Below are 115,343 nucleotides of genomic sequence, written 5' to 3'. Positions count from 1 at the left end.
TTGGAAATTGTTTTGTGTAGGATTTATTTATAGTGCTATAGAATATTTTCTTTCAATATGCCAATGTAAGGTATATTTATGCATATTAAAAATACAATGTCATTTCTATTTGATTTCAGTTTTCTTTTGTATAAACCAAGTGTAAAAGTATAAAGTCAAATGGGATATTCAGGATAAAATTTACCCATAGGGACGTGAAGTGAATCACATAGGTGATTAGCAAGTGGAGTTTATCTCAAGAAAAGCCAATCTGATTACAGATTGGTGGTGGTTGAGAATCTTAATCCTTTAGGGTGAAGAGAAAATTAGGATCTCAATTCACCGTTGTAAAAGGGGACAAGTGCTTGTCTATAAGAAATGAAAACATCAAAAGTTTTGCAAAAATAAAGCTTTTGTGTGTGCGTATTTTCATGTGGTTTATCCTCTCATTTGAGCGGATATGGCCAAGGTTGTTGCCGCTTTTTTTGATTCTCAGTCTCTTTTGTTCGCTTAGTTGGTTTGGTATTTTTGGAATTTTAGGTTATTGGCCACATTTGCTTTTACTTGGGCTTATGCTTTTTTCTGTTGCAGGGAGTTTATTTTTTCTTATTCGCTTTCGGTTTCCTACGACAAAGGAAGTTGATCAGCGTCTTGAAAGAGTAAACGGTCTTAAAAATCAACCTTTAAGTGTACAAACAGATCGTTTGTATTCCGAAAATGATGAAGATTTTAGTGCATTTGTTTGGCGTGAACATCAACGCCGCATGGCAAAACAATTATATCATTTAAAAACTGGATTTGCCTATCCCAATAGTGCAGCTTATGATCCTTTGGCTTTGAGGACTTTATGTGTTCTCCTTTTTGTGTGTGCTTTTGGTTTTTCTTTTGGCTCGCTAGGGGGGCGTTTGACGGATGCGTTTGATTTACGTCCTATGATCGACGAAACATCGATGCGGATTGATGCTTGGGTAACACCTCCTTCTTATACCGGTGTCGCACCTCTTTATTTAACAAAAGGTGATAAAACACAGTTTGAAGTTCCTGAAGGAAGTGATGTGGTTGTACGCGTTGTCAATAGCGCTGGCGTTACAGTAAAAGCAAAATCTGAAGAGGATGCAAAAGAAATTTTGTTTTCCAAGAAAAGTGAAAATGCGGCTCTAAATGATCAAATCGTTCATTTTGAAACACGCTTAGAACATTCAATAGATTTAGTGGTGTCATCGCGTCATAAGAAACATCAATGGCATTTGAAAGTGATTAAAGATCAACACCCAACAATTCGTTGGTTGGAAAAACCAGGACGGATTTTGACTGGTTCATTAGAACTACAGTATGAGCTGGATGATGATTATGGAGTAGCAAAGGCTTTTGTTGAAATAGAACCTTTTTTTAATCGGCCTAAATCTGCTTCTTCTCTTTATAAAGCGCCTGAAATAACACTTCTTCTACCACGGGGTGGAAGGGGCAAAATGCGAACGGTACAAGATGTGTCAAATCATCCGTGGGCTGGTTTAGAAGCCAAAATTACTTTGGTGGCAGAAGATGCTGCGGGGCAGAAAGGGAGGAGTAAAACTTTTGTTATGACACTGCCACAGCGCGTTTTTTCGAATCCTGTTGCGCGTGCAGTGGGTGAGTTGCGTCGTATATTGGTTCTTAATCCTTTGGCACGAGATCGTGTGCTTGATATGCTTTCTGCTTTGCTTGTTCGTCCAAAAGAAGGGTTAAAGAGTTTTACACATTTTCTTGTTCTTCAGAGTGCATGGACAAGGCTTTCTATGGCAGAAACGGAAGATGATTTGCGCGCAGTTATTGATTATTTATGGCAGATTGCTTTAGGGATTGAAGGCAGTCAGCTCGAGTCCGTCCAGAAAGATCTAAAACAAGCACAAGCCGCTTTGCGTGATGCACTTCGTTACGGCGCTCCAACCGCAGAAATTGAGCGTCTTATGGCAGATTTACGTCAAGCTATGGATGACTATATTCATGCTTTAGCTGAAAATGCACAAGACAAGAGCTATCCACACAAGAGTAATCTTAGCCATCCTAGTCTTTCAGAAAATACACTACAGCAAAAGCTGAACTTAATTGAGGAAATGGCTAAGATGGGCTCCTCTTTAGCAGCGGAACAGCTGTTGGCTGAAGTTGAGCAAACTCTTGACCATCTGCAAGTTCAAAAAGGCAGTAATGGTGGGGAACAGAATCAGAGCAAATCCGCACAAATGAAAGAAAAAATGGATCATCTTGGGGACTTGATACGTCGTCAGCAAGAAATTCTCAATGAAACACACCAATTAGAAAAGCAACAACAACTTGGAGAAATTGTACCGGAAAAACAAAGAAAATCTTTAAAAAAGCGTCAGGCCGATTTGCAGTCTGAGTTGTCAACATTGGGAAAGGAATTATCAGCACAAGGGTTTGGATCGAGTGACGTATTCAAAAAAGCAGAAGAAAAAATGAATAATGCAGAAGATGCTCTTGATCAGGGAAATCATCAAACATCTATACAAAATCAGTCAGATGCTTTGGAATCTTTGCGGCTAGGTGCACAAAGTGTTTTGGAAAAAATGCGCAAAGCGCTTAAAGAAAATGGTGAAAGTAAAAATGCTGTTCGTGGTCCTGAGGATCCATTAGGACGTTCACTTTCTTCGAAAACAGATCAAGAAGGGCAAGGAGATACAGCTCTGCCGCAAAAAAATGATCAAATGCGTGCGCGGCAGATTTTGGATGAAATTCGCAAACGCCTTGGTAGGGAGCATATTCCAGAAGCAGAAAAAAACTATCTTGAAAGGTTGCTTCGTTTTAATTAATCATTCTTTCCTCTAACTTATGGCAAAAAGAACGTATTAGAAATTTTTTGGAGTGTGAAGTTCAAAAATAGAGGGCATGATTCAAACGATTGTTGTGAAGTAATCATAAAGACGTTCTGCGCTACTTTTGAGATTATTTGGGTCTAAAATATGAAATATTCAAGTTTTCGTTATTGCGAAGAAAAGGCAGAAGTCCATATAAGTTGGATATGTGAAGCCTGTTGGGTTTGAAGTTTTTTCTACACGGTATGTTGAGTTGGATATAGTAACATTGAGAGATTTTTACGATTCTGCACTTGGACTGCGTGTGCAGGGGACGTTGTGTGAGCAATTAGATTTATGGTGGCCAGATCTTGCTGATAAACGGGTTATGGGTTTAGGGTATGCGCTTCCTTACCTTTCTGCGTTGTGTGTGCGTGCGCAACAATGTTTTGCTTTTATGCCGGCCGCTCAGGGTGCTTCACCTTGGCCTTGTGCTGATAAGGTTGCTACAGCACTTGTTTTTGAAGAAGATTTACCGCTTCCCGATGCTTCTATGGATTGTATTTTATTGGTACATGCGCTTGAATATACAGAAAATGCATTCGAAACGCTGAATGAAATATGGCGTGTTCTGGCTCCCAATGGCAGCTTGATTGTTATTGTTCCTCATCGCCCTGGTTTTTGGGCACGAAATGCTTGCACACCCTTTGGTTATGGTGAACCCTATAGTCGGCAGCAAATTGCTCGTTTGTTTGAAAAAACAAATTTTATTTCTGGACCAGTGCAAGAAATTGTACATTATATGCCTTCTTCAGGATATGTTTCACGGTTATTCTCATTTTTTTATGAGCCATTTTGGCGCTATCTTTTGCCTTATTTTGGTGGACTTTTAATGTGTCATGCGCAGAAATGTATTTATCAAGGTTTGCGTATACAGCGCCGTCAATCACGGCGTATTTTTATTCCTGCATTATCGCCTCAAGCCTATGAGGATTCTTCTCACCTTGTTTCCGATTCTATCTTACGACAGTGCTTGTGAATGATACAACGCAAAAACCATTTTGTGTTATCATCTTAACTTATGCGAGGTGCAAGAGGGTATTCTCATCCTTTTTGCTGGCTTAATGTCGCGATTGTTTTTACATTGAGATAGTTCATGAGAAGTATATCGATCCTAGTCTCAAATGATTTTTATCGATATGCTAATTCCATTTGTGATGTGCGAGAAAATGGTTTTGGTTTATGCACTATAAGGCCGATTTACGATGAGGAATTTTATTTTGGACTCTCATTCAAGTTGTGAAACGATAAATTATATATAAATCAATATATTATATCTATTCATCTTATTGTATTTCAGAAAAAATTAAGAGCATAAAAATCGTTTTTGAAGTAGTAATTTTGAATAGAATTTAAATATTAAGGCGATATCCATTTTGATCGGTGACAAGAATTTGTGCGTTGGAAGGATCCTTTTCGATTTTTTGTCGCAAACGATAGATATGAGTTTCTAAGGTATGAGTGACAACATTTGCACTGTAACCCCAAATTTGTTCTAATAGTGTTTCACGGCTTACAGTTTTATTATTTGTGGAATAAAGGTACTTAAGAATTGCTGCCTCTTTTTCTGTGAGGTGCATTTTGTTGTCGTGTTGATCAATGAGAAGTCTCTGTTTAGGTTGAAAAGTATAGGGACCAATTAAAAGAAATGCATCTTCATTTTGTTCGTATTGACGCAATTGGGTGCGGATTCGCGCTAACAATACAGCAAAACGAAAGGGTTTTTTGACATAATCATTGGCACCTGTTTCAAGATCTAAAATGGTATCACAATTTGTATCATGATTTGTGATCATGATAATGGGAGCACGAAATTCTTGGGTGCGTAATTTTTTAACAGCTTGAAGGCCATCAAGATCAGGGAGTTCAATACTAAAAATGGCTATATCAACGTTTTTTTCTTTGGCTGTTGCAATTCCTGCTTCAGCTGTTTTTGCTTGGAAAACTTTAAATTCTTTATGCATTTGCAATTGTTCTACCAAAATTGGACGCAGGTCATCATCGTTTTCAACGATTAAAAGCGTGTATCTGGTCATTTTTTTTCCTTATAATGTATGTTGATGTCCTGACTGAAAGTAGTTTCATGAAAATGGAGTTTCATGCAAGGAGAATTAGAAAAAATAAACTCCACAAAAAATAAACTTTTGTTTCTTTTATGGTTGTGTGCCGACAAGCAGGTATTTGTACGCAGGTTTTTTTATGCGCAGGGTGGAATTGTTTTTTATGATCCAAGGCATTTTAGTATTTTTGCTTTTAAACGTGAAAGCTAAAGTGCGATGCTTTTAGCATATATGAATTTTGGGGAGGATTTCATGGTAATCTTTATTATTTCTTCATTTTATTTTGCCCTTTCATTGCATTCGAGTGCAGAGTGGTTGGTATGATACGTGTGGTGGTGCCAATTGTAATAGTTTAGTATGCCTTCCTTACTTCCATGGTTATAAAAAGATACACCGTGAATATGGTATTTATACTGTCGTTCTGGTGTGGGATTAAAATAGTACAGAACGAAAAATGGCAAGGGGGAATATCATTGTTATGTATTTAACACGAGAATATAGTCTAACAGAATGATGTATCGCGCTTTCTTGTCAGCGATATGGAGCGTCTCTTGCCAAACATTATCCGATGGACAAAAATTATTGTTTTAAGATGAAGGAAGTTCTTTCTTAAAAAATAATTCTCATTTTCTCTAATTTCATCTCATGACGCTGTTCGTGGGGATTATAATGGAAAATTATTGAGCATAACAAGCTTTACTTATGCAATGTATAATCTGAAATCATCATTCTCTTTGCTTGTTTTTAACGTTGTCTACACTGTTTTTGCAGTGAGATAGTCTATGAAGATACAGTGAGATCTTTGATCTAAATGGTCATTTACATATCAATTTTGCTTGTAGTGGAAAGCAAGAGATTGTTATTGATTTATCATAAAATGGGTTTGGAATAAGAGACTTTATCCTATTGTGAGGTTATCATTGCAAGTTGCAAAATTATACATTATCATTGTAAATTAGCTCATTGTTTTAAGATTTCCCATCAAGCAGATTTCTTTCCATTCATCTTCTGTCACAGGTTGTACTGACAAGCGAGAAACATTGACCAGCACCATATTTTTCAGTTTTGGATTTGCTTTAATCTGTTTTAATGAAATAGGTGTTGGCATATCACAGAGTGCACGGATATCCACACATTCCCAACGTGAATCAGAGGTGGTAGAATCAGGATGCGCTTCAGCACAGACCTCTACAATGCCTACAATTTCTAATCCTGTATTTGAATGATAAAAAAAACCTTTATCACCATATTTCATGGCGCGCATATTGTTACGAGCTTGATAATTGCGTACACCATCCCATTGTTCGCCATCAGTACCTTTTTGCTTTTGCATGTGCCATGACCATTTATGGGGTTCAGATTTAAAAAGCCAATAAGCCATGCGCTCTCCTTTTTATAAGCATCTATATAGACACCATAAAGTATGATTTTTAAAATGGAGTAAAGAGTACGCATTATCGATTTGTTTCCTTTTAAAAAAATCAAATGGTGATAAAAAAATAAGCTGTATTTTTTCACATAGATGTATAGAGATATTGTGCTTTTACTCTTTTTCAGTGGTAAAATATGTATGTGGAGCGAAAAATAGACCTAAAGGTAATGAGCTCAGCATACAGAAGTTTAGTTATTTTTCTAATTTAGAATGACCAGTCAACATGATTGCACTGAGTTGAAGTTATTGTGTTGCATTTAAAAAATGAAACGGGAAAATCGGCTCCAAAAAGCCAAGATACTATAATGATAATGGCAACAAGTGAAATATTAAATGATGATGGTTTGTATTGTACTTCGTGAATAATATAAATCCAATCTATTGCTATGCCTTTGTTCCACGACGTCCTGTTCCTATTGCAGGAACGGCTTTTTCATCTAATGGCCAGCGTGAACGAGGAGCAATGTCAAGAGAACTTACTTCTCCTCGAGCAAGCCGCTCAGCTCCAGCAAAAGCAATCATTGCAGCATTGTCTGTGCACAAAGAAAGAGGGGGTGCTATAAATTCAAAATCGTGTTGATGAGCAAGTTCTTGCAACGTAGATCGAATGGCTTGGTTAGCAGCTACTCCACCTGCGACAACCAAAGCAGGTGGGCGACATCCTGGATAATGCGAGAGAGGATACTGGTGGATAAAGTGTTGTAGAGCCAAGTTGACACGATCACACACTGTGTCGGTAACGGCTGCTTGAAAGCTTGCCGCAATATCAGAAACATCTCTTTCTGTGAGAGGTGCCATGGCTGTTGCAGCTTGTCGAACAGCAGTTTTGAGACCGGAAAAAGAAAAATCTAACCGTTTTTCACCTTTTAAAGGTCGTGGAAGAAGGATACGGTTTTTATCACCCAATAAAGCTGCTTTTTCAAGGGCTGGGCCGCCAGGATAAGGAAGGCCTAAGAGCTTTGCTGTTTTATCAAAAGCTTCTCCCAAGGCATCATCAATAGTGGTTCCTAAACGTTGGTAATTGCCTACGCCATGAACAAGGATTGTTTGTGTATGACCACCTGATACTAAAAGTAATAAATAAGGAAAATGGATATTATGCGTTAGAACGGCTGTTAGGGCATGTCCTTCCAGATGATTTACGGCAATAAAAGGTTTTCCCGTGGCGAGAGAAAGTGCTTTTGCAGTCATAACGCCCACCAAAAGCCCTCCTATCAAACCAGGACCACTCGTGGCCGCAATGGCATCAATGTCTTTCAGTTGTGTGTTTGCTTTTGTCAGTGCTCTTAAAATTAAATCATCGAGAATTTCAACATGGGCACGGGCAGCAATTTCAGGAACAACACCGCCGTAAGGTGCATGATGGTCAACTTGGCTCCAAACAATATTGGAAAGAATTCGGCTGTTTCCTTCATTGTTGTGCTCAATAACAGCGGCAGCAGTTTCATCGCAACTTGTTTCTATTCCTAACAGGCGCATTTTAGACAAAACCTTATGTTTAAGCTTCTTTTATGGGTGGGTACCACGGACAGGTGAAGAAGAAAAGGATTTATCTTATCTTAAAATTGTTCTCTTGGTGAGAAAAATAATTTTAGCTTTTTATTTGCTCTAATTGCTTTGTTGACTAAAAATCAAGGTATATTTTTCAGTACAGAATAATGGTGTGTTTTTAAAAATTGTTTATTAAAGTAGATCACTGTAAATGTCTCTATAGGAATTAATAGGAATAAATTGTAGAGAATTTTAACGAAGAAATACTCTTGATAGGAAGAGTGTAAAATGAGATATGTTGTTTGAGAAATGCTTAATTTTTAAAGATTTTTTCATTTTGTTATTGTATCTTCTAAAAAAGTACGAGAAAAGTAGCTGAGATGGCAGATTCTTCAAAATCCAAAACTAAATTGCATTACACTGGTGTTCGTCGTAAGAAACCCGTGATTGAACATGAAGGTGTGAGCCATGATTCGGAGCAAAAAGTAAAAAACTCTGTAAAATTGAACACGATAGAAAAACAGAATGAGCCAAATACGCAGAATAAGCGCTCGTCTGGTATATCTTGGTTTTTTTTGCCAATCTCAGGAATTATTGGTGGTCTCATTGCTTTGGGTTTCGCGATGGCGCTACAGTGGGCGGGCCTTTTTACTTCTTTTTTGGTGGATGACCGTGCTGGCGGAGAAAAAGTTTTACAGATTGCGGAAACGGCAAAAAATCAAAGTGAAGAAACAGTGCAGCAATTGGGGCGTGTACTCCAAGAAATTGACGCATTGAAAGCAGAGCTTTCTTCTTCATCACAAAAATTTGGCATCTTTCAAGGTGAAGAAATTTCGCAAGGAGAAAGCAGAAAAGCCGTTGCAGCTTTAGAAGAAAGAGTAAGCGGTCTTGAAGAGTATGTGTTAAATTTAGTAAGTGTATCGAAAGATATGGAAACAGCCTTGTCTGTTGGAGAGAGTAATGCAAATAATCTTACTACTTTAAAGCAACAGTTAGAGAACATGCAGGAAGAAATTGTTGCTAAAAATAATGAGAAAGAAAAAATAAATATTGCATTGTTTATTGCAATTAGTTCGCTAAAAAATGCCATAGATCGTGGCGGCTCTTATGTCAATGAATTAACAATATTACAGCAATTATCGCCTTCAATTGAGGGACTTGATCTGTTGCAAAAAACAGCTAAAACGGGTCTTCCACGTTCAGCTCAACTTTCAGCTGATTTTGCGCGTGTGGCGGATGCTATTGTTGGTACGCAAAATAGCGTTGCGTTAGATGCCAGCTTTTTCGAAAAGATTTTGGCGTGGATAAAAGGTCTCATTGTCTCACGGCCGATTGGAAATGTTGAAGGGACAACGCTGGGAGCGATTGCGGCTCGGATGGAAGTTGCTATTCAAATGGGTGATTACGATAAGGCTTTGAGTGAATGGCAAACATTGCCTAAAAGTGCAAAAGATGTTTCGGAAGACTTTGTTCATCAGCTTAAAAGGTACATTGCTGTTCATCAACTGCTCCAAAAGCTGTTGCTGTATGCGCAACAAGGATCTGTTAAAGCAACAAAGATGTAAATAGGCTCAAGATGATACGTGTTTTGATTTATACTTTTGTTGTATGTGTTCTTGGTCTAGCTTTTGGATGGGTTGCTAATCACAATGATGTTTTTGTCATAACGTTTTTGCAGTTTCGGTTTTCCGTTTCATTGTTGACACTTTTAAGCGCGCTCATTTTATTTATTGGAATTTTAGTGCTTCTGTGGTGGCTTTTGTCTGTCCTTTTTTCCATCCCTAAGGCTTTCTCCAATTATTTTTATAAACGCTGCAAAAAGCGGGGTTATGAAGCTCTTTCACAAGGTGTTCTTGCTGTTTTTGCTGGTGATGGTGTTGCCGCACAAAAAATGGTGGCACGTGTTGTAAAATATCTTCCAAGTCATCAAGAGCCATTGGTTAGACTTTTACAAGCTCAAACGTTGTCTTTGCAAAATGATTCTGTTCGCGCTATTGATCTTTATGAGAAGATGAGAAAGGAAATGCCGACGAAATTGGCTGGACTTTATGGCTTGTTTCGTGAAGCTATGAAAACAAATGCTTATGAAGCAGCGCAACAATATGCAGAAGAAGCATTAGCTTTGTCACCAGCACTTTTGTGGGCTAATCAAGCAGTGCTTGATCAATTGAGTGCTGAAGGTAAATGGGATAAAGCACTTGATATTTTTGAGCGGGCACAAAAAGCTTTGCCTCGTTCTAGTCGTTCGACTGTTGAGCGTAATCACATACAGGCTTTGCTGTTAAGTGGACAGGCACTGAGTCTATTTAACACACGTCCTTTTGATGCGCGTGCAGCTATTTTGAAAGCACATAAATTAGCGCATGATTTCGTGCCTATAACGGTTATTGCTGCTGATATTTGTTATAAACTAAATGAAACACGTAAAGCTGATAAAATGATTATTGCTGCTTGGCAGAAAGATCCTCATCCTGATCTGGGAGCACTTTATCTTGAAAGAGAAGAGGGAGCCGTTGGACGGTTAAAAAAAGCTAAAACACTTGCTTCTTATAATAAAGACACGTTTGAATCAGCGTTCCTCATTGCTAAAGCTGCACTAGATGCTGGTGAAAGAGGGTTAGCAAGAGAACAGGCACAAAAAGCACTCCAGTATCATCCGCGGGAAAGTGTTTATTTGTTGCTAGCAGATATTGAAGAAGCAGAAGGAAATAATCAAGGGGCAGTGCGGCAATGGCTTTCTTTGGCATTGCGTGCTGAACGTGATCCCGTATGGATGTGTGATGGATCTATCTTTTCTTCTTGGTCAGTGGTTTCTCCAATAAGTGGACGTTTGGGATGCTTCGAATGGAAAACGCCTCCCAGCATGCCTCCTCTCACATTAGAGGCTGACAGTATTGTGCTGAAAAAAGAGGATAAAAAAGGTATCGTGGAAAAAACTGCTTCTGTTGAAGATAAGTTGCTCGAAGAGGTATCATCTTTAAGAGATGGTGTTTTGCACCATGTTCAGACAGAGGAACGAGACATAAAGAAAAAAGATATTGAGCTAATAAGCCAAACACACTTAAATGTTGATGATCCAGGGATTAAAACAGAAGAGGATGATGCGTCTTTATCGAAAAAGAAATTTCGGTTATTTTAAAAAGAAGAACTAGAGTGAAAAGTGTTTATCAAAATTATTCTTGTTTTAAAAAATTAGGTTTAACTTGATTGTAGGGATGATTGGTTACAAATGTTTTTAATACAAAGCTGTTGTGGTAAAAAGCAAAAAAACAGAAAACCAAGAATAGCAGTCGTTGTTCATCGCCAATCTACATATACTGGTCGTTTGGGAAAATTTTTGCAACAAAATGGTTTTGTTCTTGATATTTATCGTCCCGTTTTAGGTCAGAAATTGCCCCATACATTAAAGCATTATGCTGGCGTTGTTATTTTAGGGGGAGCTATGAGTGTGAATGACAATGAGGCCTATATCGGTGAAGAAATTGATTGGATTTCTTTGTCATTGGAAGAGAATAAGCCTTTTTTGGGTATTTGTCTTGGAGCACAAATGTTAGCGCGAAATCTAGGGGGGTGTGTTGGTACAAGAAACGATGGGATTGTTGAAGTTGGCTGGTACCCATTGGAAGCAACTTCGCAAGGCAAGGAATTGATGAATTGGCCAGAAATGGTTTATCATTTTCATGATGAAGGGATTTATGATTTACCTAAGGAGGCCACGATTTTGGCAACAGGTCACACATATCCTACACAGGCTTTTCGTTATGGAGACAATGCATGGGGTTTGCAATTTCACGCTGAATTCACACGTTCTATGATGCAGCATTTGCTGGTTCATTCAGCACACAAATTGACCGAAAATGGTGCCCAGCCTATTTCTGCACATTTGAAAGGTCGTTTGATTTATGACAAGGCTTTAAGTCAGTGGTTTGAAAATGCATTACGGAAGATTTTTTGCGTGCCTGTCAGACACGCGTGAGAGTTAAGTATTTAAATCATCATCATGAAATAAGGAAAGTTTTCATTTTGTCTAGATTTGTTCAATTGACGTCCCTGCGGAAAAGTATTTCTGTGCGCTATTTGCTTTGCGGGTTATTTTGTCTTTTTATGATACTCGTTTATAGTTCATTATGGTTTTTTTTTCACGTAGAGTAGAAGATCGTGTTTCTGATTTATTCGTAAAGGCGTCTGCCCGTGATATGACAGTTGTATGCGAACATCTCAGCAAGGATGGTTATCCGTTACGTATCGGTGTTGCTTGTGATCAATTTCAATTTATTTGGCCATTGCACGGACTTTCTTTATCAACAGGGCATTTAACAATTGGTGCACCAATTTATGCACCCCATTTTGTAGAATTTAATATTCATTCTCCTGCATCAATTGTTTTTTCTGAAAAAATACCTATCGTGTCGCACTGGCGCAATCTGGTGGTTGAAACAGAATTTTATTGGAAAACTGGTAAGACATTTAAATTGATGGCTGAAGGGCTTGAGATTTCCACTGTTGCTTCATCCATTGAAGATCAGAAATTTTTGGAAAAATTTGGATCACAAACGAAAAACGAGAAAGTAATACAAGAAAATGTTGGGAATCAAGCATTTTTGAAAGATGCTCCGGATATGATTGCACCTTCGTTAGATAAAGAGAACGTGCCTCAAAAAATAACGGCAGAATTCTTGCGACTTGATCTTAAACACGAAAAGAATCGCTTATCAGGGAATCTTACTTTCGATGATTTTGCATCTTACTTTATTGATATTCCAAAAATTGATGGCAACTTAAAGTGGATTTTCAATGATGTGTCTTGTTTGTTTGAAAATGGAAAAAGCAGTTGGAAACAGTGTTTGTATGGGAAAAGTGGTGTTTTAAAGCGTGGTGAATTGATTTTTCATACAGGTGGCGTATTGCGTGTGAGTGGACCTTTTTCTTTTGATGATGAAGGGTATTTGACAGCAAAATTTGATCTTGTTTTTGTGCAGCATATGAAGCTTCTTACCACTATGAAGCGCTTGTTTCCTGAGCAGGCTAATAATTTACAAGCTTTATTTTTTGTTTTAAACGCTATGCCTAAAAATCCAGATGGCCACCCTATTTTGCCATTGCGGATTACCCATGGATGGGCAAAATTAGGTTTTTTAAAACTTGGCCGTTTCGCACCACTTTAAGCCTGAGATGTGCTTTGGAGTTGTGTAATCAATTCTCCTGGAATGGAAAGGTAGTGGGATTTTTTTGTTTTAAGCGCTGCGCCTAAAAATTCAGATGGTTCCACCACTCTTCCCTTGATGATTACTCATGGGTAGGGAAAACGGAATTTTTTAACTTAGCTATTTTGACTGTTTTAAAGTTGTGCAATCATACCTGCTGCGAAGGTGAAACGAGAAATATTGAGATCATTTTCAATGAGGGCACCAATGCGGTTTATTACATTATGAATTTGATCTTCTTTCGTTTTACTCCAAGCTGCAAAGGGATCCTCTTTTGCTCCATAATTTCTTAGGATTTTTAGAACAATTTTGCGTAAATTTTCGGCAATATTTTCTTTGGCTTGGCTTAAGGCCATACTATCATAATAATCAAGTACAGGAATTGTTCGACTTGCTTCATTAATGCGATTTATACGAATGATTTGCGCGAGCGAGAAATAGATCTCTGCGGTTTTAATAAGGTCGCTATTGCTTTGTTTGGCAATCAAAGAAATGTCACATATTACAGGAGCAGTCTCTAAGAGAGCCAATTGTTTTGCTAAAACTTTTGGTGCGCCTTCTTCATTATAATCTCTTGTTTTTTCTTTAATCTTTTGATTGATATCGTTATCATTGGAATATGACAGCAGTTCTTCGATAACAGTACGGGCTTGCTTTATTGTTTTCACAAGTTTTTCTAATGGAATCGAGAGATCCATATTACGCAACCCCCAATTTGTTGTTTCAAAAAGCATCGACATAATGGTTGCGTAAAATTTGTTTTGGACAAGACCTGGTATTTTATTATCAAGCTTATCAATTTGATCAGACAATTGGGGTATTTCAAAACCATCACATAATGCGATAAAAACACGAATGATATTTTCAACTTTTTGTTCGGTCGCGTCTTGTAGTTGACTGACAAAAGTAGGACCTCCACGATTCACAATATCATTGGCAACGAGAGTTGCAATGATATTACGACGCAATTGGTGGTTAATGATGTTTTTCTTAAAACTTGTCTGAATTTGAGTTGGAAAATAGTGCAACAAAATTTCATCAAAATAACGCTCATCAACAATAGTGCTGTGGGCGATTTCTTCTTTCAGGGTTAATTTAGCATATGCCAAAATAACAGCAAGTTCTGGACGTATAAGTCCTTGACCTTGTGTTATTCTTTGCCGCAAAATTTGTTCGTCAGGAAGAATTTCAACTCTGCGATCTAGAAGTTTCTTCTGTTCCAAATCATGCATAAAGCGGATTTGATAAGGCAAATCCGCAATACTTTGGCTTTCAGCCAATGAAAGAGCAAGGGTTTGTAAATAATTGTTGCGCAAAACTAGACGCTCAACTTGTGGGGTCATTTCTTTCAAGAGTTCATTGCGTGCTTCACGGGTCAGTGTTTTTGCACGAAGAGCTGATGCTAGAACAATTTTGATATTGACCTCAACATCAGAACAATTTACTCCTGCGGAATTATCAATAGCGTCCGTATTGCAGCGTCCACCGTTTAAGACATATTCAATCCGACCACGTTGCGTAACACCAAGATTAGCTCCTTCACCAATAACTTTTGCACGAACTTTTTCACCAGTAATGCGGATTGCATCATTGGCACGGTCTCCTACTTGAGCGTCGGTTTCTTTTGAGGCACGGATATAGGTTCCAATACCGCCAAACCATAAAAGATCAACAGGTGCTTTGAGAAGTGCAGAGATAATCTCAAAGGGTGTTCCTGTTTGTTTTTCAAAACCAATGGCTTGTGCCGCTTCGGGTGAAAGCGTAATGTTTTTCATTGTGCGTGAGAAGATACCACCACCCTTTGATAATTTTGTTTGGTCGTAATCCTGCCAACTTGAACGAGGGAGTTGAAAAAGGCGCATACGTTCTGCATAGCTTTCAGCTATGTTTGGATTTGGATCGATAAAGATATCACGGTGATCAAAGGCGGCAATAAGTTTTGTTTGTTTGGAAAGAAGCATTCCATTACCAAAGACATCACCAGACATATCACCAACACCAATGCAGGTGAAAGGGGTTGTTTGAATATCATGATTGAAAGATTCTCGAAAGTGTCTTTTAACTGCTTCCCATGCACCTTTGGCGGTAATTCCAATGGCTTTGTGGTCATAGCCTGCTGATCCTCCAGAGGCAAAAGCATCATCAAGCCAAAAGTGATTTGCTTGGCTGATGCTGTTTGCTGTATCAGAAAAGGTTGCTGTTCCTTTGTCTGCTGCAACAACAAAATAAGGGTCAGGATCATCATGGCAGATGATGTTATGTGGAGCACTTATTTTATCGTTTATCAGATTATCAGCAATGGAAAGTAAAGCTGCGATAAAGCCAATATAAGCTTGTCGTGCAGCTTCTATGATTACGGCACGGTCATTGGTTTTTGGAAGGCGATGGGGATAAAATCCACCTTTTGCACCGACAGGGACGATAACCGCGTTTTTAACCTGCTGGGCTTTAACTAAGCTGAGCACTTCAGTGCGATAATCCAATGCGCGGTCAGACCAACGGATTCCACCACGTGCAATAGAACCAAAACGCAAATGAACCCCTTCAACTTCTGGTCCATAAACAAAAATTTCTCGATAAGGGCGCGGTTCAGGTAAACCTTCAATTTGGCGTGGATCTAACTTGGTTGCTAAAATACGTCGTGGGGTACCATCGGTTAGAGGAGTAAAGGCATTGGTTCGTAAACTCGCATCGATAAGATTGCGATAACGCCGTAGGATGAGATCATCATCCAAGCCTGATACTTTCTGCAATTTTTCTTCAATGCGTCTTTGAATGATCTGTTGGTTTTTCCCCCGTTCTTTTTCTGTATGGCTTTGATGAAATTTTAAATGAAACAAAGCATAAAGATCTTTGGTAATATCAGGATAGGTGTTTAAAGTTTGGGCAACGCGTTCTTGTGAATATGGAATTCCAGTTTGTTGAAGATAGCGTCCATAGTGGCGTAAAATAACAATTTCACGCCAATTAAGTTCAGCTGTTTGAGTTAAAGCATTAAAGGCATCATTATCAGCATCTTGGGACCAAATTGCTTCGAATGTTTCAGTATGCTTTTTACCATTTTTGTCGAAATCAACACAGAGTTGGAAGGCGCTTTCTAGTTGCATGTCATGAAGATACACAGAGTGTCCATTACCATCTGGTAATTCAAGAGTTTGCTCAGCAATGACGCGAAATCCCATATTTTCAAGCAATGGTACGCGCTTGGAAAGGGCTAGTGCTTCATGGTGGTGAAAGAGCCGTAGAGAAATATTGCGTTTTTCTTTGTGGCGTGTGTGATAAAAAGTAACGAAAAGAGGTTTTTTGTCGTTAAGACTTAGAATATGGCCTGCGTCTTCAATTGCATCTTTCGCTGAGAATAAGTCGCGATAGCTATTGGGAAATTGGCTGGCCAAACGCATCTGTTGGTCTGTTGCTTTGCGGTTAAGAGCTATGGTTTTGATACTGTCTTCCCAACTTTGTACTATGGAACGAACATTTTGTTCCAACGTGGTGCGCTCAACAACAGGAGCGCTTTCACTCCCTTTGCGGTGGATGATATAATGGACGCGGATGAGTGTGCTTTCTAAAAATAACGGATAGGACTCAAAAAAATCACCTTTGTAGAGTTCAACAAAGTGCTCGCCAATTTTTTCGCGAATATTACTGCTATATTGGTCACGGGGTACATAAACAAGGATGGAAACAAAGCGTCCAAAAGAATCAATATGAGCGAGTACCCGTAGACGCGGACGTTCGTCTAATTGCATGATAAGTTTGGCATTTTCTGTTAATGTATCAACATCAGAGCGAAACATTTCATCTCTAGGGTACGTTTCTAAAACACTGACGAGTGCTTTTCCAGAATAGTCAGCACGATCGTATCCAAGACGTTGAACAATGGTTTTGGCTTTTTCTTTTAAGAATGGGATTTGTGAGATAGACCGTGTGTAAGCTGAGGAAGTAAATAATCCTACAATGCGTAGTTCTCCACACAGTTTTCCTTCTTTATCAAAGGTTTTAAGACCAACATAATCGAGCCAAACAGGACGATGAATTTTTGAACGGCTATTGGCTTTCGTCACAATCAGTAGGTTATCGCTTTCCATAAAGGATAAAATTTCTTGGGGAGGTTCTTCAACGCGTGCATCGCCAATAATGCGAATGGAAGCATCGGTGAGAATTCCTAATTCAACATCACTGGCTGTAAAGGCTTTGGTAGGCTCTTGGTTTTTGGTGAAGCCATAAGTGCGCATGCCAAGGAAGATGAAATTATTATCCATCAACCAGCTGAGAAATTCAACGGCTTTTTCGCCTTCTTGTTTGTAGTGCGCGGGAAGATTCGTTTGATAAGCGTGGATATGCTTTTCGATTTCTTTAAGCATAGGTTTCCAGTCTTGTACAGCAGCATTGACCTGTTCAAGGACTAAGGCAATTTCACCTTTGAGCTTTTGTATTTGTTGTTCGTTTAATGATTCGATGTGAATTTGCATCAAGCTGATGCGTTGTCCGGAGGAGCAATCAAGGATGGGGTGCGCAATCAAGTAAATATGATTTTTGTGCTGGTTGAAGATATTTAAAATAGAATCAAGGAGGAAGGGTTTGTTATCGTTGACAAGCGTGATAACAGTCATAGGTTTGTTGTTGCGAGTCAAATTTTGTTCAAAACAAATGGTACTTTTTCCTGCTTGATGGAGTTTGAAAGCATTAACAGCGGCGGTTGCTGCTTTTTGGAGTTCTTTATTCTCGTAGCAGGCGATATCTTCTTTGTCAGTATGAGAAAAAAGGATTTGTTTTATTTTGTCTTGATTGCTTTTTACTTCTGATGCTTTTTGTTTTAACACAATAACTTTCCCTTTTTTGCTCTTAGAGGTCCCTTTTTAGTGTAGCAGACCACTCTATCATTTCTCGCAGTGTAACATCTTCTTGCTAACGAGAATAGCCTCTTTGTTTGGTTGTGATGAAACTGTTTTACAGTATTATTTACCATTTCAAGAAGATACCTTATGTCGATAAAAAGATATTTTGAATATTTTTGTGTTAATAGCTTGCTTTTAAAAGCATACAGATGGAAAATAAACAGAGAATGACACATTTGCCAGAAAGACTTTTAAATGGTTACCGGTCTTTTATAAAACATTGCTTTTCACACAGAACAGCACATTATCAAAAATTAGCACTCGAAGGGCAGAAACCTGAAATTTTAATAATCGCTTGTTGTGATTCGCGGGCGGCGCCAGAAATAATTTTTAATGCTAAACCAGGCGAAATTTTCGTGTTGCGCAATGTGGCAAATTTGGTTCCTCCTTTTTCTCCTGATAGACAGTACCATGCTACATCAGCAGGTCTTGAATACGCAGTACAATTGCTGGAGGTTAAGCATATTATCGTTTTGGGTCATGCGTATTGTGGGGGAGTGAATACCGCTCTTAAGGAGACATACAGATCTTTAACATCAGATGATTTTATTGGTCAATGGATAAATCTTTTGGTACCAGCAGCAAAAAAAATAGTTAGCAATAAAGCGTTGACTGTTAGAGAGCAGCAGACCACATTAGAGCAACTTTCTATTTGTCATTCGCTGAAAAATTTAGAGACATTTCCTTGGATAAAGATACGTAAAGATCAGGGTATTTTGACGTTGCACGGGGCTTGGTTTGATATTTCAAGTGGTGAATTGTGGACTATCGAACAGGAAACAGGTCATTTTATACGTGTTGAGGTTGAGAATTTTGAGGTGTAAAATCTGCTATATTTTTGCTTCATGTGAAAGGTTTTGTATGATAAATCTTGACAAAGGGGCAAGGTTATTGTTTGAAAGAGAAAGCTTTCAGTGACCAAATTAACTTGGAGCCACCGACTGAGATCCCATCTTAAGGGTATAAAGGAATCTCAGAGGTCAACATCCGACGGCGCGATGCGTTCTCGGGTGCCATTTTGGTTTGTTTATTATGCAGCAATGAGGTAGATGATGTTTGAATCCTTACAAGAGCGGCTTGGCTCCATACTGTCTCATTTGACGGGGCGTGGTGCTTTATCAGATCAGGATGTGGCAGAGGCGCTACACGAAATTCGTCGTGCTTTGTTAGAGGCCGATGTTGCACTTGATGTTGCGCGTTCTTTTACCGATAGGGTTCGTGAAAAAGCTGTTGGAGCCGAAATTGTTAAATCAATTAAACCTGGTCAAATGGTTGTTAAGATTGTTCATGACGAACTGGTTCGTATTCTTGGTGATGAAGGTGCTTTGAGTGATTTAAACGCACCAGCGCCTGTTGTTGTGATGATGATTGGTTTGCAGGGTTCTGGAAAAACAACCACAACAGCAAAGCTTGCAAAACGTTTCACTGACAAACATAATAAAAAAGTTTTAATGGCGTCACTAGATACACGCCGTCCTGCCGCACAGGAACAACTACGCCAATTAGGAGAACAAGCACAACTTGCCAGTCTACCCGTTATTGCCGGTCAGTCTCCCGTTGATATCGCAACACGTGCGGTACAGGCAGCAAAACTAGGTGCTTATGATGTGCTGATTCTTGATACGGCAGGACGTAACCATATCGATGAAGCTTTAATGCTTGAGTTGGTTGAGATTAAAGCTTGTTCATTTCCTCATGAAGTTATGCTGGTTGCTGATAGTCTTACAGGTCAAGATGCTGTTCACCTTGCCCGTTCTTTTGATGAGCGTGTGGGAATTACAGGAATTATTTTAACACGGATGGATAGTGATGGGCGCGGTGGTGCTGCTCTCTCAATGCGGGCTGTTACGGGAAAGCCGATTAAAGCAATCGGAACCGGTGAAAAAATAAATGCTTTAGAAGAGTTTCATCCAAGTCGTATAGCTGATCGTATTCTCGGGATGGGCGATATTGTTTCTTTGGTGGAAAAAGCTGCTGAAACAATGGACTATAACAAAGCAGCTGCTTTTGCAAAAAAAATGCAGGCTGGAAAATTTGATCTCAATGATTTGGCAGAGCAATTGCAAAAAATGAAACAACTTGGCGGAATGGGTGGTTTGATGGGAATGCTACCGGGTTTTAGCAAGGTAAAAGATCAAATTGCTGCTGCGGGGCTTGATGACCGTTTATTTAATCGTCAATTGGCTATTATTTCGTCGATGACGCCTAGTGAGCGTGCTAATCCTGAAATTTTGAAACATAGCCGTAAGCAACGAATTGCTAAAGGTTCTGGTACAAGCGCTGCTGATATTAATAAGCTTTTGAAAATGCATCGACAAATGGCTGATATGGTGAAAGCCATGGGAGGTAAGGGAAAAGGCGGTTTGATGGGAAAAATGTTAGGAGGAATTGGCGCAAAAATGGGGTTTGGTGGTATGGGAGCAGTTGGTGGAAATTCTGCAACACTTCCCGATTTATCAGGATTTGATCCAAAGCAGCTCTCAACACTTAAAAAGCAAATTGATAATGGTAATGGAGGGAAGGTTTTACCCGGTCTCCCAAGCCGTGGATCTACATTTCCTGATTTTTCAAATGGCATTGTCGATAGGGAAAGTTTTCCTCAGAGCTCCAAGAAAAAATAAAATACAAAGAAAAAAGGAAGTATGATGCAGGAAAAGATATTGGACGAATTAGCGCGTTTACGAACGTCCATTGATAATTTTGATGCAATCTTAATTCATGTTTTGGCAGAGCGTTTTCGCTGTACGAATGCTGTTGGACGATTAAAGGCACGTTATGATTTGCCTACAGTAGATCCTGTGCGTGAAAAACATCAGGTAGCACGTTTGCGGCAATTAGCTATAGAAAGCTATCTTGATCCCGATTTTGCAGAAAGATTTTTAAAATTTATCATTAAAGAAGTTGTACATAACCATGAAGTTATTGCTGAAGAGCAAAAAACAAAACAAGTAATTTAAAACGAAAGCCAGAGTTGATTATAGGAGATAAAATATGGCGTTAAAAATTCGTTTGTCCCGGGGAGGTTCAAAAAAGCGTCCTTATTATCATATTGTTGTTGCAGATGTTCGTAGTCCGCGCGATGGGCGGTTTCTTGAACGTGTGGGTGCGTGGGATCCAATGTTGCCTAAAGATGAACCGCGTGTAAAACTTGATGAAGAGCGTATTCAGTATTGGCTTGGTCAAGGAGCACAGCCAACAGATCGTGTTTTACGGTTTTTGGATGCTGCTGGCTTAAAAAAGCGCCCAGTTCGAAATAATCCAAAAAAAGGTGAACCTGGCAAAAAAGCGCAAGAGCGCATAGCCGCTGCAAAACAATCTGCTGAAGAAGCTGCAGCTGCAGAAGCATGATTACTCTAAAAACAAAGTTAAGCGTATTTTGAGTTTTTTATAGAAAACACAGCCACCTTTTATTTTTATCGATAAAAACGAATTTTCTCGATAAGGGACGTTGATTTTTAAAGAATCAATGTGAAACTTTCAAAAGTCAATGGCGCGGCCTCTAATTTCCCAATCTCCATAGCGTGAAGGGTCTTTGCCGCCGCGTCCTCCATTTTCTAAAGGTTTGTCTTCGTTTTTTTCATTTTTACGCCTTTCTGCAGCTTCATGGAGGGCGCGTTGTGCTGCGGGAGAGAGGGATTGCGGTTTATAAACCATTGCTTTTTGTTTGTTTATTTTCGCGTCTTTTTTATTCATTTTATACTTATTCCATTGAAGAAACAGAAAGAAAGCCCCATCATATAGCATTGATTGATTTTTATCATGGAGTTTTTTTAGTAATGAACATAATGCGTACAGCTATGCTTTTGGCTTTTATGACTGCTCTTTTTATGGGAGTTGGGTTTCTGATTGGAGGGGGCAATGGTATGATCATTGCGCTTTTGATGGCAAGTGGTTTAAATTTTTTTTCTTATTGGAATTCGGATAAAATTGTTTTACGCATGTATGGTGCGCGTGAAGTTGATCATAATTCATCACCCGTTTATTATCAGATTGTAAGTGATTTAGCTCGAAAAGCTTCTCTTCCTCAACCAAAAGTTTACGTTATTGAGAGTGCACAGCCAAATGCTTTTGCTACAGGACGTAATCCTCAAAATGCAGCTGTTGCTGCAAGTACCGGATTGTTAGAGCGGTTGAGTGCAGAGGAAATTGCAGGCGTTATGGCACATGAGATAGCGCATATTGAGCATCGTGATACTTTAACAATGACTCTGGCAGCAACAATTGCTGGAGCGATTTCGATGCTTGGCAATTTTGCTTTTTTTATGGGGAGGCAGCGTAATTCTTCAGAACATTCTCATGGTGCTGGGGCGATTGGGAGTATCATTGCTTTGTTTGTAGCACCTTTTGCAGCGATGCTGGTACAAATGGCTATTAGCCGTACGCGCGAGTATGCTGCTGATCGGCGGGGGGCTGAAATATGTGGTAATCCTCTAAGTTTGGCTTCAGCTTTGCGTAAAATTGCGGGTGGTGGACGTGCGCAGTACAATGAAGAAGCAGAGCATAATCCCGCAACAGCACATATGTTTATTATTAATCCCTTAAGTGGTGAGGGAGCTGATAGCCTTTTTTCTACGCATCCAGCGACAGAGAATCGTATTGCTGCTCTTCATCGGCAAGCAGAAGAGATGAAGCAAGAAATGGTCAAAAATATGAAATGGCGTGAGGAAGGTGGTTTGCAGGAAAAAAATGCTTTTCAACGAGTCACAAAGCGTCCCTCTTGGCTTCGTTATGAAAATTCAAAGAAACCTTGATCATAAAGCTCTTTAGGAAGAATCTTTAGGAAGAAAAGGTATCAGGGTGTTGTATTGAAACGTATGAAAGCGGGGTGTATGTCTGAAAAGCATGTTCCTGGATTGGCTGTACGGCAGGTGTGTGTTCGTCTTTTGGGGGCGGTGCTTGATAGACAGGCGTCTTTGTCTGGTTTGATGGATAATGAGCACGGGCATCCACAGTATTTAGGGCTTTCTCATCGGGACTGTTTGTTGTGCCGAGCTATTTTGGGGGCAGCGTTGCGTCATCGGGGGCAAATTTCAGCTGCTTTATCGCGCTTTTTATCACGACCGTTGCCTTCACAAGCATTTTCACTTCAGCATCTTTTGCATATCAGTGTGGCACAAATTCTTTATCTTGATATCCCTGATCATGCTACGATTGATTTAGCCGTGCGTATGGCTAAAATTGATCCCCGTCTTTGCCGTTTTTCAGGGGTGGTGAATGCTCTTTTACGTAATGTTGCGCGTGAGGCGGATGTGTTACGTCAGCAAGCGCTTGTCATTGAAGGGGTTCCAACGTGGTTTGGACAGCTATTAGTGTCAACCTATGGAGCAGAAAAGGCTGATCAGATTTTGGCAATCCAAAGTGTTGAGCCGCCTCTCGATTTAACTGTGAAATCTGATAGTATTGGATGGGCTAAACGGCTTGGAGGTGTTGTTTTGCCCAATAATTCCGTTCGGCTAAGCAATTTAGGGTGTGCTGTTCAGGATTTACCAGGATATAGGCAAGGAGCTTGGTGGGTTCAGGATTTTGCAGCAGCATTGCCTGTTCGTTTACTTGGAAGTGTTCGGGGCAAACGGGTTGCTGATCTTTGCGCGAGCCCTGGAGGGAAAACGGCGCAACTTGCTTTGCAAGGAGCTGATGTGACAGCTGTTGATATGTCTGCTAATCGGTTAAAACGTTTAAAGGAAAATATGAAGCGGCTTCATTTTTCAGTCCATACGTGGCATGGGGATGTGAGAAATTTTCATCCTGTTCAGCTTTTTGATGCTGTTCTTCTTGATGCTCCTTGTTCTTCTACAGGAACAATACGTCGTCATCCAGATATTTTATGGACAAAATCGATGGACGATGTCGTCAAACTTGCTGCGTTGCAATATGATTTGCTGTTAGCGGCAATTGCTTTGGTGAAGAAAGGTGGTCGCATTGTTTTTTCTAATTGTTCGTTGGCAAAAGAAGAAGGTGAAGATGTTGTTAAGAAAATTTTATCGGCGCGTGGTGACATTGTTTTAGAGCCTATTTGTAAAGAAGAAATGGGGGAACTGGCGCATTTGCTTTCTTCCAGGGGGATTTTGCGCACAACGCCTGCTGATTTTTGTTATGAAAATTTTGATGCTGAGAAAAAAATGTTGTTAGGAATGGATGGTTTTTTTGCAGCGCGTTTCCGAAAAGTGGCTTAATTAACGGTTCATTTACTAAAATGGCTGAAATTACACACGATTTGGTACGTACGGAGATGAGATTGTGGCGATTGCGGTAAAAGGTTCTCAGGTAAAGGCGTCGGACTTTGTGTATATAGCACACCAATTTATGCGGCGCTTATCAGTTGGCCCCCTGTTTCGTTGGCGGTTTTCGGGGTTTCGTCCTCATAAAATTTTAGCGCACCCTATTGATTTGTACTTAGCTGATCCAGTGATGGCGCATGAATTTTATCATGGTCGTTTTGCTTTTGCCGGCCATGTTGTTCATTCTGGTGCTGTTTCACCTTTTTCGTTAGCTGCACCAACGCCAGAATGGGAAGCAGCTTTGCATGATTTTCATTGGCTGCGACATATGACGGCAGCGAAAAGTGATTTAGCTGTAGCACATGCGCGTTCTCTCTTAGAAGATTGGCTTGATCATGGTGGTAAGAAAATAAAAGGGCTGCCTTGGAGTGGATCGGTTGTGGCACGGCGTTTGATTTCGTGGATTTGTCATTCGAAAATGTTGTTGGAGGGGGCAAGTGAGCGGTTTGAAAAGCGTTTTTTGCGTGCGCTTGGTTTTCAATTTCGCTATTTACGCACAGTGATTTGCGGCATGGAACACAATGATCAGCATTTACACGCAGCGGTGGCTTTGACATTTGCATCTCTCGCTTTGCCTGTTTCTGCAGCAATGAAGAAAAAGGCGCAAGCCACTCTTACAAAGGAGCTTTCGCGTCAGATTTTGGTCGATGGTGGGCATATTTCGCGTAGCCCTCTCATCTTGTTAAATTTATTATCAGATTTGTTATCGTTGCGTCATCTTTTTATGCATAGCCATGAAACAGCGCCGCGTATTCTTACCGATTCTATTGAACGTATGTTGCCTGCTTTGCGATTTTTTATTCATGAAGATCAAACATTGGCTCATTTTAATGGGGTTGGACCTCTTGTTTCTGAACGTTTATTAGCAGTTTTAGATCTTGATGAAACGGTTGGACATCCTTTTAGTTATGCACGTTATTCAGGATTTCAGCGCTTACAGGCTAATCGAACAACAGTTCTTGCAGATACAGGCTCTTTTCCGCCACGTTTTGCTGCGGAGCATGCTTGTTCTGGGTGTTTATCTTTTGAAATGTCTTCTCACGGGAGCCGCTTTATTATTAATACGGGTGTTAATCCTTACGGGAGTGCGGAGTACCGACATTTCGGACGTGTTACTGCAGCACACTCGACAGCGACGGTTAATGATTGTTCGGTAGGAGTTTTTCGTAAAAAAAAGAACCGTGGTACTTCCTTTTTACTGGGTGGAGCAACGGATGTTAAAGTGCGGCGTATAGAAGATTCAGAAAAGACCGGTTTTATTGCCAGCCATAATGGTTATGTGCGACCTTTTAATCTTGTTCACGAACGCGGTCTTATTTTAGCGACAAATGGTGCAATGATTGAAGGTTTTGATCGTTTTTTTATTCCAAACAAATGTCAATCAAAAGGATATCGGGAAGGACAAAATGGACAGAATAATGTTGCCGTTCGGTTTCATATTCATCCGCAAATTGAAGTTAATTATGATGGCTACGGTGTGCGTTTAGCCGCTAGAGATGGTCAAGAGTGGTATTTTATGTCGCTTGATGCTGATATTTTTCTTGAAGATTCAATTGATTTTACCGGATTAACAGGTCCGAAACGAACACAACAGATTGTTTTGTATTTTCGTCCTGTATTTCAAGAAAAGGTTCGTTGGCGCTTTGTACGCCGTCAATTGGAGCAATGATGCACTTTTTTATGATACTGATAAAGTGAAAGTTATTCGTTGTGTGTTAAAAGAAAATCATTTTATCCTCTCGGTATATTTTGATAAAGGCGTGTGCTATAAAGCACATAAGCATATTTTTCTCGATTTATTTTTAGGATTCCTGTTATGGGTGTTGTTGCGAAAAATTTTCCCATGCCTGATCTTCATCAGGTTCGTCGTGTTCTTCTTTCCGTGTCTGATAAAACAGGTGTTGTTGCGTTTGCAAAAGCGCTTCACGCTTACGGTGTTGAATTGATTTCAACAGGGGGAACAGCAAAATCCTTAATGGCTGCTGGTTTAGTGGTAAAAGATGTTGCTGAAGTTACTGGGTTTCCGGAAATAATGGATGGGCGTGTCAAAACACTTCATCCTTTGATTCATGGTGCTCTCTTAGGCGTAAGACAAGATCCTAGCCATAGGGATGCTATGGAAAAGCATTGTGTCCATGGAATCGATCTTCTGGTGGTGAATCTCTATCCTTTTAAAGAGACTTCTCAATCTGGTGCTGATGGACAAACCATTCTCGAAAATATTGATATTGGTGGGCCGGCAATGATTCGTGCGGCGGCAAAGAATTATGCTTATACTGGTGTTGTAACAGCAGTGAGTGACTATGATTTGATTCTCGCTGAATTAAAGCAGCATGATGGGTGTTTAAGTTTATCCATGCGACACCAATTAGCAATGCGGGCTTTTGCACATACTGCTGCTTATGATGCGGCCATAGCGGCATGGTTTGCAAAGGATTTGAAGATTGAAACACCATCTTGGCAGAGTTTTTCGGGTCATCTTGCAAGCGTTATGCGCTATGGAGAAAATCCGCATCAACAGGCGGCGTTTTACCGCAATAGTGAGAAACGTTTTGGTGTTGCAACGGCTAAACTTTTGCAAGGTAAGGAACTTTCTTATAACAATATGAATGATACAGATGCAGCATTTGAACTTGTGGCAGAATTTGATCCAAAAAAAACTGCTGCTGTTGCCCTTATTAAACATGCCAATCCTTGTGGTGTCGCAGAAGGGAAGAGTTTAAAAGAGGCTTATTTGAAGGCTCTTCTGTGTGATAATGTGTCGGCATTTGGTGGAATTATTGCTTTAAATCAACCCGTTGATGAAGAATGTGCGGAAGAAATTATTAAAATTTTCACAGAAGTGATTATTGCTCCTGGTGCAACAATGGGCGCACAAGAAATTATTGCGAGAAAAAAAAATCTTCGTTTGTTGATAACAGGTGGTTTACCTGATCCACGTTGTGGAGGGATTATTGCAAAAACACTTGCGGGCGGAATTTTAGTCCAGTCGCGTGATAATATGGTGGTCGATGATCTCAAACTACAAGTGGTCACAAAGCGGGCACCAAACGAAGATGAAATGCGTGATCTTAAATTTGCTTTTCGGATCGTTAAACATGTTAAATCAAATGCTATTGTTTATGCAAAAAATAGTGCAACAGTTGGAATTGGTGCCGGCCAAATGAGCCGTATTGATTCAGCTAAAATTGCCGCGCGTAAGGCTGAAGAAGCTGCGCAGAGAGCGGGTTTAACAGAATCTCTCACAAAAGGGTCGGTGGCAGCATCGGACGCATTTTTTCCTTTTGCAGATGGTCTATTGGCAGTTGCTGAAGCAGGTGCAACAGCGGTTATTCAGCCGGGCGGATCCATGCGTGATGCAGAGGTCATTGCTGCAGCGGATGCACATGGTTTGGCGATGATTTTTACAGGCGTGCGGCATTTTCGCCATTAGTGGTTTTGGCTGGATTTCTCTTTCGAATAAAAGAAGCTCTTCATGTTATAGGCGCATATCTATTATGAAATTATAGCACAACTCTTTTTTATAATTTCCCCTATCTTGTTTCTTATTGAGAGTCAAATAAGGTTTTGAGGTGAAAAATATGAATATTTTACGTTCTTATAGTAATTGGCGCCGTTATCGGCGGACAGTTAATGCGTTGAGCCATCTTTCAACGTATGAATTGAATGATCTTGGCATTTATCGTGGCAATATTAATTCAATTGCTCGGCATTATTCGTATAAGTCTGTTTAAAGTTTGTTTGTGATAGTATTTGAGAGAGTACTTTGTGCGAGCAGGGGAATTGCAGTTGGGTGTTTTTCTTTTCATTTTTTGTATATTAAAGAGAGAACGTGTAAGAAGGGTGTTTGCGCGTGTGCGGTTGTTGGTGTCGTATGCTGTTTTTTGAGAAAGCAAATAGTGGGGGTATGAAATTCTCAACATAACAGTATGAGAATGTGTTTTGTTGAAGGGCAGCCGCTTTTTAAAGAAAGGTCGTTTAACAGTCATATTTCATGGAGGAATGTCTTGTTTTTTGTCTTTATTTAGCGCTTTTGTTGCAATAGGAAAAGAGAACCACCTAGAACACCAGCGGCTAAAATAAACCACGTGATTGCATAGACAAGATGATTATTTTGAAAATGTATGACAGTTAAACCAGCGATGGGTAGATCTTTTTGTGTGGTGGTTTTTTTTCCAGCGTCAATGAAATAAGGAGCAACAGTTGATAGACCAAGTTTTTGTGCCATAGCGGGAAGATCGCGTGTATACCATAGATCGTTATCAGGGTTATTTTTGCGTGGAAAGAAGCCATTTTTTTCGCTCATGCGTAATAAACCTATTATCGTGGTTTGCTCTTTGTGTTGCGTAGAATATTGATGTGTTGAGGCATCCGCATATGATTGCTCTGCGTTGTGAAAGTAATGGCGCGCGTCCATGGGGATAAAACCACGATTTATAAAGGTCAATGCATTGTCGGTTGTTTGTAAAGGGGTTAGGATCCAGTAACCGGTGGTCTCTTGAGTGACAGCCGTGACTAAAATGTTCTTATTTGCCAAAAATTTTCCTGTGATGATGACAGGTCGATACTCATCTTTCTCAAAAGTAACGTGCTCCCATTGATTTTTTGGGGGGGCTTTTATTGGGGGCAAATGAATGCGTTGTTGAGCGCTGGCGATAAGATTGGTTTTCCAGTTTAATCGTTGTATTTGCCAAACACCTAGTGCACTGAAGAGAAGAAAAAAACACACACATAAAGTACCGAACAAAAGAGAAGAAAAACGGATATGTTTTTGTTGAAGCTCTGTCATAAAAAGATCTGCTTTACCCATGATTAATGCTTCCTTTGCAGCAACGGTGTATATCATTTTAGCATGGTTAAGCGTTAAAAAAAATATTGTGTACGTCTTTTATGGGAAAGCATGCAAAAATTAGCCTACAAGAGATGCAAAAGGATTTACAAAAGACTTGACCTTTTGTTATCGACACCCTATTAAAAACATAACTTCTCAATGAGCCCGCTTAAGGGATGTTTTGCGTTTTTTGCGTTTATTCTGTTTTTCGGGTGTTGGGATTTAAGAGTTTTTTAGAGTTTGAAGGTGAAGTTTATGTCTCGTGCCTGCGAATTGACAGGAAAAATGGTTCTTTATGGCAATAATGTTAGCCATGCGAATAATAAAACCCGTCGTCGTTTTTTACCAAATCTTTGCAATGTGACATTGATTTCGGAAGTATTGCAGAAAAGCTATCGCTTGCGCATTTCGGCAAGTGCTTTGCGTTCTGTTGAGCATCGTGGTGGGCTTGATAGCTTTTTGGTTAAAGCTGATGATAAAGAATTGTCGCAACGTGTCCGTTTGTTAAAACGCCAAATCATTAAGAAAAAAGCTGAAAATAAGGCTGAAAAAGCAGCGTAGTTATTTTTAGTTTTAAAATTGTATCGTGCCTTTCTTAATTATAGGGGGCATTTTTTCACTTTTTACTGTTTGATCGCTACATTTTGTTGGTTTCATTCCCAGGTTAAAAAAATGTCTTCAGGACAGGATGTTTTATTCGTACAGCGGGAGAGAAGGTATATTGCTTTCTCTATTTTTGCGATGTGTCTTGCTGTGACTGCTTCTAATATTTTGGTTCAGTATCCTGTCTATTGGTTTGGTTTAAATGAACTCCTAACTTATGGTGCTTTTACCTACCCTTTTGCTTTCTTGATTAATGATTTGACTAATCGTTTTTATGGTCCATTTGCAGCGCGACGTGTGGTTTATGTTGGTTTTGTTGCTGGTGTTTTTGTTTCTGGGATTGTGGCGACTCCGCGGCTTGCAGTTGCTTCTAGTTTGGCATTTTTATTTGGGCAGCTTCTTGATATTATTGTTTTTACTCCTTTACGGTATAAAACATGGTGGAAAGCACCTTTAGCAGCTGCGTTGGTTAGTTCAGCTTTGGATACAATTTTATTTTTTGCTCTTGCATTTTCTAGCTCTTTTGCCTTTATCGATCATATAACAGGCTATATCGATGGTTCATTTCCGGGGACTACTTTTTTGGGAAAGGTTGAGATTCCAATTTGGCTCTTACTTGCTATTGGTGATTTTTTAGTGAAAATTGTTATGAATCTGTTTATGTTGATTCCCTATGGAACAATTCTTAGAGCTGTAAAAATCCCTCCTTATAAAAATCATTTAAAAGATAATTCATCTTTTGTGGGTGACGAATAGTATTTATTTATTCTCCTCTTATTCTTGAAGATGGGAGGGAGTAGATATTATTTTATAATAACAAATTGATTTATAATAATAATTTCGAATACAATCAGATTATCTGATTCCAAATCACCTCATAATAAATCAATAAAAATTATTCATTTGTATGTTATGGTCAGGGATGTGGGAGCCAAAATCGTTTAAGAAAAACTAAGAATAATTTTCACGAATCATTTAAACTCAGGGGTTTTTGGCAATATTGAGGGCTGACAAACATAATGATGGTGTCGGTTTGTATAGATGCGTATTTCAATGTCACAAAATGTTATCGTGCTGCTGATTTAAAAAGTTGTTTAAAATCTTTTCTGAGTATAAGCTTTTTTATTGCTGAAAAGCGTTTCTAATTGTTTTGTTATAGCACCAGCAAGTTCTTCGGCATTCATAATTGTGACAGCGTGTTGATAATAGCGCGTGACATCATGTCCGATACCAATAGCAATGAGTTCTATAGGAGAATGTGTTTGGATCTCTTGAATTACTGCGCGTAAATGTTTTTCCAGATAATTGCTGGAATTAACCGACAGTGTTGAATCATCTACAGGAGCTCCATCAGAAATGACCATAAGAATGCGGCGTTGTTCACGTTGTGATAAAAGGCGTTGATGTGCCCAAATCAATGCTTCACCGTCGATATTTTCTTTTAATAATCCTTCTTGCATCATTAAACCTAAATTGCGCCGTGCTCGACGCCATGGGGTATCAGCACTTTTATAGATGATGTGGCACAAATCATTGAGGCGCCCCGGATTATGAGGTTTGTTTTGGGTAAGCCACTGTTCGCGCGATTTTCCCCCTTTCCAAGTTTTTGTAGTAAAACCTAAAATTTCAACTTTGACACCACAACGCTCAAGAGTTTGTGCTAAAATATCCGCACAACTTGCTGCAACAGTAATTGGTCGTCCGCGCATTGATCCTGAGTTATCAATGAGGAGTGAAACAACGGTATCACGAAATTGCGTATTGCTTTCTATTTTAAAAGAAAGTGGTTGCATTGGGTCGATGATAAGGCGGGGAAGTCGCGCTGTATCAAGATATCCTTCCTCAAGGTCAAAATACCAATGGCGGTTTTGTTGTGCCATAAGGCGGCGCTGTAGGCGATTGGCTAAACGCCCAACAATGTTTTGGAGATGATTGATTTGCTTATCAAGACAATGTCGTAAGCAATTCAATTCGCTTTCAGGACAAAAATCCGTCGCTTCCAGAACTTCATCAAACTGTCGGGTGAAAACTTTATAATTGCCAAGTTTTTCCATTTGTTCTGAAACATTGAAAAGGTATTTGGATTGGCTTGATTTTTCTTGCCAAGAACTTCTGTCTTGTTCTTCCTTGGCTTTATCACTGTTATTTGATTGTGTTGCTTGTGTTTTTCCTTCGTTTTGTGCATCACTTTCTTGTTCTGTTGTTGTTTGTTCTTCACTTTGTGTTTTTTTTTCGTTGTTGTTTTTTTCTTCTGCTTGATTTTGCAGTTCACACTCTTTTTTTAATTTCTTATTTTTTTTACTGTCAGAAGTTTTTTCTAGTTTAACTGCCATTTTTAGTGCAGCAAGCATTTGACGGACAATCTGTGCAAAAGCATGTTGGTTGTAAATATAGTGTGTTAATTCGTTTAATTCTGTTGCAGCTTTTTTTTCGATTTCTTGACGCCATAACTCTAGGACAGCTCCAGATTCTTTTGGCGGAGGGCGTTTAGTTATTTTTTCACGCAATAAAAGCGCAATTGCTTCTTGAAAGGGAGCTTCACTTTGAGTGCTAATCTTTTTATAATGGGCTCTCTGGTATTTATCAGCGAGCATTCCATCAAGATTTTGAGCAATTCCTTTCATGGCTAAAGTGCCGATTGCTTCAATGCGCGTTTGCTCGAGAGCATCAAAGACAGCACGTGCTTCTGATTCTAGAGGAGCGAATTGTGTGTGAATACGGCTATCATGCCATGCCGTGCGCAGAGCCATGGAATCGCCTAATCCGCGAATAATCGTTATGTCTTTATTTGTTGTATGTTGTGGTAGTTCCGGTAAACGTGCATGATTTTCGCTTAAAGATGGTCTGTTACGGCTAAAGGAAACTTCAAGCTCTGGTGTGCCAGCAATGGCGCGAATACAGGTGGAAAGTGCTTTTTTAAAGGCTATGGTATCAAGAGTTATGTGGGGAGAATCATTTGTTAAATTTTTCCTGTTATCACCAGTATCGGTAGCCATGATTTACATGTTCCTCTAAAGAAAAACACCATGAATGAGTGATTCGGGAAGTTCTTCTCCAAAGGCACGTTGGTAAAATTCTGCGACAGTGGCACGTTCGAGTTCATCACATTTGTTGAGAAAGGTCAGTCGAAAGGCAAAGCCAACATTTTGAAAAATCGTCGTATTTTCTGCCCAAGTGATGACTGTACGTGGGCTCATGACTGTTGAAAGATCCCCATTAATAAAAGATTGGCGTACCATACAAGCAACATGAACCATTTGTGAAATTATCTTTTTTCCCTTTTCTGTCTGAAAAGATTTGACCTTTGAACAAACAATATCAACTTCTTTATCATGAGGCAAATAATTGAGTATCGTCACAATAGACCAGCGGTCCATTTGGGCTTGATTGATTTGTTGTGTGCCATGATAAAGTCCTGTTGTATCACCAAGACCTATGGTATTTGCGGTTGCAAAAAGACGAAAGGCTGAATGAGGAGTGATGACACGGCTTTGGTCAAGCAAGCTTAGTCTTCCGGAAGCTTCAAGGATGCGTTGGATGACAAACATAACATCGGGACGGCCTGCATCATATTCATCGAAAACAAGAGCAATATTGTTTTGATAAGCCCATGGCAAAATTCCCTCTTTAAATTCAGTAATTTGCAAGCCATCTTTTAAAACGATGGCATCTTTTCCTACAAGATCAATACGACTGACATGACTGTCGAGATTAATTCGTATACAGGGCCAGTTAAGACGTGCAGCAACTTGTTCAATATGTGTTGATTTACCAGTACCGTGATAACCAGAAATCATGACACGGCGATTAAATGCAAAACCTGCTAAAATGGCTAAAGTTGTTTGCTGATCAAAAAGATAATCGGGGTTTATATCGGGGACGTGAGGGCTTTTTGCGCTAAAAGCAGGAACTTTCATATCCGTATCGACATTGAATAGATCACGAGCGCAAAGTGTGATATCGGGCACATTTTCGACTGTAGGTTTTGCTTCTGTCATTGTTTTTCTGGAAAGAAAAGGATGGTATTCTATTTTCATTCGTAAAAAACGATACAAGAGTTAGAGCACTTATGCAATGCCTCATGGTGAAAGTATTGGACACTAGAGAAGTCTTTTACCAGATGTTCTATAGTATATTGTGAAAACAATGATGATTCGTACAAAAATTATTTTGCATGGGCATGCATTCCCCTAGCACAAACCAGATTTTTTGAGCAAATTATAAGCGTGTAAAACATCACGAAAGCGCTCTTCTGAAGAACGGTTGCCGCCATTGGAATCAGGATGGTGTTTTTTTACCAGCTCTTTATATTTTGTTTTGATATCTTCAGCAGAAGCGTTTGCTGGTAACCCCAATGTCTCTAAGGCTTTGGCTTCTAAGGGCTTTAATTTTCGTGAGAAATTGTTGGTTGAATGACGTTGGGTAAACAATGTGAATGGATCACGCATACGGTTTTGGTAGGCAGCAGTTCCAGAGCGAATCTGTGCATAATTAGCAGCTGTTTTTTTTGATGTGCCATTGCTAAAATCGGTAGGCCATGTTGGACGATGCCCTGTGAGGGCATCCTTTTGAAACTTTGCAATATCTTTATCGCTAAGGCCAGAGAAGTAATTAAAATTTTTGTTATAAGCACGTACATGATCAATACAAAAATATAGATATTGGCCTTCGTGATTCCGACCTGCAGGTGCTTTATGGGCGCCTGCTTTTTCACAACCTTCCCATTGACATTGCTGTTCTTGTGATTCAGCTTGCTCCTTTTTATTGGAGCTGATTCGAATCGAGTCAAATAATTTAGATGTTATTACCATGTTCTTAGGCTTATGCAAAATTGATCGGTTTGACAAGAATTGACTTTTGGAAAATTTATTTTCACACTTATTTAGTGATGAAATAATGTGCATTGCACTGTTCATTTCGTGAAGGAACAAGAATGTCTATTGCAATTCAAACAACGATTCAAATGAAACTCCAGGATGCATTTCATCCGCAGGAACTTGAGGTGATTAACGAAAGTCACCTTCATGCAGGGCATCTCCATGAAGAGCATGCTTTTGATGGTAAAGGGGAAACGCATTTTCGGGTAAAAATCCTCTCTTCTTCTTTTTCGGGTATGACGCGCGTGGAGATACATAGGGCAATTTATCAAGTTTTACAGAAAGAATTAGCAACATGTGTTCATGCTTTGGCACTTGAGATTGCATCTGTTTAATTTCTCTTTTTATTAAATTTTTCAGGAACGGGGATGCGCTTTTTGATAAATTTCCAACAAGCGGTCTGTATCGACGTGGGTATAGGTTTGGGTGGTGGAGAGGCAGGAATGGCCAAGAAGTTCTTGGATGGTACGCAAATCTCCTCCACGTGACAAAAGATGAGTCGCAAAAGAATGGCGCAGAGTATGAGGCGTGGTGGTTTCTGGTAAACCAAGATTTGCGCGTAAATTTCGAACAGCCCGTTGGATAATGGCTGGCTGCAAGGGACCACCACGAGCGCCGCGGAACATTGGTTGGTTATCCACTAAGGGATATGGGCAGCATTTGAGATAATCGTGTACTGTTTCGTAAACAATTTTTATGAGGGGCACAAGGCGTGTTTTTTGACCTTTTCCAGTGACAAATAAGCTTGTTTTTTCAGGAACAGAAAACTGTTTTGGTGTGAGTGCTAGAGCTTCTGATATACGCATGCCACAGCCATAGAGAAGCATTAAAACGGCGGTGTTACGGGCAGCAATCCATGGTTCATTTTCTTGTTGATTTTCTTGTTTTACTACACGAAGTGCGGATTTTACAGCCAAAGGTTTTGGGAGTAATTTTGGTTGTTTTGGGGTTCGGACAAGCTTAGCCGCGGGGACATTGATGATGCCTTCTCGAGATAAGTATCTGAAAAAAGATCGCAAACCCGCCATGCTTCGGCTTAAAGAGCGGGCGCTTACGTTACATGTACGGCGATAAGCCAAATAAGCGCGCAAATCAACAACACGCAAATTGGCAAGATCATCAAAAGTTGGTTCACGCCCTAAATGTTGACAGAGAAAAAACAAAAATTGTCGTGTATCACGCTCATAGGCGTGTGCTGTTTGTGTTGCCATACGACGCGCTTGTACAAGATTATCTAACCAGTTTTTTCTTGCGGTCAAAATGGCATGGTTTGCTGGAATTAGGAAGACATTTTTGCCTTTTTTCGGGTCATCTTTTATGGACATTTCTTAATTGAGAGTTTCTTTCTTTTTAGATTTTTTGTTGTTAGAGTGATCATTCTTTTTTTGCGGTTTCTCTTCACGATCGGTAAACTGCTTCTCGCCTTTTAGCGAAAGTATTTTTAAAAGATTATGCGTTGACATAAGGTGCGCAAAAATCAATCCCAAAAAGCCATTTTTATGGAGCTTAGCAAGTTGACTCGCTGAGAGTTTATTCAGTTTTTCCTCATCAACAATCCAAAAATGTTCTAATTGCGCTGAAAGGCCTTTGTCATTTTTTACGTTGATGGATTTTTGACTGAGAAGGTCCATATCTACAATGGCGTCAATAAATTCAGAGGTTTTTTCCATAGCAATTTTAAAGCCTTCAAGAAAACGAATACGCTCTTCCATAAAAGGAGAAATAGAGCCATCAGAATTAAAAAGTTCTGTGCCTGCGACTTCATTAAACATACCTGACTGTTGATCAAAGCAAACAGAAAGCTCTTTTTCATTTTGAATTTGCGCAAGAACAAAAGGATAGCGACGAACAAAAGCCGGCACATAAGTATTTGTTTTCCAACTTTTATCAGAAGCGATATAATCATTTTCATCGTTAGAAAGACCTACAAGAGCAGCGGATGTATAGTGTCGCTTCTTTTGTTCATCTTCTGCGCACATAAACAAAATGGGATAGTCTAGTGCTGCTTGAAAATATTCACTACTTGCTAAAGGAACCCAGTGGGTATCCTTGGCGAAAGACATATCACTTGGAGGAGAAAATTTCAGATTTTTATGAAAAATTTTGTTGATTGGGATGATATCTTTGTAAAACAGCATAACATTTGCCATAAGATTTTTCCTTTAATTAATTTGTTTTTGTTACCAAGAGAGGTTTTTCGGGAAGATTTTTTGGCATGGCAACAAGATCGAATAGAAAATTATGAGATTGAAGGATTCACTTTTGAGAGATGATATTTTCACATGGAGTATAATAAAAAAAAGCTTAAAAATAAAGTCTGTCTTGCCATTATTGGTTTGCCTCATGGTATAAAAGGAGACGTTTTGGTTAAGGTCTTGAGCGCTGAACCACAGCGTTTAAAGACTTACGGTGTTCTCTATGATGATATGGGGCGTTCTTATGAAATTGTAACTCTTCGTGTACAGAAAAATAACGCGATTGTGCATTTTAAATGGGTTGAAGATCGTAGTGCTGCTGAGAACCTAAAAGGGATTCGCCTTTATGTCGCCCGCGACCAATTAGTAGATGATCTGGACGAGGATGAATTTTATCAAGTCGATCTCATCGGGCTTTGTGTTCAGGATTATGTGGGTCAAGTCCTAGGAGAGGTGAGTGGTTTTTTTAATTTTGGAGCTGGTGATTTGCTTGAAATACGGTTGAATACGCATAAAACCGTGCTTATTCCTTTTAGTAAGGCAGCTGTGCCAGAAATTTGTATTGCCTCTGGTTTTGTTGTTGTTAATCCATTGGCCGCTGGTTTAAGCGATGATTAAAGAGAACGATGGTTCGAACTAAAATAAAAGTTGTGGCAATAAAATGAAAGTGGAAAGTGAAAGAAGGAAAAAATGCGTTTCTGAACACATGTGTTAGCATTTTATGCCGAAATGTTTCTTGGATTTTTAGGTTATTCGTTAGCAGGGAAAACTTTAAAGCAGAGGATATGATCATTGGAGACAGTGCAAATTATGGATTTTGCTTTAGATAAACACCATAGCGTTGATGATATACCGGCTGGTAGTGCTTTAGATTTGGTGCAGTTTAGGCTAAAGGTGGTTATGAAGGAATGAAGAAATGAAGTTTCAAGCGCGCATTTTGACACTTTATCCTGAAATGTTTCCTGGATTTTTAGGTTATTCGTTGGCGGGGCAAGCTTTAGAGCGGGGGATATGGTCATTGGAGACAGTGCAAATTAGGGATTTTGCTTTAGATAAACACCATAGCGTTGATGATACACCAGCTGGTGGTGGTGCTGGTATGGTGATGCGGGCGGATGTATTGGCGGCAGCGCTTGATAGTTGTCCACATGATTCGCCAAGGTTGTTGATGAGTCCGCGTGGGAGGCTTTTTAATCAAGCGGATGCGCGCTCTTTGGCACATGAATCGGGAGTAACCTTGGTTTGTGGGCGTTTTGAGGGGGTCGATGAGCGGGTAATAGAAGCGCGGAAATTGGAAGAAGTATCCATCGGTGATTATATCCTTTCAGGTGGGGAAGCGGCTGCGTTGGTTCTTTTAGATGCTATTGTACGTCTTTTACCAGGGGTTATGGGCAATGAGGCTTCTGGAAAATGTGAAAGCTTTGAGAATGGTTTGCTGGAATATCCTCAGTATACACGTCCTTCTCTTTTCGAAGGACGGAGTATTCCACCAGTGTTAACATCAGGTCATCACAAAGTTATCGCTGATTGGCGTCAACAGCAAGCTGAACGGTTAACATGTCAACGTCGCCCTGATCTTTATGCCCGTTATGATAAAAATCGTCAGAAAACTTGATTCACGTTGCAAGGTAGTGTATTGCATGGCTCTCTTTTTAGAGAGTTTTTCTGCGAAGGATTTTCTGTAGTTCCAAAATTAAATTAAGAAATGGTGTATTCGCTCCTGCATGAAGCATAGCTTGAAAAACCGCTTTCCTTTTTATGAAAAGGCTTTTTCGGCAAAAGTTGGGCGCTCTGGCTGTTCGATAAAGAACGTGAAGGATAAAAGAAATGAATATTATCGCACAGCTTGAAGCTGAACAATGTGCAAAAATTGAAGCAAAACGCAAATTGCCTGCCTTTCAACCAGGAGATACAGTTCGTGTCATGGTGCGCGTGACTGAAGGAACACGAACGCGTATTCAGGCTTATGAAGGAGTTTGTATTGCACGTTCAGGTGGTGGGTTAAATGAGACCTTTACAGTGCGAAAAATCTCTTACGGTGAAGGTGTTGAACGTGTCTTTCCAATTTATTCTCCCTTGATTGAAGGTGTTGATCTTGTGCGTCGGGGTAAAGTGCGTCGTGCAAAACTCTATTATCTTCGTGGTTTGAGGGGTAAAGCAGCACGTATCGCTGAAAAAAGAGATCATCGGAAAAAAGGCGTAAAGGGTGCTGAAGGGGTAAAAACAGCTGCTGCTACAGTGGATGCTGCAAAACAACCTACTGAATAAATGCTATCACGGTTATAGAGTTCGCGAAAAAAACGCTTTGGTGCTGCTTTATATCGGTGGTGATTCGTATCTACAGTTAAAGAAGCATCTTTAAATGTTAACAAAAACGTTAAAATCATCAAAAATATACGCTTTTGTTTTTTTCATGATAGTTGAAGTTGAAGATCTCGTGGGAATACGTCGCTGATCTTTTGAAGTAGAGCCAAACGTATCTGAAAAAAATACATGTTTATACTTCAGAAATGATGTTAGACCTTTGACGTGAAGGCTAAATTATACTAAATAAAGCAAAATAAGGCAAGTTTTACAGCTTGTACCTGTAAAACAATCGGTTTTTTTATGCGTGACCTTTAATCCGTTATTTGAGATAACCGACCTGTAAATATTGGCTCCTTAGGTGCCAAATTAAGTAGAAACGATAATGTACTTGGTCGTTTTGTGCGAGTCTTTTCGATCATAGTACGGTTGCAGTGAACACTAGGTCAGGATATTTTATGACAGAGACAACTAGGATAAAAGAGCGCCCTCGTTCTCCCCATGTGAGTATTTATCGCTGGTCCATCACTATGGCGATGTCGATCGCGCATCGTATCACTGGTATGGCTCTTTATTTTGGAATGGTTTTTCTCGCTATTTGGCTCGTTTCCATTGCTTGTGGGGCTGAAGCGTTTAAAACAGTTCATGAGATTTATAGTTCTTTTCTTGGACTTTGTATTTTGTTTCTTTATACGCTTGCTGGAGTTCATTACATGGTTGGTGGTATCCGCCACATCGTTTGGGATATGAAGCCTTGCCTTTTGGATAAAAAAAAGGCAACAACAACGGCTTGGGCAACAGTTTTTATCTCTCTTATTATTACTTTTACGATTTGGATTATTGGATATAGCATTGTTTAGTTGGGGGTGGAAAAAGGTATGGAAAAAGATTTTCGAACAGAACTTGGAAAAGTGCGTGGACTTGGGAGTGCGCATGAAGGAACAGAGCATTTTTGGCTAGAGCGTTTGACAAGTTTTATTAATTTGCCGTTTTTTGTTTTTTTTATCGTTCTTATTCTCTCGCTTATTGGGAATGATTATAGTATTGTGCGTGCACGGCTTTCACATCCTCTTGTTGCTATTTCAATGGGACTGCTAACTTTTTCAACCCTTTATCATATGAAACTTGAAATGCAGGTTGTTATTGAAGATTATATTCGGCATGAAAGTATGCGGATATTATTCTTGGCGCTGAATGTTTTATTTTGTTTTGTTCTTGGTGGTGTAATCATTTTTTCTCTTTTAAAAATTGCATTAGGGGTTTAGACAATATGGTAGGCACTGGATCGTCTCTTGGCGCTGGAGTAAGTAACGCCCCTTATCACTATGTGGATCATAAATTTGATGTTGTTGTTGTCGGGGCAGGTGGCGCTGGTTTGCGTGCAACGCTTGGTATGGCTGAACAGGGATTAAAGACAGCGTGTGTCACAAAGGTTTTTCCAACTAGGTCGCATACGGTGGCAGCACAGGGTGGTATTGCAGCATCACTTTCCAATATGGGGCCTGATAATTGGCAGTGGCACTTGTACGATACGGTAAAGGGATCTGATTGGTTGGGCGATACAGATGCAATGGAATATTTGGTGCGTAACGCACCGGCTGCTGTGTATGAATTAGAACATTATGGGGTACCTTTTTCGCGTACAAAAGAAGGTAAAATTTATCAACGCCCCTTTGGTGGACATACGACAGAGTTTGGAGAAGGGCCACCAGTTCAACGCACTTGCGCAGCAGCTGATCGTACAGGACATGCGATCTTACATACGCTTTATGGACAGAGCTTAAAACATAATGCGCAGTTTTTTATCGAATATTTTGCGCTTGATTTAATTATGACTGATGGTGTGTGCACGGGAATTGTGGCGTGGAATCTTGATGATGGTACAATACACCGTTTTTCTGCTAAGATGGTTGTCCTCGCAACTGGTGGATATGGACGTGCCTATTTTTCGGCAACATCGGCGCATACATGTACGGGTGATGGTGGTGGAATGATCGCACGTGCTGGATTGCCGCTTCAGGATATGGAATTTGTTCAATTTCATCCCACAGGGATTTATGGTTCTGGTTGTTTAATCACAGAAGGAGCCCGTGGTGAAGGAGGATATTTGGTTAATTCTGAGGGTGAACGCTTTATGGAGCGGTATGCACCTTCCTTTAAAGATTTGGCTTCACGTGATTTGGTTTCTCGTTGTATAACGATTGAAATTCGTGAAGGTCGTGGGGTTGGTTCAAGGAAAGATCATATCCATTTGGTTCTTAGCCATATTGATCCCGCTATATTGCATGAGCGTTTGCCTGGAATTTCTGAATCAGCACGGATTTTTGCAGGGGTTGATGTGACAAAAGAACCTATCCCCATTCTTCCAACAGTTCATTATAACATGGGCGGTATTCCTACAAATTACTACGGGGAAGTGCTCAATCCAACCTCTGATTCGCCTGATTGTGTTCAGCCAGGTTTAATGGCGGTGGGAGAAGCTGGATGCGCTTCTGTTCATGGTGCTAATCGTTTGGGATCAAATTCATTAATTGATCTTGTTGTGTTTGGTCGTGCAGCTGCAATCCGTGCTGGTGAAGTGATTGATCGAGATGCGGAAATTCCTCCCCTTAATGAGGACGCTGTTGACAAAATTATGGCTCGTTTTGATCGTTTACGCTTTGCTAAAGGGGCGATGCCAACAGCCGCGTTGCGTGAAAAAATGCAACGTACTATGCAGGAAGATGCTGCTGTATTTCGTACTGCAGATTCTTTGCAACAAGGATGTCAGCGGATGAGTCAAATTTGGGGTGAATTATCTGATCTAAAAGTAACAGATCGTTCGTTGATATGGAATTCTGATTTGGTTGAAACATTAGAACTTGAGAATTTGATGGCAAATGCCATCATGACCGTTTACTCTGCAGAGGCTCGCTTAGAAAGTCGAGGAGCTCATGCGCGTGAGGATTATCCAGAGCGTGATGATAAAAATTGGCGTAAGCATACGCTTTCGCGTTTATCAAAAGATGGTAAGGTGACATTGTCCTATCGACCTGTTCATGTTGATCCGTTAACATCTGAAGAAGATGGTGGTATCGACTTAAAGCGCATTGCGCCTAAAAAACGTGTTTATTAAGGGGAGAATGAATTATGGTACAAATTAAGCTTCCCAAGAATTCTCAAGTAAAAGCTGGAAAGGTTTGGCCTAAGCCTGAGGGTGCTACGCAGATGATAGAATTTCACGTTTATCGTTGGTCACCCGACGATGAAGAAAATCCTCATCTTGATACATATTATGTAGATCGCTCGGTTTGTGGCCCGATGATTCTCGATGGACTTTTATTCATAAAGAATCATATTGATCCAACTTTGACACTTCGCAGATCGTGTCGTGAAGGTATCTGTGGATCGTGTGCGATGAATATTGATGGGACTAATACGCTAGCTTGTACAAAAGGTATGGATGATGTGAAGCATCCGATTAAGGTGTATCCTTTGCCTTCTATGCCGGTAGTTAAAGATTTGGTTCCTGATTTGAAGCGTTTTTATGCGCAGCATCGAGTGATTGAACCTTGGTTGCAGACCGTTTCGCCTGAGCCTGCGAAAGAGTGGTTGCAAAGTTACTCCGACCGTCAAAAAATTGATGGTCTTTATGAGTGTATTTTGTGTGCATGTTGTCAGACATCATGTCCGAGTTATTGGTGGAACGGTGATCGATATTTGGGACCAGCTATTTTGCTTCAGGCTTATCGTTGGATTGCTGATTCACGTGATGAGATGTGCGGTGAGCGTCTTGATAATTTAGAAGATCCTTTTCGGCTTTATCGGTGCCATACGATTATGAACTGTACGCAAACTTGTCCAAAGGGTTTAAATCCAGCTAAGGCAATTGCTGAGATTAAAAAGCTCATGGTTGAACGTCGCTTTTAAAAATTAATCAATTAATGAGAGTCATGAAAGAGGCGAGGGGGTGTGTAGAATTTTTTCTTTTTTTGAACCATGAAATTTAATCTATAAAAACTTATTGGATTTTATATGCGGATTTAAAAAAGCACTTATCGTTTTTAAAAGATGGATATCTATCTTTTTGAATAGGGGCGATGCCTCATTGAAAAATACGTCTTGAATGTGAAATAAGTAGCTGTGACGGATTGGTGTTGCTTAAGCGGTTTTGATTTTCACAGAAATTATACTTAATTTTGATAAATTTTCATGGGCGACAAATTCTGCATTCTTTTGCATTTCTTCATGAAAAGAGACATAGAAATTTTTGCTGTGGTTTAGGTTTTCATTTTCTCACAATCTTTGGATATAGATGTATGGATGGGGTGTATGTTTTGGAGTAAAAGCTTACGTGCACAACCGTTCCTATGGTTAGGAAGTGGTGTGCGATACTGCAAAGTTATGCTAACGAAGAAGCTAAAAATGGGATGAGTTACCATCAAAAATTAATAAAATTGGTTTCAAGATATTTTGTGATACAAGTTTGATTTTCTGAAAAATAAAGTATGATATAAAAAAATTTCAATAGCAATTGCTCGCAATAAAACGGTAATGAGGTTCAACATTTTATGTTGTTCATTGCCGAACTGAAAAGGCAATTTGTTACTATTCAATCGGAATTTATAATGCATTAAGCTATACACATTGATATATTATATGAAGAAGTTATTTGATAAAAAACATTTGTGCTGATGATTACAGAGTAGAATGTGGAATTTTGGAATGATAAGTTATTACACTACAATCACTTGTGGTTTTGTAGTATGTGTATTGCACAGAAATTACGTTTATACGTAAATTGAGAGATCTCTCTTTTTTTGAAATATTTGTTGTGTAGCGATTTTTCTTTGGAATTGTATTATCAACTTTTCACTTTTTTTATTATAAGAGCATGAAAGATTCATCAGAAAAGTAGGTGGATGAGAGAGTTTATTTCAAAAATTAGTAAAAAGCTGCGGCACACTGTTGTGACTGTTGTGGCCTTTATGATACTAAAGAATTTCCTTAAACTATCTTTGATTTAGAAAAGATTGGGTCGTAAAAGATTTCAGAAAGTTTTCGATCTTTGAAGAACAATACCACGTCTACTGTAGTGTAAAGTACGACCTTTATCATTTCCAATTCGAGTTGACGACCAACTTCTGATCTTTTAATCAATGTGGCACACCGTTCAAACGTTTGCAAAGCATTGTTGGCATGTGTTGTTGTAATTGACCCAGGATGACCAGTGTTCAATGAGTTGAGATACTCCCACGCCTCATTACCACGCAGCTCAGCGAGAAAAATGCGGTCAGGCGATTGACGTAAACACGCATCTAGGCATTCATCAGCTGAAACACGACCGGCGCCGTTGCCATAAATCATATGTACGTGGTTGGGATGATTGGGTAAAAAAAGCTCATGAACATCCTCAATCGTGATAATACGCTCTTCTACAGGTACTTTTTCAATTAAGGAACGAGCAAATGTTGTTTTACCCGATCCTGTTTTTCCCGCGATGATGATATTGCGTTTGTGAAGTACACATTCTTTCAAAAAATCAAGAATTTTTCCATCACGTTTGAGTTGCAGGAGTTGAACTTCAAATGGCTCTAATCGTGTGAAATCTTGTTTTAATAATAAGCTATCTGCTTCCTTTTCTGAAGGTTTATTAAAGCTTACATCGGCAAAATCATCAAATGCGCCTTCATCGTTGAGTTCTTCTAGCGTTTTAACTGTGAGAGAATGTTTACGAATCACAAAAGATAGTTCACCATCGATGACAGCTGGTGTTTGTATAATTGTACCGCGCTGTCCTCTAGGCAACCGCACGTAATTGATGCTTTTGGGAGCTATACCGTTATAAACAATAATAGCTGTGATAAGTGTCTGCAAAAAAGCAGTTGTTAATTCTGGTACGCTGTGTAGTTGCCAACCTACGAGATTTTTCGCCCAGACCTCACAGGGGCGGCAGATTGATAATTCAGTGATTTTCGGATCTTCCAAAAAATGATCAAGTGGCTGCAAAAGTTGTGCAACTGCTTGATCTTTTTGTATTGAATTAGCGTGCAACGAGGCTGTAGACATTACTAAAATCCAGATCACGAGCAACGAAAATATTCACTCTCTCACCTTGGTTTTTATAAAGCGTTGGAACAATGTTAATAGAGTTTTGAAGGATATCTGTCACTACCGATTCAGCATTCTGCATACCCTGGGATTGTTTTTGTTCTTTATTTTTTTGGCCAATTTTACTTTTTACCCATTCTCCAAAATCACCAATTATACTCACCATGATTGCACCACCAAACCGTTGCCAAAAATGTGTATCAACCCAACCGCCGATACCAGCCTCTCCAAGAGGACCAGTACCAGGTGAGTCAAGATTGACGACAATACCAGAAGGCGTTTCAATACGCGACCATTGCACAAAGACACGCGCTTGTCCTTGTTGTAAGCCGCTTTGGTAAAAACCAACAACTTTAGAACCACGGTCCAGCAAAACAACACGGCCACTCGTAGAATAAACATCACGCGTTAGATGACAAGTTGTCATCCCCGGTTGTGATGTAATTATTTTTGTTTCTAGTGTGCAGTCTATTTGCGTTCCCTGCGTAATCAGGAGATCACGATTACGAAGTTGAACTGCGCGTGATTGATCTAAACGTACAGGCTGCAGGTTATTGAGTAATACACCACTACTCTTATCGTCGTCAGATTTATCATTTTTCGAATATTCCGCACCACCTTCACCACCACCGTTATTAAGGCTAGAATTGAACATACGACTGCGTGCTAATTCTTCAGAGTCCTTAACTAAATGTGGTGGAAGCGTCGTTTGAAGAAGTTTGGCCCAAGCCGCTGGAATCTCTTGTGTCGAATCCTCTGTTTGTGTTGGTTTTTCCATCTCTTCTACGATCTTTGGTTCTTCTATAATACGAGGAGTATATTGTGGTATAATTTGTTGTACCGTTTGTTGAGGTTTTTCTTCCTCCACTTCTATGCTATTACGCATTTTTAAAGCTTTCCAGGTTAGAGCAATTGGTACAATAATTATGATAACAAATCCTATTATCAACAATATGCGCGCGCCAGGAATTGTTGGACGGCGTTCTAAAACTAGTTCGGAACTGCCATAAGCACCATCAATGTGTTCTTGTTCTGTATAATTTGGTTCCGCACTTTTATTGATGTCATCTCCTTTCTTATCGTTGAACATTATTTCTCTCCTTTATTGATGCGATGAACCACCGAAGATATCGTTCCAGTTGTATTTGGTATGCCATTGGGATCATAGGCTTCATTGAAAACAGCTAAAGCGCGTTTGCCAAGTCGTACGAGCCATTTAGGGTTGACCTTGTGAACAGCGATAATATCGTTGGAACTGCCTACAACAGTGCGTGGTATTAGGCTTTCATTGCCTTCAGCATCCACTACGTAGATTGATGGCATGTCCATGTTGGCGGAAAACTTAAAATAGGTAACGCGTCCATTGTCCCAAACATTTATCGGAGCAATATCCTGATTGCCACTCATGGTATAGTTGAGGTTATAACCTTTCACACCCTTGAGAAAACCACGCTCAATAGCAAGATGTTGATTATCTTCTTCAGGCGTTTGCGTATTTGAATCGGGATAATGGAATGCTAATTCATAAGTGGAACTTGCGCGGTCATTTCGAAATTGTAGCCGGAATTTGTAGCTACGCTTGTCAGTTACAACGATGAGATTCGTATTGGCAAGTTCTGCTTTGGGTTTAATAAAGATATGCCGTCCCTTATGCGCAAAGGCATAGGCATCCGAATCACCAAAGGCGTGGGTGACATACTGTTCGCCTTCTTCAAGGATGATATGTGTTGCTACACCGAGAACGGTTTCAATTTGAACTACATCAGCCATGTTATACGTTACGTAGCGAATGCGGTGATCATATTGTGAATTAGACGGGGTTTTGAGCGCTTGCACGGGCACCGTATAAAGAGAAGAAAACAAGGATAACAAGGCAAATAACGCAAGTTTTTTCATAATAATCAATTCCTTAATTATTCAACAGCATTTCCGGGTCAACACGGTAACTTGTCACTTGGAAACCAAGGGGGTTAAGCAATCGATCAGATGATTTCATTGGTGCTCCAACATAGGTGTATCCAATTGTCGCGATCTGGTGTTGTTTTGCTCCAACTGTATTATCGCTGTTATGTTGTTGTGTCGTAAAACGCACAGTCGCTTGACCACGTCCATTTGGTTGTATCGATCGTACTTTAACTGTTATGCGTGCCTTGTTGGAAAGCACTTTGTCACGTGCATTGTCACCTTCATAGATTTTATAAAATTCCTGTTGAACGGTTGGTGCGCTTAAAAGTGCTGCAGTGTCGTAGTTCAGCTGAATGGTGTCGTAATCGTAAGTTTCGCGGTTAAGGACATATTGATTGAGCCAGTATTTATCTACAACTTCGCCATAGCTGGTTTCATGTTCGCGCATTGTAGAGATAACATCGACTGCGCCAGTTGTGTTATCAACGCGTAATACTAAGGGTGTTGGAGCTGGTTGAGAAAAACCGACAACTCCGCACATCATACCGAACAATCCAAAAATGCCAAAGACGCTCGCTACACGCCATGCCGTCCTACGCGACTTTATAAATTCATCTATGAGTTCACGTTCTAAACCTCGACTTTCTTCGTAATAACTATCAAGTCGCTCGGCTTTTACTGGTTTCGCCTGTTTTTTTTTCATATTGTTCCTCGCTGGATTTCGGCAGGGACTGTTTTATTAATGGGAACGCGGTTCCAGTTACTTGGTTGTTTTGGTTTTGGCGCCAACTCACAAGCCGATAAAAGACCGGCAATCAAAATTATAAAAATGGTCTTTTTCATTTTAATACTCATCTTTTACAACCGTAATATATTCCCCATAGCATTTTTCATCATTATTTTAATTTTGATATAAAGTAAAGTACATAGTTTGCAATTTTTTATTTTTTAATTTCATTATCTTATTTATTTATAGAAATTGTTGTACCTAGCATAGATATTTTTACTGATCGATTTTGTTATTTTGATTATTTAATGATACGGTTTTTATGGGAAATATTGCTTCTTATAGCCCCTAATTTTTATAGATGTTCCAATATAATACCTTTTTTAATGTTTTGGTAATAATTGATAATTTGAGTAACAGCATAATGGATATGATAGAAAAGATGAGGATTTTACAAAACATGCAATCCCATATTCGATTCAGAAATTTTCCGCATAGTTTGAAAAATAGTCATCATCAAATTTAATATGGCATGGGCATAAAGAGCATTATATGGCTCAGGGGTTTGACTATTCATTGTTTGAAAACGTGATAAATCTGTAAACCAGAGTGAAGCAATGATAGAGAGTGATTCGAGTTTTATTAGAAAAATAAGTGTGATTTTGCCAGTGCAGTAAATGCGCTCCTATTGCTACAAGGAATCTTATTGCAACAGGTAAGATGAGTATTATGAAGATCACATAAAGCAGACCATAAATTTTCTAAGCAATCACTTTCTTTGAAAATACAGATTGCATAATCAAATTCATCACTGGCTGTTGTGTTATGCAAGCTATCTGGTTGGTTATTATTTTAGAAACCTTTTATAAGTCGGTTTATCAAACCGTTTTGTAGTTCCTTTATTAAATTTGTGATTTTTAGCTGATAAAGCTTCACTGTCAGAGCCACTAGTGCTTATTTACAGGCAAATGGCTTAGAAATCCAAAGACCGGCTACCTATTTCTTCACAAAGGACAAACTATCCACATATGACGAAAGCGATGGCAAGCTGGCTTGTAAAAGGGTATAATCACAGCAATTGCTTTTGAGGAAATATCTATAACATATGTTTTTACTATTTGATCAATTTGGCAGAAGAATCATGTGAACATATTAAGGTTCATGGCATTCCTGCTTAATGAATCCTCAATTTTTCTTTATCTGAGCACACAGACACATGTTCTGTATTTACATAATTCATTCACATATTTTTATCGAGATTATTTTGACCGTGATAAAATTTCTGTGTGCTCTTCTAGATTATTAGAAAACACCGATATTTCATATAGGATCTGTTTGCACAAAAAGAGGAGGCGAATGTTATTAAAAAATTTGTTAAAATTTTATATAAGGCATCCCGAGGTTTCTCGTATCAATAAATCTCTCATATAACTTGCGCTTTTGTACATTGATAAGTATATCTTCGGCATTCTGTAAATGTGCAACCATTTGCATCTTTATAGATTCGTTTTTAATCATAGCTAATACGTTCTTAATGTGTGCTTGTAATTTGGTAACTTCTTTTAGATTTTTTGTCTTTTCTATTTCACTTAATAATTTTCTAATTTGTGTAAAACGGTTTTCTGCATCTTGGAAAGCTTGCAAACTTACAGCTTTACTGACAACACCACCATATTTGAGACGATCATTAATTGTTTTGCGTATTTTACGCCTGATTTGTCGATTATATCGGTCCTCTAGGAATATAACCTTCGAATCAAACGTACGGAGCTGATCGTCTATTACATTAGAAAAATAATTCGCACTATAATCAAAGTTTGGACCTGGATAGACAAGCTGTGGATTCTGAAAGAAAAACCGTACACCGTTTTCTTGCAATGCCAAATCTCTTGTTCTATTACCTGTTATAGATTGATAGATACTTATCGCCTTTTTAACTTGCTCTTCACTTGCTTCAACCTGTTTTTTTAGTAACTCGATAATTTTTCCATATTCCTCTTTTGTAAAAAGAATAGGTGAATTTAGAGACGATCTTCCATTATCATTTGCTAGAACTAAATTTGTCACTCCAAAAAATACAACCATTCCCGTTACGATGAACAGTTTTTTCATGTAACACCTCGCTGAATTTTAGCAAAAATTACCTTGTTAATATATACAATTCTTATTTCATAACTTTTGTCTTGGAATTAACCAACAATCTGACAAAATTATAAAAACGATTATTTTAATGATAATTTTTTATAATAGTAGTACAACACCACAACATTTTTATCATTATTTCAATTTTGATACAAAGTAAAGTGTACAATTCATAATTTTTTGCTTTTTAATCTCATTATCTTGTTATTTTGTTACACGGCTTTTACGGGAACTATTGCTTCCTGCGGCATCTAATCTCCATAGATGTCTAAATGTAATGCCTTTTGCTAAGGAATTGGCAATGCCTGATATCTTAAGCAGCAACATAATGGATATAATGGAAAGAATGAAAGCTCCCCCAAACATGTAACCAACATTCTGACTGTAATCGATTTTCAAATCTTTCAAATAGTTTGCAAAGATGGTTATAATCATATTGAATACGGTGGCTAGAAGCACAAAGAAAATCACATAGCTTAAAATTTGAGCTACCCACCGTTCGAAAAAGCGATAAGTTGGCTGCCAGAGTAAAGCAATAATAAAGATTGGCCCCAATCCTACAAGAAGTGTAATTGCGATTTTTGCCAGCAAAATAAAACCGCCACTGATTGCTAGCACAAAACTTGTTGCAAGCAATATGAGGACACCTAAAAGACTGTAAAGATATCCATTAGCGTCGAAGAAAACACTTTCTTCGAAAAGACGGCTTGCATACTGGAATCCTGAGGTTGCTGCTGAGTCAAGTAAATTCATTAATTGAGCATTATTGAGTGAATTATTTGTCAGCGCTTTTGAAAAATCATAAGGCATTTCTGTTATCAAATTTGCGATTTCATTTTGATAAAGTCCTGATGTCAGGGCTATTGAAGTAACAATGCTTATTCGTAGGCAACGACTCAGAAATCCAGAAACTGGCATATCTATTGCTCCACGAAGTATGAGCCACCCATATGTAATGAAAGCAATCGCGAGACCAATTGACACAAAGGGTGTAATTGCAACAATTGTTTTTGAGGAAATATCCGTAACATATGTTTTTGTTGCTTTATCGATAACATCGCAAAGCTGCGTGAACATTCCAAAACTCATGATATTCTTCTTTCAATAAATTTCCATTTTTATACAATTTGCTAGGCATTTTCTGTTAAAACTGTTTTAAATTAGAGTTAAACTTTATTACCCTCTCACACTATGCAAAAACATTGAACATTCCATATTAACCTTTGGTTTTTACGAGCCGAAAAGAAAAATAATATTAAAATATTATTATAAAAAAGCCTCATCTGATAAACCTTATAGAGGGCATGTCCGTATTTTTGCTATTCAAAATTCGAATACTGTGCCTGTCTTTCTGTTGTTTGATAAGTTCTTGTTCAGTGCTACGTAAATGCGCGATCATTTGCAGGTTTACTGCTTCATTTTGGATCATAGCTAATATGCTTTTTATACGAACATGCAGGTCGGAAGTGCTTTTTAAATCATTTGTTTTATCGATTTTACTTAACAATGATAAAATATGATTCAAACGAGCTTCTGTATTGTCAAAAGCCTTTGAACTTATATTCTTGTTCACAGCTGTTGTATATAAAATACGTTCTTCAATAGATTTACGTACATTACTGGCAGATCCGATCAGATTTTCTTTTTTCTGCATGTCTGTGAGTGCTGCCAATATTTCTGAATGTTTTTCTTTATTATAGATCGATTTTGGATTTTTTAGAAAAAAATCATGATAATCCACATTCCTAGTATCAGATTTCCGATTTCCTGTTATAGATTTATAGGTTTCTTCCGCTTTCGCGAGTTGCTTTTTATTCATTTCAAGTTGTTGTTTTATTAAATTGATAAGCTCTACATAATGCTGTGGTGTAGAAGGTTTTTTGGGAGGCTTTTTAGATGATCCAAAAGATAATTTAGGCCAATCTGTTGGAACTGTTGCATTTAAATCTGCAGCTCCCGCTCCCCATATCCAAGCTTTTACTAAGTTCGTTGTCCCTAGAGTTATTACTAATGCCATTGCAATAGTTACTTTTTTCATACTTCCCTCCTGTTTGTTTTTACATGTTGTAGAAAAATTGGTAACCACACTGCCGGATCATCGCCTACTTCGGCGATAATGCTTTCAGCTAATTCCGCGTTGTCAGGTGTGCCTGACAACACCAAAAGTTCATCACTAAAGTCGCGCTCTACAGTTTCTCCATTGATTGTTAGATAGAATTTTCCGAGATTTAGCTCTGCGAGTGCAGATTGATCACCTTGCTTGATGAGAAACTGATGGCTAAACTCACCAAGTCCTTTAATTAATTCAAATTCAGTATCTGTCAGCTTGAAACCTTCTATATAATCTTCGTAGTGCGCTTTAGGATTGGCTAGAAAAATATAAGTCGCACATTGCTGAATGAGAGTTTTGGCTATATTGCTTTCTAAAGCGTCGCTGGGTTCTTGTGTAGCGTAAACGAAAATACCATTTTGTTTACGGATAGTTTTCTGTTTATTCTTTGCTAAATCTTCAAAGTAGGGATCTTGCAAAGGTTTCCAGAACTCATCAAAAATATACATAAACCGCTGTCCGCTAATCATTCCTTCTGTGCGGTAAAGTAAATACATCATAACAGGGGTACGAGCTTCTGGGTTATCTAAGAATTCGGTAATATCAAAGCCGTAAATTTGATGTGTTGAGAGATCAAGTTCATCATTGGGGTTATCAAATAACCATCCATAATCACCTCCTTCGCACCATTTTATCAAACGAGCATGAACAGAAGGGTGTGCATCATGACTACCTAAATGCGGATTTGGCAAAAATTGCACCAAAAAAGACAAGCGGCGTAATGATTTGTCAATATTGCTGCTCATGACAGACATGACAGCTTTATTAATTTCCTCTTCGTCGTGGTGTGTAACTTTGCCACCAGCTTCTGCCAATTTTTTAACAAATTGCTTTAGAAAAATCAGGTTATCTTGTGTGGGAGGAAGTTGAAATGGGTTGAAACCACTTGGTTTGCCAGCTTTAAATGACAGGTATTGACCACCCATTGCCCGAATGGCAACTTCCATGCCACGGTCTTTATCAAAAACAACAGTTGTTGGTTTAAATTTTTGCGCTTGTGCTAACAAAAAACTGAGCAGTACAGTTTTACCAGAACCAGATTGTCCGATGAGTGCAGTATTTCCAAGTAAGCGCTTATCTGTTGCATCTTCTTCAAGCTTAGAGGCATGAAAATTGAAATAAAGCGGCGTTTTACTCGTTGTTTTAAGAATTGTAACCGCTGGCCCCCACGGATTCTCACTCGGCTTACCTGACATAAAATTATGAAAGGACGAAAATGATAAAAAATTCAATGATGTGATCGGTGCGGGGCGCGGCCGCCATTTCCAATTTCCGGGAAGTTGTGCCCAATAACCAGCTTCTATAGCTAAATCTACGGGTTTAGGTAATACTGCAACATCTAGAAGTGTTGCACTTGCTTTTGCCATATGTTCACGAACTTGTTGAATTGTATCACCATAGATGGTTAATGTACAATGATGTTCTCCCATGACAAAATGTCCACTTACGAGCTGGTTTAGTGCTTCGTCAATTTGCTCAATTTGACTGGTGGCTACATCGCGGGCATCGATGAGATTACGCTGATGCCGCTGCAAATAATCTTTAGCTGCATGTCGCGAGAGCACTGAAAAACTTTGTGTCAAGATGAACTCAAAATCACTTTCTAGCAAAGCATTGAATTGACCTGGCTTTGTTACTACGTCGTATTCTTTAATTTCTATCATTCCGAATCGACGTATTCCGCTGGTTGTACGAAGTTCACCAAATGCTCCCCACTTTGAAAAAAAAGGCCGATTAACAGACATATAATCAGCAAAACGATCGTGGCAGATCGGCATAGGATGGTATTCACCATTGATAAGCGTGCTAAGAAATTCAAGTGCAGAAGAATAAATATAACCATTTTTTTCATAGATACCAAGAAGCTCTGCGCCGTAGTGTTTTAACGATTGACCTAAAGTACGATTGATGTCATTGAGGGCTTTAATGCACGATTCCTGCCGCATTTTCTTTTGATCGAGCGTTTCACGTTCATGTTGAGAAAAAAATGACATAATCTTATCGGCTACCGGCTGAAAAACGATGGTCAAATAAAGATCATTAATCATCAGATTATAACCAATAAAGCTTTGCCGGTATTTCTCATCAAGTTGGTGGCAAAACGTTTTATCAAATGTTGAGGTAGGATATTCATAAACACGGCGGCGCACAATATGTGTCCACAATGATAAATTAGCTGATGCAATACCACGTAGAGTGTTGTTTAGCTCCTTAGTCCACTGAAAAATATCTTCTTCCGAAGCACTTTGATGTGAACGTCCATCAATTTTCCAAACGGACAAATATTCTGCGTTTTTAGTAGAAATAATTGTATCTGTAATATGGTGTGAATAGGGTATAAACAGGCCTACTGGCGTCTCTGACATAAGACGCTTATTGCTTTCAACAGCCGTCATACTTATCTCCTTTTACGGTAGTTAGAGGGGCTGTAACTTGATGCACCCCAAAAGCTCTTGTTACGATTGCGGAATTTGCTATCGACCCACAACCACCAAATCCGAAATGCTTTATCATCATTCTTGGTAATTTGCGCCATAATGAACCAGAGTGGTGGTGCAATTATCCACAAAAAGATATTTACCGTCATAGCAACGGCAGCCACACTTACAACCATAATTATGAGTGGCATCATTGGAACACCCCAAATTGTCGGAACGCGAGTCGCTCCTTTAAATAAGGGAAACGTTTTATGTTTTTGTGGTTTCATTATGAACTCCAATTAAGTGATGTAAAACAATATCCTGCTGATATAAAATGCTGCACTGGCTATGATAACACTAAACGCCCATCGTAAGAATGTGGCTTTTGTGATGAGGCTAAATGCATAAATGAGCAGTAAAAATAAAAGAATAACAGCACCAGCAATAGGAATAAGCATACTGAGCCCATACTGCAAACCTATAAGCATATCTATCTTATTCATTTTTTCTTGGGCATATGCAGGTTGAATCATTAAAAACATAATAAAAATTGCCAAAACAATCCTGATTTTTCCGCTAACTTTTGTCTGAAGAGTATTGGAGCATTTCATATTCTTATTCTCATCATGGTTGAAGCTGTCATAAATGATACCCATTCATTTGCAGCATAAACGAAAATTACCATTGGCATGCCTACAATAGGACGCTATGAAAAACATTACATTTAAAATCATTTTGTATATCTATTCTTTGCCATAAGTAACAATTAGAATTAAACAACATACTATTGAAATAAACTGCAGATTCTGCAATGACAGCATGGAATTGCCCATCGTATCATATTTCTATCTGATAAAGCGCCATGCGCAACCAATTACTAAGCCAAAAAACATTACAGCAGCAGCAAGAGAGATGATTACAGAAATTTCTATTTGCAGAGCATCTAATATTTCTTTGGCGTCTTCTGAGATTTTTGGAGCATATAGAGGAGTAATCATAAAAAACATAACAACAACTGCAACAATTATATTGTCCCCATCGTTATTCTGTAATTGGAAATTACTTAATCGTTCCACATTGCGTAATCTCATTAGATTTAACCAGCACAAACGGTTTTTCCTGTAGAAGTAAAGAAACACCTCTGCTGATCAGTTAAATTAATAAAACAAAGGCCTCTTTTCGCTCAAAAACACTCTATGCTAAATAGTTCTACACCTCATTCTCAGTTACCTTTAAACAATAAATTAGCAATTTCGATTGCAGATCCTGCAATGACAACACCGATTGCCCACCGCACAAAAGTATCTTTTTCAATATAACGCCCTGCGTAACCAATTGCTAAGCACAACAGGATTATAGCAGCAGCAATAGGAATAATTGTCATTAATTGATCTTTAAAAGTCTCTAAAACATTTTTTGCATTTCTCAAACCCTGTGCTTGTGCATACACAGGAGATGATAAAAACACATTCATCATTGCGGCAATTGGGATGATTGCATTATTAACTACTATTTGAAGAATATTTCCTTTTTTCATATTGCTTACTTTAATCCAGATCACAGTTTATACCAATTGTTCTCCTTTTTTCGATATAAATAAAATCCTTATTGATATATACGGGTGTCTATACAATTGCTGAAATTTAAAGATCCCTTCAAAAAATAAGGACATTTCACGATTCATACTCATGTTTTGAACAATGTGTTGGCAATTTCAACTGCAGATCCTGCAATGACAACGCCGATTGCCCACCGCACAAAAGTATCTTTTTCAATATAACGCCCTGCGTAACCAATTGCTAAGCATAAAAGGATTACAGCAGCAGCAATAGGAATGATAACGTCCAATTCATCCTTGAATTTTTTTAGAATACCTTTTACTTTGTCTAATTTTTCTGCTTGAGCACACAAAGGATGAGTCATAAAAAACACAGCTGCTATTGCGACAGTTCCTATGAATCTACCACTAATCATTGCTTTAAAAGTATTTAATTGTTTCATATTATCTACCCCAATTCAGATTATAATTAACATAAATAACCTTCTTTTCTCGATGAAAACAAAATCTTCATTGATATATGTAAAAACACCAAAACTCAGGTTCTTTTTATGGTTCATTCTCATTTCGTAAATAACATATTGGCAATTTCAGCTGCTGATCCCGCAATGACAACACCGATTGCCCACCGCACAAAAGTATCTTTTTCAATATAACGCCCTGCGTAACCAATTGCTAAGCACAAAAGGATTACAGCAGCAGCAATAGGAATAATTGCACCCAACTCGGTCTTGAACGTTGTTAAAATATCTTTCACCTTATTTAAATTCTGTGCTTGAGCACATAAAGGATGAGCCATAAAAAACATAGTTATAGCTACAACAGTTTTAACGATCTTATTATTAACTGCTGTTAGAAGAATATTTGATTGTTTCATGCTTTTCGTCCTGATTAAGTTTAAAACTGCCATAAACAACTCCTCTTTCATGAAGAAATTTAAATAGATATTTTGGATCAGCCCAAGTTCTCAGTTTTCCTCTTTGCGTAAGAATCGCATATTTACTGGGGATTCCTGTTATTGGGTCATCTGCAACAAACGTAAAGTACCATTTTCTTTCTGAACACATCACAATCGTAATTTCGCGTGCTGCCTTTTGGTTAAATGCCATATCGACACTATTTTGTTCTATCATTTTCATTGTTTTCGCCCTTAATTAGAAAAAATCATTCAACCTTATACTAATTAGAGCTTTAACACTTCTTTATCTACCTTTCATTCTTGTATCCGATCAAAATCATAGTTCTAATCCGTAAATACGGTAAGCACTATTCCTGTTTTTTCCCCAATGAAGAAGTGTCTTCTGCTGCGAAAGCATCATGAACACCACCTGCTTTATGCATAAACACATCCACTAATTCTTCCGAAGTGACGGAAAGAGACCCCGTATCAATTTCTTGTTTTGATCTTTCCGCATGAAGTTTTACAGGTCCTTGAGATTTTTCATCTAAAAGCATAGGACTTTCCACTCGGGCATGTGAAGCAATCTTCTGCACATAAGTATTCGTAAAATCACCTTTAAAATTTCTCGCGTTATAAAAACCTAACGCATTTTGCAAATCAGCTCGTTCAGATCTATATCTCGACACTATTTGATTGTAACAGCGTATTAAAGCAGCTCTTACAACTTCAATATTTTTACAAAGATCAAATACATTAGAGAAAAAGACACCAAACCGTTCCAAATTTTCGACATCAATTTGTCTTAAGTTTGAGACAAAATTATGTCTATTTGACTTAAACTGATCAATTATTATGCTTGCTTCTTTAAACGTAGACGCTTGATATGATAATTCACCACTATCATGAACATCTGTTGCGTAGTTATTATTCTGTGTTCTTTGCACTATAACAGTTAAAAACGACATAAGATGTACGATACATGCACATAGAGCAACAAACATCATGAAATTTTGAATAGTCATAAGCAATACATCCAATGATGAAAAATACTGTTGATGTAGGTGTTAATACCGCGTGGTTTTTCTGATTTTTTCCATGTTATGTCTTTGTAGATTTGCAAAATGAAATCTCTTAGCTTAGAATATTTTTTGCAATCATAGATCCGACTTTTAACATATGCTAACAATGGATTAATTGGATAAATATGTGGAATTAAACCACAATCAATATTATAGTCATTATGTTTGCAAAAAGGGAAATTACTCTCAACTGAGAGCCGTTGCGGAGCAGCAACAGAGTCCAACTGTCTTGGGTAATTTTCTGATTGCCTAAACCTTTTAGGAGAATAGAGAGATGAAGAAAAAATTCGTTGTATAAGAAAATACTTCTTACTGTTAAAATGAAACACACTGTCACTATATGGAGAAGACTTGCTCTTTATCACGTATCGCCATAGTTTATAAAGCGACGATTTACATTTATTGCTGACCGCTGTTTCATGAGATTCAGAGGAGTGGGTGTTTTTTACATTCCAATCACCAACTCCAACGATCAAATTGAAAAACGATACGACTGTGATAACTGAGACACAAATAAATAATTCTTCGTGGTTCAAAGCACATCTCCAGCAAAGTGATATATTCGTCATAATTTTAATTTCGATAATAAATAGATAAAATTTGTATATAATTGTGTTTAAAGTATGGCAAAGCATGATTCTTTTTTTGCAAGGGGAGTAATTAAGGTGAATGATCTCAAAAATATGAATTTTGATGAATTACAAGAGATGCGTGCACAAATCGATGTAGAACTAAAAAAGCGGCAAGCAAAAGAGAAGCAAAATGCACGGCGGAAAATTCTTGAAATTGCAAGTGCGCATGGAATTGATATAGCTGATCTTGTGAGCAAAGAGCGTCATTATAGAAATCCCAATAACCAATGGGAATTGTGGAATGGGCGTGGGCGTAGACCCAAATGGATTAAAGAATGGTTGAAGAATGGTTATACTCTTGAGGAGTTGGAAGTAACTTAATACATATGCAATCCTTGTGAGGTCAAAAAAATAGCAAAAGATATGAACTTAAAAATCGTATTCTTTCGAGTCATTTTGTGTATTAAAGGCTGCTATATTAAAATGCTGAGTGATCAAATATTGATTAAATAAAGTCATAAAAAGAACACAAATCTACTTACGCATAAATAGTATATCACCATAATATCTGGTAATGTTATTCTATTTTCTTGCTAAAATATTGTATATGCACCTGTATTAATATGACGTATGAAGTAATTTTACTCTTTATCTTGAATAATTTTGTTTGTATGTTGCCTCCTCTTAAGGTGCAAGCAAATTGTTCTTATTGAATTATCATAAAATGATTGAAATAGACGAACTCTACTGTGTTTGAGGGACTAGCTCTATATTATAAAATTGATAAATTGTTGTTGTAAATAAATATATTCAGACCCATGTCCTTATGTTTTTGAAATACTACTTCATCATTGGTCTGAGGTTTTTATGAATTTAGGTTCAGTTTTTTCGTTTAAAATTACCTACATTAGGCATCGAATTTTATCTTTTTATTAGTTTGTATGATTTTGATGAGGAAGTGTCTTAGAAAATAAATTTTTTATGGTCAATATCAATATTAATATGATTTTTGGTATATTTAAAGTGTCCGTTATCCAGTTTTATTGCCTATAAAATTTAAAGGGCGTATTGAAAATAAAAAGGTGGAGCAGTTTCTAACTTCTTTCTCTTTTTTTGTGTGGGAGATGGTAGGTTTCAGTATATGGGTTGTTACGTGATATGATGATATAGGGTGTTGGCGGTTTTATTGCATGTCATAATAGTTTTCCCTAAAATCTTGATATTTTAAAATAAGCAAAAGGCTCATTTTGATAAAATAAGAATCTTATCCATGAATTGTAAAAAGTGGAAAAATACGATTTTAATTCATTTTATTAAATTGGCAGTCCGTGTAGCAGACGTGGAGCATGAGGAGTGATTCCGGAAGCTTCCTGAATGAAGTATTTTTTTAATTTTGGTGCCTGATTGACAATTCCAAGACCAGTATCACGAAGCATTCGTAAGAAGAGGTTGTCATTAGAAAAAAGTCTATTGAGCCAGTCATTGCTTAAAGCCATACGCACAGTTTCAAAACGTCTCCAGCTTTGGTAGCGTTCCAGAGCTATAAGGGATCCGATATCAAGACCCAAACGTGCCGTTTCGATAATAACTTCAGCGAGTGCAGCGCTATCACGTAGTCCTAAATTGAGCCCTTGTCCTGCAATGGGATGGATTGTGTGGGCAGCATCACCAACAAGGGCAAAACGAGATTTGACACAGTGACGTGTTAAAGAAAGATTCAGGGGAAAAGCTTGACGTTTACCATTCCAAGAGATTTTTCCAAATCGATGACCAATGCGTTTTTCGAGTTCTGTTTCAAAAATAAGGACATCAGCTTTGAGGTAATATTGCGCAATTTTATGGTGTTCATTCCATACAATAGCAGATCGATTGCCTTTGAGAGGGAGAAGAGCGAAAGGTCCAGAAGGTAAGAAATGTTGAGTTGCTTGTCCATGATGAGGTTTTTCATGTTCAATCGTGCAGACAATTGCTGTTTGTTTATAGGGATGAGAAAAGCGCTTTAGGCCTGCTTTTTCGCGTAATTTTGAACGTTCTCCGTCGGCTGCAATAAGCAATTTCGTTTGCCAAATATCTTTATTGCTTAAAGTGACAGCTGTATGCTGGTCTTCTTGATGAAAATCAATGACACGCATGTTTGCAATGATGGTGATATCGAGCTCCTTTATACGCTTTTTTAAAGCGTGGATGAGCTCTCTTTGTTCCACCATAGCAGCAAAAAATTCATTAGGTGCAACATTTCCTTCAAAGGTTAAAAGAACCGGTTTTACTGGATCATTTGTGTGTGAATCCGTGATGATCATAGAATAAATAGGTTGGGCATAGGGTTTTATATGTTCCCAACATTGCAATTGTTTTAACATACGAATAGAAGCAGCAGAAAGGGCAATGGTTTGTATATTGGAAGTGGGGAGTCCTTCTTGAGGCGCAGCATCAACGATATTAATTTGCAGTTCAGGAGCTGATTGCTTGAGTGCTATTGCCAGAGTTAAACCGACAGCTGCCCCTCCAGCAATGAGAATATCGCATTGTTTTATATTTTTATTGGTTTTTTTGCGCTTATTGAGATCAGAATACACAGTATTTCATTCCATTGTTTGTAGTTTGTTTGTTTTTAAACAGAATATTTTTCTTTAACATTATCTTTTCATAATATTCTGGCTTCCTTCTTGCTCTACAGAACTATATTCTTTGACTTGCACGGATCTGTGAAACAAGGAGACTTTTAGTTTACTCTTTCTGATAACCATTCATGTAATTTACTTCACAGTTTCACTAAGCAAATCTTATTTTGAATATTCTGTTTAACCTTACACTTTTATACTTAGTTGATGTAAAAGAAAACTGAAATCAAACAGTGATAGTATTCTATTTTAATGATGCATGAAAGCGTCTTAGTATCACCATTTTGAAGGGTAATGTTTTATGACCATATAGGGTAGGGAATTGTTATAGTTATGATGGTTAAAACTGTATTAATATTTTGCGGACATAATTTTATAACCTTTTAACATGAATATTTTGTATTTGGAATTAATGGATGCACCAAAGCTCTTCCCCTTATAATTCATTAGAAGTGCAAAAATCTTATAGTTTGCGGCTCATTGAAATGTTTTTGCGCCAAATTGGTGTTTTCATTGGGCTTGGGCTTTTAGGCTTCATTGTTTTTTGCGTTTTCGCTTTGGCAACTTGGAATGTTGCAGATCCATCTTTAACCCATGCAAGTACAAACAAGATTACAAATTTTATGGGGTGGCCAGGAGCAGTTTTTGCAGATTTTGTCATGCAGTTTTTTGGTTTGGCAAGTCTTGGTATTCTGTTACCGCCACTGTTTTGGTCATTTCTTTTGCTAGCACAAAAAGATATCCACAATTTGATTTTTCGCTTTTTTTTGTGGATGGTCTCAACGGTTTGTTTTTTAATTTCTTTTGCTCTTATGGCTCCTGTTGTCTCTTTTACGTATTGGCCATTACCTATGGGGTTGGGAGGGGTTTTAGGAGATAAAGTTTTAAGTGCTGCTTCTTTAATTTTCCCTATCCCGCGTTCTTCTTTTCAGAATGTACTGTTGGGCATTGCTCTTATCGTTTTAGGTTTTCTAATAGCTGCTTTTGCGGGTAATGTTGTATGGCGGCGCCAGAAAAATAAAAGAAAAGTGAAAAACGTCCGGAAGAATGAAATCATGGATCAAATTTTGGATGTATCAGAAGAGACAGAATCTGTTGCAGATGAAGTACAGCACGGCTTTTTTACAACAGCTTTTGGAGCTGTTTTACATCTTTTTTATTTTTTACAAGCGCGCTTTTTTTGCCTTTTCTCTTTCAAAAATCAATCTAAAAAACAAGAAAAGCTCTTTGATCGAATTGAGCCAACTTTCTTTGATGAAAAAACAAAATGTGAGGTGTCTCGAGATCGAGATAAGGTGCCTGTTTTTCCCAAGAAAAGCCGTGTTTTAAAGTCCTTAACAGCTTCTCCAAATGGGAGCTTTCTTCTCCCACTTTTGGATTATCTTTCGGTTCCACCTCCAACCGCCAGAGATGCAAAACTTTCCCCTGCTACCTTGAAAGCTAATTCTCAGGAACTGGAGGGGGTTTTGTTAGATTTTGGTGTTAAAGGGCAAATTATTGATGCGCGTCCTGGTCCAGTGGTAACCTTGTATGAATTTGAACCGGCTGCGGGCATTAAGTCTTCCCGTATCATTGGTTTGGCAGATGATATTGCGCGCTCGATGCGTGCAATTTCAGCGCGCGTTGCGGTAGTTCCAGGACGTAATGTGATTGGAATAGAATTGCCTAATACAAAGCGTGAGATGGTTTACTTGCGAGAAATGTTGCAGGCACAAGAATTTATTGACAGCAAGGCAAAGCTAGGACTTGCTTTAGGTAAAACAATAGGCGGTGAAACGGTTATTGCCGATTTAGCAAAAATGCCGCATCTTTTGGTGGCTGGTACAACAGGGTCAGGAAAATCTGTTGCCATCAATACAATGATTTTATCACTTCTTTACCGGATGACATCTGAACAATGCCGTTTCATTATGGTGGATCCGAAAATGCTTGAACTTTCAGTTTATGATGGCATTCCCCATTTGTTAACACCTGTGGTAACAGATCCTAAAAAAGCTGTGGTTGCGCTTAAATGGGCCGTTCGTGAAATGGAAGAACGCTACAGCAAAATGTCAAAACTGGGTGTGCGTAATATTGATGGGTTTAATGCGCGTCTTAAGGAAGCAGAAAGTCAGGGAGAAACAATAGCGCGGACAGTTCAAGTTGGATTTGATCATGAAACTGGTGAGCCTCTTTATGAAACGGAAAAACTCGATTTTAGTCCTATGCCATATATTGTTGTCATTATTGATGAAATGGCCGATTTGATGATGGTTGCTGGTAAAGACATTGAAGGTGCGGTTCAACGTTTAGCACAAATGGCGCGTGCTGCCGGTATCCATGTGATTATGGCAACCCAGCGTCCTTCAGTGGATGTGATTACTGGAACGATTAAAGCCAATTTCCCCACACGCATTTCTTTTTCTGTGAGTTCAAAAATTGATAGCCGAACAATTCTTAGTGAACAGGGTGCCGAACAATTGTTGGGACAAGGAGATATGCTTTTCATGATGGGAGGTGGGCGTATCCAGCGCGTTCATGGGCCTTTTGTGGCTGATGATGAAGTGGAGCAAGTTGTAGCGCACCTCAAAGCACAAGGGATCCCTAATTATTTGGAAACTATTACGCAAGAGATTGCGGAAAATACGCAAGATGTTTCCTTCGCAGCGCTTCCAGTAGATGATCCTTATAGGCAAGCTGTTGCTGTTGTGCTTCGTGATCGTAAGGCTTCGACTTCTTACATCCAACGCCGTTTAGGTATTGGTTATAACCGTGCCGCTTCACTAATTGAGCGTATGGAAGAGGAAGGTATTATTAGCCCAGCAAATCATGCGGGAAAACGAGAAATTTTGGTATCTGCAGAAGAAGAATAATTTTGAAATAAAAATCTCTTGATAGTTATTTTCAAATAATATTTTTCTTTTGTAAAGAAGGGCATTTATTCAGCATTTGTTACTTAATAATAAGATAAATATGTATTTTTTGGGAGCATTTTCTATGAAAATATTTTTTATATCACAAAGAAGAATCTTTGAGTTTACCGGAGTCATTGTCTTTTGTTGCCTAACTTTTTCTGCTTTTGCACAGACATCCAATAAAGTGGCACGGGCGCAGGATATTGCTAATCGCTTTGCGGCAATTAAAACAATGACGGGTGATTTTATTCAGTTTAGCCCAAAGGGAAAAATGTCTCAGGGGACATTTTATTTAGAGCGACCAGGGAAAATTCGCTTCATTTACAAAAAAATACCGTTACAGATCGTTGCAGATGGTCAATTTGTGGGTATTAATAATCGCGCGCTGAATACCTGGAATTTTTCACAGCTTTTTCAAACGCCGATGAAGTTTCTGTTAGATGATAAAATTGATGTATCTTCGGGGCGGTTATTGGAATTTCGTGAAGATCCTGGGGCGGCGACAATTGTTCTGCGTGATAAAAGCATTGGAGCAGGGAAAATAAGAATGGTTTTTGACTCTAAAAGCAATATCTTACGTCAATGGACAATTGTTGATCAACAGAATTTGGAAACCACGGTTCAAATCATCAATGTGCGTACGGGCGTTAAGTTTGCTGATGGGATGTTCACACTCCCTTCGAAGAAATAGTGCGGTGTTTTGTCATTGGGATTGAAATGGATGTTCTTTCGTATTGCAACTTGGAATATTAACTCTATTCGTTTGCGTCTTGCACAGGTTTTCCAGTATTTGGAACTCTTTTCTATAGATGTTTTGTGTCTACAGGAGACAAAATGTCCAGATGCTTTATTCCCCGTTGAAGCTTTTGAAGCTGCAGGTTATAAGTATCTCGCATTGAGTGGACAAAAATCTTACAACGGTGTGGCAATTGTTTCACGTTTGCCTTTTAAGAGCATTGAAAAGCATTCTTTTTGTCAAAAGGAAGACTGTCGTTATATTTCAGTTATTGTTGAAACTTATAGCAAAAACATACGGATTCATAATTTTTACGTTCCTGCTGGCGGTGATGTGCCTGACGCTAATGTGAATGAAAAATTTCGGCATAAACTTGATTTTTTAGAAGAAATGTCTTCCATTCGTGCGGATCGAGGAGATGGTCTTTCTTCTCTTTTGGTGGGGGATTTAAATATTGCTCCTTTGGCAGAGGACGTTTGGTCTCATCAGCAATTGTTGAAGGTTGTGAGCCATACTCCCGTTGAAACCGAGCGTTTAAAAGCTTTATGCTGTCAAGGGGGATGGGTTGATCTAATGCGGTTGCATATTCCTGTTCCTATCAAGCTTTACACATGGTGGAGTTACCGTGCGCGTGATTGGTCACTTTCTGATCGTGGGCGGCGGCTCGATCACATTTGGTCCTCTCAAGATTTAGCACCTTTTGTGGTAGATCTTTCGATCTTTCGTAACGCCCGCGGGTGGGAAAAACCTTCAGATCATGTTCCAGTGCAAACTGTATTTGATTTTTCACGTCAAGTTTGAAATAAGAAGTAAATAAAATATTAATGACATTACTGATTCTGGGAAAATGCAGGAGATTGGATGTATATCAAAAATCTCGAAGGGGTTGCTTATAATAGATTACGCTATAGTGTTTTGCTGTGTTGTTTTATATTATCGGGATGTATGGTTGGTCCTAATTACCAGAAAACATCTTTTCGTGTTCCAGCAGTTTGGGGAGAAAAATCTGCACAGATTGTAGGGCAGCCAGTTGCGCTTGCTGGATGGTGGCGTCATTTGAATGATCCTGTTCTAGATGCATTAATGGATTATGCGGTTTCTGGAAATAATAATGTTGCTGTTGCCAAAGCTCGGGTACGTGAGGCGCGTGCGGGCTTAGGACAGGCTGTTGGAACTCTTTTGCCAGATGTGTCTAATTCAATTTCAGGAACCCGTAGTCGTTCTGGACAGTCTGATGCATTGTTAAACCAATATCATAGTGGTTTTGATGCAAGCTGGGAGCTTGATTTTTTTGGTGGTCATAAAAGAGCAGTTGAAGCCGCGCGTTATGGTCTTGATGCAGCTGTGGAAGATATGCGGGCTACCATGGTGACACTGTTAGGAGATGTGGCAACAAATTACGTACAGATGCGTGGTTGGCAACAGAAATTGTTGATTGTGCGCCAGATTGCTGTATCACAACGTAAAACCTATGAATTGATGCGTGCTAGATTAACAGCTGGTGATATTTCTGAGCTCGATGTTTCAAATGCGCAAGCGCAAATGGCAAATACAGAAGCAGATATATCACAGATGGAAGCGAATTTAGCAATGAGCATTCATCGCCTTTCTGTCTTAACTGGTTGTGTGCCTACGGCATTGAAGGATCTTTTACAAAAAAATGCTAAGCATGCAAAAATTCCACAACCGCGCTGGCCGATACCAGCAGGAATTCCAGCTGATATTTTGTTAACACGTCCAGATTTGCGACGGGCAGAGCGTCAATATGCACAAGCGACAGCGCGAATTGGTCAACGTGAAGCAGATCGCTATCCATCACTTACTTTAACAGGTAATATTTCGACAGCAGCAACGGCGATTGATCAGTTATGGAAGAATTCAACGATTGGCTGGTCTTTTGGACCGGGTCTGCGTTTTCCTTTTTTTAATGGAGGTCAGGTCGAGGCTTCTATTGTGGTTGCGCGTGCACAGCGTGATCAAGCTTTTATTGCTTATCGGGCTGCTGTGTTGGGAGCTTTAGAAGATGTAGAAAATGCGCTGGTAAGATTAACTAAAGAACATCAGCGCTTAGAAAAGCTAATCGTTGCGAATAAGGCTTTTCTGCATTCCTTAAAACTTTCACGGAGCCTTTTTGAGAATGGAAACACCAGTTTTCTTGAATTGTTAAATGCTGATCGCTCTTATTACTCTGCACAAATGGCACTCAAAGATAGCCGTGTTTCTTTGGTTACGCAATATATTGCGTTGATGAAAGCATTGGGGGGGGGCTGGGATGGCGTTGTTGATGTATCACGTCCAGAAGTTGTTGATGGTGCACCTCGTTCGCGTGCAAAGGTAGGAAAATGAAAAAAAGCTTACTTAAAAACTTCATTACAAAATACAAAAAATGTTCCTTCTTTTTAACCGCTATATTTCTTCTTCTCTTGTTTTTATGGTTGCGTTCTGTTGTTTTTGGGACATCTAGCCCAACTTATATGACAGCGATGGTGAAGCGCGGCGATATCGAAGAAAGTGTTTTGGCTTCTGGTGTCGTGCGTCCTTATCGGTTAGTTGCTGTTGGTGCACGCGCGACAGGGCGTGTGGTGTCAATGCGTGTTTCCCCTGGGAGTGTTGTAAAAGAAGGCGATCTCTTAGCAGAAATTGATCCTACAGATCAAGAAAATGATTTAAAAAGAAAAAAAGCAGCATTATCCTACTATTATGCAAGTTTGGTAGAACAAGAAGCCTATCTTTCTCTTGCGCAGAAAAATTTAGCGCGGCAGAAAAAAATGATTGAGTCACGTGCGATTTCACGGGCCAATCTCGATGACACTGCGACACAAGTAAAAATACGTGAGGCGCAAATTGCCCAACTTAAACAGCAGATTGTGCAAGCACAAATTGATGTGGACAGTGCAGAGGTCAATTTAGGGTATACACGCATCACTGCCCCTTCAGCAGGAACGGTTTTGGCAACAATTGTGGAAGAAGGGCAGAATGTGAATGCGGTTCAGTCGGCGCCAACAATTCTTATTTTGGGTGATTTATCAAAGATGACGATTAAGGCGCAAATCTCCGAAGCTGATGTTCTTAAAGTTCAGGCTGGACAACAACTTTATTTTACAGTTTTAGGGAATTCAGAGCGTCGTTATGAGGGCGTTTTGGAAAAGATAGAGCCTGCTCCCGAAGCAATTCGTTCTGATGTGAGTATTAACCCTAGCATGGTGGGTGGGTCTAGTGCTTTAATTTCATCAGCCATTTATTATAACGGAATTTTACATGTTGATAATGCGGATAATTTTTTGCGAACCTATATGACTGCTCAAGTTCATATTATCTTAGGACGCGCTCAAAATGTCTTGTTGGTTCCAAGTGATGCCTTACGCGATGAGACAAAAGAGCATAAGGCATGGGTTTTTGTTTTGAAGGGGGGGAACAAGGTAGTTGCCAAACAGGTAAGCGTTGGATTGAATAACAAGGTGATGGCAGAGATTGTTTCAGGACTTAATGAGGGCGATGTCGTTATTACCGGCTCGCTTGATGGAGTGATGCCAGAGTCTTCTGATGTGCATAGTGAAGACGAGATTTAAATCATGAACACAAACCGAGCAGATGCTGTCTTCGTGTTGGAAAATGTTGTACGCAAATTTCCGGCGGGTGAAACATTTGTTACTGTTTTGAAGGGCATCAATCTCACCATTAAGCGCGGTGAAATGGTAGCGATTGTGGGAGCTTCTGGTTCCGGAAAATCCACATTGATGAATATCTTAGGCTGTATTGATCGAGCAACTTCTGGTCATTATTGGATTGCAGGGAAAGAAACAGCTTCTCTTTCAGCTGATGAATTGTCGGCTTTGCGGCGAAATCATTTTGGTTTTATTTTCCAGCGTTATCATTTGTTGAATGAATTAACAGCTCTTGGGAATGTTGAAATTCCAGCTGTTTATGCAGGATGTGCTGTGAAAGCAAGGAAAAAGCGTGCACAAGATCTTTTAACGCGCTTGGGTATGGGTGATCGGTTGAATCATCGTCCAAATCAACTTTCCGGTGGTCAGCAACAACGCGTGTCTATTGCTCGTGCTCTCATGAATAATGCAGAGGTTATTCTTGCTGATGAGCCAACCGGTGCACTGGATAAACAGAGTGGACAGGAAGTGTTGCGTATTTTGGACGAGCTTCATCAAGAAGGTCGTACTATTATCATTGTAACCCACGATATGCAGGTGGCAAAAAGAGCAGAGCGTATTATTGAAATCAGTGATGGAGAAATTATTGCTGACAGTATGACAAAGGTTGCGAAAAAAAGAGCAGCGGGGGAAAAAATAAAAACGGATAGTCAGTCTTTTTATGAAAAACAACATCTTGGCTCTTTTTTGTCTTTTGTTGAGCGGTTTCGTGAGGCATTTGTTATGGCTTTTTTGGCAATGCATGCACATCGAATGCGAACCTTTTTAACAATGCTTGGAGTGATTATCGGTATTGGGGCGATTATTGCTATGGTGGCTTTGGGAAATGGCACACGAGAAAAAATTATAGAGAATTTTAATAGTTTAGGGTCTAATACATTGACAATTTTTCCGGGCAAAAGTTTTTCTGATCCACAAGCAGAGAAAATAACAAGTCTTGTTGAGGCTGATGCGGAAGCCTTGTCTGGGTTGTATTATGTTTCTGGTGTAACACCTCAGATTTCAGCAAGCTCGAAGGTGCGTTTTGGTGCAATTGAGGTTAATGCTGTGATTGCGGGGGTGGGAGAACAGTTCTTTCAGACACACGGACTCAGCGCTGTTCAAGGGAGGTTGTTTGATCAAAAAAGTGTGCATAACCGAACGGTTGATTTGGTGATCGAAAAAGACGCAATTTCTGTTCTTTTTCCCCATAGTCATGAGAGCCCCCTTGGGAAAGTGGTGCATGTGGGGAAGATTCCTGCGCGTATTGTTGGTGTGGTAGATCCACAACATAATGGAGGTGTGTCAAATACGTTGCAAGTTTATTTGCCCTATACAACCGTGCAAACGCGTTTTCTTGGAACTACGCAGGTTCGTGAGATTACAGTTAAGATTGCTGATGATATTGATTCACATTTGGCGGAGACCATGGTAAAGCGTTTTCTTATTATGCGCCATGGTAAGGAGGATTTTTTCATTAGAAATTCTCAGCTATTTCGTGATCGTGTCATGGAGAGTACAAATATTTTAACGCTTTTAGTGTCTTCAATTGCAGCTATTTCACTGATTGTTGGCGGTATTGGGGTGATGAATATTATGCTGGTTACTGTTTCTGAGCGGATCAATGAAATTGGGGTGCGTATGGCAGTTGGAGCGCGTCAGAGTGATATTTTGCAGCAATTTTTAATTGAAGCGGTTTTGGTTTGTGTGATTGGTGGTGGTTTGGGAATCTTGTTTGGGCTTTCTATCGGTGGCTTGTTTCTTCTGTTTAAGGCACCTATCTATTTGATTTATACATATGATTCGATTATTCTGTCTCTTACTTTTTCAACCCTTATTGGAATATGTTTTGGCTTTTCGCCAGCGCGGCAAGCTTCACGACTTGATCCTGTTGTTGCTCTCTCACGCGATTAAGAACTAATCTTTGCAGTGGGCGTGTTTGTTGTGAGGCGTTCCACTTGGATGAAGTGTTTATGATGCGAAACATGGATGGGAAAAGTTTATCATTCTTCGCTGCTACTATTTCAGAAAATGCTTTATTCGTTAGGTAGAGCATACTTTGTGTGACGTTAAGGAATGAAGTTTTATGGCACAGCATGTCATGAATAAATTTCCTTTGTCTTTTTATAGCTATACAAAATACAAGGCGCGATAATTTTAGGATTTTAACCTAAAAATAGGCGAGGAAGTGGAGTGTATATCTGTTAAAAAAGAAGAAAATTTAAACGAAAAGCAGCTTATATTCAAAAACGAACGGGTATATGAGGCGGGTTGGTCTCTGTAGTTTCTCTTTTCTTTATTTTTGGACAGGATTTTTCTCACAAGTTATATGGCAAAAAGGAGAAGCGTTGGTATTAGCAACGCTTTGTTTGGGATAGTTTGGAACTTTGTACGCTGGAGATACAGGTTTTCTGCGAAGTTCCAGTTTTGTGGGGAAAATGAGATGAATACATCTATGAGCTTATATTGCTGAGAATGTTAATTGCTGTATTCATTTTATGTGTATCGGTGTAGCTGTTAATTGGTTTTACGATATACTTCTTTTATTGTATTTAGCTTTTCCTGAATATTAAAGAAACTTACAAAAATAATGAACTAAATCTTCACGCTTTAGTGGGTTATTGGGTGATATTTATCAAGGATGGTGGGAAGAAGATTCTACTATTTTTTAGTGTATGTCCAATAGATCGAGTAAGCCAAGATTTTTTGGGGAAGTAACAGACATTGACGAATTTGCCTAGGCACGGTAGTTGAAGGCATATTAAACGCGGGGATAATTGGGGGGAGCATGACGCTACAATCGCTTTTACAGATATATCGTGATGAAGCACGTACTGAACGAGACAAAGGTACATATTTTGAGCGTTTTGCTTTTGCTTATCTGACACATGATCCCCTTCAGTTTAAACAGTATGAAAAGGTTCAAACCTTTAAAGATTGGGCTCATGAAAATGGTTGGGATGGTCGTGATACCGGTATCGATCTTGTGGCAAAGATTCGTAATGAAGATGGTTTTGCGGCAATCCAATGTAAATTTTATGATGCAGCCTATCGGATTAAAAAAGCAGACATTGATAGTTTTATTTCAGCATCAGGTAAGGCTCCGTTTAAGCGGCGTATTATTATGGATAGCACTGAAAATGCTTGGAGTGAAAACGCTGAAACAATGATACGAGGGCAGGATATTCCCGTTATACGGATTAATCTTTCCAATATGCAAGAAAGTCCGATCCATTGGGAAATCTTTGCAGCCAAAAGCAAAGTTGTGTTGGAGGATAAAAAGAAACTCCGTCCACACCAGTTGGAGGCATTGCATTGTGTGCGGGCTGGACTCACTGAAACAGATCGTGGCAAGCTCATCATGGCTTGTGGTACTGGTAAGACATTTACCAGTCTTAAGATTGCTGAGGACTTAGCGGGTAAAGGGAAGTTTGTCTTGTTTCTTGTGCCATCCTTGGCTTTGATGTCACAGACGGTACGTGAATGGACAACGGATGCAGAAATCGGATTACGATCCTTTGCTGTATGTTCTGATGTACAGGTTGGAAAGCGCCGTAAACGTAGTAATGATATTGCCGAAATTGATGTGTTTGATCTTGTTTTTCCGGCAACAACTGATGCTGCTAAACTCGCAGAACGCGCGAAAGACGGTGTCGTAGATGAGATGACCGTTGTGTTTGCAACTTATCAATCCATTCAGGTGATTGCTGATGCTCAGAAACAGCATGGTTTTCCAATATTTGATCTTATCATTTGTGATGAGGCTCATCGTACAACAGGTGCAACGCTGGTAGGAGAGGATGAATCCAATTTTGTTAAGGTGCATTCTAATGACGTTATTCGTGCTAAGAAGCGCCTTTATATGACAGCAACACCACGCATTTTTGGTGATAATGCAAAAAGTCGTGCGAATGAAGCGAATGCGGTTCTTGCTTCGATGGATGATGAAAAGCTCTTTGGAAAAACACTTTTTTATCGTGGTTTTTCATGGGCAGTACAAAATAATCTTTTAACCGACTACAAGGTTATTGTATTAGCAATGGACGAGAAACTTGTGAGTTCGGCTGTGCAGAAGCGTCTTAGTGATGCCCAATCTGAACTTGTCCTTGATGATGCAACCAAGATTATTGGGTGTTATAAGGCGCTCACCAAAAAAGATATAAAATCTGATGTTGGTGCTGATCTATATCCCATGCATCGTGCTTTGGCATTTTGTAGAGACATTCGAAGTTCCAAATTAATTCGTGATGAATTTTCTGCAGTTGTCAAAGAATATCTTGATTATAGCAAAGAGGATATTGAAAATGGGCACTCTCTGAAGTGTGAAATTGAGCATGTTGATGGCACTTTTAATGCGAAGGAGCGTGGTGCATTGCTCGATTGGCTGAAAGCTGATGGTGGTGATGATGTTTGTCGTATTTTGACCAATGCCCACTGTTTGTCTGAGGGAGTGGATGTTCCAGCTCTTGATGCGATCATTTTTTTAAATCCACGGAAGAGTCAGATTGATGTTGTTCAGTCGGTTGGGCGTGTGATGCGTCGCTTTGAAGGCAAAAAGATGGGGTATGTCATTCTGCCAATTGGTATTCCTTCTGGTATTCCAGTTGAACAGGCTTTAAACAATAACGAGAAATATCGAGTTGTTTGGCAAATTTTGAATGCTTTGCGCGCGCATGATGATCGTTTTGATGCTACGATTAATAAGGCATCTTTAGGGCAAGATGTGAGCAATGTGATTGAGATTATTGGTGTCACTCAAAGCACTGAGTTAAAGGCTGTTACTGCTGTTGTAGAAGATCTTCCTATTCGGTTACAACCTGCACAATCGGGAATTGGAACACCGGAGTATGATTTTACGATTACAGAAAATGTACAAGGGGAGTTTTCTTTCTCTGTAGATGAGCTTTCTCGCGCGATAATGGCAAAGATCGTCAAAAAATGCGGTACGCGTGATTATTGGGAAGATTGGGCGAGTAACATTGCTGAGATTGCTAAGAATCATATTACGCGCTTAACGGGCATTTTATCTGATCCAGATACTGAGGTGCGTCAAGCATTTGACAAATTTGTAGCAGAACTGCGTGATGACTTAAACGATGCTGTTACAGAGACTGATGCGATTGAGATGTTGGCACAGCACATCATTACGCGCCCTGTATTTCAGGTGTTGTTTGAAGGATATCAGTTTACGCATAAGAATCCTGTATCGCGTGCTATGCAGTGTATGCTCGATGTGCTTGATGAAGCGAATCTTGATAGGGAATCCAAAGATCTTGAAAATTTTTACGCAAGTGTAAAATTACGAGCAAGTGGAATTACGGATCTAAAAGCAAAACAGAAGTTGATTGTGGAACTTTATGATAAATTTTTCCGTAACGCTTTTCCACGCACTGTGGAAAAACTAGGAATTGTTTATACGCCCATTGAGATTGTGGATTTTATTATCCACTCAGTGAATGAGGTATTACAGGCTGAATTTGGGCAAACGCTTGGCTCATCGGGTATTCACATCATGGATCCCTTCACGGGAACGGGGACGTTTATCACGAGGCTTTTACAGTCTGGATTTGTAAAACCAGAGGAAATGAAACACAAATTTTGTCATGAGATTCATGCCAATGAAATCATGCTTTTAGCGTATTATATTGCAGCCATTAATATTGAGACGACGTATCATAGTCTTATGGGGGGAGATTATGTCCCGTTTAGGGGAATCTGTTTGACCGATACTTTCCAACTTTATGAGCAAGAAAAAGACCTGATTAGTGATTTGCTGATGGATAATAGTACACGTTGTTCGCGCCAGAAGGAACTGGATATTCGTGTGATTGTTGGTAATCCCCCTTACTCTACTGGACAAAAAAATGAAAACGACAATGCAAAGAATATCAGTTATCCTAAATTGGATAGTCGTATTCGTGAGACTTATGCCGCTCAATCCAAAGCGAGCAATGTTAATGGGCTTTATGATAGTTACATTCGTGCCATTCGGTGGGCAAGTGATCGCATAAAAGATTGTGGTGTTATTGGTTTCGTTACCGGTTCTGGTTATGCTGAAAAATTAGCAATGGATGGTTTGCGAAAAAAATTGAATGAAGAATTCTCGAGCATTTATATTCTTAATTTGCGGGGAGATATTCGCAAAAATATGTTGAGCAAAGGGTGTGCTCAAGAGGGGCAAAACGTTTTTGGAAATGGAAGTATGACAGGGATTGCTGTGACATTGTTTATCAAAAATCCAGATGCTGCTGAGCATGGTAAAATCTATTATCATAACATTGGTAACAATCTCACAACAAAGGAAAAACTTTTTGCACTTCAACGTCTTGGCAGTGTTGGTGGCATCAAGCGTGAACATGGTTGGCAGACTATTACACCAGATGAGTATGGTGATTGGCTGGATCAGCGCAACAGTGATTTTGAAAAATTTTTAGCCTTAGGCGATAAAAAGGGTAATGACAAAAAACTCTTTGAAACTTTTTCTTGTGGTATTTCAACTGGTCGTGACACTTGGGCATATAACGCAAGTCGTGAAGCTTTAGCAAAGAATATGAGAAATATGGTTGCCTTCTATAATAGTGAAGTAGAACGTTTTAATGCTGCACATCTCCACTTTGACCGAAAGGCACGTGCAAATTCTGTGAATGATTTTGTCAATACAAATGCTAGAAAGATTAGCTGGAGTCGTAGTCTTAAAGAAGAATTAATAAGGGGAAAATTTTCCGAATTTGAAAATAATTGCTTAGTTCAAAGTCTTTATCGTCCTTTTACAAGGCAGTGGCTCTATTATAACCGTACTTTTAATGAAATGGTTTATCAAATTCCACGTATATTTCCTTTAGAGGAAGCAGTTGAAAATAGGGTCATACAAGTTACAAGCAAGGGAGCAAGAAGTGGCTTTTCTGCTCTTATGATTAAGGATTTGTCTAATTCTGCTACAATGGATGCTAGCCAATGTTTTCCACGGTATATTTATGAAAATGCTGAGTCCTTAGAAGATAAAAAGGAGAGCCAAATTCATTTATTTGAAAATTTTGCAGAGCAAACCAAGAGAGCTGGCTTACAGCGGCGTGATGCAATTAGTGATGAAGGGTTGGCATATTTTAAGGCAGCTTATCCTGATGCAATGATTACGAAGGAAGATCTTTTTTATTATGTTTATGGGGTATTGCATTCTGAGGATTATCGTGTGCGTTATGCGCATAATCTGTCTAAACAATTGCCGCGTATTCCAACTGTTAAAAAGGTAGAGGACTTTTGGGCTTTTGTTACAGCTGGTCGAAAAATTGGTGATTTGCATATGAATTATGAAAATGTTGAGCCATATCCTGTTACATATAAACAAGGTGATCCAAGCACTTGGAATATTTCTGATGAGGTGAGTTTTTATCGTGTTGAAGCAATGAAATTTGCTGGCAAACGCGGTGAACTTGATAAAAGCACCGTGATTTATAATGCGCAGATCACTATGCAAAATATTCCGCTTGAAGCTTATGATTATGTGGTGAATGGTAGGCCTGCTCTCGAATGGATTATGGAGCGACAGGTTATCAAAACTGATAAAGCGAGCGGTCTTGTCAATGATGCTAATCGCTATGCTGTTGAAACAGTTGGTAATCCAGCCTATCCCTTAGAATTGTTTCAACGAATTATTACTGTAAGTTTAGAAACAATGAAAGTTGTTCGCAGTCTTCCAAAATTAGAAGTTAGGGAGATTGAAAATGTTAACTTATCCATTGTGACGTAAAACAGCATCTTTTGGGGTGTGGTGATAAAACAGCATCGATAGAAGGCTTGTGATAAGGATTATGGAAACTTTCTACACGAAGTGTTTTTAGCAAGTGTGGTAGAATATTTAGGGCAAAGATTGCTTATCAATCCTTATGGGGTGAACAGCGGTGTATGGTCAAAAAGTGGAACCTATTAGACAAGAAGCTGTATTGTTTAAAAAAACGGAGAAGATTAAGAAGCTTTATTTTTTAGGATGAATAGGAGCCCAATACTTCTTAGAAGCAATCAAAACTACTCGCTTACATCTCATAAGTTGAGTTGCTTTTGGGTACTAAAGAAAGGCGTAAAGACGCCTTTTGTGAACGATCTCAAGTCCTTACAGTTGTAACATTTCGCTTGACAAAGAGCAATGATGTTGCTTGTGGAAAATTAGGAGGGAAAAGACTAGAATACGGTTCTTATGTATACTTGAATTGTTTTGATATATTGAAATATAAGAATACGTATCTGATTGATTTGTTGTATTACGCTTTCATCGCCACTCTTTTTAACAGGGTAGGCAATAAAATTGACTTCAGGCATGAGATATTTAAGCTCACGCAAAGAGCGCCACATGTGGTAATCATGGGTGATGATATAAGCTGTTTTGTAGTGATATTTTTTGATCCAAGCCGCGCTTTCTTCAGCATTTTCTTTTGTATTCGTTGCTTTATGACCGATGTCAACGCAACAGGTGAAGAGCTTTGGTGTAATATGCCTGCTGTGTTGTAGGTTTTGGAGATTGATTGTGGTGTTCACTCCACTAATCAAAAGGCGCGAACCAAGTCTCTTTTGTAAGAGATTTAGCCCTGTCTCTATTCGGTTTTCTCCTCCTGTAAAAACAATGATTGCATCTGCTTTTGGTAAAGGATTTGGTGGTTGAAGTTGTTCGGTTTTTTCAGAAAAAATAACGAAATCAATATAAAAAAAGAGGGTGATTATTAAAAGGGAAAATGCTGTTGGGGGCAGATAGCGAAACAAGTGGCCTGGATGCCGTAGATTGGTGCGCCCATAGAGAGGTTGCTCTTGATTATATTGTATCAGCGATTGAGAATTATATGAGTTATGGGTCATAAAATTAAAATAAGCCGTCTTCACATTGATCAATTTTTTTAAGTTGTGCCAAAATAGTTATGCGGTTTGTAAACATGGTCAGAAAAGAAACGAAAAAAATAAGGCCGATAATTTTTCCATAAGGAATGGAACTTATGGAAAAATGTCCAAACAAAGCGGTGACTTGGTTGGCTTCTATTGTTCCTATGTTATAATTTGTCCAAAAGCCAAAAGCGGCAAACAGCAATGCGCTTGCAGCACCACCGTATAATGCACCGCGGAGTGCTGTTTTGAAAAAATGCCAATCAAATTGTCGTGCAATGAAAAGAGTTTCAGTGCCGAGGAAGTAGAGGACATTGATAATATGCGCATTCTCTGCCAATGCATTGCGTGTGGAAAAAATAACCGTGAGTATAAGTGAGCTTAGAACCAGTATTAAAATTGAAAAACCAATAAAAATAGTTGTGTGTGTCATTGTTGTAAAACGATTTATCCAAGCACGGTGATCATCAAACTGGCCTCCTGGAATTTGGGTTTTTATGGCGTGATTAATGGCACGAAAGTCGATTTCTTCTTTTTCGTTTAGTGTTACGATGATAAGGCGAGGAAGAGGTAATTCATTTAAGGTTAAACCTGCACCAAGCCATGGTTCTAGTAATTTTTCAGTGGTTTTTTGATCAACAATTTTGGCGTTTTCTACACCATGAAATGTTTTAACCAAATTAACCGCATCATGAAGAGCTTTTTCAATGTTGATATTTTCAATGGGGCGTATTTGTATCGTTGCTTCATAGCTAATCTGATTACTCCAATTTTTAGCAGCACGCTGCACAAAATCAACACCGATCAATGTTAGGCTGGAGAGAAATGTCATAATAGCAATCACTGCAATGAGTGCTTGTCCAGAAATGTTGCCGCTGGGAATAATAGCAGTTGTATTTTTTTTATTGCTTGTAAAAATTGAGAAAGATTTATTCATGAATTGTCATCCGTCCATTATGGAGAAGCATGCGCCGTGCTGCGACCTGTTCCATCAGTGCGATATCATGAGTGGCGATGACGACCGCTGTTCCAAAACGATTTAATTCAATAAACAAGCGGAGCAAACGTTTTGCTAAAGGTGGATCAACATTTCCTGTTGGTTCATCAGCCAGAAGGATTTCAGGTTGATCAATGAGCGCACGTGCAATCGCTACCCTTTGTTTCTCACCACCGGAAAGAACTGGTGGTAAAACATGAATATGATCTCCAAGACCTACCCAACAGAGAAGATCTTCAACTTCACTGCGATAAGTTGCTTCTTCTTGTCCTTTAATGCGTAAAGGTAAAGAGACATTTTCATAGGTGGTCATGTGATCGAGGAGACGAAAATCTTGAAAGACAACACCTATACGTTGTCGTAGTGCGGGGAGCTCTTGTCGTTTGAGTAATGCTGTATCTGTTCCGAATAGATCAATATGACCACGGGTGGGTTTAAGCGCCAAAAACATAAGACGCATTAACGATGTTTTCCCTGCGCCAGAGGCACCGGTCAGAAATTGAAATGATCCGGGAGGAATATGAAAGCTAATATCACGAAGAACTTCGGGGCCCATTCCGTAGCGCAGTCCAACATTTTCAAAATGAATCACTTTTCGTTACCACTTCTGCTTTTATAGTGTATCATCCTAGGGATTTTTTCTCCCATTGCGTGAGGATTTTGGTTGTTTTCATACTTTACTATTTTCAATATTTTCTTTCATCGTTTCCAATTTACTATTAAGAAATATTGTTTTTAAGAATATTATCAATTATCGTGTTCCCCCTCATTTCATTTTTATCTATGATTTTAGCAAGAATTCCAAGGTGTTTCTAGCAGAAACGAAAAATCTAACACGTCCGTTTTTGATTCAGCAATGGTCTTTCATGTTTGGTGGTTGGCAAAGGTTATTTTACTTTTTTCAGATTTTTTTAGTATTCATACTTCATAATTTGAACGTTTTGCTTCAACCTTTTTTGATTTGTTATTGAGAAAAATTATCTCTTTTCAGAGAGATTGAGTAGTTTTATGCGATGCTTTTTTTTACTTTTATCGGCGACTTTGGCAAGAATGCAGAGATAGCTCTGGCAGTAATGATAAAGTCACCATTGGTGTTTTTCAAATTAATCAGTTGTTTCTCTATTTTTGCGGTTGGCAATAAGATCGTCAATGACTTGTGGTTCGGCAAGGGTTGAAACATCTCCTAGATTATCAAAATTGTTTTCAGCAATTTTTCGCAAAATACGTCTCATAATTTTTCCCGACCGTGTTTTTGGAAGTTGCGGGGCAAACTGAACTTTATCCAATGTGGCTATGGAACCAATTTCTTTTCTGACGTGTCGAATAAGGTCTTTATGCAATTCTTCACTAGCCGATGTTCCTTCCATTAAAGTGACAAAACTATAAATACCCTGTCCTTTAGTGGGATGAGGATATCCGACAACAGCTGCTTCTGAAACAGTGGGGTGAGAAACAAGCGCTGATTCAATTTCAGCTGTTCCTAGCCTATGTCCAGAGATATTGAGAACATCATCAACCCGTCCCGTAATCCAATAATAGCCATCGTTATCGCGTTTGCAGCCATCGCCTGTAAAATACTTTCCCTCATATGTGGAAAAATATGTTTGAATAAAGCGCTCATGGTCATTGTAGAGAGTGCGCATTTGACCCGGCCATGAGTCAATAATGCAAAGATTCCCTTCTGCTTCACCTTCTAGAATATTTCCTTTTGCATCAACTAGTTGTGGTTGAATACCAAAGAATGGACGTGTGGCTGATCCTGCTTTTAAGTTTGTTGCACCAGGTAGGGGCGTGATCATATGACCTCCTGTTTCTGTTTGCCACCATGTGTCGAGAATAGGGCACCGGCTATCCCCCACTGTATGATAAAACCACTCCCATGCTTCTGGATTAATGGGTTCACCTACGGTACCTAAAATACGTAAGGATGTTCTTGAAAAGCGTTTGACAAATGAATCTCCTGCGCCCATTAATGCACGAATAGCAGTTGGTGCGGTGTAGAACGTATTGACTTTATGTTTATCGACAATTTCCCAAAATCTGCCCCTGTTGGGAAAAGTTGGTGTACCTTCAAACATTAAAGTAGTAGCACCATTGCATAAAGGCCCATAAACTAAGTAAGAATGACCAGTGATCCAGCCAATATCAGCAGTACTCCAATAAATTTCACCAGGATGATAATCAAAAACATATTTATGTGTCATCGATGCGTAAACAAGATAGCCAGCTGTTGTATGCAAAACACCTTTAGGTTTACCCGTTGAGCCTGAGGTATAAAGAATAAAAAGTGGATCTTCAGCATTCATCTTTTCTGCTGGACAGTCCGTTTTGGCGTGTGGAATTTCCTCGTGGTACCAAAAATCACGTTCTTCTACCCAATGAATTTTTCCACAAGTACGCCGTATGACCATGACTTTATCTACATGCACATTCTGTCGGGCTGCTATGTCAATAGCGTGGTCAACATTGTCTTTTAAGTTGATATGTTTTCCTCCACGAAAGCCTTGATCAGCAGTAATGACGAAAGTCGATGCGCAATCAACAATACGTCCTGCTATTGCTTCAGCAGAAAATCCGGCAAAAATAACTGAATGAATGGCACCAATGCGGGCGCAGGCTAGCATGGCGTAAATGGCTTCCGGGATCATGGGTAGATAAATGGTAACCTTGTCGCCTTTTTTTACGCCGTGCTTCTTTAAGATATTGGAAAAACAACAAACATATTTATAAAGCGCATTATAAGTTATTTTTCTGTCATGATAAGGGTTGTCCCCTTCCCAAATCAGTGCGATGTCATCACCATGGTTTTTTAAATGGCGATCAATGCAGTTATAGGCAACATTTGTTATTCCATCTTCATACCATTGTATTGATACATTTCCATTAAAGGAAGTGTTTTTTACTTTTGTATAAGGTTTAAACCATTCAATGCATTTGCCATGTTTTGCCCAGAAGGTTTCTGGGTCATTGATGCTTTCTTGATACCATTGTTGATAGGTCTCTTCGTTTATAAGCGCATTTTTTCTGATATTGGCTGGTATTGGATAAATTTTTTCAGGCATAGGTTCCCTCCATTATAATTTATTATTTGGAAAAATCAGCCGCTATATTTTTGTGTTTTTTAGCAGAACTTCTCCAAAGAGCTCTTTATTCAAGAAAAAGCCTCTTAAGATTAGACTAATTTACAAAGGTTTGCACAGTCAATTTTTAAAATCAGCTCTGTTTGTCTTTGCGTTTATATTTTTAGAGAGCTTTTTTATGCCGTTTTAAGGCGCTAAAGTGCGATAGAGCATATCATCATAAAGAGATGTAAATTTGTATAAAAATACAAAAAGAGCGTATTGCTGTAGAGAGATTTTTATAAGCCGAGAAAGAAATTAAAGTTTAAAAATAACTTGATATAAAGGTTGAAAATAGATGGGATGAGGGTGTTCTTAGGTTATCTGCATATTTGTAAAATCATCTTCGAAGGGCGAATATTGCCGTGCTGCAGGTTTATTATTTCCATAAATGTAAAAAATACTAACATCCAGTATTTTGCTGTTATACCATTCGCTGAATATGCTGGGAGATGAAGTTGGGAGATGAAGCTGGAAGTAAGGAGAGATATCTTTTTGGGAGTAAGGAGAGATATCTTTTAAAGATCCATATAGGCTGCGAATAAATTGAAAAGCTAAAATAAATTTCTTGCTTGTTTTTTGGGAAAGGGAACTCTCAAATGAGGTATCCGATTAGACACGCCCTAAAAATATTACCTTTTAAAGCAGTAGTGGAGTGTAATGTATAATTCATCGATTTGACTATTTTTTAATTTTGTTTTCTTTTTTTAAACAAAATATTGTAAATAAAGCATATAAATACCTCGCAAATAATACGGATATGATAGATAGTTTTTAATTATAAACAAATTTTTTATAAAAATAATAAAAATATTAATTAAGTATAATAATTTTTATAACTATTTAATTCATTTATATAGAAATTTAATAGTAAAATATACTGTTATTATTAATAATTTTATCATAATTGTTTTAATATTATTATTTAAATTATAAACATAATTAAAAAATAAAACAAAACTAAATTATATATAAATATTTATCTTAACAAAGACATAATAATATAAAAAATATTCATTATCAATATATATTGATAAATAAATATATATTGATAAAAATTTCAGTTATAACATCAAACATCAAACATCAAACATCAAACATCAAACATCAAACATCAAACATCAAACATCAAACATCAAACATCAAACATCAAACATCAAACATCAAACATCAAACATCAAACATCAAACATCAAACATCAAACATCAAACATCAAACATCAAACATCAAACATCAAACATCAAACATCAAACATCAAACATCAAACATCAAACATCAAACATCAAACATCAAACATCAAACATCAAACATCAAACATCAAACATCAAACATCAAACATCAAACATCAAACATCAAACATCAAACATCAAACATCAAACATCAAACATCAAACATCAAACATTGAATATTCATTTGAAATACGAATTTGAATATATGTATTTGGTAAATATCTTTATACAGAATATTGATTTTAAGTATATCTTGTTGATAATTTTTTACAAATTAATATTAGCACTCTTACCAGTGAGTGTGGCCATGACAGTCTATAGCTTTATCTACAAGTTCTGTAACGAATCCTGCTATTTTGCCACCTCTATAGCCTGAGTGCACGCCCATTACAGCGTCTGTTGCTGCATCCCACGGTTTAGCTATTTGGCCTTCCCATGTACTGCTGATAGCTCCTCCAATTGCACAGGAAATTCCTATTATTGTTTTTTCTCTCTTCACGGCATAGCAACAGCCTTGGATGCCATACGCTGTAGATCAATTCGTTGAGTGTGGATCTCTATGTGAGCTTGAACTATCCATCTTTGTTTTCCTGTTTCGCTATTATTAGCTATTTATAAGAATGTGTTATCATGATAGATGAAAATGCTTATCACTTCTTTTAATATGTAAAACATAATTTTAAAAAATAGTAATAAAAATATGTATAAATAAATATAATGTATTTTTTATTTATAATACTATCAATAATGACATTGATTATAATTTTTTTAGCAAAATAATAAAAGTAAATAGGCAATGCTAAAAAATTGGTATTTTTCTCTTGATTCAGAAATACTACAAAGAAATATATTTGTACTGTTATTAAATACAGTTTCGTTGTTTTTTGTGTACACGCATTGGGTAATCTTTTTTATTTTTTAGGCGATTGTTGACCGTATTTTGCTCTTCCAGCATGCAGAAAGCTTTTATGTTACGCTTGGTCGTTATGATTGCTATCCATGTTGCTTAGCGTGGTTCTTTGCACTTGCTTTTATGGGTATTTTAGAGGTTTATTTGGCTTATCGGTTTAGATGCGAATTTGGGTGCAGAATTTGCATCCATGTTTTAAGTTTCTCCTTATCTGTTTTGCGCACTTGGTAAGTGTGTGGGGAATTGTTTATGTGGGTTGGAGAGGTTGATACAATTCGTGGTTTTTAATGGAAATTATTGTACAACTGTGTTGATTTTTTTCGCGATCATTTAGCTTTCAATATTCTTTTCCATGAGTGTATAATGCATCTTTATTGTTCTCATTGATTTTGTCTTGGGGACAGGAAATGATTGATGATAGTAAAAGTGTTGATTTTTATCTCACTATAGACGGTACAAAATCAAATTAACCGGAAAAAATAATAATTATTTAAAAAAATATTTAACTTGGAAAATCTTATAACAAAATTATTCCTTAACAAAGGTGACGACAAATAAAAATCTCTTTGGTTGCAATAGAGAACCTAAAATAGGAGTAACATTGGGGATTGAAGCCAATGTCAAAAAAGTGAATTGCAAAATTTAAAAAGCAGACAAAATACACAAATTTGCATTTTGGCACTTCTTTAGATGTGGAAACAATGGATAAACTTATATCAACTAAACCTGTTAATACTAAGAATGTCCGTAAAATTAGGAATTTAAAAAATGGCAAGAGGAAAAAAAGTTTAAGCAGAAAGAAAACAATTTTGCCGCACAGTGGGTTCTTTGCATTTCAGTAAAACTAAATTCATACAGGGCGCGTTCCAAATAAAGCGGAGCCAATGCGAAGCACGTTAGAGCCAAATTGAAGAGCTGTTTTAAAGTCATTAGACATGCCCATTGAAAGTTTTGGGAGACCCGCTTTTTTTGCTAGTTTTGCCAATAGCGCGAAATAGGGACCGGGATTCTCTTGTACGGGGGGAATTGCCATAAGACCGATTATATCAAGTCCATAGTGATTTTTGCATTGGTCGACAAAAGATGTCACTTCTTGTGGTGCGATACCATTTTTTTGCGCCTCTAGACCAATGTTGACTTGAATATAGCAGGGAAGATGTTTTTTTTGTTTTTCCATTTCTTTAGCTAAGTTTTGGGCTATTTTTTCGCGGTCAACGGTTTGGATAACATCAAAAATTTTTACTGCATCTGCTGTTTTATTCGATTGTAGGGAACCGATGAGGTGGAGTTCAATGGTTGCAAATTGTTTGCGTAGTTTAGGCCATTTTTCAGCAGCTTCTTGCACACGGTTTTCTGCAAAAAGACGCTGACCTGCTTGTAAAAGGGGGTGTATGTTATCTGCAGAGACCGTTTTTGAAACAACGATAAGTTCAACATCATCTAAGGGATGATTGTAGTTTTGACATGTTTCAGCAATGTCTTTTTGAAGGTTTTTCCACGCTTCAACACAAGAAGTATGAGGGGAAGGGACATCAGTAGAAGTATTTGCTGTACTCATCTTTTTGTACTTTCTATTTTTATTCAGTTATTAGGTGATTGTTTGTTAGAGCCTTGTAAAATACTTAGTAAAATATTTATTGAAAATATTGACGATAGAGTTAATTCGTGGTCAAGCATGAAACAAGCTTTTAGTTCAATTTTTAAAGAGTATCATAAAAATGACGATTGAACATTGTAATTTAGGTGAACGCTATAATCCACGTGCTCGCGAGAAAAAATGGCAAGAAATTTGGGATGAAAAGAAACTTTTTCAGACTGTCCAAGAAGATTGCCGTGAAAAATACTATGTTTTAGAAATGTTTCCTTACCCTTCTGGGCGTATTCACATGGGGCATGTGCGCAATTATGCTATGGGAGATGTCGTTGCTCGCTATAAACGCGCTAAGGGATTTAATGTGTTGCATCCTATGGGGTGGGATGCTTTTGGGATGCCGGCGGAAAATGCCGCTATGCAAAATAAAGTGCATCCCAAAACGTGGACTTATCAGAATATTGCCGTGATGCGTGGGCAATTAAAACAATTAGGACTCTCTCTAGATTGGGCGCGTGAGTTTGCGACTTGTGATGTGCATTATTACCATCGTCAACAAATGTTGTTTCTAGATTTTTATCAGAAGGGCTTGGTTACGCGTAAAGTGGCTAAGGTGAATTGGGATCCCGTTGACCACACTGTTTTAGCAAATGAGCAGGTTGTTGATGGGCGGGGATGGCGTTCTGGCGCATTGGTGGAACAGCGTGAATTGACGCAGTGGTTTTTTAAAATTAGCGATTTTAGTGAAGATCTCTTGGCAGGACTGGAAGAGCTGGAGCAGTGGCCGGAAAAAGTCCGTACGATGCAAAAGAATTGGATTGGGAAGTCACAAGGTGTGCTAATTCGTTGGGCTTTAAAGACGGTGGAGGGTGCTGATGCGGTTTGTGATGCGTTTGATGAGGTTGTCTGTTATTCAACGCGTCCTGATACGATTTTTGGTGCCGCTTTTTTAGCATTGTCTTTTGATCATCCCATTGCACAAGCTTTTGCACAAAAAGACAAAGCGCTCAGCGCCTTTATTGAAAATTGTCGGTGTGGTGGAACGACAACTGCAGCACTTGAAACAGCTGAAAAAAAAGGTTTTCTTATGCCAATTCTGGCTGTTCATCCGTTTGATTCAACGGTACATATTCCCGTTTATATCGCCAATTTTGTCCTCATGGACTATGGAACGGGGGCTGTTTTTGGTTGTCCTGCGCATGATCAGAGGGATTTGGATTTTGCACATAAATATGGTCTTGGTGTGCAGCCGGTGGTTTTACCAAAAGGGGTTGAGAGAGAAGATTTTGTGATTTCTGAAACGGCTTATACTGGTGATGGCGTGATGATCAATTCCAGATTTTTGGATGGTTTGACACCACAACAAGCTTTTGAAGCTGTAACTAAAAGGCTTGAAGGACAAATGCTTGGAGGGCAGCCGCAGGGAAAAAAAACAGTGCAATTTCGATTGCGCGATTGGGGGATTTCGCGGCAACGATATTGGGGATGTCCGATACCGATGATCCATTGTACCTATTGCGGGGTGATTCCTGTGCCACGTGCCGATTTACCGGTTGTATTGCCTGATGATGTAAATTTTGACCAACCTGGCAATCCACTTGAGCGTCATGAAACATGGAAAAAAGTCGCTTGTCCCGCTTGTGGCCAACCTGCTAAACGTGAAACTGATACCATGGATACATTTGTTGACTCCTCTTGGTATTATGCCCGTTTTACTGCACCTTTTGCACAAGAACCTGTCGACAAACAAGCGATCTGCGAATGGTTGCCTGTGCAACAATATATTGGTGGAATTGAACATGCAATTCTTCATCTTCTCTATGCACGTTTTTTTATGCGTGCCATGAAACTTATCGGATATGTGACTGTTGATGAGCCTTTTAAGGGGCTTTTTACTCAAGGTATGGTGGTTCATGAAACGTATCGAGATGAACAAGGATGGGTTTCACCAGAGGATATTTCAATTGTTGAAAAGGATGGCAAACGACAGGCTTATAAATTAACCGATCAAAGCGAGGTGACGATTGGTTTGATTGAAAAAATGTCAAAATCAAAAAAAAATGTTGTCGATCCTGATGAGATTATCGAATCCTATGGAGCTGATACCGTGCGTTGGTTTGTTTTGTCAGATTCTCCTCCTGAACGGGATGTCATTTGGACAGAATCTGGTGTTGAAGGAGCACATCGCTTTGTGCAACGTATTTGGCGCTATGTAGCTTCAGCTGCTCCGGTGTTAAGGGATGTGGAGCCTTGCACTGGGAATCAGGGTGCAGCGTTGGAACTCTCAAAAATAGCCCATCGCACACTTTGCGCGGTGGAAGATGATTTGGAAAAATTTGCTTTTAATCGAGCAATTGCACGCCTTTATGAATTCTTGAATATTATGGCGCCTTTGCTAAATAATCTAGGGAATGTTGAAAATGAGATGAAGGCGTCTTTGCGTCAGGCAATGGATTTTTTTCTTGCTATGATCGCGCCCATTATGCCTCATTTAGCAGAAGAATGTTATGCGGCTTTAGGAGGAAAATCCCTGATTTCTGAGGTTCCTTGGCCCGTTTTTGACCCCGCGTTAACTGTTGAGGAGTGCTACACTTTGCCGGTACAGATTAATGGCAAAAAGCGCGGTGAGATGGTTGTTGCTGCAACCATTGATGAGGAAATGATTGAAGAAGCTGTGTTGGCTCTTGATTTTGTAAAGGCGCAGTTGGCTGGAAAATCGGTGAAAAAAATAATTATTGTTCCAAAAAGGATTGTGAATGTCGTTGTTTAGAAAATTTATTTCTGTAGGCTCAGCCAGTTTTCTCACGCTTTTGTGTGGATGCAGAATTGAACCACTTTATCAGCAGGTCTCGCGGAATTCGATAAAAATAAGTTCTGTGGATTCTATTTTTGATGATTTGTCTCAAAAACAAAAATCTTTGAGTCTTTCCGAAAAATTAGCCTCCATTGTCGTTGCTGAACCTTCAGATCGTTTTGGTCAAATGGTACGCAATCATTTGTTGTTTCTTCTTTATGGAAACGGGCGCAAACCTTCTATTCCAGCTTATCAATTGGTATTGAAAACATCTACGTTTACAAGGGAGTCTGTACAGATAGATGTAGATCTTGAAAAAAAGAGAGAGAGGAGACCTTCGGTTGGAACTGTGATGGGTAAAGTTTCCTATGTTTTGCAAGATATGGAAAATGTTGTTATTGCTGAAAGTACGGTAAGTCTGAGCGCATCTTTTGAACGGCTTCGCCAAGAATATGCAACGATGCAGGCAGAGGAAGATGCACACAAGCATGTGGCTGAGGAGCTTGCTGAACAGATTTTATTGTTGCTTTCAAAAAGTCTTTCAAATCATTAAGCGATATTTTGTCCGGTTTTTTGCCAGTCGCTAGAGAAGCTTTGCAAGCCTTTATCGGTTAAGGGATGTTTGACCAGTGCTTTTAAGATTGCTGGTGGAGCAGTTGCAACATCTGCACCGCTCAGGGCTGCTTCTTTGATATGATTAACGGTGCGGATTGAGGCTGCTAAAATTTGTGTTTCAAAGTTATAATTATCGTAAATTGTGCGAATTTCGTGAAGCAATTCCACACCATCACTTGCGCAATCATCGAGCCTGCCAATAAAAGGTGAAACAAATGTTGCACCTGCTTTGGCGGCTAAAAGGGCTTGGTTAGCAGAAAAACAGAGTGTGAGATTTGTTTTTAATCCTTGTGCTGTGAGGGCTTTACAGGCTTTTAATCCATCGAGCGTTAAGGGAAGCTTGATGCAAATATTATCGGCAATTTTTGCTAAAACAGCTGCTTCATTCATCATGTTTTCAAATTGAGTTGCTGTAACTTCAGCAGAAACAGATCCATTGATGAGAGTACAAATTTCTTTTATCACCTCAAAAATATTACGTCCTGATTTTAGGATAAGGGAGGGGTTGGTGGTGACACCATCAACGAGGTTTAGATTTTGTAATTCTCTTATTTCTTCAATATTGGCGCTGTCTACAAAAAGCTTCATGCTAAATCTCCTTGCCTTTAAACCCGTATTTAAAATCTCAGATGTTTCATTCTGTTTTTAGTTATGCGTTATTGTTTATGGTAAAAGCAAGAGGGAGCATTACCATCTATTATAGGATAAGTTATGATACAAATTTGGAAGGAGAGCGAAATCTGGAAGGGGATTGTTTATACTGTGAGCATTTAAAATGTCCTCGTCTAATGCATAAAATTCCATTTTTGAAGAGCGATGTGAGTTTTTATTTGTTTGCCAATGGGGACTGGTATGTAAAAACGCTTACTGCGGAAAAGGCGTTTTCGATAAGGGGAGAATAGTAAATCAGGCAAATGATTTTTTGCAATGCTGTTACAAAACAAGCGGTGCGAATACTAAATGTGTGCACACAAATTGTATAAAATGATCCGTGTGCAGTCACTATAGAAAATGATGGAACACCTAAATGATGGAACACCTAATAGAGTAATTGTTCCTCTTTTGGTGCTTCTTTTTGCTGTGTATGCTTATCGTTATTGAGTTACATTCATCTGCTATGGGGAAGACGTGACTCTTTTTTTATTGTTTAGTGATGGTTGGTGCATTGGTAAGGTATTGTTAGAAGGTTGAAATGGTGAGTTTCGCAAAGGATTCTTCAGCAATAGATGTTAAAAGATAAGCTGAATGCTGTTTGTAGACGCTATTTGTGTGAAAGATTCGTATAAAATTTGAGACAAAAGATGAAGTCATATGTGACAAAAAATGTGAGAGAAGAGGATGTTAGAGAGGGAAAGATTGTTTCAGTCTTAGTACCTCTGCCTGTTGCTCAGGCTTACAGTTATGAGATGCCATCTGCTATGGAGTGTGAGGTTGGATCTTTTGTTCGTGTTCCGGTAATGGGGCGCCAAGTTTGTGGTATTGTTGTGGATGTTGGAGAACAAGCGACAAAAGATGAGAAAATGACTTCTCCCATGGCGCGTAAAAAACTCCGTTCTCTCCTTCATGTTTTTGATTGTCCGCCGTTAAAGGCTGAGATGATCACGTTTTTGCGTTTTGTGAGCCGCTATACAATGGCGCCTTTTGGTCTTGTTGCACGATTGATTTTATGTGTACCCGCTGCTTTAGAACCTGAAGCACCACTACTGGGTTTACGGTATTGTGGGGGAGATGTGGAACGTTGCACACCAGCACGATTGCGGGTTTTGGAGTTAGTGCGCGATGGTGCGGTTTGGACACGTTCTGGTCTTGCGCATGCAGCGGGAACTTCTATTTCTGTTGTTGAAGGGTTGAAAGCATTAGGAATTTTTGAAGATGTTATGGTGCCAGCACCTGCTCTTGTGGAGATTCCTGATCCTAATTTTTGTCGTCCTCAATTGGAGGGAGCGCAGAATGCAGCAGCGCATCTTTTGCGAGAGGGTGTTTTGTCTTCTCAGTTTCAAGTTTTTTTGCTTGATGGGGTGACGGGGTCAGGGAAGACGGAAGTCTATTTTGAAGCGGTTGCTCAAGCGCTGACCTGTTCTAAGCAGGTTTTGATTTTATTGCCAGAAATTGCTTTAACACAACAATTCTTAGATCGTTTTTACACACGTTTTGGAGCATCAGCGGCAGAGTGGCATTCGGATTTAGCGCCACGTCGTCGGGAGCGGGTGTGGCGGCAAGTTGCAGAAGGGCGGGTGCGGGTAGTGGCGGGAGCGCGTTCGGCACTTTTTCTTCCCTTTCCAGAGCTTGGTTTAATTGTTGTCGATGAAGAACATGATGGTGCTTATAAACAGGAGGAGCGCATTTTTTATAATGCACGTGATATGGCAGTTGCACGAGGCTCTTTTGAGAATTTTTCTGTTATTTTATCTTCAGCTACACCGTCGGTTGAAAGTCAGGCAAATGTTTTGGCAGGGCGTTATCGTCGGGTAAATTTGCCATCGCGTTTTAAAGCGGCAGCACTTCCGCAGTTGCAGGTGGTTGATATGCGTCAGGGCGGTGTGCAAAAAGGGCGTTTTATTTCATTTGCTCTTGAAAATGCTTTGACACAGACTCTCGAGAAGGGTGAGCAGGCACTGCTTTTTCTCAATCGCCGTGGTTATGCACCTTTAACTTTGTGCCGAATTTGTGGGCATCGGTTTCATTGTAGTGATTGTTCAAGTTGGTTGGTTGAGCATCGTTTACAAGGACAGCTCAAATGTCATCATTGCGGTTATCGTCAGACGATTCCAGAAGCGTGTCCTGAATGTGGAACTTTAGACCATCTTGTGGCTTGCGGACCGGGAGTGGAAAGAATCGCTGAAGAAACACAGGGACTTTTTCCACAGGCGCAGTTGATGATTCTCTCAACTGATTTAAAAGGTGGCATTAGTCAATTGCGACGTGAATTGGAAGCAATTGCAAATGGAGATGTTGACATTGTTATTGGGACGCAGTTGGTTGCTAAGGGACACCATTTTCCCAAATTGTCCCTGGTTGGAGTAATCGATGCTGATCTTGGCCTTGCCAATGGCGATTTACGTGCAAGTGAGCGTACCTTTCAACTTTTGTCTCAGGTAACAGGACGAGCAGGGCGTATGGGGTTGAAAAGTTCAGGGTTATTGCAAACCTATCAACCTGATCATCCAGTGATACAAGCTTTGCTGTCACAACAATGTGAGGATTTTTATACACACGAAATTGCTATGCGGCGGCAGCACCATTTGCCACCTTATGGGCGGCTTGCTGCTTTGATTGTCTCTTCAGAAAAACGCCAAATTGCAGAACAGTATGCGCGTGCATTACGCCAAACTGCACCAGGGGAGAAAAATGTCTTGGTCATGGGACCAGCAGAGGCACCCCTGGCTCTTGTACGGGGGCGTTATCGTTTTCGGCTTTTGCTCCAGGGACAACGTTCTTTTGATATGCAAGGGTTTATTCGTACCATGCTTGCAAATGCACCAAAAATGCCTTCTTCGGTTCGGATCCAAATTGATATTGATCCGCAAAGTTTTCTCTGAATACAAAGAGGTATAGTATGGAAGTTCATTTGCTCAAAAAATGCTTTTAAAAAGAGCCTGTGGGAATATTCTCTTGTTGGCGATGCCCTCTTAAAAGAGGGACAATTTTAAGCAAAAAGACAATTTTAAGTAAAAAGATTGGTGGTTTATTTTAAGTGGTTTATTTTAAAGAGAATTCCGTTTTTATTGTTTGCTTATAAGTTTAAAGCGGTGCGTTTCTGGTCTTAAATCTTGGAGTGTCTTTGGGTGGAAGAGCATTTTATGGGGAATGTCCCGTTTTGGTACTAAAGGAGATCATATTGCTTTTCGTTTCAGTTCTCTTATAAAACAACAAGAAAAGAGACTTGAAAAAGCTATCAGAAGGTGCCAAAAAGAGATGTAGAAAAACGAATGGTTCTCTGAAAAATCGTTTTCAAAATTATTTTGAATATTTTATTTAAAAATTTTCAGAAAGCGTTGATTTGGACTGTTGCGAGTTGATTATGTCTATGCTAGAAACCGGGAAGTTTTTTGTTTTGGGTTTTAAGAAAGAGATTCTTAAAATTTAGAATGTCTGTTTCATTATCGTCTGATAATTATCAGAGAGTCGCTCAAGGGAAAGAGGCGGTATTTCGTGTCGGATTCATTTTCTCTTATACCGCTGCCATTGGTGGATCAACGCTATGCGCAAGCGCTTTTTGATTTTGTTCAAGAAGAAGGGGCTGTTGAAACAGTTGAGGAGGCGGTGGCATCTTTTTTGCTTGTCTTGGATAAAAATGAAGACTTAAAACGCTTTGTGGAGAGTCCATTCTTTTCAATAAAAGAACAAGTTGAAGTGATGCATTCTGTTTGTAAGAGCATTAAATTTGCTGATGAGCGTGCTGGTAAAATTGTTGGTAATTTTTTATGGGTTGTTGCGCTAAATCGTCGACTTGGTGCTTTATCTGGTATTTTACATGCTTTTCAACGTCGTGTTGCTCTTTCTCGTGGAGAAATTTCGGTGCGGGTTGTTTCTGCTTGTCCGTTGAGTTCTCAACAAGAACGAAATTTGCGTGTGGCTTTGAAAGGTATCGTTAGGGGAAAAGTTTTGCTGCATATCTTTGTTGATCCAGCAATTCTTGGTGGGTTGATCATTCGTATAGGGTCGTTTCAGATTGATGCGTCTCTTGTAACAAAATTATCTTCGCTTAAGCTTGTATTGAAAAAAGAGGTCAGTTGATGGATATTAGACCATCTGAAATTTCAAAAATTCTCAAAGAACAAATCAAGAACTTTGACCAAAAGGCTGAAGTTTCAGAAGTTGGTTGGGTTCTCTCTGTGGGTGATGGTATTGCCCGTGTGTACGGTTTGGATAATGTCCAAGCAGGAGAGATGGTTTCCTTTTCAAATGATGTACGTGGTATGGCTTTGAATCTGGAAGTTGATAATGTTGGGGTTGTGATCTTCGGATCAGATCGTGATATTCGTGAAGGTGATTGTGTCAAGCGGTTAGGTGCTATCGTCGATGTTCCTGTTGGACCAGCTTTGCTTGGGCGTGTTGTTGATGCACTCGGAAATCCTATAGATGGTAAAGGCCCCATTAAAGCAACAGAGCGTCGTCGTGTCGATGTTAAGGCTCCCGGAATTATTCCACGTCAGTCAGTGCATGAGCCAATGTCAACAGGATTGAAAGCTATTGATGCACTCATTCCCATTGGACGAGGACAGCGTGAATTGGTGATTGGAGATCGTCAAACGGGGAAAACAGCGATTTTGCTCGATACATTTTTAAATCAAAAACCTTTTCATGAAAAAAATGCTGGAAAAGACCAGGACAAAGTGTACTGTATTTATGTTGCCATTGGTCAAAAACGTTCAACAGTTGCGCAATTTGTTAAGGTTTTAGAAGAGCGTGGGGCTCTTGAATATTCCATTATTGTAGCAGCTACAGCTTCTGATCCTGCTCCATTGCAATTTATTGCACCTCTTGCTGGTTGTGCAATGGGGGAATATTTCCGTGACAATGGTCAACATGCTTTGATTGGTTATGATGATCTTTCAAAGCAGGCTGTTGCTTATCGCCAAATGTCTCTTTTGCTTCGCCGTCCTCCTGGCCGTGAAGCTTACCCTGGTGATGTGTTCTATCTTCATTCGCGTCTTTTAGAGCGGGCTGCGAAATTAAATGCTGAGAATGGTTCCGGGTCTTTGACAGCTTTACCGGTCATTGAAACACAGGCGAATGATGTTTCTGCTTACATTCCAACAAACGTGATTTCTATTACTGATGGGCAGATTTTTCTTGAAACCAATTTGTTTTATCAAGGAATTCGTCCTGCTGTAAATGTTGGTCTTTCTGTATCGCGTGTTGGTTCTGCTGCGCAAATTAAGGCAATGAAGCAAGTTGCAGGTTCTATCAAGGGTGAGTTGGCTCAATATCGGGAAATGGCAGCTTTTGCGCAGTTTGGTTCAGATTTAGATGAATCAACTCAGCGTCTTTTAAATCGTGGTGCGCGTTTGACAGAATTGTTGAAGCAGCCGCAATTTTCTCCACTTAAAACTGAAGAACAGGTTGTTGTTATCTTTGCTGGTGTGAATGGTTATCTTGATTCCTTGGTTGTTTCTGATGTTAGTCGATTCGAGCAGGGTCTTCTGACTCTTTTCCGTAATGATCATCAAGATCTTTTGAAGGCGATTGCTGATCACAAACAAATAACCGATGAACTTAAGGATAAATTGATTACTGTTCTTAACACTTACGCGAAGAACTTTTCGTGATGAATTGATGGAATGCTTGAATGGCGTCATTGAAGGATCTTAGAGACCGTATTGCCTCGGTTAAGGCAACGCAAAAGATCACTAAAGCTATGCAAATGGTTGCGGCGGCAAGGTTGCATCGTGCGCAAGAGATGGCTCAGTCCGCGCGTCCTTATGCTCAGCGGATGGCTGCGATTTTAGCTAATGTTTCTGCTGATGTTGATGTGCTTGATGCGCCTCCTCTCATGCGTGGCACTGGTCGAGATGATGTGCATCTTTTGGTGGTGTGTACCGCAGAGCGTGGGTTGTGTGGTGCTTTTAATGTGCAGATTGCACGTCGTGCACGCGAACAGATTAAGGCGCTGCTTTCTGCCGATAAAATCGTTAAAATTTTGACTGTGGGAAAAAAAGGAGCAGATATTTTATCGCGTGATTACAAAGCTTTGATGATTGATCACATTGATTTGCATCTTGTTAAGCGGATTGGTTTTGCAGAGGCGGTAATGATTAGTCAGCGGGTTGTCGATTTGTTTAATAGGGGCGCCTTTGATGTTTGCACCCTCTTTTACTCTGAATTTGTTTCAGTAATTAATCAGCGTCCGACAGCTTTTGGCTTAATTCCTATGGTTTCTCCACAAGAGGGTATTGAAGCAATAGATGTTGTTGAAAAAACGGATAAAAGTGCCGACTTACAGTCGGTTGTTTATGATTATGAGCCTGATGCGGCTTCTCTTTTGGATGCGCTTGTGTCGCGCAATCTCTCAGTACAAATTTTTCAGGCTTTGCTGGAAAATGTTGCTGGTGAAATGGGTGCGAAGATGACTGCTATGGACAATGCATCGCGTAATGCCGGTGAAATGATTAATAAATTGACGGTGGCTTACAATCGTCAGCGTCAGGCACAAATCACGACAGAATTAATTGAAATTATTGCAGGCGCTGAAGCGCTTTAAATTGAAAAGGTAAGGATTGATGGTAAAAGCAGTGACGTCAAGCAAGGAAGCTGCAAAAGTTGAGAAAAAAAAATCAGCTGCTCGTTCAGGTGTGAAAAAAGCCTCCTCAAAATCTCAAACTGGCATAAAGGATTCTTCTGATCCTGTGCGCGTTTCTCTTAAAAATGCGCGTGGAAAGGGGGCGGTCGGTGAAATCAAACAGGTAATTGGCGCTGTTGTTGATGTGCAGTTTGAAGGTGCGTTGCCGAATATTTTAAATGCATTAGAAACAGAGAATTTAGGCAGCCGACTGGTTTTGGAAGTTGCTCAACATTTGGGTGAAAATACGGTACGCACAATTGCTATGGATACGACAGATGGTCTTGTCCGTGGTCAAAAGGTTTTTGATACAGGAGCACAGATTAGTGTGCCCGTTGGGGAAGCAACGCTTGGTCGTATTATGAATGTGATTGGAGAGCCAGTAGATAATGTTGGACCAATTTCAACGACAAAAACACGCTCTATTCATCAGAACGCTCCTGAATATGTGGAGCAGTCAACTGCATCAGAAATTCTTGTAACTGGTATTAAGGTTGTTGATTTGTTAGCACCTTATTCTAAGGGTGGAAAGATTGGTTTGTTTGGTGGGGCTGGGGTTGGTAAAACCGTGCTTATTATGGAGCTTATCAATAATATTGCAAAGGCTCATGGAGGGTATTCAGTGTTTGCTGGCGTTGGAGAACGTACACGTGAGGGAAATGATCTTTATTATGAAATGATCGAAAGCCGTGTGAATGTTGATCCAAAAGAAAATAATGGTTCAACAGAAGGATCAAAGTGTGCGCTCGTTTATGGACAAATGAATGAACCACCAGGAGCACGTGCTCGTGTGGCTCTTTCTGGATTGACTATTGCGGAAAGTTTTCGTGATGAAGGTCAAGATGTTCTTTTCTTCGTGGATAATATTTTCCGTTTTACGCAAGCAGGGGCTGAGGTTTCAGCGCTTTTAGGACGTATCCCTTCTGCTGTGGGTTATCAACCAACTTTGGCAACAGATATGGGGGCTTTGCAAGAACGTATTACCAGTACAAGAACAGGGTCTATTACCTCTGTGCAGGCTATTTATGTTCCGGCGGATGATTTAACAGACCCGGCACCTGCGACATCTTTTGCCCATTTGGATGCAACAACGGTTCTTTCGCGTTCGATTGCTGAAAAGGGAATTTATCCAGCAGTTGATCCGCTTGATTCTTTTTCACGCATGTTAGATCCATTGGTTGTGGGTGAAGAGCATTATTCTGTTGCAAATCAGGTTCAAACCATTTTGCAACGCTATAGATCGCTCCAAGATATTATTGCTATTCTTGGAATGGATGAACTTTCTGAAGATGATAAATTGTTGGTAGGGCGGGCGCGTAAAATTGAACGGTTCCTTTCGCAACCTTTCCATGTGGCTGAAGCTTTTACTGGCTCACCTGGAAAACTCGTGCCCTTAGAAGATACAATAAAAGGGTTCAAAGGTCTTTGTGCTGGTGATTATGATGATCTACCGGAAGCAGCTTTTTATATGGTTGGTTCGATTGATGAAGCCATTGAAAAAGGAAAGCGTCTTATTGCAGGAGCTTCTTGATAAAAGGAAATTTGTAGCAAATGCTTTTTGTGCATAGGATAATAGGTCTTTGTATCGGGTTTCGTGGAGGTTATTTTGGAAAACAATGGAGTAGAATGTTTTTTATTTGAGCTTGTGTCGCCTGAAAAGCTCGTGTTTTCAGGACAAGTGATGTCTGTTGTTCTTCCTTCAGCTTCAGGTGCCATCACAGTTATGGCGCATCATGCGCCTGTGGTGGCAAGTATTGTCTTGGGCAGTGTTCGTATTTTAACTTTTTCGGGTGAAAAGTTTTTTGCTGTTTGTGGGGGCGTTGCGAATGTTACTTTTTCGGTGTGCTCTCTTTTGGTGGAGAAAGTTGTTGCTGTTGAGAATCTTTCTTTTGATGCGTTGGAACAGAAGATTTTGCAAGTTCGAGCAACGTTAGAAGGGGCTTCAAGTGATGAAAAGAATCGCAAAATAGAAGAATTTTTTCATCAATTGGCTGTTAGTACTGAGTTGTTAGAAGCGTAAAGGATTATACAGGAAAAGGCGACATGGGCGGAAAAAAGAGTACGGTTGTGTCTGCTAAAAGGGGAGGAAAGCCTTTTCCACACCCAGGTCGTGTTTTTGCTGGGCCTTTGCCAAAATGCTTTGTGTATATTTTTGCTTCTTTTATTTTACAATGGGCTTATGGTTTAGGTGCAAATGTTGTTCAGTCTAACATTGTCCATCTTACAGGAGATTTCCATGCAACTCTGACCGAAACAATGTGGTTGGTTGCTGCTTATATGGCACCAAATGTAAGTGTTGCGATCATGTTGATTAAGATTCGCTACCAATTCGGGTTGCGGGCCTTTGCTGAACTGTCGATTCTCGGCTTCGTTCTGGTTTGCATTTTACAGCTTTTTGTGACGGATTTACGTTCCGCACTGATTATTCGATTTTTTGCTGGTATTGCTGCGGCGCCTTTGGCCTCATTGGCACTGCTTTATATGATGGAAGCTTTCGCGCCAGCAAAAAAATTTACCATTGGTCTTAGTTTGAATTATATGAATGCAGCTTTAGCAGCACCTTTATCGCGTTTAATTTCGCCTGATTTGTTAGAACATGGTGGATTTTCTAGTCTTTCAGCAATGGAAATGGGGCTGGTTCTTATTAGTTTGGGATGTATTTATGCTCTTCCATTGACCCCTGTTGTACGCAACAAGGTTATTCAGAAGTTGGACTGGGTGAGTTATGGTTTGATTGCGCTTGGTCTTGGTCTCAATGCAGTGATCATGTCTGTCGGAATATTGTATTGGTGGTATGAAGCACCATGGATTGGTTTGGGGCTTGCACTTGCTGTTACCTCTTTGGTTGCTGCAATTATTATTGAACTTAATAGGGTAAATCCATTGATTGATTTACGCTGGATTTTCAGTAAAGAAATGGTGCAATCTGTTCTCATTTTATTAGTATTTCACGTTTTCTTGTTAGAACGGTCGACCTTAGCGGTAGGATTTTTTAATCTTTTTGGTTTGTTAAATCGTGAAATGGCGCCTATGTATCTTGCGGTTATATTGGGTAGCCTTTTAGGGGGTGGTGTTTGTGTCTTTTTTTTACGCGCGGGGCGGGAGGATTATTTTTATCTTTTATCTTTGGCTTGTTTGGCACTTGGAGCTTATTTAGATAGTCATGTGAACTACTTAACGCGTCCCCAAGATATGATGTTGAGTCAAGGGTTGGTCAGTTTTAGTTACACACTTTTTTTGCCCGCTGCTCTTTTTAAGGGGTTCGTTATCGCTGGTGAGAGGGGCCCACGTTACGTTTTGAGTTTTATTGCTGTTTTTCTGCTGACACAAGTGACGGGCGGATTAATGGGGGCAGCGCTTTTTGGTAGCTTGCAGTTTTTTTTCGCTCATAAGAACTTTGAGTCTTTAACACAGAATATTGTTGTGACAGATCCACGTATATCGGTTGAGTTGAATGCCTTATTTTCGCCTTCTTACGGTGCTTCTATTCCCAATGTTTTAGCAGATGGACGAGGGGCAAATGGGCTGATTGAAGATTTTAAATTGACAGCAAATATTTTTGCTTATGATGATGTCTTTCGGCTTTATTTTTATATTGCAGTGGTTGTTTTTGCTATTTTTCTTGTCAAAGTATTTGTCAAGTCATGCTCTTTTTCTACATTCTTAAAGAAGAATAATATCGGTGAAGAGGGGTGTAAAAAATGATAAAAGCATTACGGTCGAGAGCGACAATTATTGCATTCCTCTCAGGTGTTTTGGGTGTTTTGTTAATTTTATGGGCTTGGAGGCTTCCTCCTTTTGTAAGTAACATTCAAATAACTGATAATGCTTCCATTAAAGGGAATGTTACCTTGGTGAGTTCACAGATCTCAGGGGTGATTTCGCGAATTTATGTTCAAGATTATCAACGTGTTGAAAGGGGAATGCTGTTATTTGAGCTCGACGATTCTCTTTTTCGCCAACAGCTTGCAAGGGCACAGGCTGTTTTGGATTCAAAAAATGCAAAACTTGCGAGTATTATGCTGCAGGCGCAGTTTTTGCAGGGTGAAATTAATACAGCAGAAGCGGAATTAGCACGTTCGCGCGCATTCTCTAATGTTCTTCCTGAACACAAGAAATTAGGTTTTAGTGACACTACAAATTCTGTTTCTCGTCCTCTTTCGCAATTGTTGGAAGCACTTGACACAAAACGTCAGTTGCAAAAACAATTGGACCTTGAACGAAAAAATTTAGAGTCAGAGGTTACAGAAGCAAAGGTTGGTGTTGAATTGGCTAAGCTCAATCTGGGTCATACAAAGATTTTATCTCCTAAAACGGGGTATATTGGGTTGGTTGGGGCGCGTGTAGGACAATATGTTTTGCCTGGTATGCAATTGATATCGGTTATTTCTGATGATATTTGGATTATTGCAAATTATAAGGAAACACAGCTTTTTCAAATGCGTGTAGGACAACCTGTTATTTTTTCTGTTGATGCATTAAACAATAAAAAATTAACAGGACGTGTGGTGCGTTTTGCACCTGCCACAGGTTCAGAATTCTCACTGTTAAAAACGGATAGCACAATTGGTAATTTTATTAAGATTGCACAGCGTATTTCGGTACGTATTGCATTAGATCCTGGACAAGAAGGGGCTGAAAAGCTCATTCCTGGAATGTCTGTGGTTACTTATGTTGATACTTCACCGCGAGCCAATTCTGGAGGTTAAGATTTTGGATTCTTTTAGTTTGATTTCTGCATCTTTTGCTTATAGCAAGTGGGCACTTACTTTAGGGGATTTGATTTGGTTTGTTATATTTGATCTTTTTGGATTTTTGAAGTTCTTGTTTTTTTACAAAAGTAATTCTGATGTTTTGTACGTTGTTTTTTCCGCTATGTAAAAAGGTGCCTACTTTAAGGTAGGCATTGAAAAGTTTTACTGTGGGTCGTGTGTTTGATTCTTACGTACCAGTAGGCAGCTCATTAAAATATCCTTGCCAATTATGTGAGGGTTGTTTTAGGGCTTTTTTAATTGCGTAGCAATTCTCATTGAGATGGTAAAGTACAGTATATGACGGTCTTGTTGTTTCCACCTGTTAGGCATGCAGGAGATGTTCTCAAAACTGCTGTTACTGGAATGTAAAGGGATTGTTCTACGAGTTCATTTTTTAATTGTGCAGTATGTTCTTTAATTTTAGCATATTAAAATATGGCTAAAATATGCACATATTTTGACTTTTTCATATTTTATAGTGTTTTATAATCGTTAAAATTGTGACGGGTGGATATATAACTGTTCGAAAATTGAACTAGTTGCATTGATTGCACTGCTTGTTGGCGTGTTGTAAAGGTCAAAAATTGTGATTCAACAAGAAAATTTTTGCCTTCTTTTTACAATTATTCTCTTTTTAAAATTGTACTTTAATACATATTGTTGTAAACGAGGGTTGATATATGCGAAGTTTCACAATTTGAGGATATAATGAGCAAAACATATTATTTTTCTAAACCTTTTGAGCGCCGTCAGTCTGTTCCTGTTGCAGTGGGCGGTGTAGTTGTTGGTGGTCATAGCCCGATAGTTGTTCAGTCAATGACAAATACTGACACCGCTGATGTTGATGCAACAGTTGAGCAAACTGCTGCTCTTTGGAGGGCTGGTTCGGAATTGGTTCGTATAACAGTTGATCGTGACGAAGCTGCTGCTGCGGTGCCTAAAATATATGAAAAATTGGAGAAGATGGGTATTGGTGTACCGTTGGTAGGAGATTTCCATTATATTGGCCATAAGCTTCTAGCGGAACATCCTGCGTGTGCTGAGGTGCTTGCAAAATATCGGATTAATCCTGGAAATGTGGGTTTTGGTGCAAAGAAAGATCGTCAATTTTCGGAAATTATCGAGATTGCTTGTCGGTATAATAAACCCATTCGAATTGGTGTGAATTGGGGATCCCTGGACAATGTTTTGTTGACACGGCTCATGGATGAAAATGCTAAGCAGGAAAATCCTTTACCTGTTGTTGAAGTGATGCGAGAAGCTGTTGTTCAGTCAGCTCTTCATTCGGCTGTTTGGGCTGAAGAACTAGGGTTGGGGCGTGATAAAATTATTCTTTCTGCGAAAGTGAGTGATGTGCAAGATCTCGTTGCTGTTTACATTGCCTTGGCAGAGCGTTGTGATTATGCACTCCATTTGGGATTAACAGAAGCAGGTATGGGAACAAAAGGTATTGTTGCCTCTTCAGTCTCTATGGGTATTTTGTTACAACAAGGGATTGGCGATACAATTCGTATTTCATTAACACCTGAACCGGGCGGAGATCGAACACGAGAAGTGAGAGTTTCTCAAGAGCTTTTGCAGGTAATGGGATTTCGGCAATTTTTACCTGTTGTTACTGCGTGCCCTGGATGTGGTCGCACGAGCTCAACAGTCTTTCAGGAATTAGCACAAAAAATTGAGGCAAATTTATGTAAGAATATGCCCGTTTGGCGCGAAAAATACCCCGGTGTTGAAGGGCTGAAGGTTGCGGTGATGGGATGTATTGTCAATGGACCGGGAGAATCAAAGCATGCTGATATCGGGATTTCCTTGCCTGGAATGGGTGAAAATCCAGCGGCTCCTGTTTTTATTGAAGGTAAAAAGGTGAAAATTTTGCGTGGCAACCATATTGCTGAGGAATTTGAAACAATACTCGGTGACTACATTCATGCGCGCTTTGGAAAAGATGGAGACAAGTCTTTAAGTGGAGTGTAAAACAGAGAAAAGTTGTTGTTGTACAACGCCATTTCCTCGTGCTTTGTTTCTGGTGTAGCGGGTGGATTTTTAATTTTTGCGTGTTGCACTAAAGCGAGCTGCTTGTTGGAGGGGTTTTGCTTTGTCGCCAAAAGGGTGTAACAGTGCTTCTGCTTTAGCGATGAGTTCGTTTCGTTTTTTTTGTGTTTCTTTAATGCCATAAAGACGAACAAAAGTTGCTTTATGCGCTGTTTCATCTTTACCGGCGGTTTTGCCTAGGGTTTCACTTGTGGCGGTGACATCAAGAAGATCATCGGTTAATTGAAAGGCTAAACCAAGATAGCTACCAAACGCGGAAAGTTTTTGAGTCAATTCTTTTGAAGCATTGCCGATGATCGCTCCCGCTTGGCAAGCAAAGCTCATAAGGGCGGCTGTTTTCATGCGTTGAAGGGTGATAATATTGGTGCACTCTTGCGGTTTTTTTTCCGCTGCAAGGTCAAGAATTTGACCGCCTATCATACCACCAACCCCTGATGCTTGTGCAAGAGCTGTGATCAGCTTTATTCTGGTATCAGAAGAGAGTGCACAGGCTTTATCGGCAATGATTTCAAAGGCAAAAGTCAAAAGGGCGTTACCTGCTAAAATCGCTGTTGCTTCATCGAATGCTACATGAACGGTGGGCTTTCCACGTCGAAGTGTGTCGTTATCCATGGCGGGAAGATCATCATGAATGAGCGAATAACAGTGAACACATTCTAAGGCACAAGCGACATCAAGAGCGTGCTCAACAGGGATGTCAAAAAGGGCAGAACTTTGTATAACAAGAAAAGGGCGCAAGCGCTTACCGCCATTCAGAACACCATGACGCATGGCTTTGATAAGGACTTTAGGGCGAGAAATTTCCCCATTTTGAACTTTATTATTTAGAAGTGTGTCAAGCCGACTTGTAACACTGTAACTATGTTTTGCAAGAAGGGTGGTAAATTCAGGCATTCTTGCTTCCTTTATTCTTTGCAAAATGAAATCTTGGAATTTAAAAGATAGAAGCTTGTTGCTTTTTTTTCCTTTGGTTAATCTGTATAGTCTTTTATTAAAAAATCATTTTCTTGATACTTATGTTTACTCTATGCGGAAGTTTCTGTTAAAGCCAAACAAAAAATGCAGTGCTAAACAAAAAATGAAATGAAAGTCTAGCCAAAAGCTTTTAATCAGTGTATAACATTCCCAGATTTTATGGTGTTTTTGATAAAGGCTGTATCATTATTGATGCTGCCTGTTTTATTTTAACGGATTTGGAGTGTCTCTTTATGGCTGTACCTAAACGAAAAACCTCTCCATCGAAACGGGGTATGCGCCGTTCGGCTGATGCCTTGAAGGCGCCAACTTATATCGAGGATAAAAATTCTGGTGAATTTCGTCGCCCCCATCATATTGATTTTAAAACAGGTATGTATCGCGGACGTTCAGTTTTGCCTGCTAAAGATTGAGCACTTTGTCTCTGTACAAAAGGATTAAGATTCATTTTATGCACAGCTAACAGCTAGGTGTATGCACGGGTGGGCTGTGTCGTTCGGTTGTTTTTCTTAATGAGGACAGTGAAGCACGAAGCATTCCCATCGCGAAGTGGATTAAAGATGTTTTATGTGACTGCGTGTCATGAGAAAAATGGTGAAAAGGGTCTTTGTAAGCATTGATGAAATATAAATTTTGTAATGAATCATTTTCCTTAAGCGATATTCTTGAACTATAGGGTGTAGAAAGAGCTAAAAAGATTTCAATAGTAGTTTTGTTGTGAGATTTGATGTTGCTTTACATCTTTTTTGATTCCATTCATGTCATTTTATGGTGAAAGAACTTAACCTTTTATACGGCATTCTTTTTTCGATTAAGGTTCAACGATAAAAAAACGAAACCATCAATATGCTGGTTTCGTTTTTTATCAGAATATTTTAGCTTATTTTATTATGCAGCGTAGACAGCTTCACCGTTTGTGTTTGCTTCATTTCTTTCGGTTTTAAATTCGTGTTTTGATTTTTTTGAGAGATGCATCTCTATGAGATTGATAGCTTCTGTTTCGGAAAGATTATTGATAACAGCGATCTCACGAGCCATTCTTTCAAGTGCAGCAGTATAAAGCTGACGTTCAGAATAAGATTGCTCGGGCTGTAAATTTGAGCGAAAAAGATCGCGCACCACTTCAGCAATACAAATAAGATCTCCAGAATTTATTTTAGCATCATACTCTTGAGCACGCCGCGACCACATGGTTCGTTTAACACGTGCTTTTCCATGTAAAATTTTTAATGCGCGTTCGACAGAATCAACAGCTGATAATTTGCGCATTCCAACAGAAAGAGCTTTTGCAATGGGTACTTTGACATCCATTTTATCTTTTGCAAAATGAATGACAAAAAGTCTCAATTTATGTCCTGCAACTTCTTGATCTTCAATCGCTATAATTTGCCCCACTCCGTGGGTAGGATAGACGATATATTCAGAAGTTGAAAATTCTTTAATATTGGAGGACGTTCCGTGCTGGGATGCCATATTTTAGTTTACTCCCTTTATGACCAAAAAATGTATCGGAAAACAGGCTATAAACCTGAATATTTAGTGTTCCTAACCAAGCATATTACAATAATTAAGCGAGCATAAAAGTTGAGTAACTTTTAAATCCAACAAAAAAAGCAAAGAACAATACTTAGAAAGATGATCATGTTAAGACAACATTAACATCAAAGTTCAAAAGAATCAATCATTTCACTCAGGAATTTTTATTTTTACAAGAGAATTTTCTTCATTTTTGAAGCCGCATGGTGCGTGTTGTATCATTATTATTCACCACTTCCTGGGTTTTCTGAAAAATACTTTTCTAATTTATCCGGAATGCCATCCATTTCTTTTGCTTGAGGAAGAGGGTCTTTGCGGGTAGTTAAGTTAGGCCATTTGTTTGCATAACAAAGATTAAGCTCTAACCATTGTTCGAGCCCCGGTTCGGTATCAGGTTTAATAGCTTCTGCCGGGCATTCCGGCTCGCACACACCGCAATCTATACACTCATCGGGGTGAATGACAAGCATATTTTCACCCTCATAAAAACAGTCGACAGGGCAAACGTCAACGCAATCAGTATATTTGCAATGAATGCAGTTGTCGGTCACTACATAAGCCAAGATCCAGCTCCATTTATTATTTTAGTGATCTTTGGGGGAAAGTGTATCTGTGTCTTTACTATTTATAAGTTTATTACGTAGCACAGCTAACTTTGCAAAAGGAGAATCAGGATTAGTATGTTTTTCTTTTTGAAACGATTTATTATTCCCATGTTTGGTATGAGGTTTATAAGAATTATTTGTACCCGATGCAGCCTCCTGGGAGGTATTTCCATTTGCATTTTCCTTTTTTTTGAACGGCTTTTTCGGTTTGTTTTGCCACTTGTAGCTAGACTTATCGCGTTTTTTTTGTGCGTAGTTGTGAAATTGGTGATTATAACGCCACAGTAAAATAACCTTATCTTCTGTTGTAAGGCGTTTTTGTGCGGCAAAATCACCAACAGGTTCGGCATCTGGTAAGTAATCTGCGGCGTTGGAGTGTGTTTCAACAGAAGCAGGCAAAACTTCTTTTTTTTCTTGTGTTGTTTCTGATGTGCATATTCTTTGCCAGTGATCACCAACAAATTCCGCCTCTGGAACATTTTTTGTCGTTGTACATGTATTAGCACAGACTTTGTCTGCAAGGAGATGTTGTTTTAAAACAATGCTGTTCACGGCATGTGATTGATAACCAAGTCCTTTTAGAATTTCTTCCATATCAGTTCCATTGGCTCCAAGAATCGACAGCATAGTTGGTGTAACAAAAAAACTTTTGCCATCATAGGCGCCTTCGGGTTTTGGGTCATCTCCTTGTTTCCAATGAATGGCAGAGCGGATAAGGTTTGCAAGACGTTCTAAAATATCAATGCGCACAGCGCGTTGCCCTAAGATCCTGTAACCAGCCAGCTGATAAAATTTCTTGTTATAGGTAGGATCAACAGCAAGCGAGGTTCGTCCCGCAGATAACGCTGAAAAAATTTCCCCCAGGCCAGTTTGGTCGTGACCATCATTTTGAAGATTCCACAGCAATGTGATAGCTTGGACTGGAGCTGGTTTTAGCATTCCAGAAACATAAATATGGAAAGCACCAAAACGTACGCCTAACCGCCGCAGCACTGCACGCGATTCTTGATCAAGGCTTTTGACAATGTCAGATACTTCTCGACGTGGTAATATTCCTAAAGCGTGGATAAGTTTTAAGGCAAGAATACTTGTGGAATCTGTTAAGCTATCGGCATCACGCAAATCAAAAAGAGGCTTTAAGGCCGTTTCAAAATGAAAAGTTACAAAACGCTCTAAGCGCTTTACAACGTTATCACGCGCTTCTCCTGTCAATTGTGTATCTGCCAAAACAATCAGTTTGGGTTTTAAAAAATCTTCTGTGGCAACAAGGCGTCCTACCGGTTGACCAATCCAGCGCACAATTCCATCAGAACTCAGTGTAAAATCTTTATTAGCACAAGCACAAAGACGTGCTGCCCGTTTGGAAAAAGCAAGAATCAAATTTTCATTCTCTATGAAGTTTTGCTTTTCAGATCGTTGATCAACATCACTTTTGTTGGCATAAAAACGAAAACCTTCAAATTTACCACTTCCCTGTTTTTCAATAAGAATGTCATCCTGAAAAACCTCATTCTGTTGAATAATCTTGCTATCCATGGTCATTTTCTTTCTCAGTGCTAGACTGGTAAAAAACTTAATTCCAACAATTCCATCATTGTGTTGCTCTTTTAACACGTTTGTTGCATTTTCTTCAATCATTCTTGTTGTTTTTTAATACTTCATTTTTTATTTACTTTGGATATTTCCATAGATGTTCGTTACACGTGTTGATTGTATTTTAAAAACGCAAGCACAAATAAATACTTTTCTCAAAAAGCAAACTAGCCAATAATTAAATAAAATAGCATTTATTTTTTCTAGGCTGTCAAAAAAATATTATAAAATAAGTCTTTTTATATGTTTCTCCACGGTGAAAAACGCACGGTACATCGTCGTTTTATGGGAAAAACTGTATTTTATGACAATAAGTTTTAAAATTGTAACAAAAAAACAATTGCGATTATAAAATTACACGCTAAAGTAGTGAAATTGAATAAAACAACTTATTAGTTCTTTTTTTTTAAGAACAATGATGTCGTTACCAGATCAATTTTGATAATTTTAATCGCAAGGGGTTATTATGGGCAATCTTTCAAATGCTGTTTACAAAAAAAGCAAGAATTATAGCGACGCAGATGAAAGCTTGGAACGTAATATGATGCGTTCTGCGATGCAAGCGCCTTATCTTGAAAGACAAAAAGAGCATGATTTGGCTCTGCGGTGGAAAGATAAACACGATGATGAGGCTATGCACCAAATTGCAGCGGCACATATGCGTTTAGTAATTGCGATTGCTAATCGTTTTAAACGGTTCAAAATGCCACTGGGAGATTTGGTACAAGAAGGTTATGTAGGGCTTTTGGAGGCTGCTGCGCGTTTCGAACCTGATCGGGAGGTTCGTTTTTCAACTTATGCGACATGGTGGATTCGCGCCTCTATTCAAGATTATATTTTACGGAATTGGTCCATCGTTCGAGGGGGAACAAGTTCTTCGCAAAAAGCGCTTTTCTTTAATCTTCGGCGTTTACGGGCGAAATTGGTGCAAGATGACAGCGCTCTTTCAAAACAAGATATCTTTCGCACAATTGCCGAAAAGCTCGGCGTTTCAGTTCATGATGTTGAAACAATGGATTTTCGTTTTTCTGGTTCTGATAATTCCTTGAGCGTTTCTGTTTCAGAGAACAGTGATAATCCCGTTGCTAAAATGGATGCCTTGGTAGATGATAGTCCGTTGCCCGATGCTTTAATTGAGCAAGTAATTGATAGTCAACGGCGGACACAATGGCTTTATGATGCGTTGCAAATTCTTAATGAACGAGAGCTTGAAATTATACGCTTCCGTCGTCTCAATGAAGAGGGAGCGACTTTAGAGGTTTTGGGTGAAAAGCTTGGAATCTCGAAAGAACGAGTGCGCCAAATCGAGGTACGGGCTTTGCAAAAGTTGCGTTCTGCTCTCCTTACTGTTCATCCTGCAGATGCTTATGAGATGTAAGTATTGAACGTTTTATGAGAAGTAAATCCGAAGCGGATATGGGAGTGGTTGTGTGCGTGCTGTGACTGGTTTTAAAGATTAGCCAGATGCGCGTGGAAAATGTTTCAGAATGCAGAGGGTGATTAAAGAGGGTGTGAGGGAATCAAAAATGCAAAAAATGATAAAGATAACAGGGTTTGTTCTGCAATAATTTTGATGTCTGTACCGATACATAAAGTTTAGGTTGGTGAGAATGCATTAAGAATGTGAAACAATTTCTCTTTGTACCGATGTATTTTTGCATTTTATTGGCAAGATTTGCGACACGTTCTCTTTCTTTAACGTGTACAACACGAATTCTCAAAGGTTGCATATTGTTGAATTGTGATAATGAAAGAAAATGAAAACTGTGTAGCGTTCTTTTGGAAACAGCTACGAGATTTTGAGAATTATGAAGGACAGCCGTGAAGAAGTGGAAGATGTGTTTACTGAAAAAAATGACAGTTGTATCAAATTGCCATTATTCATTGGTAGCGCGAACTTGTGCTTTGGGTAGATCATGGATTGTGATTGGATGGATAGAGGATTCATCTTGTTCTGTAATCCATCTGCTTTTTAAATAATCACTTGCAGATATTGCAGTAGAATGTGGAACAGCATTAAAACAGATGGCAATTTTATTCAGGCTACTGACTCAAACGGTGCGGCCTGAATTTTCTATGGGGAAAGTATTTGGAACGGAAAAAGTTATGCACAATTGCTGGTGAATAAATTGGTTTTTTTGCATAAAATCTGATTTTTGAAAAAAGGATGACGGTCAGTCTTTCTGCTGTTTGCTGTGCTGATTTTGCGCGCTTTTTTATCGCAAGGTAAATGCATTGCGGAGTGGATGGATGGGTTGCTAGAAAATCCAAGGAAGCATTTGTGGCGCTTGAGAGATTGCGAAAGGCACTATACCGCTTATTGAAAAAAGCGCGGTGAAGTAAATGGGTCAAATCCTGCTTGCTGGAGCATTTCTAATGCAACTGAATCGGCTTGTAATTTCTGATTGCGTGAAAATTGTGCAAATTGTAACTTGTTGTTAAGTGGGTGGTATGATTTTCTTGGCGTGAAAGAGAATATTTGGTGATATGCACTCTATCATCTTCAATTGTGCTTCTTTTTGCAGGCGTAAAATGCCATGATTGGCAGTGATCTGAGCTATTACATAGGCTAAAATTGCCGCAACTTTTGAGGAATTATTGGCTAATCATAGCATATCGCGAGTTAAGTAAATATAGCTAACTAGTAAGGCAAATGCGTTAATACTTTGCGAGTCTAAAATTGTTATAGAATAGGTTTGTTGAGAATTTTGTGTTACAGTTGTGGGTCTGTGCACAAAATTTGCTAATGAGTGTTCAAGCTTTGTACCATAATGCGCACCGGCATATATTTGTAAAATACGCGGGTGTTGTATAACGCGTAATGTGAGATAGATATTGTATTTGCTGGTACATTTGATTGTTTCAGAAGAATCTAATAATCTAATAGAGAAAAGCATATATTATGTTGGGGGAGATGCATATGACAAGCAGAAAGGAGAAATATAAAGCTTATGAGAGTCGCTTTATATATTCTGCTACGAAAAAGAAAATTTCGTTGAAAAAATTGGTATCATTGATCAATGTGCACCGCATTTTCGGAGTATATTGTGGCAAGTTTCATTCGTGTCTTGTATGTGTTGTTTTACAATAAAGAAACTTTCAGCATAAAGATGCTTTTGGCTATATTACATGATTATTATCTGTTAAAAATAGCTCTTTTTTATAAAAGTAGCTTACCAGAGGGAAACATTGCGAAAGGCAAAATAGGGCATGACAACATTTACAATATTGTTAAATGGAGACGTCAGTATCACTGGTCGTTTGCTCAATCAAATTCGCAAGAGTCGAGTGATTGCTGCTGATGGTGGAATGCGTCATGCAGCAGCGTTGAATGTTGTGCCTGAGTTATGGTTGGGGGATTTCGATTCATCTGATCAGGCTTTAGTAAGTCAATATAGTGATATTCCGCGTGAGGTTTTTCCCCTTGATAAAGATATGACCGATAGTGCTTTGGCATGTGAAAGAGCTCTGCAAAAAGGGGCAAAACAGCTTATTTTGTGTGGTGCTTTTGGAGGTGAAAGAAGCGATCATACCCTTTCTCATATGATGCAAGCGCTGGTGATGGCCGAAAAAGGCATTTCAGTGTTGTTGACGAGCGGTCTTGAAGAAGGATGGCCGGTTTTGCCAATACCTTTTTCATGTGATTTACCTGATGGGTGTTTGTTTAGTATTATCGGTTTTTCTGATTTACAAGGCCTAACACTCTCGGGTGTAAAATGGCCGCTTTGTGATAAAAATGTATCCTTTGGATCTTCTTTAACACTTTCTAACCGTATTTGTGGAACTTTTTCTTGCTATCTAGGTTCTGGAAAAGCTATATTGTTGGCGTCTGTACCTATTTCAAAAAGCTCTTCCGGTATATTAGAATTAGAATAAGCCAGAGGGGGTATGGTGGTGAAATGCTGGCATGAATAACATATTTGTATATTGATAAGGAGAGGTTTTTATATGTTAAAATTAATTTTAAAAGGGGCAGTTGTTTCGGCTATAGGCTTCAGTACGGTGGCTTGTTCCGTTAATGATCAGCGTGTTGCACATTATGGTGTGGGGGGAGCTGCAATAGGTGCTTTGGCAGGAACAGCAATTGCTGGCGCTAGTCCTGAAGCGGCACTGACCGGTGCAGCTTTTGGAGCGCTTGCAGGAACAGTAACAGGTGCTGCTGTAAATCAGAAAAAACAACAACAGTATCATGCTACGCAATTGTGCACGTATCGTGATCGTAGAGGCTACATGTACCAAGCACCTTGTCCTCAAAGAGTGCAAGCGAAAAGGGTATGTACTTACCGTGATGGAAGAGGTGTCGTGCATCGGGTAGCTTGTCCCCAATACGTTCGTTAATGGCGGTGCCGCTGCTGCGGCTTGAGCGTGTTTTCTTAACTTTTGGAAAAACTCCCTTGCTCAATCAAGTTTCTCTATCAGTAGAGCAAGGGGCGCGTGTTGCGTTGGTAGGACGTAATGGTTGTGGAAAGTCAACGCTATTAAAAATTGCCGCTGGAATAAGTGAACCGACTGAAGGGGAAATTTTTCGCCATCCGCGGGCGACGCTTCGTTATGTGTCACAAAACCCTGAGTGTTCAGGTTTTGGGGATGTTCGCACTTGTGTAGAAGCGGGGCTGGATGATACGCCGGATGTGCAATGGGTGAACACGCTTTTAGCAAATCTTGGTTTTTTAGGAACTGAGACGTTGGCGACGCTTTCTGGTGGTGAAAAGCGGCGTGTTTCGTTGTTACAAGCGATCGCTGCTAAACCAGATATTCTTCTTTTGGATGAACCAACCAATCATCTTGATTTACCAACTATTGAATGGCTTGAAAGCGTTTTATGTTCTCTGCGTTCAGCAATTGTGGTGATTTCGCATGATCGGCGATTTTTAGAAAATGTTACACGTTCAACAGTATGGCTTGATCGGGGAACGATAAAAAGACTGGAGAAACGTTTTTCGGAGTTTGAAAATTGGCGTGATAAGGCGCTTGAAGAAGAAGCTCTGGAACAGCATAAATTGGGGCGACAAATTGCGCGTGAAGAACAATGGTTGCGCTATGGAGTAACGGCGCGGCGTAAACGTAATGTGCGGCGTTTGGGGATATTAAAAGAACTAAGACAGCAACATCAAACTTGTAAAAGGCCAACTGGAAATGCAATTTTAGCCGCTGCTAAAAGTCATGATTCTGGTCAATTGGTGCTTGAAGCGAAGCGCATTTCAAAATCCTATGGTGAACGCGTTATTGTGAAAGATTTCTCTTTGCGTATACAGCGTGGGGATAGGATTGGTTTTGTTGGTCCCAATGGTATAGGAAAAACAACTTTGCTTTCCGCTTTGATTGGGCAAGAATCAGTCGATAGTGGAACGGTAAAGCATGGATATAATCTTTCTATGGCGTTTCTTGATCAACAACGTATTTTAAATGAAAAAGACACTTTAGCGCATTATCTAACTGGTGGGAGAGGGGATACCCTTCTAATTAATGGGCAAGAGCGGCATGTTGTTTCTTATATGAAAGACTTTTTATTTTTACCCGAACAAGCACGTACACAAATCAAAGAATTGTCCGGTGGAGAAAGAGCCCGCCTCATGCTTGCACGGCTCCTTTCACGACCTGCAAATTTTTTGATTCTTGATGAACCAACCAATGATTTGGATATGGAAACATTGGATTTGTTGCAAGAATTTATTGCCGATTTTGCTGGAACCGTGTTGTTGGTTAGCCATGACAGAGACTTTTTAGATCGCACTGTGACCCATATATTAGCACCCCAAGGGGACGGTCACTGGATTTTATATGCTGGCGGCTATAGCGATATGATGATCCAACGAAAGCAAGACGCGCTGTTAACGCGTAAAGATAATGAATTAACACAGCGTAAGGAGTTGTCAAAGTCTCGCATACAGGAGAATGCAAAACATCTATCATCGCAAAATCGTGGCTTTATGGAACGGGAGAAAATAAAACTACGAAAACTGTCTTATAAGCAGGTTTATGCATTGGAAAAATTGCCTGAACAAATTGCTGCTTTGCAGGATGAAATCAAAAAAATTGAACAAGAACTCTCTGATCCAACACTGTATTGCAGCAATAAAGAGCGTTTTGAACATTTATCAAAAATACTGGAAGAGAAGAAAAATATCTGTGCGCAAAAGGAAGAGGAATGGTTGGAGTTAGAATTATTGCGTGAAGATATAGAGGGTGTGAAGTCATAACGCTATGGCATTAATCTCTCTCAAGAAGATTTTTGTAGATGTTGGTGATGGTTTCTTTTGTACTTTATATCCGTTGTTGCATTATTCTTCATGAAATGAGCGCATGTACTAGAGAAGAAAAATTTCTGTGCGTACAAGAAACATGATGAGAGTTTGAATTATTGTGGGAGGGTAGTGAAAGATGTCGAGTGTGTAAAGACAGTGAAAAAGAAACGTCTTTTGAATTTCATAAGGTTTACATCATATCATATTATCGCATCTGGTAAAAACACATTGGTACGCTTTGGTTTGTTTTCTTGGCGAGTTCACACGTATCATTCATTCAAGAGGTGAGAATGTGATCTCCACATTGCTCGGAAATCATCAAATAATCTCTGGTATGGTCTTCTTTCTTAAAACCAAGGCGCTCCAATAAAACTCCATTTATGATGTTTTTAGGTATATAGTTTGTCATCACTTTATGGAGGTGATAAAAATGGAGGATGTGCGAGGTATCAAAGCAGATAAAATCTCGAACATGAGATCTTGTTTTTGTTGTTTTTCATCACGAGAAAAGCCAAGATGGCAGGTTTGAAAAACATTACGCATTACATTTGTGAAGTGAACAATGGTGATGGTTGTTCTCTCATTTTTCAATCATACGGCATAGCGATATTCTTGTTCTTGTGCATTCTCATAAGTGAATGTATTTGCACGTGTTTTTTAAGTTATTAGGGTATGATAATCATCAGATTTTACAGATTCTAAAGAATGAAGAAAGTTTGCATTGCGTCAATAATAGAAGACAATTCATCGGCATTTCCCAAATTTATCAATGATGGAAATTGTTCGTTTTGTTTTGATTGCCATAGTTTTCTACCCTGAGATAATGAAATGCGTAGATTCGTAAACTTCTTATTCGACTTTTTCAAAGATTTCTTTTTTTTGATGAAATTCTTCTCAAAAAAGTGGGAAGTCAACAACAAATTTTATTAAAAACAATAGCCTTTTATGTAGGAGAAGTAGAATGGGAGCGGAAATTATAAATCAAGCGGGTGTAATTTTTATGGCGTAATTATTCATAATGTTATAGTCGCCTTTGATCGCACTTTGTTCGTAGTTTTTATATTTTTAAATCTCCTTTCTCATTCATAAAAAATTCGCAAATTTACACTAAAAATGAAGCAATTCTTACTTATTGCTTATGCGATATTTTATACAGACGAGTTTATTTTATGTTTATGAATGATGTGCGTATTGCTGCTTGTGGCTTTTCTGTTGTTTCTGATTTAATTATTAATCAGAGTATTTTGTAAATCATAGAGGTACAGTTATCGCCAATATTGCTCAGGTGGGCAAATTTGAAATGCTCAACGTGTTGTTTTTTTGATTCACGGTTGTGAATTTATTTTTTTGTGAAAATTTAGTTTTTAATCACCTGAATGATTGCGTAATTTAGTCAAATCATCACTCTGCTTTCTTTATTGTATCTTCAATTTTTTTGCGCTTGTGTGAGAATCTCTTAAGTGGCTTGCCAATCTGTTTGAAAGTCAGTTTTTTATAATTTGATATTCATTAGTGTGTTAATTTTTGAAAAATTTTATATCTAATTCTGGTTCTTACAGTAACTTTTGTCATTTAATTTATGCAAAATACAGCATGGTATCGCACAATATTGTTGCGTCAACCTGTCTCCTCATCTTACGTTTCAAAGACTTAATTGAACGAGAAGGATACCTCTTCGGGATAAGAGACCCTATGCGCCCTCAAGCGATCCTTTCCAAAAATTAGGTGATGTGGTGATATATTTTGGATATTAGCGTTATAAGTTGCACAAATTGCTAGAA

Annotated in this window: 89 protein-coding genes and 2 pseudogenes; 49 read left to right on the top strand and 42 right to left on the bottom strand. The window is 39.1% G+C overall.

The window, feature by feature from the left end:
* The first annotated feature begins 350 nt into the window (after positions 1-350).
* Both V4B17_RS06650 and V4B17_RS06645 read left to right on the top strand, forming a co-directional pair.
* Positions 351-2,786 (top strand): TIGR02302 family protein, encoded by a 2,436-nt coding sequence (locus V4B17_RS06650; RefSeq protein WP_455480204.1) that lies wholly within the window; start codon positions 351-353, stop codon positions 2,784-2,786.
* Positions 2,787-3,042: 256 nt separating this feature from the next.
* Positions 3,043-3,807: a class I SAM-dependent methyltransferase gene (locus tag V4B17_RS06645; RefSeq protein ID WP_455480203.1), complete on the top strand. Its 765-nt coding sequence runs from the start codon at positions 3,043-3,045 to the stop codon at positions 3,805-3,807.
* Positions 3,808-4,180: 373 nt separating this feature from the next.
* On the opposite strand, the gene V4B17_RS06640 is transcribed toward V4B17_RS06645, so the two are convergent.
* The 3 genes from V4B17_RS06640 to tsaD all read right to left on the bottom strand — a co-directional run bounded on the left by V4B17_RS06640 (position 4,181) and on the right by tsaD (position 7,799).
* Positions 4,181-4,864: a response regulator transcription factor gene (locus V4B17_RS06640; protein ID WP_455479365.1), complete on the bottom strand. Its 684-nt coding sequence runs from the start codon at positions 4,862-4,864 to the stop codon at positions 4,181-4,183.
* Between the two features lie 979 nt (positions 4,865-5,843).
* Entirely contained in the window at positions 5,844-6,269 is a 426-nt protein-coding gene (locus V4B17_RS06635; protein WP_455479364.1) for an EVE domain-containing protein, read from the bottom strand.
* Between the two features lie 435 nt (positions 6,270-6,704).
* Positions 6,705-7,799: a tRNA (adenosine(37)-N6)-threonylcarbamoyltransferase complex transferase subunit TsaD gene (tsaD, locus tag V4B17_RS06630; RefSeq protein ID WP_455479363.1), complete on the bottom strand. Its 1,095-nt coding sequence runs from the start codon at positions 7,797-7,799 to the stop codon at positions 6,705-6,707.
* Between the two features lie 392 nt (positions 7,800-8,191).
* Here tsaD and V4B17_RS06625 point away from each other — a divergent pair, with 392 nt between their 5' ends.
* From V4B17_RS06625 to V4B17_RS06610, 4 genes are all read left to right on the top strand, one after another.
* A complete protein-coding gene (locus V4B17_RS06625; protein ID WP_455479362.1) occupies positions 8,192-9,376 on the top strand; it encodes a COG4223 family protein in 1,185 nt (394 codons plus the stop codon).
* 11 nt (positions 9,377-9,387) lie between these two features.
* Entirely contained in the window at positions 9,388-10,950 is a 1,563-nt protein-coding gene (locus V4B17_RS06620) for a heme biosynthesis HemY N-terminal domain-containing protein (protein ID WP_455479361.1), read from the top strand.
* A gap of 90 nt (positions 10,951-11,040) precedes the next feature.
* The gene (locus tag V4B17_RS06615) at positions 11,041-11,787 is read left to right on the top strand and encodes a glutamine amidotransferase (protein WP_455479360.1); all 747 of its coding nucleotides are present in this window, start codon (positions 11,041-11,043) and stop codon (positions 11,785-11,787) included.
* Positions 11,788-11,938: 151 nt separating this feature from the next.
* Entirely contained in the window at positions 11,939-12,976 is a 1,038-nt protein-coding gene (locus tag V4B17_RS06610) for a DUF2125 domain-containing protein (RefSeq protein ID WP_455479359.1), read from the top strand.
* Between the two features lie 173 nt (positions 12,977-13,149).
* On the opposite strand, the gene V4B17_RS06605 is transcribed toward V4B17_RS06610, so the two are convergent.
* On the bottom strand, positions 13,150-17,838 hold the full coding sequence (locus V4B17_RS06605; RefSeq protein WP_455479358.1) for an NAD-glutamate dehydrogenase: 4,689 nt from the start codon (positions 17,836-17,838) through the stop codon (positions 13,150-13,152).
* Positions 17,839-18,080: 242 nt separating this feature from the next.
* Here V4B17_RS06605 and V4B17_RS06600 point away from each other — a divergent pair, with 242 nt between their 5' ends.
* The 4 genes from V4B17_RS06600 (at position 18,081) to rpsP (ending at position 21,261) form a co-directional block, all read left to right on the top strand.
* Positions 18,081-18,737, top strand: a complete 657-nt coding sequence (locus V4B17_RS06600) for a carbonic anhydrase (protein ID WP_455479357.1) — start codon at positions 18,081-18,083, stop codon at positions 18,735-18,737.
* A 228-nt stretch (positions 18,738-18,965) separates the two neighbouring features.
* A complete protein-coding gene (gene ffh, locus V4B17_RS06595; RefSeq protein WP_455480202.1) occupies positions 18,966-20,534 on the top strand; it encodes a signal recognition particle protein in 1,569 nt (522 codons plus the stop codon).
* 24 nt (positions 20,535-20,558) lie between these two features.
* Entirely contained in the window at positions 20,559-20,870 is a 312-nt protein-coding gene (locus V4B17_RS06590; protein WP_455480201.1) for a chorismate mutase, read from the top strand.
* Between the two features lie 34 nt (positions 20,871-20,904).
* Positions 20,905-21,261 carry a 30S ribosomal protein S16 gene (gene rpsP, locus V4B17_RS06585; protein ID WP_455479356.1) on the top strand — a complete coding sequence of 119 codons (357 nt, stop codon included), beginning with the start codon at positions 20,905-20,907 and terminating at the stop codon, positions 21,259-21,261.
* A gap of 129 nt (positions 21,262-21,390) precedes the next feature.
* On the opposite strand, the gene V4B17_RS06580 is transcribed toward rpsP, so the two are convergent.
* Positions 21,391-21,606, bottom strand: a complete 216-nt coding sequence (locus V4B17_RS06580) for a DUF1674 domain-containing protein (protein WP_455479355.1) — start codon at positions 21,604-21,606, stop codon at positions 21,391-21,393.
* An 83-nt stretch (positions 21,607-21,689) separates the two neighbouring features.
* Here V4B17_RS06580 and htpX point away from each other — a divergent pair, with 83 nt between their 5' ends.
* The 5 genes from htpX (at position 21,690) to V4B17_RS06555 (ending at position 27,925) form a co-directional block, all read left to right on the top strand.
* On the top strand, positions 21,690-22,664 hold the full coding sequence (gene htpX, locus V4B17_RS06575) for a zinc metalloprotease HtpX (protein ID WP_455479354.1): 975 nt from the start codon (positions 21,690-21,692) through the stop codon (positions 22,662-22,664).
* Between the two features lie 54 nt (positions 22,665-22,718).
* Entirely contained in the window at positions 22,719-24,086 is a 1,368-nt protein-coding gene (locus V4B17_RS06570) for an RsmB/NOP family class I SAM-dependent RNA methyltransferase (RefSeq protein WP_455479353.1), read from the top strand.
* 64 nt (positions 24,087-24,150) lie between these two features.
* Complete coding sequence (locus V4B17_RS06565; RefSeq protein ID WP_455479352.1) at positions 24,151-25,860, top strand: heparinase II/III family protein; 1,710 nt, start codon at positions 24,151-24,153, stop codon at positions 25,858-25,860.
* A gap of 147 nt (positions 25,861-26,007) precedes the next feature.
* Positions 26,008-27,624 (top strand): bifunctional phosphoribosylaminoimidazolecarboxamide formyltransferase/IMP cyclohydrolase, encoded by a 1,617-nt coding sequence (purH, locus tag V4B17_RS06560; RefSeq protein WP_455479351.1) that lies wholly within the window; start codon positions 26,008-26,010, stop codon positions 27,622-27,624.
* Between the two features lie 148 nt (positions 27,625-27,772).
* Complete coding sequence (locus V4B17_RS06555) at positions 27,773-27,925, top strand: DUF1127 domain-containing protein (protein WP_455479350.1); 153 nt, start codon at positions 27,773-27,775, stop codon at positions 27,923-27,925.
* Positions 27,926-28,215: 290 nt separating this feature from the next.
* Here the strand turns inward: V4B17_RS06555 and V4B17_RS06550 are convergent, their stop codons facing one another.
* A complete protein-coding gene (locus V4B17_RS06550) occupies positions 28,216-29,001 on the bottom strand; it encodes an SURF1 family protein (protein ID WP_455479349.1) in 786 nt (261 codons plus the stop codon).
* A 276-nt stretch (positions 29,002-29,277) separates the two neighbouring features.
* Between V4B17_RS06550 and rpmB the strand changes: the two genes are divergently transcribed.
* Positions 29,278-29,583, top strand: coding sequence for a 50S ribosomal protein L28 (rpmB, locus tag V4B17_RS06545; protein ID WP_455479348.1), 306 nt, complete (start codon positions 29,278-29,280; stop codon positions 29,581-29,583).
* Between the two features lie 111 nt (positions 29,584-29,694).
* Positions 29,695-30,381 (top strand): VUT family protein, encoded by a 687-nt coding sequence (locus V4B17_RS06540; protein WP_455479347.1) that lies wholly within the window; start codon positions 29,695-29,697, stop codon positions 30,379-30,381.
* A 338-nt stretch (positions 30,382-30,719) separates the two neighbouring features.
* On the opposite strand, the gene cobT is transcribed toward V4B17_RS06540, so the two are convergent.
* The 3 genes from cobT to V4B17_RS06525 all read right to left on the bottom strand — a co-directional run bounded on the left by cobT (position 30,720) and on the right by V4B17_RS06525 (position 34,436).
* Entirely contained in the window at positions 30,720-32,621 is a 1,902-nt protein-coding gene (gene cobT / locus V4B17_RS06535) for a cobaltochelatase subunit CobT (protein WP_455479346.1), read from the bottom strand.
* A 15-nt stretch (positions 32,622-32,636) separates the two neighbouring features.
* Entirely contained in the window at positions 32,637-33,623 is a 987-nt protein-coding gene (gene cobS, locus V4B17_RS06530; protein WP_455479345.1) for a cobaltochelatase subunit CobS, read from the bottom strand.
* Positions 33,624-33,815: 192 nt separating this feature from the next.
* Positions 33,816-34,436 (bottom strand): J domain-containing protein, encoded by a 621-nt coding sequence (locus V4B17_RS06525; protein ID WP_455479344.1) that lies wholly within the window; start codon positions 34,434-34,436, stop codon positions 33,816-33,818.
* A gap of 122 nt (positions 34,437-34,558) precedes the next feature.
* Here V4B17_RS06525 and V4B17_RS06520 point away from each other — a divergent pair, with 122 nt between their 5' ends.
* Positions 34,559-34,837, top strand: coding sequence for a BolA family protein (locus tag V4B17_RS06520; RefSeq protein ID WP_455479343.1), 279 nt, complete (start codon positions 34,559-34,561; stop codon positions 34,835-34,837).
* 21 nt (positions 34,838-34,858) lie between these two features.
* On the opposite strand, the gene V4B17_RS06515 is transcribed toward V4B17_RS06520, so the two are convergent.
* Both V4B17_RS06515 and V4B17_RS06510 read right to left on the bottom strand, forming a co-directional pair.
* Complete coding sequence (locus tag V4B17_RS06515; RefSeq protein WP_455479342.1) at positions 34,859-35,827, bottom strand: tyrosine recombinase XerC; 969 nt, start codon at positions 35,825-35,827, stop codon at positions 34,859-34,861.
* Positions 35,828-35,830: 3 nt separating this feature from the next.
* Positions 35,831-36,652 (bottom strand): SapC family protein, encoded by an 822-nt coding sequence (locus V4B17_RS06510; protein ID WP_455479341.1) that lies wholly within the window; start codon positions 36,650-36,652, stop codon positions 35,831-35,833.
* 132 nt (positions 36,653-36,784) lie between these two features.
* Between V4B17_RS06510 and rimM the strand changes: the two genes are divergently transcribed.
* The 7 genes from rimM to V4B17_RS06475 all read left to right on the top strand — a co-directional run bounded on the left by rimM (position 36,785) and on the right by V4B17_RS06475 (position 42,910).
* Positions 36,785-37,315, top strand: coding sequence for a ribosome maturation factor RimM (gene rimM / locus V4B17_RS06505; protein WP_455479340.1), 531 nt, complete (start codon positions 36,785-36,787; stop codon positions 37,313-37,315).
* A gap of 298 nt (positions 37,316-37,613) precedes the next feature.
* Positions 37,614-38,312, top strand: a complete 699-nt coding sequence (gene trmD / locus V4B17_RS06500) for a tRNA (guanosine(37)-N1)-methyltransferase TrmD (RefSeq protein ID WP_455479339.1) — start codon at positions 37,614-37,616, stop codon at positions 38,310-38,312.
* Positions 38,313-38,524: 212 nt separating this feature from the next.
* Positions 38,525-38,965: a 50S ribosomal protein L19 gene (gene rplS, locus V4B17_RS06495; RefSeq protein WP_455479338.1), complete on the top strand. Its 441-nt coding sequence runs from the start codon at positions 38,525-38,527 to the stop codon at positions 38,963-38,965.
* A 494-nt stretch (positions 38,966-39,459) separates the two neighbouring features.
* Positions 39,460-39,861, top strand: coding sequence for a succinate dehydrogenase, cytochrome b556 subunit (sdhC, locus tag V4B17_RS06490; RefSeq protein ID WP_455479337.1), 402 nt, complete (start codon positions 39,460-39,462; stop codon positions 39,859-39,861).
* Positions 39,862-39,879: 18 nt separating this feature from the next.
* Positions 39,880-40,266 carry a succinate dehydrogenase, hydrophobic membrane anchor protein gene (gene sdhD / locus V4B17_RS06485; RefSeq protein ID WP_455479336.1) on the top strand — a complete coding sequence of 129 codons (387 nt, stop codon included), beginning with the start codon at positions 39,880-39,882 and terminating at the stop codon, positions 40,264-40,266.
* A gap of 5 nt (positions 40,267-40,271) precedes the next feature.
* A complete protein-coding gene (gene sdhA, locus V4B17_RS06480) occupies positions 40,272-42,116 on the top strand; it encodes a succinate dehydrogenase flavoprotein subunit (RefSeq protein ID WP_455479335.1) in 1,845 nt (614 codons plus the stop codon).
* Between the two features lie 14 nt (positions 42,117-42,130).
* A complete protein-coding gene (locus V4B17_RS06475) occupies positions 42,131-42,910 on the top strand; it encodes a succinate dehydrogenase iron-sulfur subunit (RefSeq protein WP_455479334.1) in 780 nt (259 codons plus the stop codon).
* A gap of 1,077 nt (positions 42,911-43,987) precedes the next feature.
* Here the strand turns inward: V4B17_RS06475 and virB11 are convergent.
* The 17 genes from virB11 to V4B17_RS06390 form a co-directional block, all read right to left on the bottom strand.
* Entirely contained in the window at positions 43,988-45,049 is a 1,062-nt protein-coding gene (gene virB11 / locus V4B17_RS06470; RefSeq protein WP_455479333.1) for a P-type DNA transfer ATPase VirB11, read from the bottom strand.
* On the bottom strand, positions 45,024-46,181 hold the full coding sequence (gene virB10, locus V4B17_RS06465) for a type IV secretion system protein VirB10 (RefSeq protein ID WP_455479332.1): 1,158 nt from the start codon (positions 46,179-46,181) through the stop codon (positions 45,024-45,026). The genes virB11 and virB10 overlap by 26 nt, the downstream gene beginning before the upstream one ends.
* Positions 46,181-46,987: a P-type conjugative transfer protein VirB9 gene (virB9, locus tag V4B17_RS06460; protein WP_455479331.1), complete on the bottom strand. Its 807-nt coding sequence runs from the start codon at positions 46,985-46,987 to the stop codon at positions 46,181-46,183. The genes virB10 and virB9 overlap by 1 nt, the downstream gene beginning before the upstream one ends.
* 13 nt (positions 46,988-47,000) lie before the next feature.
* On the bottom strand, positions 47,001-47,699 hold the full coding sequence (locus V4B17_RS06455; protein WP_455479330.1) for a virB8 family protein: 699 nt from the start codon (positions 47,697-47,699) through the stop codon (positions 47,001-47,003).
* Positions 47,696-47,839 carry a TrwH protein gene (locus tag V4B17_RS06450; protein WP_455479329.1) on the bottom strand — a complete coding sequence of 48 codons (144 nt, stop codon included), beginning with the start codon at positions 47,837-47,839 and terminating at the stop codon, positions 47,696-47,698. Before V4B17_RS06450 ends, V4B17_RS06455 begins: the two co-directional genes overlap by 4 nt.
* Positions 47,840-49,097: 1,258 nt before the next feature.
* Positions 49,098-49,835, bottom strand: coding sequence for a type IV secretion system protein (locus V4B17_RS06445; RefSeq protein WP_455479328.1), 738 nt, complete (start codon positions 49,833-49,835; stop codon positions 49,098-49,100).
* A 234-nt stretch (positions 49,836-50,069) separates the two neighbouring features.
* Positions 50,070-50,954 (bottom strand): type IV secretion system protein, encoded by an 885-nt coding sequence (locus V4B17_RS06440; RefSeq protein ID WP_455479327.1) that lies wholly within the window; start codon positions 50,952-50,954, stop codon positions 50,070-50,072.
* Between the two features lie 190 nt (positions 50,955-51,144).
* Entirely contained in the window at positions 51,145-51,903 is a 759-nt protein-coding gene (locus V4B17_RS06435; protein WP_455479326.1) for a type IV secretion system protein, read from the bottom strand.
* On the bottom strand, positions 51,900-54,371 hold the full coding sequence (locus V4B17_RS06430) for a VirB4 family type IV secretion/conjugal transfer ATPase (protein ID WP_455479325.1): 2,472 nt from the start codon (positions 54,369-54,371) through the stop codon (positions 51,900-51,902). Before V4B17_RS06430 ends, V4B17_RS06435 begins: the two co-directional genes overlap by 4 nt.
* Before the next feature lie 2 nt (positions 54,372-54,373).
* Positions 54,374-54,682, bottom strand: a complete 309-nt coding sequence (locus V4B17_RS06425) for a type IV secretion system protein VirB3 (RefSeq protein WP_455479324.1) — start codon at positions 54,680-54,682, stop codon at positions 54,374-54,376.
* A gap of 12 nt (positions 54,683-54,694) precedes the next feature.
* On the bottom strand, positions 54,695-55,006 hold the full coding sequence (locus tag V4B17_RS06420) for a TrbC/VirB2 family protein (protein ID WP_455479323.1): 312 nt from the start codon (positions 55,004-55,006) through the stop codon (positions 54,695-54,697).
* A 234-nt stretch (positions 55,007-55,240) separates the two neighbouring features.
* Positions 55,241-55,486, bottom strand: coding sequence for a hypothetical protein (locus tag V4B17_RS06415; RefSeq protein WP_455479322.1), 246 nt, complete (start codon positions 55,484-55,486; stop codon positions 55,241-55,243).
* 131 nt (positions 55,487-55,617) lie between these two features.
* The gene (trwL, locus tag V4B17_RS06410) at positions 55,618-55,932 is read right to left on the bottom strand and encodes a VirB2 family type IV secretion system major pilin TrwL (RefSeq protein WP_455479321.1); all 315 of its coding nucleotides are present in this window, start codon (positions 55,930-55,932) and stop codon (positions 55,618-55,620) included.
* Between the two features lie 149 nt (positions 55,933-56,081).
* Positions 56,082-56,396 carry a VirB2 family type IV secretion system major pilin TrwL gene (gene trwL / locus V4B17_RS06405; protein WP_455479320.1) on the bottom strand — a complete coding sequence of 105 codons (315 nt, stop codon included), beginning with the start codon at positions 56,394-56,396 and terminating at the stop codon, positions 56,082-56,084.
* A 119-nt stretch (positions 56,397-56,515) separates the two neighbouring features.
* Positions 56,516-56,830 (bottom strand): VirB2 family type IV secretion system major pilin TrwL, encoded by a 315-nt coding sequence (gene trwL / locus V4B17_RS06400; RefSeq protein WP_455479319.1) that lies wholly within the window; start codon positions 56,828-56,830, stop codon positions 56,516-56,518.
* A complete protein-coding gene (gene korA, locus V4B17_RS06395) occupies positions 56,796-57,092 on the bottom strand; it encodes a KorA family transcriptional regulator (RefSeq protein ID WP_455479318.1) in 297 nt (98 codons plus the stop codon). The genes trwL (V4B17_RS06400) and korA overlap by 35 nt, the downstream gene beginning before the upstream one ends.
* 127 nt (positions 57,093-57,219) lie before the next feature.
* On the bottom strand, positions 57,220-57,876 hold the full coding sequence (locus tag V4B17_RS06390) for a trwN protein (RefSeq protein ID WP_455479317.1): 657 nt from the start codon (positions 57,874-57,876) through the stop codon (positions 57,220-57,222).
* A gap of 722 nt (positions 57,877-58,598) precedes the next feature.
* On the opposite strand from V4B17_RS06390, the gene V4B17_RS06385 reads away from it, so the two are divergent.
* Positions 58,599-58,886 (top strand): H-NS histone family protein, encoded by a 288-nt coding sequence (locus V4B17_RS06385; protein WP_455479316.1) that lies wholly within the window; start codon positions 58,599-58,601, stop codon positions 58,884-58,886.
* Between the two features lie 932 nt (positions 58,887-59,818).
* On the opposite strand, the gene V4B17_RS06380 is transcribed toward V4B17_RS06385, so the two are convergent.
* The gene (locus V4B17_RS06380) at positions 59,819-61,081 is read right to left on the bottom strand and encodes a ubiquinone biosynthesis hydroxylase (RefSeq protein ID WP_455479315.1); all 1,263 of its coding nucleotides are present in this window, start codon (positions 61,079-61,081) and stop codon (positions 59,819-59,821) included.
* Between the two features lie 461 nt (positions 61,082-61,542).
* On the opposite strand from V4B17_RS06380, the gene V4B17_RS06375 reads away from it, so the two are divergent.
* From V4B17_RS06375 to V4B17_RS06345, 7 genes are all read left to right on the top strand, one after another.
* Positions 61,543-63,978 carry a DNA translocase FtsK 4TM domain-containing protein gene (locus tag V4B17_RS06375; protein ID WP_455479314.1) on the top strand — a complete coding sequence of 812 codons (2,436 nt, stop codon included), beginning with the start codon at positions 61,543-61,545 and terminating at the stop codon, positions 63,976-63,978.
* 124 nt (positions 63,979-64,102) lie between these two features.
* Entirely contained in the window at positions 64,103-64,711 is a 609-nt protein-coding gene (locus tag V4B17_RS06370; RefSeq protein ID WP_455479313.1) for a LolA family protein, read from the top strand.
* Positions 64,712-64,741: 30 nt separating this feature from the next.
* Positions 64,742-65,557, top strand: coding sequence for an exodeoxyribonuclease III (locus V4B17_RS06365; RefSeq protein ID WP_455479312.1), 816 nt, complete (start codon positions 64,742-64,744; stop codon positions 65,555-65,557).
* Between the two features lie 60 nt (positions 65,558-65,617).
* A complete protein-coding gene (locus tag V4B17_RS06360) occupies positions 65,618-67,102 on the top strand; it encodes an efflux transporter outer membrane subunit (RefSeq protein ID WP_455479311.1) in 1,485 nt (494 codons plus the stop codon).
* Entirely contained in the window at positions 67,099-68,325 is a 1,227-nt protein-coding gene (locus V4B17_RS06355) for an efflux RND transporter periplasmic adaptor subunit (RefSeq protein ID WP_455479310.1), read from the top strand. Before V4B17_RS06360 ends, V4B17_RS06355 begins: the two co-directional genes overlap by 4 nt.
* Before the next feature lie 3 nt (positions 68,326-68,328).
* Positions 68,329-70,314, top strand: a complete 1,986-nt coding sequence (locus tag V4B17_RS06350; protein WP_455479309.1) for a MacB family efflux pump subunit — start codon at positions 68,329-68,331, stop codon at positions 70,312-70,314.
* 874 nt (positions 70,315-71,188) lie between these two features.
* The gene (locus V4B17_RS06345) at positions 71,189-76,147 is read left to right on the top strand and encodes a DEAD/DEAH box helicase (protein ID WP_455479308.1); all 4,959 of its coding nucleotides are present in this window, start codon (positions 71,189-71,191) and stop codon (positions 76,145-76,147) included.
* A 428-nt stretch (positions 76,148-76,575) separates the two neighbouring features.
* On the opposite strand, the gene V4B17_RS06340 is transcribed toward V4B17_RS06345, so the two are convergent.
* The 6 genes from V4B17_RS06340 to V4B17_RS06315 form a co-directional block, all read right to left on the bottom strand.
* Positions 76,576-77,244, bottom strand: a complete 669-nt coding sequence (locus V4B17_RS06340) for a YdcF family protein (protein WP_455479307.1) — start codon at positions 77,242-77,244, stop codon at positions 76,576-76,578.
* A gap of 4 nt (positions 77,245-77,248) precedes the next feature.
* Positions 77,249-78,202 carry a cell division protein FtsX gene (locus V4B17_RS06335; RefSeq protein WP_455479306.1) on the bottom strand — a complete coding sequence of 318 codons (954 nt, stop codon included), beginning with the start codon at positions 78,200-78,202 and terminating at the stop codon, positions 77,249-77,251.
* Entirely contained in the window at positions 78,195-78,854 is a 660-nt protein-coding gene (gene ftsE / locus V4B17_RS06330) for a cell division ATP-binding protein FtsE (protein ID WP_455465962.1), read from the bottom strand. The genes V4B17_RS06335 and ftsE overlap by 8 nt, the downstream gene beginning before the upstream one ends.
* Before the next feature lie 511 nt (positions 78,855-79,365).
* Positions 79,366-81,324, bottom strand: a complete 1,959-nt coding sequence (gene acs / locus V4B17_RS06325) for an acetate--CoA ligase (protein WP_455479305.1) — start codon at positions 81,322-81,324, stop codon at positions 79,366-79,368.
* Between the two features lie 1,575 nt (positions 81,325-82,899).
* Complete coding sequence (locus tag V4B17_RS06320) at positions 82,900-83,109, bottom strand: hypothetical protein (protein ID WP_455479304.1); 210 nt, start codon at positions 83,107-83,109, stop codon at positions 82,900-82,902.
* 1,261 nt (positions 83,110-84,370) lie between these two features.
* Positions 84,371-85,078, bottom strand: a complete 708-nt coding sequence (locus V4B17_RS06315) for a YggS family pyridoxal phosphate-dependent enzyme (RefSeq protein ID WP_455479303.1) — start codon at positions 85,076-85,078, stop codon at positions 84,371-84,373.
* Between the two features lie 160 nt (positions 85,079-85,238).
* Here V4B17_RS06315 and leuS point away from each other — a divergent pair, with 160 nt between their 5' ends.
* Both leuS and lptE read left to right on the top strand, forming a co-directional pair.
* Positions 85,239-87,881 carry a leucine--tRNA ligase gene (leuS, locus tag V4B17_RS06310; RefSeq protein WP_455479302.1) on the top strand — a complete coding sequence of 881 codons (2,643 nt, stop codon included), beginning with the start codon at positions 85,239-85,241 and terminating at the stop codon, positions 87,879-87,881.
* Positions 87,868-88,458, top strand: a complete 591-nt coding sequence (lptE, locus tag V4B17_RS06305) for an LPS assembly lipoprotein LptE (protein ID WP_455479301.1) — start codon at positions 87,868-87,870, stop codon at positions 88,456-88,458. Before leuS ends, lptE begins: the two co-directional genes overlap by 14 nt.
* Here lptE and fsa read toward each other — a convergent pair.
* Entirely contained in the window at positions 88,455-89,108 is a 654-nt protein-coding gene (gene fsa / locus V4B17_RS06300) for a fructose-6-phosphate aldolase (protein WP_455479300.1), read from the bottom strand. The two genes, lptE and fsa, sit on opposite strands and share 4 nt — an antisense overlap.
* A 713-nt stretch (positions 89,109-89,821) precedes the next feature.
* Here fsa and V4B17_RS06295 point away from each other — a divergent pair.
* From V4B17_RS06295 to ispG, 9 genes are all read left to right on the top strand, one after another.
* Positions 89,822-92,059 (top strand): primosomal protein N', encoded by a 2,238-nt coding sequence (locus V4B17_RS06295; RefSeq protein ID WP_455479299.1) that lies wholly within the window; start codon positions 89,822-89,824, stop codon positions 92,057-92,059.
* Between the two features lie 613 nt (positions 92,060-92,672).
* Positions 92,673-93,257, top strand: coding sequence for an ATP synthase F1 subunit delta (atpH, locus tag V4B17_RS06290; RefSeq protein ID WP_455479298.1), 585 nt, complete (start codon positions 92,673-92,675; stop codon positions 93,255-93,257).
* A complete protein-coding gene (atpA, locus tag V4B17_RS06285) occupies positions 93,257-94,792 on the top strand; it encodes a F0F1 ATP synthase subunit alpha (protein ID WP_455479297.1) in 1,536 nt (511 codons plus the stop codon). Before atpH ends, atpA begins: the two co-directional genes overlap by 1 nt.
* Positions 94,793-94,812: 20 nt before the next feature.
* A complete protein-coding gene (locus V4B17_RS06280) occupies positions 94,813-95,724 on the top strand; it encodes a F0F1 ATP synthase subunit gamma (RefSeq protein WP_455479296.1) in 912 nt (303 codons plus the stop codon).
* 19 nt (positions 95,725-95,743) lie between these two features.
* A complete protein-coding gene (gene atpD, locus V4B17_RS06275; protein ID WP_455479295.1) occupies positions 95,744-97,333 on the top strand; it encodes a F0F1 ATP synthase subunit beta in 1,590 nt (529 codons plus the stop codon).
* 75 nt (positions 97,334-97,408) lie between these two features.
* Positions 97,409-97,822, top strand: a complete 414-nt coding sequence (gene atpC, locus V4B17_RS06270) for an ATP synthase F1 subunit epsilon (RefSeq protein ID WP_455479294.1) — start codon at positions 97,409-97,411, stop codon at positions 97,820-97,822.
* Positions 97,823-97,845: 23 nt separating this feature from the next.
* Positions 97,846-99,507 carry an MFS transporter gene (locus V4B17_RS06265; RefSeq protein ID WP_455479293.1) on the top strand — a complete coding sequence of 554 codons (1,662 nt, stop codon included), beginning with the start codon at positions 97,846-97,848 and terminating at the stop codon, positions 99,505-99,507.
* Entirely contained in the window at positions 99,504-100,511 is a 1,008-nt protein-coding gene (locus V4B17_RS06260; RefSeq protein WP_455479292.1) for an HlyD family secretion protein, read from the top strand. Before V4B17_RS06265 ends, V4B17_RS06260 begins: the two co-directional genes overlap by 4 nt.
* Positions 100,512-101,264: 753 nt before the next feature.
* Positions 101,265-102,530: a flavodoxin-dependent (E)-4-hydroxy-3-methylbut-2-enyl-diphosphate synthase gene (gene ispG / locus V4B17_RS06255; RefSeq protein ID WP_455479291.1), complete on the top strand. Its 1,266-nt coding sequence runs from the start codon at positions 101,265-101,267 to the stop codon at positions 102,528-102,530.
* Between the two features lie 69 nt (positions 102,531-102,599).
* Here the strand turns inward: ispG and V4B17_RS06250 are convergent, their stop codons facing one another.
* Complete coding sequence (locus V4B17_RS06250) at positions 102,600-103,502, bottom strand: polyprenyl synthetase family protein (protein ID WP_455479290.1); 903 nt, start codon at positions 103,500-103,502, stop codon at positions 102,600-102,602.
* Between the two features lie 314 nt (positions 103,503-103,816).
* Here V4B17_RS06250 and rpmF point away from each other — a divergent pair, with 314 nt between their 5' ends.
* Positions 103,817-103,996, top strand: coding sequence for a 50S ribosomal protein L32 (gene rpmF / locus V4B17_RS06245; protein WP_455479289.1), 180 nt, complete (start codon positions 103,817-103,819; stop codon positions 103,994-103,996).
* Positions 103,997-104,471: 475 nt separating this feature from the next.
* Here the strand turns inward: rpmF and V4B17_RS06240 are convergent, their stop codons facing one another.
* The 3 genes from V4B17_RS06240 to V4B17_RS06230 form a co-directional block, all read right to left on the bottom strand.
* Positions 104,472-105,056, bottom strand: coding sequence for a CarD family transcriptional regulator (locus V4B17_RS06240; protein WP_455479288.1), 585 nt, complete (start codon positions 105,054-105,056; stop codon positions 104,472-104,474).
* A gap of 287 nt (positions 105,057-105,343) precedes the next feature.
* Positions 105,344-105,682, bottom strand: a complete 339-nt coding sequence (gene fdxA, locus V4B17_RS06235) for a ferredoxin FdxA (protein WP_455479287.1) — start codon at positions 105,680-105,682, stop codon at positions 105,344-105,346.
* Between the two features lie 21 nt (positions 105,683-105,703).
* The gene (locus tag V4B17_RS06230; protein ID WP_455480200.1) at positions 105,704-107,260 is read right to left on the bottom strand and encodes a hypothetical protein; all 1,557 of its coding nucleotides are present in this window, start codon (positions 107,258-107,260) and stop codon (positions 105,704-105,706) included.
* A 523-nt stretch (positions 107,261-107,783) separates the two neighbouring features.
* On the opposite strand from V4B17_RS06230, the gene V4B17_RS06225 reads away from it, so the two are divergent.
* The gene (locus tag V4B17_RS06225) at positions 107,784-108,695 is read left to right on the top strand and encodes an RNA polymerase factor sigma-32 (protein ID WP_455479286.1); all 912 of its coding nucleotides are present in this window, start codon (positions 107,784-107,786) and stop codon (positions 108,693-108,695) included.
* A gap of 218 nt (positions 108,696-108,913) precedes the next feature.
* On the opposite strand, the pseudogene V4B17_RS06220 reads toward V4B17_RS06225, so the two are convergent.
* Positions 108,914-110,288 (bottom strand): annotated as a pseudogene (locus tag V4B17_RS06220) (M48 family metalloprotease).
* A gap of 239 nt (positions 110,289-110,527) precedes the next feature.
* On the opposite strand from V4B17_RS06220, the gene V4B17_RS06215 reads away from it, so the two are divergent.
* The 3 genes from V4B17_RS06215 (at position 110,528) to V4B17_RS06205 (ending at position 113,517) form a co-directional block, all read left to right on the top strand.
* Positions 110,528-111,193 carry a thiamine diphosphokinase gene (locus V4B17_RS06215; protein ID WP_455479285.1) on the top strand — a complete coding sequence of 222 codons (666 nt, stop codon included), beginning with the start codon at positions 110,528-110,530 and terminating at the stop codon, positions 111,191-111,193.
* 72 nt (positions 111,194-111,265) lie between these two features.
* A complete protein-coding gene (locus V4B17_RS06210) occupies positions 111,266-111,655 on the top strand; it encodes a hypothetical protein (RefSeq protein ID WP_455479284.1) in 390 nt (129 codons plus the stop codon).
* The gene (locus V4B17_RS06205) at positions 111,655-113,517 is read left to right on the top strand and encodes an ABC-F family ATP-binding cassette domain-containing protein (protein ID WP_455480199.1); all 1,863 of its coding nucleotides are present in this window, start codon (positions 111,655-111,657) and stop codon (positions 113,515-113,517) included. Before V4B17_RS06210 ends, V4B17_RS06205 begins: the two co-directional genes overlap by 1 nt.
* Positions 113,518-113,839: 322 nt before the next feature.
* Here the strand turns inward: V4B17_RS06205 and V4B17_RS06200 are convergent.
* Positions 113,840-114,366 (bottom strand): annotated as a pseudogene (locus tag V4B17_RS06200) (GNAT family N-acetyltransferase).
* Positions 114,367-115,343: the final 977 nt, after the last annotated feature.

The organism is Bartonella sp. B23 (assembly GCF_053793815.1).
The sequence above is the reverse complement of the archived record's forward strand: the minus strand, read 5'-3'. Positions and strand labels throughout refer to the sequence as shown.

Bases quoted from the DNA above. Each gene is read 5' to 3' on its own strand.
- V4B17_RS06640 (WP_455479365.1), bottom strand. From the start codon at position 4,864: ATGACCAGATACACGCTTTTAATCGTTGAAAACGATGATGACCTGCGT.
- V4B17_RS06635 (WP_455479364.1), bottom strand. From the start codon at position 6,269: ATGGCTTATTGGCTTTTTAAATCTGAACCCCATAAATGGTCATGGCAC.
- tsaD (WP_455479363.1), bottom strand. From the start codon at position 7,799: ATGCGCCTGTTAGGAATAGAAACAAGTTGCGATGAAACTGCTGCCGCT.
- V4B17_RS06625 (WP_455479362.1), top strand. From the start codon at position 8,192: ATGGCAGATTCTTCAAAATCCAAAACTAAATTGCATTACACTGGTGTT.
- V4B17_RS06620 (WP_455479361.1), top strand. From the start codon at position 9,388: ATGATACGTGTTTTGATTTATACTTTTGTTGTATGTGTTCTTGGTCTA.
- V4B17_RS06615 (WP_455479360.1), top strand. From the start codon at position 11,041: ATGTTTTTAATACAAAGCTGTTGTGGTAAAAAGCAAAAAAACAGAAAA.
- V4B17_RS06610 (WP_455479359.1), top strand. From the start codon at position 11,939: ATGGTTTTTTTTTCACGTAGAGTAGAAGATCGTGTTTCTGATTTATTC.
- V4B17_RS06600 (WP_455479357.1), top strand. From the start codon at position 18,081: ATGACACATTTGCCAGAAAGACTTTTAAATGGTTACCGGTCTTTTATA.
- ffh (WP_455480202.1), top strand. From the start codon at position 18,966: ATGTTTGAATCCTTACAAGAGCGGCTTGGCTCCATACTGTCTCATTTG.
- V4B17_RS06590 (WP_455480201.1), top strand. From the start codon at position 20,559: ATGCAGGAAAAGATATTGGACGAATTAGCGCGTTTACGAACGTCCATT.
- rpsP (WP_455479356.1), top strand. From the start codon at position 20,905: ATGGCGTTAAAAATTCGTTTGTCCCGGGGAGGTTCAAAAAAGCGTCCT.
- V4B17_RS06580 (WP_455479355.1), bottom strand. From the start codon at position 21,606: ATGAATAAAAAAGACGCGAAAATAAACAAACAAAAAGCAATGGTTTAT.
- htpX (WP_455479354.1), top strand. From the start codon at position 21,690: ATGAACATAATGCGTACAGCTATGCTTTTGGCTTTTATGACTGCTCTT.
- purH (WP_455479351.1), top strand. From the start codon at position 26,008: ATGGGTGTTGTTGCGAAAAATTTTCCCATGCCTGATCTTCATCAGGTT.
- V4B17_RS06555 (WP_455479350.1), top strand. From the start codon at position 27,773: ATGAATATTTTACGTTCTTATAGTAATTGGCGCCGTTATCGGCGGACA.
- V4B17_RS06550 (WP_455479349.1), bottom strand. From the start codon at position 29,001: ATGGGTAAAGCAGATCTTTTTATGACAGAGCTTCAACAAAAACATATC.
- rpmB (WP_455479348.1), top strand. From the start codon at position 29,278: ATGTCTCGTGCCTGCGAATTGACAGGAAAAATGGTTCTTTATGGCAAT.
- V4B17_RS06540 (WP_455479347.1), top strand. From the start codon at position 29,695: ATGTCTTCAGGACAGGATGTTTTATTCGTACAGCGGGAGAGAAGGTAT.
- cobT (WP_455479346.1), bottom strand. From the start codon at position 32,621: ATGGCTACCGATACTGGTGATAACAGGAAAAATTTAACAAATGATTCT.
- cobS (WP_455479345.1), bottom strand. From the start codon at position 33,623: ATGACAGAAGCAAAACCTACAGTCGAAAATGTGCCCGATATCACACTT.
- V4B17_RS06525 (WP_455479344.1), bottom strand. From the start codon at position 34,436: ATGGTAATAACATCTAAATTATTTGACTCGATTCGAATCAGCTCCAAT.
- V4B17_RS06520 (WP_455479343.1), top strand. From the start codon at position 34,559: ATGTCTATTGCAATTCAAACAACGATTCAAATGAAACTCCAGGATGCA.
- V4B17_RS06515 (WP_455479342.1), bottom strand. From the start codon at position 35,827: ATGTCCATAAAAGATGACCCGAAAAAAGGCAAAAATGTCTTCCTAATT.
- V4B17_RS06510 (WP_455479341.1), bottom strand. From the start codon at position 36,652: ATGGCAAATGTTATGCTGTTTTACAAAGATATCATCCCAATCAACAAA.
- rimM (WP_455479340.1), top strand. From the start codon at position 36,785: ATGGAGTATAATAAAAAAAAGCTTAAAAATAAAGTCTGTCTTGCCATT.
- trmD (WP_455479339.1), top strand. From the start codon at position 37,614: ATGAAGTTTCAAGCGCGCATTTTGACACTTTATCCTGAAATGTTTCCT.
- rplS (WP_455479338.1), top strand. From the start codon at position 38,525: ATGAATATTATCGCACAGCTTGAAGCTGAACAATGTGCAAAAATTGAA.
- sdhC (WP_455479337.1), top strand. From the start codon at position 39,460: ATGACAGAGACAACTAGGATAAAAGAGCGCCCTCGTTCTCCCCATGTG.
- sdhD (WP_455479336.1), top strand. From the start codon at position 39,880: ATGGAAAAAGATTTTCGAACAGAACTTGGAAAAGTGCGTGGACTTGGG.
- sdhA (WP_455479335.1), top strand. From the start codon at position 40,272: ATGGTAGGCACTGGATCGTCTCTTGGCGCTGGAGTAAGTAACGCCCCT.
- V4B17_RS06475 (WP_455479334.1), top strand. From the start codon at position 42,131: ATGGTACAAATTAAGCTTCCCAAGAATTCTCAAGTAAAAGCTGGAAAG.
- virB11 (WP_455479333.1), bottom strand. From the start codon at position 45,049: ATGTCTACAGCCTCGTTGCACGCTAATTCAATACAAAAAGATCAAGCA.
- virB10 (WP_455479332.1), bottom strand. From the start codon at position 46,181: ATGTTCAACGATAAGAAAGGAGATGACATCAATAAAAGTGCGGAACCA.
- virB9 (WP_455479331.1), bottom strand. From the start codon at position 46,987: ATGAAAAAACTTGCGTTATTTGCCTTGTTATCCTTGTTTTCTTCTCTT.
- V4B17_RS06455 (WP_455479330.1), bottom strand. From the start codon at position 47,699: ATGAAAAAAAAACAGGCGAAACCAGTAAAAGCCGAGCGACTTGATAGT.
- V4B17_RS06450 (WP_455479329.1), bottom strand. From the start codon at position 47,839: ATGAAAAAGACCATTTTTATAATTTTGATTGCCGGTCTTTTATCGGCT.
- V4B17_RS06445 (WP_455479328.1), bottom strand. From the start codon at position 49,835: ATGAAAAAACTGTTCATCGTAACGGGAATGGTTGTATTTTTTGGAGTG.
- V4B17_RS06440 (WP_455479327.1), bottom strand. From the start codon at position 50,954: ATGAGTTTTGGAATGTTCACGCAGCTTTGCGATGTTATCGATAAAGCA.
- V4B17_RS06435 (WP_455479326.1), bottom strand. From the start codon at position 51,903: ATGAAAAAAGTAACTATTGCAATGGCATTAGTAATAACTCTAGGGACA.
- V4B17_RS06430 (WP_455479325.1), bottom strand. From the start codon at position 54,371: ATGACGGCTGTTGAAAGCAATAAGCGTCTTATGTCAGAGACGCCAGTA.
- V4B17_RS06425 (WP_455479324.1), bottom strand. From the start codon at position 54,682: ATGAAACCACAAAAACATAAAACGTTTCCCTTATTTAAAGGAGCGACT.
- V4B17_RS06420 (WP_455479323.1), bottom strand. From the start codon at position 55,006: ATGAAATGCTCCAATACTCTTCAGACAAAAGTTAGCGGAAAAATCAGG.
- V4B17_RS06415 (WP_455479322.1), bottom strand. From the start codon at position 55,486: ATGAGATTACGCAATGTGGAACGATTAAGTAATTTCCAATTACAGAAT.
- trwL (WP_455479321.1), bottom strand. From the start codon at position 55,932: ATGAAAAAAGGAAATATTCTTCAAATAGTAGTTAATAATGCAATCATC.
- trwL (WP_455479320.1), bottom strand. From the start codon at position 56,396: ATGAAACAATTAAATACTTTTAAAGCAATGATTAGTGGTAGATTCATA.
- trwL (WP_455479319.1), bottom strand. From the start codon at position 56,830: ATGAAACAATCAAATATTCTTCTAACAGCAGTTAATAATAAGATCGTT.
- korA (WP_455479318.1), bottom strand. From the start codon at position 57,092: ATGAAAATGATAGAACAAAATAGTGTCGATATGGCATTTAACCAAAAG.
- V4B17_RS06390 (WP_455479317.1), bottom strand. From the start codon at position 57,876: ATGACTATTCAAAATTTCATGATGTTTGTTGCTCTATGTGCATGTATC.
- V4B17_RS06375 (WP_455479314.1), top strand. From the start codon at position 61,543: ATGCACCAAAGCTCTTCCCCTTATAATTCATTAGAAGTGCAAAAATCT.
- V4B17_RS06370 (WP_455479313.1), top strand. From the start codon at position 64,103: ATGAAAATATTTTTTATATCACAAAGAAGAATCTTTGAGTTTACCGGA.
- V4B17_RS06365 (WP_455479312.1), top strand. From the start codon at position 64,742: ATGTTCTTTCGTATTGCAACTTGGAATATTAACTCTATTCGTTTGCGT.
- V4B17_RS06360 (WP_455479311.1), top strand. From the start codon at position 65,618: ATGTATATCAAAAATCTCGAAGGGGTTGCTTATAATAGATTACGCTAT.
- V4B17_RS06355 (WP_455479310.1), top strand. From the start codon at position 67,099: ATGAAAAAAAGCTTACTTAAAAACTTCATTACAAAATACAAAAAATGT.
- V4B17_RS06350 (WP_455479309.1), top strand. From the start codon at position 68,329: ATGAACACAAACCGAGCAGATGCTGTCTTCGTGTTGGAAAATGTTGTA.
- V4B17_RS06345 (WP_455479308.1), top strand. From the start codon at position 71,189: ATGACGCTACAATCGCTTTTACAGATATATCGTGATGAAGCACGTACT.
- V4B17_RS06340 (WP_455479307.1), bottom strand. From the start codon at position 77,244: ATGACCCATAACTCATATAATTCTCAATCGCTGATACAATATAATCAA.
- V4B17_RS06335 (WP_455479306.1), bottom strand. From the start codon at position 78,202: ATGAATAAATCTTTCTCAATTTTTACAAGCAATAAAAAAAATACAACT.
- acs (WP_455479305.1), bottom strand. From the start codon at position 81,324: ATGCCTGAAAAAATTTATCCAATACCAGCCAATATCAGAAAAAATGCG.
- V4B17_RS06315 (WP_455479303.1), bottom strand. From the start codon at position 85,078: ATGAGTACAGCAAATACTTCTACTGATGTCCCTTCCCCTCATACTTCT.
- leuS (WP_455479302.1), top strand. From the start codon at position 85,239: ATGACGATTGAACATTGTAATTTAGGTGAACGCTATAATCCACGTGCT.
- lptE (WP_455479301.1), top strand. From the start codon at position 87,868: ATGTCGTTGTTTAGAAAATTTATTTCTGTAGGCTCAGCCAGTTTTCTC.
- fsa (WP_455479300.1), bottom strand. From the start codon at position 89,108: ATGAAGCTTTTTGTAGACAGCGCCAATATTGAAGAAATAAGAGAATTA.
- V4B17_RS06295 (WP_455479299.1), top strand. From the start codon at position 89,822: ATGAAGTCATATGTGACAAAAAATGTGAGAGAAGAGGATGTTAGAGAG.
- atpA (WP_455479297.1), top strand. From the start codon at position 93,257: ATGGATATTAGACCATCTGAAATTTCAAAAATTCTCAAAGAACAAATC.
- V4B17_RS06280 (WP_455479296.1), top strand. From the start codon at position 94,813: ATGGCGTCATTGAAGGATCTTAGAGACCGTATTGCCTCGGTTAAGGCA.
- atpD (WP_455479295.1), top strand. From the start codon at position 95,744: ATGGTAAAAGCAGTGACGTCAAGCAAGGAAGCTGCAAAAGTTGAGAAA.
- V4B17_RS06265 (WP_455479293.1), top strand. From the start codon at position 97,846: ATGGGCGGAAAAAAGAGTACGGTTGTGTCTGCTAAAAGGGGAGGAAAG.
- V4B17_RS06260 (WP_455479292.1), top strand. From the start codon at position 99,504: ATGATAAAAGCATTACGGTCGAGAGCGACAATTATTGCATTCCTCTCA.
- ispG (WP_455479291.1), top strand. From the start codon at position 101,265: ATGAGCAAAACATATTATTTTTCTAAACCTTTTGAGCGCCGTCAGTCT.
- V4B17_RS06250 (WP_455479290.1), bottom strand. From the start codon at position 103,502: ATGCCTGAATTTACCACCCTTCTTGCAAAACATAGTTACAGTGTTACA.
- rpmF (WP_455479289.1), top strand. From the start codon at position 103,817: ATGGCTGTACCTAAACGAAAAACCTCTCCATCGAAACGGGGTATGCGC.
- V4B17_RS06240 (WP_455479288.1), bottom strand. From the start codon at position 105,056: ATGGCATCCCAGCACGGAACGTCCTCCAATATTAAAGAATTTTCAACT.
- V4B17_RS06230 (WP_455480200.1), bottom strand. From the start codon at position 107,260: ATGGATAGCAAGATTATTCAACAGAATGAGGTTTTTCAGGATGACATT.
- V4B17_RS06225 (WP_455479286.1), top strand. From the start codon at position 107,784: ATGGGCAATCTTTCAAATGCTGTTTACAAAAAAAGCAAGAATTATAGC.
- V4B17_RS06215 (WP_455479285.1), top strand. From the start codon at position 110,528: ATGACAACATTTACAATATTGTTAAATGGAGACGTCAGTATCACTGGT.
- V4B17_RS06210 (WP_455479284.1), top strand. From the start codon at position 111,266: ATGTTAAAATTAATTTTAAAAGGGGCAGTTGTTTCGGCTATAGGCTTC.
- V4B17_RS06205 (WP_455480199.1), top strand. From the start codon at position 111,655: ATGGCGGTGCCGCTGCTGCGGCTTGAGCGTGTTTTCTTAACTTTTGGA.